Origin of the sequence: Chryseobacterium culicis, assembly GCF_900108365.1 — a bacterium.
Lineage (GTDB): Bacteria > Bacteroidota > Bacteroidia > Flavobacteriales > Weeksellaceae > Chryseobacterium > Chryseobacterium culicis.
Genome location: NZ_FNWQ01000006.1, coordinates 57,672 through 173,014 on the forward strand (window position 1 = coordinate 57,672; position 115,343 = coordinate 173,014).

Sequence of the window (115,343 nt, forward strand, 5' to 3'; positions counted from 1 at the left end):
ACGATGAAATTACTGAAATTGGAATTAAAAATGAATTTTAAAATTAAAAATATCAGTCTGAAGCAGTCATTACTAACAGTGATGCTTGTTGCGCTGCTGGGCGTATTAAAATCATGTTACAGCTTTACGGGATCATCTCTTACGGATGAAAAGACAGTTCAGATCAATGAATTTCCGAATAATGCCCCTCTTGTAAACCCTGCATTATCACAGCAGTTTTCTACAGCAATACAAAACAGATTCCTTCAGAGAACTACCTTAAAGGGAACCAAAGAGAACCCTGATATCCTGATAGAAGGAGAAATTACGGACTATTCCATTACTCCTACCACCATCAGTTCCAACACACAGTCTACACCTTCTGGAGGTGTGATTCAGCAGGGACAGAATAAACTTACGATTACAGTGAAGGTACATTATGAAAATAAAATTCATCCGGATGCAAGTTTCGACAGAACATACACTGATGAAGCAGCTTTCAACAGTGATGTATCTCTAAGCCAGATCGAAGACCAGCAGGTAAAGCTGGTGACAGACAGAATTATTAACAAGATATTTAACGATATTGTAGCGAATTGGTAAGATGAATCCCAGAGTTTTAGAATTAATAAAAAATCCGAAGAAGATTCAGCTGGAAGACCTTGGTCTTTTAAAAGAAGAGATTCACACATTTCCTTATATTCAGAATATCAGGGCACTGCATCTTTATGGAGTACACCTGTATGAAAAAGAAAATTATCAGAAAGAACTTTCTGTAACAGCCGCATATACTACGGATAAGAAAATTTTATATCAGCTGATCAACGGAAAGATCCTGCAGGAAATTAAGTCTGAAATTGGAGAAGAAAAGAAACCTTCACAAACCGTTGCCAAGCCTGCCCCATATGTTCCCAAAAGTAAATCTTTTCCTATTAAGAGAGAAGAAGAAGCTTCTGTGGATAAACAAAAGGAAGAGCAGGAAAACGCGTATCTGTTACCAGTTTCTCATGAAGTAAAACAGATTTATGTAAATGGTGAACGCAACAGAATTCTATTCGAAGGAGAAGAAAACTTCCTGGATGAGCAAAACTCTGAAACAATAGATCTCGAATCTACCCTGGAATCTGGTACTTTGGTTATCCAAAAGGCTGAGTCTCCGGAAGAACAGCCTCTTCCTGATTCTCAGGAGATCCATACTGAAATAGAGGAAAAAGCAGGAGAAAACTTTACGCCTGAAACCATCATCAATGAAGATCAAATTGCAGCCGAAGAAAAAAAGATTGATGAAGAAGACCATACCAGCTTCCACGAAGTCGCTCCCATAGCAGTGGAAGAGAATTTGGAAGCCGTTGCAGAAGAGCCTGTAAAGACAGAGTCAGCAGCTCATGATACCGAAAATGTTTCGGAAGAGTCTGCTCACCAAGAAGAGTTTAAAGCCGCTGCAGAGGAGAATGCTGGAGAAAACTTCACGCCGGAAACCATCGTCAGCGAAGATCAGCCTGCAGAAGCAGCTGATGCCGAAGTAAGCTTTCATGGTACAGAATCATTCATGCCGGACGTTAAAATCCAGTCCAATAGCGAAGAAATTTCCGAAACGGCTGAAGTATCTCAATCCAATGTTAATAAGCATGAGGAGGAGATGAGAAGGCTGATTGAAGAAGTTGAGAAAAAGATGAGGGAGACCAAACCTTTATTTCAAGAAGAAAAATCGGAGCCTGAAATTACTGAAGATCATGAAATTAGCTTTGCTGAAACCCAGAATTTTCACTTCTGGTCAACCAGTGAAGATAAACCTAAGGAAATTAAACAAGAACCTGTAGAGGAAAAAGTCGCTGAGGAAGAGCTGCCGGTGAAAGAGAAGGCTGAAGTTGAAATTGCTGAGGAAAAAGATGAGGAGCACGAGAAAATTTCTGAAATACAGTCTGCATGGAAGCCTATGAATGTGGAATCCAATGTACCAGATTCATTACTTAACAAATCAGTTCCAACTCCGGAAATAAAGGTTCCTGCGGCTGAAATCACCCCTGAAAAAAAGGCGGAAACAATAGCAGAAGAACCCCAGCCAGAGAACACGGTTGAAACCGTTACGGAAGCTGTTGATAAAGAATCGGAACATATTGAATCATCTGAAGAAAAAACTACAGCAGAAGCAGCCAAAGAAGATGCTCCCGTAATGAATGTATCTTTCTTCGGAACCGATATTTCTACCCTTAAGGTTGAAGAAAAACAGCAGGAAAGCAAAGAGAAGCCTGTAGAAAATATACAGGAAGTTACTATGAAAAATACGTCTCAGGCAGTTGCAGACAGTAATGTTCCGGGTTTTATCAATACCTGGCAGAGCTGGCTTAAGATCGACAGAAAGGAAGATGTTATAAAGGAAAAAACAGAAATCAAAGAAAAGGCCATTGAAACCTTTATTGAAAATAATCCTAGAATCAGCCAGTTAAAAGAAGAAAGTACCTATGTTGTAAAAGAAAAGAACGACGATATCTCGCATCTGATGACAGAGACATTGGCTAATCTTTATTTTGAACAGAAACTCTATACAAAGGCAATAAAAGCGTTTGAAATATTAATTAAAAAGAGTCCTGAGAAAAAAGAATATTTTGAATCTAAAATTCAGGATATTAAGGACTTCAGAAGTAAAAATTAAAAAAGAAAAAAGGTACTGTAAGCGCAGTACCTTTTTATTTATACATCCCGTGGATCTTTTTTAGTCCCTCTTAGTTTTTTCCATGCCTTCCGTCCATAGACAATAACAAGAATTAATGTGATGATTGCAAAGATTGCCGCAATCACGGGAGCGGCCATCGCAAGAACAGACATAAGGCCGGCTCCCGCCGTTTCTGTTGTTCCTACCACGGAATTGCCTAATCCCCCTGTTGTAGCTGTAGATGCAGCTCGTATTCCTGCAAATCCCGAGCTTATTGTCGCAGCCGTACCACCACCCGCAATTAATGCGAGTGCCCATTGCGGAAAAGTTCCCAATTCGGTAAACTGACTGGCAAATAAAATAGATCCTGCCACCGTTGCCATTGGAATAGCAGCCGTATCCAGCAAATGATCAATAAAGGGGATGTAATAGGCAAGAATTTCAGCCATCGTGGCAATTCCTGTCGTAATAAGTGTGGGAAGCCCAGCAAGCCACTCAAAATGCTCGTTCATGGGAATCCAGTTGAAATACGAGGACAGGCTCACCACAAACATAGGAAGAAATACCCGGAATCCGGTAGCCGCCGCCAATCCAATGCCGATAAATGCACTGATGACATAAGAAAAGTAGGGAATATTGTCTAACATATTAATTTTCAGATTTAATGTTTTCCCTAAATTACAAAAACTATATGAGATTTGGAGTTGTATTGCTTCTGATTACAGGAGACGTGATACGGAATGCGGGTGGTGATCTTCGCTAGTCGTGATTTATTCCAGAATAACAATGAACTGTTTATGCAGCCATCGTCTAAATCTTTATGATTTGTGATAAATAAAAAATCTGTCAGTTAAAATACCTCACAGATTTCTTATTTTGATAGAAAATTATTTTTTCTGAGCTTCGCAAAGCTTTATAAACTGAGCTTCCACCTCATGAAATTTTGAAGGCAGTTCAGGGGAAACCCAAAACAGCATCGCCATGGTTTTCTCTCCAAAGGCTTGCTTATATAAGTCCTTATTCAGACGGTAAGATTCCCTTAATAACCTTTTGATACGATTTCGGTGTACAGCTCTTTTAAAATATCTTTTAGAAACAGAAACCCCAAACCTTCCTGATTCTACAGGCAGCGTAGATTTGTCTTTCAGAATAATGATTCTCAGATTTCCACTGGTTCTCCATTTGCCCTTCTCAAAAAGCAAACTGATTTCCGTATTTTTTTTGAGCTTTTCCGCTCTGGGATATTGGGAATTCTGCATTAATTTTTTTTCACTAGGTAATTAATCACTTCAGCAGCGGCATATAATCCAAAGATAGCAGGAATAAAACTGATGGTGCCGTAAAATGATTTTTTAAAGTTACTGCCATCAGTCATTTTAAGGCTTTCCTCTTTCTGAATTTCGTTGGAAAAAACACATCTGATGCCCTTATTGATTTTTTCTTTCTTCAGTCTTTTTCTCACCTGTTTCGCAAGAAAACAGTTGTGGGTTTTGCTGATATCCCTCACCATAACCATGCTTGGGTCAATTTTACCGCCGGCACCCATGGAGCTTACAATTTTAATTTTTCTTCTTCTGGCCGCTTTTATCAGGCAGATTTTAGGCGTTACACTATCAATGCAGTCCAGTACGTAATCAAATTTTTCGGAATCAAGTACTTCATCCATTCTTTCCGGATTTAAGAACTCATTGATCCTGATTAAATTCAGCTGTGGATTAATATCAAGAAGTCTTTCTGCAACAACTTCTACCTTATGTTTTCCTACAGTAGAGTGCAGAGCTGGAAGCTGCCTGTTGATGTTGGTAATATCCACCGTATCACCATCCACAATCGTCATCTTTCCTACTCCGGCTCTCGCAAGAAATTCAGCGGCAAAAGAACCTACTCCGCCCAGGCCTACAACAAGCACATTCGCTTTTATCAGCTTTTCTAATCCATCTTCCTTTATCAGAAGTTCAGTTCTTTCCAGCCAGTATTTATCCATTTCTTATAGAATATAAATTGTGTAAAATTTGTTCGTTCAGATCCTCCGGGGAAATTCCTCTTATTTCCGAAACTTTAAAATAGAGCTCTTCAATGTTAAAGTCTTCGTTATCAGTCTCCAAAAAGAATTTGTCCGGGGGGATGTTTTTTAAAATTTCCTGCAAAGATAAATTATACAAAACAGCTTTTCCAAAACTCAGATAAAAATTATGAGCCAGAAGATCTTCAGCAATTTGCTTTTTTTTATTGAAACCATGAATGATCATAGGTTGTTCAGCCTTCTTCCGGAAAGAAATAACTTCGTAAAATTTTCTTACACAATGAATAATAATAGGCTTTTTTACCTCATTGGCAATCATAATCTGCTGTAAGAACGCTTCATTCTGAAGGTTCTCATCCGCAGAAACTAAAGAGTCCAGTCCGCATTCACCAATTGCAAAACAGTTTTGAGAGATCATGCTTCTCATCCACGAAAGCTGCTCTTTCAGGTTGTTAACGTCAATATCGTTAGGATGAATTCCTACAGAATACGGGAAATCAGGCGGAATTTCTTTCGCAAGATTATAAATTCCGTTTCTGATGTATTTTTTATGATGGTGAAAATCAAAAAATTCCATGTTCAAAAATAGTATTTTTCAGATTTAATTTAAAATTATTAAACGATCGTTTATAAATGTGTTAAAAATTTCTTAACTTTACTCAAAGTGCACTTCATGAAAAAAAAATTTACAGAAAAACAGATTCATATATTGGATATTGCGGAAGAGCTCATTGCCAAAAAAGGTTATGAGGGAACTTCAGTACGAGATATTTGTTCCAAAGCTAATATCAATGTCGCTATGATCTCTTATTACTTCGGTTCTAAAGAGAAAATGATGTCTTATCTCTATCAGTACAGGGTACTGAAAACCCGGGAAAATTTCTCAGAATTTGCTGATACTATTAAAGAAGGAAAACCGGAAATGCAGATGCGCGAGATGATTAAATACATCGTTTCACAGCTGTTCAAATACAATTATTTCCATGGTTTTGTCACTCAGGAACTCAGACATACAGAAAATCTTAAAGATGAGCTGCTGGATTTCTATCAGTTATTTGTAAAAAAGCTGGATGAAGTTATCAAAAAAGGGGTCGCTTCCGGAGTATTTACCTTTACTCCTAAGCCTGAAGACATTCTTACCATGATTATAGGGTCTACCTTATTTGTCATCCGAAATAAAAACTTCTACGAGCTCTATGTTCCGAGCAAAAATGAAGAAACCTACGCAAAAGAAGCGGAGAAAAAGGTGAGAATGAATCTTTTATTGAGTGTTTTTGCTATTTTGGGATACGCTGCAGACTAAAATTACGTTAAATATTCATAAAAAAAAATCTATTGACAAAAAAGTTATATTTTTGCAAATTAGTAAATCGGCTGTATAATCCGAAAACTGTTGAATTTTTTATATGAAAAAATATATTTTAGGTCTTTTTGCTGTAGCGGTAATTTCATCTTGTGTAAGCCAACAGGAAAGAGCGATGAGGAGTGCTGATAAAGAGTTTATCTTAAAGGCAGCTAATGAAAACTTCGCTAAGAAAAAGTGGAAAAATGCATTGGCTCTTTATGACAGACTTGCAAATCTTGTGGCAGGAACCGATGATTTTCCAAATGTAGGTTTCAATACTGCTTACGCTAACTATTATGACAAGAGTTATAAGCTGGCAGGTCACCAGTTTAAAAACTTTGCCGTTAGTTTTCCAAAAGATCCGAGAGCTGAAGAAGCAGCATATATGTCTGCACTGTGCTATTATGAAGGATCTATGGATTATAACCTGGACCAGTCCAGTACAGAACTGGCTATTAATGAGCTTCAGGAGTTCCTGAACAATTATCCCAACTCTGAAAGGTCTAAAAATATCAGCCAACTAATTGATGAGCTGTCTTATAAGCTGGAATTTAAAGCTTACGAAAACGGAAAGCAATATTACAAAATGGGTGAGTATAAAGCTGCTACCGTAGCTTTGGAAAACGTTTTGGAAGATTTCCCAAGTACAAAACTTCGTTCTAAGATTTATGATTATATCATGAAGTCGCGTTATGAACTGGCGATGAAATCTGTATACAATCTTAAAGACGAACGTATTGAAAGCGCATTAACTTATACAAAGCTGGTAGAGAAAGAACTTCCTAACACAGAATACGCTAAAACAGCAGCAGATCTGAGAGCTAAGCTGGAAAAGGAAAAAGAAAACTTTGCTGTAGTTAAAAAACAAACAGAAGCAAGAATGGCTGTCTTAACCGCAAGACAGAAAAAAGAAGCTGATAAACTTGCCGCTAAGGATAAAACTGAGCAGCAGATCAAAGATCAGATCAGCAATGAAAAGAAAGCAATGCAGTTACAGAGGGACAGTGCAGCACTTAAGACCCCTCCTCCGGCAGCGACTTTCAAAATTCAAAGATAATTCGTAAATTTGCCATCTTAAAATAAAAATAATTTTCTCAAAATGAGTGTAAAAGATACAAAAGCAGAAGTAAATACGATTACTTACGATAAAGATAAGATTGAAGATAAAGTAGGTTCAATCTATGAAGCTATTGTTATCATGGGAAAGAGAGCAGAGCAGATCAATGCGGAGATCCGTACGGAGCTTCACAACAAATTGGATGAATTTGCCGTTCACAATTCTACATTAGAAGAGGTTTTCGAAAACAGAGAACAAATTGAGATCTCTAAACATTACGAAAAGCTTCCAAAGCCAACTTCAATAGCTATTGAAGAGTGGTTAAACGGAGATGTTTATTTCAGAAAAACAGAAGAGAGAAAATAAATCTTCTGTGTTTTATAGATGAAGGTCATAAAGGAAATCTTTTCTTTTATGACCTTTGTTGTTTTAAAGCCTGATGGTGTGGGAAAAAATAAGTATTTTAGTATTTCAAAAATTAGAACTAAATGAGTGTTTCCGGAAAAAAGATTCTTATTGCGGTCTCTGGAGGAATTGCAGCCTACAAAATTCACTTTCTGATAAGAGATTTTGTGAAAAACGGTGCTGAAGTACAGGTTATTATGACGCCTGATGCAGAACAATTTGTGACAAAACTAAGCCTGGCTACATTATCTAAAAAACCAGTATATTCAGAATTTTACAGCGATAACGGAACATGGAACAGTCATGTAGAAATGGCACTTTGGGCAGATGTTATGATTGTAGCACCATGCACAGCCAATACCCTGTCTAAAATGGTTCATGGGATGTGTGATAATCTGGTAATAGCAACTTACATGTCTGCTAAATGCCCCGTATTGATTGCTCCGGCGATGGATCTTGATATGTATGCACACCCTTCCACCAAAAAGAATCTGGAACTTGCTGAAAGCTTCGGCCATATCATTATTCCAGCTGAAAACGGAGAGCTTGCAAGCGGGCTGATCGGGCAGGGAAGAATGGCAGAGCCGGCAACTATTTTTAGTACCGCTGAACATCATTTTGCCAACGGCTTATCAAAAAGTCTTCAGGGAAAAACAGTTCTGATCACTGCAGGACCAACGTATGAAGCACTGGATCCTGTGAGGTTCATTGGAAATCATTCTTCCGGAAAAATGGGATTTTCTCTGGCAGAAGAAGCTTCCAGAAGAGGTGCTAAAGTGATTCTTATTTCCGGGCCAAGCGTTCAAACCATTCATGATCCGAATGTAGAACTTCATAAAGTGACTTCAGCTAAGGAAATGCTGGCAAAAGTATTTGAGTTCTATGATAAAATAGACATTGGTATTGCCAGTGCTGCAGTGGCTGATTATGCTCCGAAGGAAGTCGCAAAGGAAAAAATCAAAAAGAATGATGAAAACCTGACCATAGAGCTGGTAAAGAACCCGGACATCCTGAAAACCATGGGTGAAAAGAAAACCCACCAGTTTTTGGTAGGATTTGCCCTGGAAACCCAGAATGAAGAGGAAAATGCAAAAGGAAAACTTGAAAAGAAAAATCTGGACATGATTGTTTTAAACTCTCTGCGCGATGAAGGAGCAGGGTTTAAAAATGATACCAATAAAATAAAAATATTTACCAGGACGGAGAAAAAAGAATTCGACCTTAAATCTAAAGACGAGGTAGCGAAGGATATTCTCAATTTTGTTGAATCTCAGATAAGCCAGCCGTTATAAATTGAGATCAGTGATTATTGCGTAAAATAAAATCAGGGCGGTTTAACAAAGTTAAACCGCCCTGATTTTATAACTCACAGTAAATTATTTCTTTATTAATTTACTGGTATGTTTTCGTAGATTGGTTATTATATCCAAAATATAAATGCCTGAAGGAATGTTCTGAACATTGATAAGGGATGTATTGTGAGTAGAAACCTGTCTGCCATTTATGTCGTAAATCACCACTTTTACGATCCTTTCCTGATTGCTTAATTTAATATGTATCTCAGTGCTGGCCGGATTTGGATATATTACTATTTTGTCATTACCTGTACTACCTTCCTTGCGGGTACTTAAAGTATTTATCTGGTCTGTGATAAAAAGTTCCTCTCCGTGAGTATTATACAGATCAGCGCTAAAATACATTTTTGAATTATGAGTAAACAAGCTTCTGATCCAAAGATAATTGGGCTGCTGCAAAACCTGATTATTAGCTGCAAAGCTCAGCTCCTGATAATTACCGGGGTTTCCGTTGGTTTTGAAGACCTTTTGTAAAGAAGATATACCATACAATTCATTATTGATGCAATTGAAGTTTGAATATCCCTGAGTTCCTGTGGCAGCAAGAATAGAGCCGGCTGCTGTCCCATCCGTTCTGAATAATTTTTGTCTTTGATAATCAACAAAATAATCAAAGTTTCCGCATTTTTTTATGATATAGGCTCCGTCAGAATTAATCTGTGTAACCATCTGAGTGTTTTGTGGTGTACCGTCTGTAACATTTAATGCTGTAATAAATCCGTTATTCGTGGCGGAAAAGAAATATAATTTATTGTTTTTTACAAATGATTTTCCATTTATATAAGAATAAGAATCTTTCACAAGATTTACCTGATTGGTCATATCGTCGATATAATACAGTTTCGTATTGTTACCGAAATTTGGGCTGTCAGAAAAGAATACTTTATCATTAACCGGGCTCAAAAAGCTGTTAAGAGCATATATATTATATAAATCTGTAATTTTTAAGGTACCGGCTGCTGTTCCATCTGATTTCCAGATTTCTGTTGTGGAATTATTGAGCATTTTAAAATAGATACCGGAATCGGTTTTCGCAAAATCAATATCAACATTGTTTATAGAGGAAGGGAAATTGCTTACAGTTTTTTCTACTAATAAAGTAAAGTTAGCCGTATTGTTATCCAGGCTCCACATTCTCATATAATTATCCGATAAATTAAACGTTTTGACAAGAATTTTATCATTGTTTAAAGAATAAGTGCCGTAGATTTTTTCATTTAAAGGAGGTGATATTTGTTGTACAGTATTTGTGGTAGTATTAGTTTGTACTAATTTATTACTGTGAAAATAAATATAATTTCCGGAGACAGCTACAGGATTGTAGTCTGCAAAGTTATCAGGAAAAGGCTCACGTAAATCACTACTCAGCTTGGTCATATTACTATTGGAATCTACTTTATAAACCTGATAATAATACCCATCGCGAGCCAGAAAATAAACTTCTCCGTTTAATTCCGTATAAAAGCGGGGAGCACCATGGCCGGAATAGATTAAATCCTTTTCAACTTTCGAAATGGTACTGGCAGGATCGTACGAAAACAATTCAGTATTTTTATAGGTAGTATAATAATCTACATAAGAATCCATATATCCTGAAAACACTAATTTATTCTGATACTCAATAAATTTATTGTCACCGTTAAATTTAATATTGGATTGCGATAGGCTGTTTCCATCAAAGAAATATACGTTTGAAGCATCATTGTTATACTCTTTTAGTGCCAGATAATTTCCATTATTACTGGGGGAAATCGTTTGAAGAATGGACCCGGAAGGATTGCCTAAGGTGTTGACCTGATCAATCTGGTCAACAAAAAAGATGCCTGTATCGGTATCAATGTAGGTATTGTTTTTAAAATAAGTAAGTTTATGAATGTTAGGTATGTTGTTGTATATTACTGTGGTTCCCGGGGCTGTTCCATCCGTTTTCCATAAGTCCCCATTTACTTTGAAAAGAAGATGGTCATAATTGGTGAAATCAAAATCATAAAGCGTAGCATTGGGGCTCAAAGGAGAAAAATTTTCAGTATTGATATCAGTACCATCCGTACTCCATAATCCTACATTAAAATTACTGTCTCTGGCGGCAAATACAATTCTGTTATTAAAACTATACAGCTTCTCGCTAAACGTAATGGAGGAATAAGGACCGGGAATAATATCTTTTACAAGAGTTGTTCCGGCTAAGGTTCCATCCGTTTTCCATAATTCTCGCCCATATATACTGTTGGTTCCAAAGAAGAATACATATCCGTTACTTTCCTGTAAAGAATTTCCTATATTATAGATATTGCTGACCTGAAAAGTTCCGGCTGAAGTTCCATCACTGATGTAAAGATTTTGCTGGAAGGTAAAATACAGCTTACCATTTAAAACTTTAGCAACAATATTGTTGGAAGATGGATAATAGGTATTGAAATCTTTAACTTTTGATGTCGAATTTGTAGTCAGATCCGTAGACCAAAGTTGAAGATTAGAATTATCAGAAGCAAAATAGCAAACCTTATTACCGATCTGGTAGAATTCACTTTTGAGCATACTGTCTGTAAAGCTTCCATTGATATTCTGAACTATTTCGGCAGTTTGTGTTTGTAAATTATACTTATGTGGTTCAATTCCGGAACCGGTATTGGCTGCAAATATCAGATTGTTGCCTACCTGCAGTAACCCTTTGGGTTCAGATCCCGGGAAAAAGTTGGTTTCTTTTAAGGAAGCATTTATAGGCGTTTGAGCCCTTATTGCCAATATACCAATTAAAAAAAATGATAAAGCGGGTATTAGTTTTTTCATGCAGCGAAACTGAGAAAAAAATATGAAATTCAGAAATATATTGGTTAAAATTTCGAAAAATTAATATTCATTGTAAGGTTTGTATTGGGCCATTAATCATACACTTTATTCTGTCTGTATCCCAAACAATTACTATTTTTATATCCGGTATGTTTTTAATTGATGCGTATTTATTTGTGTTTATACTAATTCCTGTTATTTGTAGCGGATACTAAGAATAATTTTAATAAATTTCCGTTCTCAATTTTTAGTAGACAATGAAAAGAATTATAAGTTTATTTTTTCTGTTTTTTATCTATACCCAAAGTTTTTCTCAGGAATTGCTGGCGACTGTTCAGGTAAATGCCCAGCAGCTGGGAGGAAGTAACCAGCAGGCCTATAAGGCACTGGAAAAGAGCCTCAGGGACTTTATAAACAATACCAGCTGGACAGGGAAAAAGCTCCAGAACTTTGAAAAAATAAAATGTGGCTTTTCCATTGTCATTGGAGAAAGAGACGGTAATAAGTTCAAAGGATCTATTGTAGTTCAGGCCATGCGTCCCGTTTATAATACAACCTATGAATCTCCTTTGCTGAATCTTCAAGATCAAAGATTTGCTTTTGAATATGTTGAAAATGAAAGTCTTATATTCAATGAGCGACAGTTTTCAGGGAAAAACTTAACGGATGTAGTCAGCTTTTATATTTATGTTATTTTAGGATTAGACGGAGACAGCTTTCAGTCTATGGGAGGTTCCCAATGGTTTGCAAAAGCACAGCAGATTGCACAAAATTCCCAAAACAGAAACTATGAAGGCTGGAACACCATCAATGAGCCAAGAAGCCGTTCTATTCTGATTAACGAAATTATGAACCCCAACTGGAATCAATTGCGTTCCACTATTTATACCTACCACAGAGCCGGCCTGGATAATCTTTTCAACCAGGATCAGACTGCCGGGAAAAAAGTGATTTTTGACGCCCTGATGCAATTGAAAATGTACGAGAACAGTTTTCAGCAGGCATTTTTCTTTAACCTGTTTATGGATACCAAAAGCGATGAAATTTTCAATATTTTCAATTCCGGAAATAATGGAGGGTTGATTCTTAATGATCTTAAACAGACAATGATCATTCTTTCGCCGAAAAACATTGATAATAAGTGGAATAAATGGAAAGTCTAAGAATTTGTAAATAAGGAGGCGAACAGTCAGATTATGATGAGAAGCAAATCAAAAACATTTTCTTACTTCAATAAAAAAAAACTTATTTTTACAGTTCAAATTCAAATTGGATCATAACCCGGATTATCAATGCTTTCGAGAATTTACATTAAAAACTTTGCCCTGATTGATACCCTAGAAGTATCATTGAAAAATGGTTTGCAGGTGATTACCGGTGAAACAGGGGCGGGAAAATCTATTATTTTAGGAGCTCTCCGTCTTATTTTAGGAGAAAGAGCTGATGTAAAGTCCATTGCCAAAACAGAAGAGAAAAGCGTAGTGGAAACCGAGTTTTCTCTCAATAACCAGTTTAAAAAATTCTTTATCGAAAATGATCTTGATTATGAACATCAGACCATTATCAGAAGAGAAATACTTCCATCAGGAAAATCCCGTGCGTTCATTAATGACGTGCCGGTAACACTGGATATTCTCAGAGAACTTTCATCGCAGCTGATTGATATTCATTCCCAATTTGAAACCTCCAATCTTTTTACCTCAGAATATCAGTTTAAAATAATAGACGGCCTCTCTGAAAATAAAAGGATCATCGAAGAATATCAACAGGAATTTTCGGATTATCAGAGTCTTAAGTTATTGTTGAAAAAACTGAAAACTCAACTCTCAGAATCCAATAAAGAAAGTGATTACAAAGAATTTCTGCTTAATGAACTGGAAGAACTTAAGCTGGACGATGTAGATTATGAAGATGTACAGAATCAGCTTTCCATTCAGGAAAATGCAGGCATGATTTCTGAAAATGTAGGCCAGATCTTATCCAGATTTCATCAGGAAGAAATAGGAATTTTATCTTTCTTCAATGAAGCTACCAGCAAGCTTTCAAAAATTTCTGAGATCTCTACCAGTTTTGCTGAGCTTGATGAAAGGCTTGAAACCTCTTTTGTGGAGCTTAAAGACATTATTTCTGAACTGGAACATGAAGCAGAGAGAGTGGAAATCAACCCGGAAAATCTGGTTTATCTTACCGATCTTAATAATAAAATCAACGCCTTATTTCTTAAGCATAACGTTTCGGATCTTAATGAACTGATAGAGATCAGGAATCAGCTGGCCGGTGATCAGAAAGGTGCTTCAGACCTGGAGGCACAGATTGAAGAAACAGAAGAAAATATCTCTCAAAAGGAAAAAACACTTCAGAGCCTTGCCGGAAAGCTTTCTAAAAACAGGCATAAAAATGTTTCTGTTTTCATCAGAAAAGCAGAAGGACTTTTGAAGAAACTCGGGCTGGAAAAAGCAAAAGTTGATATCGAATTACAGGATGCTGAAGAGTTCAATCCGTTTGGAAAAGAAACCATTCAGCTGTTGTTTCAGGCGAATTCCGGTTTTCCTCTGAAGCCAATTCAGACGGCCATTTCCGGAGGAGAAAGATCAAGAGTCATGCTTGCTGTAAAGAAAATTATTGCGGAAAGTGATGAGCTCCCAACTCTTATTCTGGATGAAATTGATACCGGAGTATCAGGAAAAGTAGCCGAAGAGATCGGAAACCTGATGAGAGAAATGTCTGAAGACATGCAGCTGATCGTTATTTCCCATCTCGCACAGGTGGCCGCAAAAGGAAATGATAATTATAAAGTGGTAAAGCAGGATATTTCCGGAAGAACACAATCCACCATTATTCCTTTAAGCAGCGAAGAAAAGCTGAACGAGATTGCCCAGCTGCTTTCCGGAAGCAAAATTACCGAAGCTGCCTTAGCACAGGCAAAAGAACTTATAGGATAACAGGAGAATTATATTTTTCCTTAAAAAATTGTAACATATTTTCCATTTTATTTACTAATGTATAAAAACTAAAATATGTTTCTAAAGTTCCTTAGGCTTGAAATCAAAAGCTTTTTTCGTGGTACATCTTTAGGGATTAATCTGACCATGAAAATACTCAGGTTTATCGGGATTCTTTATTTCATCGGATGCCTTGTAGGCGGAGCTTTTATTGCTTTTTTCTACATACAGGAAGAAATCCATCAGAATCCTCTAAAGGTAGTTTCAAAATTCATGATTGTGGGCTGGATTATAGATCTGGTAATTAAATATCTCTGGCAGGAAGTTCCTACCCAGAATATTAAACCCTTTCTTACCATGAATATCAGGAAGAATACATTGGTTAATTATATGCTGGCCAAAACCTTTCTTTCTGCATTCAGCTGGCTGACCTCCTTATTTTTTATTACATTTTCACTGATAGCTCTGTTCAATGGATACAGCATTTTGGGAATACTGGTATGGCTTATTGGAGTGATTGCTTTACTGTATCTGAATAATTTTATCAATATTTTTTTCAACGGCAAAGAGACTTTAGCCATTGCTATAGGAATCTGTTTCGTGATCATCGGCAGTTTGGCCTATTATAAAATCATTCCTGTTTTATCTTATTCAGAATCAGTTTTCTACGGATTTTATGAAAAACCTTATTATGCGTTGATTCCTGTTGCCCTGTTTGTGGGATTATGGTGGATCTGCTTCCGTTATCTGCGCAACGAATTTTATCTGGATCAGGGACTGGAAGCTAAGAAAGAAGTTGGGAAAACAGAAAATATTGCCTTCCTGAACAAATACGGCGTCATTGGAACATTCATCAATAACGATGTGAAAATGCTAAGGCGTAATAAAGTGACTAAAGGTATTTTGCTTGGCAGTTTTATGTTTCTTTTCTATGGATTGCTGATGTTCACTTCTTCAATTTATAAAACTCCGGCAATGATGATGTTTATGGGATTATTTGTAACAGGGGGTTTTCAGTTTCTTTTTGGACAAAGGGTTCCTGCTTTTGACAGTTCGTACTATCCTTTGATGATGACCCTGAACGTTCCCTACAAAGAATACTTAAAAGCAAAATGGTGGCTGATGAATATTGTAACCGGTGTTTCCATCATTGCGGCGCTTTGCTATGTATATTTTGGCTGGGAAGTGTATATTACATTTTTTGCAGCTGGATTGTATAATATTGGGGTGAACTCTCAATTTACCTTGTGGTCGGGAGCCTTCAACAAAACTCAGATTGATCTGAATTCAAAAGAGAAAAGACTGGGGCAGAAAGGAAGCTTTAATATGATTGCCATGCTCTTGCTGATCCCTAAAATGCTTCTTCCCATGGGAGTATTTGCTTTGGCAAAATATTTCACAGGAATTACAGGCGGAGTCATCAGCATTGCTATTATCGGGATCATCGGATTCTTTATGAGAGAAAAGATTTTCGATATCATTGTAAAACATTATAAGAAAGAAAAATACAGCACCCTTGAAGCTTTTAAAAATAAAGATTAAGCCATGATCAACATACAAAATTTATCCAAAACATACGGAACAGCAACTGTTCTAAACATTGAACATCTGGAAATTCCAAACGGTGAAACATTCGGTCTTGTAGGGAATAACGGAGCAGGAAAAACCACTCTTTTCAGCCTGATGCTGGATCTGATTCAGGCTACCACAGGATCAGTGAGTATTGATGGAATTAAAGTCAATGAATCAGAAGCCTGGAAAAATAAGGTGTCAGCTTTTGTAGATGATTCTTTTCTCATTGGTTATCTTACTCCCGAAGAATATTTTTACTTTATCGGAGAGCTGAGAGGCCAGAATAAAGCGTCTGTAGATGAGTTTTTGAAGCCTTTTCATGATCTTTTCAACGGGGAAATCCTGAAATCCGGAAAATATATCCGCGACCTTTCGAAAGGGAATCAGAAAAAAGTAGGAATTGTGGGAGCCATCATCGGAAATCCTGAAATTATTATTCTTGACGAGCCTTTTGCCAATCTGGATCCTTCCACGCAGATCAAACTTAAAAACCTCATCAAAGAACTTTCCAAACAGGACGGAGTTACCTTTCTGATATCCAGCCATGACCTCTCGCATACCACAGAAGTCTGCAACAGAATTGTGGTGGTAAACAAGGGCCTTCTGGTAAAAGATATCCAGACCAACCCTGAAACGCTCAAAGAATTGGAGCAATATTTTGCAGATCAGGTTTCAATTTCAGATATTTAATACGTTAAAATAAGACGTAGATGAATACGATAGAATCCCAGAATGTAACAGACTATCCGAACAGCAATACCATTTTTATGGTTTGGAAACTCCATGACAGCCCGCAGCTGAAAGAGGTTTTTCAAAGGCTGTGTGCCCTGGTGCTTAATCTTAATAATTCCGTTTTCAACCGCTTTCCGGACAGCCGGGCGAGCTGTGTAATGGGAATTGGTGCTGAAGGGTGGAAAAAGCTGGATCTTCCGAATCCCCCACCCAGAGAATTGGTCAGTTTTGAAGAAATAAAAGGTATAAAACATACCGCTGTATCCACTCCGGGTGACCTTCATTTCCATTTAAGAGCAGACAATAAAAGTTTGATTTTTGATATGGGAATTGAAATATCCAATCTTTTAAGCTCCGTGGCAGAAAGCATTCTGGAGATTCATGGATTTAAGTATTGGGATGCGCGCTCTATTCTTGGCTTTGTAGACGGAACAGAAAATCCCCATGGTGATGACCGTGATTATTTTGCCAAAATAGGAGATGAAGATCTTCAGTATAAAGGTGGAAGCTACCTTTTTGTTCAGAAATATCTTCACAATATGGCCGCCTGGAAGAGTCTTTCCACAGAAGATCAGGAAAAAGTTATCGGAAGATCCAAAGAAAATGATATAGAAATGTCTGATGATGTAAAACCTTCCAACTCGCATATTGCTTTAGCCAACATCGAAGGTGAAGATGGAGCAGAATTGAAGATTGTAAGAGATAATATGCCATTTGGAAGTCCTTCCTCTAATGAATTTGGAACTTATTTTATTGCCTATGCAAGCACATTTTCTACCACCAGAAAAATGCTCACAAATATGTTTATCGGTAATCCTCCGGGCAATTACGACAGGATTTTAGACTTTAGTACGGCAGTTACAGGAACACTCTTCTTTGTTCCTACCAGGAATATGCTTGATGAATTCTCAGGATAAAATACAAGGCTGTCTCATTCTAAGGCAGCCTTATTATTTATAAAAAAAATAACTTTTTTAAAAATGTTGTAACCTTTTTGGTTTTTGATTGTCTTTAGTATAGAAACGTATAAGCATGAAACTTTTGTTCGGAAATAAAAAAAATGATTTGTTGAGCCTCCTGAAAAAACAGGATCCGGCTGCACAGAAGATTTTCTATGAACAGAATGTCAAAAGATACCTGAGTGTAAGTAAAAGTTATATCAGTGATTTGTATCAGGCAGAAGACTGTCTCATTAAGGCATTCTGTAAAATTTTTAAGCATATTGAAAGCTTCAGAGGAGAATCAAACCTGGACAGCTGGGCAAGAAGAATCGTTGTAAATGAATGCCTGAATTTTATCAAAAGCCACAAAACAGTTTTCTATCTGGACGATATTAATCAATCCTTTTATGAAGATATCCATGAGCCGGAAATTGATTGTGATTTTAATGCTCAGGAGCTATTGGATCAGCTTCCCGATGCCTACAGGATGGTTTTTAATCTGTATGTATTGGAAGGATATTCTCATCAGGAAATTGCTGATGCTTTGCAGATTTCAGTGACTGTCAGCAAAACACAGCTTTTCAGAGCCAAAGAAAAATTAAGAAAGATCTACTTTCAACAACAAAAAAAAGTGAAAAATGAAAACGTTTACAGATAAGATGGAATGCCAGATCAAAAAACAGATTGAGGAAAGAGAGATTGCTCCATCCCGCAATCTGTGGTCTGAAATTGAACTTCATACCGACCGAAATACCCGTTCCCAACCAAAAATGAACTGGTTGTTGGCAGCAGCCTGTTTAATGTTAGCATTCAGCTTGGGAGGTATTCTGCTTTATCTTAACCAGCCTTCGGAAGCTCAACCCAAAATGGTAAAGCATACCGAAAAAAAAGCTGCGGAAGGAGAAATTGTAAAAGATCCGGTAAAGAATACAGCTCCGCTAGCCGTTGATAATAATGATAAAAAGGAAGTGAAAAAAACACTTTTCAAGAATAAAGAAGAAGTTATTTCTCCAATGGCTGTAAATCAGAATAAACTGATTCCTAAAGAAACTCTTCCTCTGAAGAAGCTGGAGATTCCTCAGCTTTCAAATCCTAAACTGATGGCAAAAGCCGACTCTTTAAAAGTTCCGGTTAAAAAGAAAAAATATGTGGATCCTTCCACGCTTCTTTTCTCAGTAGAACATAAAGATGTCATCGAAAAAACAAAGGATGGAAGCAATGTAGCGACCACTATTGATCTGAATGCCAGATAATTTATCCGTAAAAATTTAAAAATTAATAATATGATCAAGAAATTAATCGTAATGGGATTGCTATGCAGTATTTCAGCATCATTCCATGCGCAGAAGAAAGGGCTGAATATTAACCTGTCTTCTAAAAAAGACACCGAGGTCAGCCCGATCGTAAAGGAGAAAGTAGAGGAATATGCCGCAAAAATCAATACCATCATTCAGGAAGAAAAAAAGCTGATGGAAGAAGAACTGGTGGTTTTGCAGGCCAGAAACCTTGATAAAGCAGATTTCGACAGAGAAAAAGCCCAGATTGCAGACCGATATTCTGAGAAAATGGATAAAAGAATCGAGGAGCTTGGGTTTGATCTGGACGATGTCATCCAAAAGCAGGTAAGATATTCTCTTTTGAACACCGATGTTACCTCCAAAGAAGAGCTTAAAGAAAAGCTGTTGAAAAAATTCCGCCCCAGCAGAAGCTTTACAGGATATTTCTCTTACGGCATTATGACTTTAACAAACAGTGCCGCGGACAATGAACTTGATAAAAACATAGGATATGCCAATAATCTGGAATTTGGTCTTAAGCTGAACTATCAGCTCAGCAGAACAAGTCCCTGGGCAATAACTTCCGGAGTGGGATTTTCATGGAGGACCGTAAGAGCAGATAACAATATGATGTTTGTAAGGAACGCAAGCCAGGGAGTAGCGCTGGCTCAATACAGTGAAAATCTTGAGAAAAGTAAGTTAAGAACAGGATATATTATGATCCCTCTTGGTGTACAGTATAATTTTTCCAAACTTAAAAACGCAGGAATGGATATCCAGTACAGAAGTTATTACACAGGATTTAAAATTGGAGCCAATGTATATGGAGGCGTGAAAATGTCTACCAACAATATTGTAAAAGGAATTGATGGAGAAACAAGAGACCGTGGAAACTATCAGGTGAATCCTTTTGTGTATGGGGCACAGCTTACGTTTTCATACAACAGTTTCAGTGTCTTTGTGAAAAAAGATTTCAGTAATTTCTTTAAAGACAGTTATTTCAAAAATGATAAAGCACTGATATTCGGCTTAGCCATCGGATTAGATTAAATTAAATATATTTTGATTGCAAAACGAAAAACTCCGGAAAAATTGCCCGGAGTTTTTACATTGTATCAGTTATAGAATCATTATTTTAAGCTTCCAACCATATCTTCTGGTTTCACCCACTCGTCAAACTGTTCAGCAGTTAACAGACCAAGATTGATGGCTTCTTCTTTCAACGTTGTTCCGTTTTTATGGGCTGTCTTCGCAATCTTAGCAGCATTTTCATATCCTATATGAGTATTTAAAGCCGTTACAAGCATTAAAGATTTGTCCACCAGTTCTTTAATTCTCTCATGATTCGGCTCAATACCTACTGCACAATGATCATTGAAGGAAATGCATGCATCAGCAATCAGCTGCGCAGACTGTAAAAAGTTATAAGCCATTACCGGTTTGAAAACGTTCAGTTCATAATTTCCCTGAGTTCCTGCAAAGGAAATGGTAGTATCGTTTCCTAAAACCTGTGCGCAAACCATGGTCATTGCTTCATTTTGCGTTGGGTTTACTTTCCCCGGCATAATAGAAGAACCCGGTTCATTCTCTGGAATATGAATTTCCCCAATTCCCGAACGCGGCCCGGAAGCCAGTAATCTGATATCCTGAGCAATTTTATATAAAGAAACCGCCAGCTGCTTTAAAGCTCCGTGAGATTCTACAATCGCATCGTGGGCTGCAAGAGCTTCGAATTTATTTTCTGCGGTAATGAAAGGATGATTTGTAAATCGGGCAATGTATTCCGCTACTTTTACATCGTATCCGTTGGGCGTATTTAATCCTGTACCTACAGCGGTTCCTCCCAAAGCCAGTTCTGAAAGGTGAGGCAGTGTGTTTTTTAAAGCTCTCAACCCGAATTCCAATTGAGCCACATATCCGGAAAATTCCTGCCCTAGAGTAAGTGGAGTGGCATCCATCAGGTGGGTTCTGCCAATCTTTACTACATCTTTGAAAGCTTTCGATTTCTCAGCCAACGTATTTTTTAGTTTTTCTACAGCCGGAATGGTTACTTCCACCACTTTTGTATAAGCAGCTATGTGCATGGCGGTTGGGTAAGTATCATTGGAAGACTGGGATTTATTCACGTCATCATTCGGGTGAATTTCAGATTTTTCGCCTAAAGTTCCTCCGTTATTCACATGAGCTCTGTTGGAAACTACTTCATTCACATTCATGTTAGACTGCGTGCCGGAACCCGTCTGCCAGATTACCAATGGAAACTGGTCATTCAGTTTTCCTTCAAGAATTTCATCACATACTTTCGCAATCATATCTCTTTTTTCAGCAGGAAGTACTCCCAGATCCGTATTGGCATAAGCAGCGGCCTTCTTGAGATGAGCAAAAGCTTCAATGATTTCATGCGGCATTGAACCTTCAGGCCCTATTTTGAAATTGTTTCTTGAACGTTCCGTCTGTGCACCCCAAAGTTTATCTGCAGGTACCTGCACTTCTCCCATGGTGTCTTTTTCTATTCTGTAATTCATATTATTTATTTGATTTTTCTTTTGTTAAAATGAGATCCTTTATATCGGGCATATTCCTCCCCACATCATAGCTTATAAAACATATTGGGCCAACTGATTTTAAATTTAATTTCATGCTGTTCTGCAAGACATTAGATAGAGTTAAAGTTCCTGTGGAAAATATGCAATCTTCATAACGTTGTGAAGAAAATTTAGCCTCTTTAATAGAAATAATAAACTCATTTTTTTCATTAGCTGTTACATCAGATTTTAGAATGGTAAACCTTTCATTTTGAAAATTGATAAACGAAAAAGTAATAGAATTGGGGGCATTTTCCAAAATCTCAAACTTAATGGGATGGCCCTCAACTTTTCCGGTCCAAGTTCCCGAAAGTTGTATTGTATTTTCCCACTGGCCGAAGCTGTTACTGTACATTACGAGACAGAAAAAAATAACTAATATATTTTTCATTCAATTGAGTTATGTAATTTTTAAATCTTTTACTATTACAATAACTGTCTATAAAGGTACTTATAAACTCAGAAACCGCCAATTTATAATCATTATAAATATCAATTTAAGTGACTGATTTTACTCATATTTTTTTAAGGAGGCGTATTTTTGCACAAACAAAAATTGAATGGATTTTAGATATCAGGATCCGTATCCTATTCAGAAAGACGATACGGTGTACAAAAAGCTTACATCAGACTATGTAAAGGTGGAAAAACTGGGTGAAAGAGAAATTTTAACAATAGATCCCAAAGGATTGGAGCTGTTAGCTGAAGAAGCGATGGCAGATGTTTCTTTCATGCTTCGTTCTTCACACCTGGAAAGCCTTAGAAGAATTATTGACGATCCTGAAGCTACAGATAACGACAGATTCGTAGCGTATAACCTTCTGCAAAATGCTGCCGTAGCGGTTGAAGGAGCTCTTCCTTCCTGTCAGGATACCGGTACAGCCATTGTAATGGGGAAAAAAGGAGAAAATGTATATACGGGAGTAGATGATGGTGAATATTTAAGCAAAGGAATCTTCAATACCTATCAGAAAAGAAACTTAAGATATTCTCAGGTTGTGCCTTTAACGATGTTTGATGAGAAGAATTCCGGATCTAACCTTCCTGCACAGATTGATATCTATGCTAAAAAAGGAGATTACTACGAATTTTTATTCCTAACAAAAGGGGGAGGTTCTGCCAACAAAACATTTTTATATCAGAAAACAAAATCTTTGTTGAATGAAAAATCTCTTGAAGAATTCATCAAAGAAAAGATTTCAGACCTGGGTACCGCAGCATGCCCGCCATATCATTTAGCATTGGTCATTGGAGGAACTTCAGCAGAAGCGAACCTTGCAGCAGTTAAAAAAGCATCCGCAAAATATTACGATCATCTACCGACTGAAGGAAATGAGGCCGGACAGGCTTTCAGAGACCTTGAATGGGAAGCTAAAGTGCAGAAAATCTGCCAGGAAAGTGCCATCGGAGCTCAGTTTGGAGGAAAATACCTTACACACGATGTAAGAGTAATCAGACTTCCGAGACACGCTGCGTCTTGCCCTGTAGGAATGGGGGTTTCCTGTTCTGCAGACAGAAATATCAAAGGAAAAATTACCAAAGAAGGAATCTTCCTGGAACAGTTGGAACAGGATCCGAAAAGATTTTTACCAGATACCCCTCCACACTTGGAAGAAGCCGTTGAGGTTAACCTGAATAAACCAATGCCGGAAATTCTTGCCGAGCTATCAAAATATCCAATCAAAACCAGATTGAAACTGAACGGTACCCTGATCGTTGCAAGAGATATTGCTCACGCAAAAATCAAAGAAATTATCGACAGCGGAAAACCAATGCCTGAATATTTCAAAAACCACCCGATCTATTATGCAGGACCTGCAAAAACTCCGGAAGGAATGGCTTCAGGAAGTTTCGGGCCTACTACTGCCGGAAGAATGGACGTGTATGTAGATGAGTTCCAGAGCCATGGCGGAAGCATGATCATGCTGGCAAAAGGAAACAGAAGTAAAGATGTTACCAATGCCTGTCATAAATACGGAGGTTTCTATCTTGGATCTATCGGAGGACCTGCTGCTATTCTTGCCAAAGACAATATTGTGTCTGTAGATGTAGTAGACTTCCCGGAATTAGGAATGGAAGCAGTAAGAAAAATTGAAGTAAAAGACTTCCCTGCATTCATTATTTCCGACGATAAAGGAAACGATTTCTTCGCAAATCTTGCCCACTAATTAGTTTAAAATTAAAATAAATAACAAAATAGAGCACTGATCTTTTGTGTAAAAAAGAAAAAAGTTCTATTTTTGCCTAAAATCTTTAAGAGAATGATAACGATATTATCAGCATTTTGGCCATTTTACCAGTTCCTTTGGACTATATTCTTCATTACGATGTTTTTAGTAGGTTTCTGGTGTATTTTTATGTTCTTCGGATTAGTAATCCCAATGTGGCTAACTGAAGGTTTGAAGGAGTATTTCGGAAAAGTAAAGCCTTTCGACCCTGAAGATATCAGAAGAAAGCTTATTACGGAGCAGGAAGGTGTAGAAGTTATCTATAACGAGCCTAAAGGAAACGGACCTTTCCTTCACGATCACGGACATCATCATTAATTGATTGTCATTGCTTTTTCACCTGAATTCTGAAAAAGTAATATCAAAGCAAAACAACATATACAAAACCGCTTAATTAAATTTGGGCGGTTTTTCTATTTATTATTTCTCAGACTTTCAGGAGAAACTCCGAATTTCTTTTTGAAAGCCCTTGTAAAGTTCTGCAGGTATTCATATCCGCACTCAATGGCAATTTCTTTGATCATCATCTCTTTATGGATGATCAGCTTTTTTGCTTTCAGCATTCTGAGCTCCGAAATATAATGAGCAATTGTCGTATGATACTGAGCTTTGAATTCCTTTCTGATGATATTTTGATTCATTCCCATATACTTTGCAATTTCTTCTGCCTTTATATTTCTGTGGTAATTTTCATCAATGAACTTTCTGATGATTTCCGGTGTTTTTGGAAAGGACTTCAATGTGTTTTTCTCATTGAACTGTTCAAAAATCAGAATCAGCAGTTTTATGATCTCTGCTTCTATAAATAACTTCTGCATAATGCCTTTCTTGGTATAGCCCAGCATCTCCTTTACAATCATATGCATTTCGACCGTCATGTCCGGTGGTGTTTCTTTATGAAGGAAGATAAAATGATTATGGATCATATTTTCCAGAATTTCGGCATTCTCACGATTATGTTCTGGATTGATGAGGTTAAAAATATACTGATAATTAATCTGAATCTGAAGATATCTCAGGGTTTCCTCGCTTTCTGTCCATAATTCCGCAACACTTTCCTCAGGTGAATAATGCAGGATGTATTGATTTTTCTTGAATAAAAACTGGGTGCCGCAATCGTGAGCTTTCAGGTGTATACCATCACTCAGCAGGAAAATAAGATTAAAACTGAACTTCCCTTCCTGTATATAAGATCTGAAGAATTGTTCATGACACAGTTCTTCCTGCATGATGATTTTGATGTCTTCGGATCTGAATAAAATCCCACTTCCTGATGATTTCCTCATACAACACATTTTACAGCCATGGTACAATTTCTTTAGGGAAAGCCCTTCGCAGGATAACCAAAAGTTCATAAATGATAACCCGGGATTAATAATGTAAGGTACTTTTGCGCAAAATTAAATTAAATTTAGAATAATTAAAAATAATATTTATATGTTTAAAGATTTACATTTTGTAATACAGAAAATAAGAACAGGAATAGCATTGCTAACTGTTGCCGGAAGCTGTATATATGCACAGCAATGGGAAAATGTAGGAGGCATTCAGGATGTATCTGCGGGAGGAAGCAGTTTTAATAATCTTGTTATTGATAACTCAGGAAATTACTATCTGTCCTATTATGATGTTTCAGTAGCCAAAGGTTCTGTTCAGAAATTTAACGGAAACTCATGGTCTTACTTAGGCGGAACACCAGGAGTTACTACAGGAACAGCCACTTACAACTCATTATCGGTAAGCCCGAACGGAAACAGTATTTATTATACCAATCAGCTTGGTTATCCGGGCTCCGGAATGGAAGTACGATTGTTTACAGGATCATTATGGTCTCAGCTCCCAAATGCTACGGAAAATCCTGTTAATTACCAGGCGTCTGCAGTTTCTTCAGATAATATCATATTTACTTACGGATCTTATGGCTCGGGAACTGTAAAAAGATATTTTGGGGGAGCATGGGCGCAGATCGGAAATGCAGGCTTCTCCGGAGGTGCTGATTTTGCTGAAATGGTTATCGGAACCAATAATACGATCTACACATGCAATGTTTCAGGAGGCGTAAAAGTGTATCAAAATAGTACCAGTGCAGACTCAACGCATAACTGGACTTTGGTAGGCGGAGCAGCCGCAGCCGCCGCTTCATCAGGCGAGCAATACAATGCTGATATTGCTTTAGATGGAGCCAATACAATTTTTATAGCCTATGTTTCTGATGCAGCAGGAGGTAGAAAACTGAATGTAAAAAAATTTGACGGAAACTCTTGGGTGCAGGTAGGAAATGCCAATTTCTCAGAAGGAAGCGTACAGCATATTGCCCTGGCAGTAACAGGCTCCGGAACCCCTTACGTCGTGGCCAGCCGTTTTGAAAATGATAATTTCCTCAGAAATACCGTTTATAAATTAGACGATTCACAAAACTGGGTTCCTTTTGGAGGTGATTTTGTTTCGGATGGTGAGGCAAAATATAATGATCTTGCAATAGATAAAGCACAGAATTATCTTGTTTTGGCTTATTCTGACAATACAACAAAAGTTAAAAGAATCTCTCTGAACCTGAACCCGCTGACATGCAGCAATACAGATCCTGGAGCCAATGCAGGTGATGTTGGCTGTGTAACTTTTATGTACCGAGGCCAGCAGGTTGCTTATACTACGGTAAGAGGATCAGACGGAAAAATATGGCTCCAGCAGAATTTGGGAAGTGCACAGGTAGCTTCATCAGTATCTGATGCCAATTCGTATGGAGATCTTTTTCAGTGGGGAAGATGGGATGACGGGCATCAGCTCAGAAATTCTCAGGTAGTACAGGCACCATCACCTAACACACCGGAAGGAACAGGCACAACAGCAGGAGGTTATATTGCAGGATCTCCGGCATGGTGGGCAGGCTTTTCTGGTGGAGATACATGGAACGGAGCCTCCATTGCAGATGTGAATGCTTCTGTAGGAGTAGATCCTTGTAAAGCCATTGGGCCAGACTGGAAAATGCCTTCTCAGACAGATTGGGCTACTTTAGTAAGCTCTGAAGGAATTGCTAACCCTGCAACAGCCTATAACAGCCATCTTAAATTACCGGCAGGAGGATTCAGAAGCTCAAGTGATGGAAACTTTACGTATGTAGGACAAAGAGGATATTTCTGGAGTTCTGATACCTCAAGCTCAGGAGGAAAATATCTGTATATCGGGACTACTATTGCCAATCCATCAGCTGGTGCTATGAGAGGGCAGGGAGCATCCGTAAGATGCATTAAGCCCACATCTTCTTTAAGCACATCTGATATTACGTTAAATAAAGCTGTCGTAGGAGTGTATCCTAACCCTACAAAAGAAATTCTGATGGTAAAATCTGACGCAGCGATTGAAAAAGTAAACGTTACCAATGCAGTAGGTCAAAGAATGAATGTACAATTCTCGGATAACCAGATCAACATGACCGAACTTCCTTCTGGATTATACATCGTAGAATTAAAATTAAAGAACGGACAGATTGTTTCTAAAAAAATTATAAAAGATTAATTTGTTTCAAAAGATATTCGTCATATAAAAAATAGTTCATTACCATTACTTTTATGGGAGGCTCATGAAATTTTCATGAGCTTTTTTATTTGTTTTTCTCCCCAAAATGAAATATCGTATCAAAATAGTAAGGATGAAAGAAAAATAATATTATATTCGAAAAAAAATAAGACATGAAAAAATTTTATTCCGTTGTTTTTCTGCTGATTACAATCGTTGTTTTTGGGCAGATCAATTACACCATTACCCCCAATCCATTCAATGAAACAGATGCTATTACGCTTACTGTTCCGGGTGATCAGATTGACGAATCTGCATGGGGTGTATCCAATAATGCTATTTATATCTGGAGCTGGTCTTTTGATACCAATTATCAGAACAGCCAGGATTGTCCTACGAATGGAAGCTGGAACAATTCCAATGACTTGAATAAGCTGAATTACAATGCTGCAACAGACAGCTATTCACTGACTTTTACCCCCACTGCTTTCTTCGGAAGAACAGGCATCGGAAGATTTGGATTTTTATTAAAAGATAAAACAGGGGCACACCAGACTTCACCTGATATTTTTGTCAACGTGGGTACTTTAAGTCTAAACCTTACCAATCCACTGGCCAATAGCCTTACCACAGTTCCTGTTGGAAATTCAGTCAGTGTTACGGCATCAACTAACGTTAATGCAACATTTCAGTTAAAAGCTAACGGAATTGTTGTAAACTCTACAACAACTCCTTCGCAATCTTATTCTTACAGTTACACTGTCACTCAGGATGCCAGTATGGAGCTTGTAGCAACACAGGGAACCAGTTCTAAAACGGCAGCATTCATTGTACAGGTTCCGAGAAATGTAGTCTCTGAAGCAATACCCAACTGGATCAGACAGGGAATTAACTATCATCCGACAGATCAGACCAAAGTTGGGCTTGCCTTATATGCACCAGGTAAAAGTTTTGTTCATGTTATCGGAAGTTTCAATAACTGGACAGTGAATGATTCTTATCTAATGAAAAAAGATACCACAAATCCTGATCTGTACTGGATTGAGCTCAACGGAATCACTCCCCAGCAGCTCTATACTTTCCAATACAGAACCAATGATTTGAGAAAAGTGGCTGATCCTTACTCACCACAAATCTTATCTTCTTATGATGACCAGTGGATTTCGGCTTCTACGTATCCCAATTTACCTGCATTTCCTGCAGGACAGGGTTTTGAAGTTTCAACATTTAAAACAGGTCAGACTGCTTATAATTGGCAGGTTACCAATTTTCAGAGACCTGCGAAGGAAGATCTGCTGGTTTATGAATTACTGTTGAGAGACTTTACGCAGGAAAAAAACTGGCAGTCACTGATTGATAAAATTACTTATTTAAAGAATTTAAAAATCAATGCCATAGAATTAATGCCGATCATGGAGTTTGAAGGAAACCTTTCCTGGGGATATAATACTTCCTTCCATTATGCCTTAGACAAAGCCTATGGAACTCCGGAAAAATTCAAAGAATTTGTAGATCTGTGCCACCAAAACGGGATTGCTGTGATTCTGGATGTGGCGTTTAACCATGCTACAGGACGTTCTCCTTTGGTAAGACTTTGGAATGTAGATCCGGATGGAGACGGCTATGGCGATGTGGCGGCAAACAATCCTTACTTTAATCAGGTTCCGAAACATTCATACAATGTTTTCAATGATTTTAACCATACAAGTCCTTCAACGCAATATTACGTTGAAAGATGTCTTCAGCAGTGGCTGACAGAATATCACATAGACGGATTCCGTTGGGATTTAACAAAAGGATTTACGCAAAGCTGTTCTGAAAACGATGAAGCCTGTACCAACGCTTATCAGCAGGACAGAGTGGATATCATGAAGCACTACGCAGACAGGCAATGGGCCCTGGATCCAAATTCTTACATGATCTTCGAACATCTTGGAACAGACGCAGAAGAACAGCAATGGGCCAACTACAGAATAGCAGAAGGAAAAGGCGTTATGCTTTGGAATAAGCAGACAGATCCATACAACCAGAATACGATGGGATATCAGGAAAACAGCAATTATGACCGTATGAACCACAGTCTTCACGGCTTTACCAATATGAGTGCTGTAGGCTATGGAGAAAGCCATGATGAAGAAAGACTGATGTTTAAAAACCTTGCCTACGGTGCAGTCAACGGAAGTTACAATGTGAAAGACCTGAATACTGCTCTTGAAAGAATGAAAACTTTCGGTGCAACCTTCTTTACCATTCCCGGCCCGAAGATGATCTGGCAGTTCGGAGAATTAGGATATGAATTCAGCATCAACAGATGTGCGAACGGTTCCATAGACAATGGCTGCAGAACCGATGAGAAACCCGTTGCATTTACCTTAGGATATGATACCAATGCAAACAGAAAAGCAGTGTATGATACCTGGGCTAAAATCATTACGATCAGAAATAGCCATCCGGTTTTTAAATCCAAGACTTACAGCATAGAATCCAATAACCTTACAAATGATCCTAATGGTCTGATCACAAGAATCTATGTATATGATACAACGATTACAACAGGTACCAAAAACGTTGTCGTATTGGCCAATTATACTACTTCTGCGCAGAATGTGGTGCCTTACTTCCCTTACACAGGTCAATGGCAGAACCTGATGGACGACAGTATTTCGAATGTAACCTCCACAACGGCTCCGATTACTTTGCAGCCGGGAGAATTCAGGATCTTTGGAAATTATGCAGGTGCTTTGTCAACCGTAGATACCAATGCTGCCTATAAATTATCCCTTCAGATTGCAGATAACCCGGTAAAAAATGGAGCCCCTAAGTTCGTTTTCAGCAAAGCGAAAAACGGAGAAATTTCAATCTTTGATATGACGGGTAAAAAGCTTGATTCATTCAAACTGGATAAAGAAAACGGTTCATATGAAGCAAAATTCAGTTATCCTGCAGGAACTTACCTGGTACAGCTGAAATCAGACACAGGAATAGCCATACAAAAGATGATCATTAAATAAAAGTGTAAACAAGTTCCATAAAAAATAAAAGGCAAATTTGCAGTGTAGCAGATTTGCCTTTTTTTGTACATTTAAAAAAATAGTCTACTTTTGCAGTAGATTTATCAAGAAAGGTGGAGGGATTTGGCCCCGTGAAACCTTAGCAACCTGCACGGTTTCAGAAGTGTAAAGGTGCTAATTCCAACCCTTGGGGAAGATAAGTGAAGTTTGTACTCTATATGAATTCCATTTCTTGAAATCTTGTGTATCTGCGGAAAGATCCGTCGGATCCGTATTATTAACTGGCAAGAACAAAATGAAAAAATTAAGCACAGCTGTATTACTGCTTGGCGCAGTTCTGGCAGCTGCCCAGGAGAGTGAAGAAAAAGGAAATCAGATCGAAGATATCATCATCGTCGGAAACCGTAATGTGAAAAGGACAAAGCTGGAGACACCGGTTCCTGTAGATGTCATCAATATTGATAAAATCCAGAGAAGTTCTCCGCAAATGACGGCTCAGGATCTTCTGAACTATGTCATCCCGTCATTTAATGCAGTGAGGCAGTCTGCGTCTGATGGAACAGAACATATAGATCCAGTATCGCTAAGGGGGATGGGGCCGGATCAGGTTTTAGTATTACTTAACGGAAAAAGGAGACATTCCACCTCGTTGGTAAACTATCAGAATACAGTGGGAAATGGCTCTGTTGGAACAGACCTGAGTGCCATTCCGGTAATTGCTATTGACAGAATAGAAGTGCTTAGAGACGGAGCAGCCGCACAATACGGTTCCGATGCCATTGCGGGAGTGATCAATATTATTCTTAAAAAAAATGAAGGAGCATCAGCAAGTCTTACTTACGGAGTAAGCGGACGGAATGACGGGGATACTTACCAGGCAGGAGCCAACTACGGAACTTCATTAGGAAAGAAAGACAGTTATATTAATCTTTCACTGCAGCTAAGTCATAGAGGAAAAACCACAAGAACTCAAAATCATGATCTCGATATTTTCGGGAATAATTTTGCCTATGCATTTGCCGATGATCCCGCCGCAGCAAGAGCGGCAGATGATGAAAAGATTAAAGAAAGAGGATTAACCCGTGACGATTTTAATTTTCAGATCGGAGATGCCCAGATCAGACAGGGACAGCTGTTTTTCAATGCAGAATATCCTTTTAATGATAACTTTAAAATGTATTCTTTCGGAGGTTTCAGCATCAAAGAAGGAAAGGGTTTTGGCTTCAGAAGACTTCCAAGCGAAACATCGAATGTGGTTTCATCCATTTATCCGAATGGCTTTCAGGCTAATCTTGCCTCTCAGGTTTATGATGTTTCCTATGCTGTAGGAGCAAAATATAATGCGAACGATTGGTTTTTTGACCTTAGCAATACCTTTGGAAGCAATACTTTCAATTATAACGTAAACAACACCAATAATGCTTCACTCGGGGCAAAATCACCTACAAATTTTTATGCCGGAGCACACAGCTTCCTTCAGAATACCATTAATCTTGACGTTTCCAAAAATATAAACCGTTTTAACGTCGCATTCGGAGGAGAATTCAGATTTGAACAATACCAGATCAAAGCAGGAGATGAGGCCTCTTATACTCAGTATGACATCAATGGAAATGTTGCCACTGAAGGATCTACAGTACTTGGTGCGGGCGGGTCTCAATCCTTTATCGGGTTTTCTCCCGGCAATGCATTGAAGAAAGACAGGCATTCCACCGCAGTGTATGCTGATATTTCGTATGATTTGGATAAAAAATTAAATATTGATGCCGCTGCCAGATTCGAAAATTATTCAGATTTCGGAAATACGCTGAATGGAAAGCTTGCGGTAAGGTATGAATTTATAAAAAACTATGCAGTACGGGCAGCGGTTGGAACAGGATTTAGAGCGCCTTCGCTTCAACAGCAGTATTTTAATAACTCTTATGCCGATATTTCTACTTCCGGTTCCGGAATTGTCACCAAAGGAATTTTCAGGAATGATAGTGATGCCGCGAAAATTCTGGGATTTGACAAACTCAAACAGGAAACCTCCGTCAATGCAAGTGCAGGATTTACCCTGAGACCATTAAATAAGCTTTCCATCTCCGTTGATGGATATTGGATAAAAGTAAAGGACAGGATTGTAATTACCAGCAATATCACTGATCCAAGATTAGAGCAGTTTAACGTAGAAAGCGGAAGATTCTTTGCCAATGCCGTTGATACCGAAACAAAAGGAGTAGATGTAGTAATATCTTACGACTGGATTCTAGGAAACGGGAATTTAAATATCAATCTTGCCGGAAATTATACCGAAACAAAAATCACAGATTTCCATTTTCCGGAAAATTTAGGAACACCGCAAAATGAATTCTTTGGCCCGGATCAGATCAACATCATTGAAACATTGTCTCCCAAAACAAAAGCTTCATTAGGATTAAATTATGGAATCGGCAAGTTCAATTTTCTCGTAAGAAATACCTATTTTGGTAAAGTAATAAGAGACGGCTATCCTTTTGGAGGTGTGCAGGAGTTCTCCCCGAAAGTTGTAACCGACATCAGTGTTGGGTATGATATTACAAAAAGTATCAACTTTACAGTAGGAGCTAACAATGTATTTGATGTCTTCCCGGATCGTCAGATTTACGAAAATTCATATTATGGAGTCTTTAAGTATGCACCGGTGCAGATGGGAACACTGGGAAATTATTTCTTTGGAAGGCTTAATTTTAACTTCTAACCGTTAAATGAGTACTACCTCACATCAGATTGGCTGGAAAACAGCCGCAGCCATTGTCGTTTCCAATATGATCGGAACGGGAATTTTTACAACACTGGGATTTCAGTTATCCGATATTACCAATACCTACAGTATTTTTCTGCTATGGAGTATAGGAGGGGTCCTCGCGCTGTTCGGAGCTTTTTGCTATGCTGAACTGGGCTCACACTTTAAAGGCAACGGAGGTGATTTTATCTATCTTAAAGAAACCTATCATCCGATTTTTGGATATCTGATCAGCTGGGTTTCCCTGATTATTGGATTTTCTTCTCCCGTTGCACTGGCGGCCTTAGCCATGTCAAAGTACCTTTCCGTATTTGATTATTCCTTTGGAAACGGTTTTGCCATTGCTGCCATTTTCCTCGTTGCCATTGCTTTGTCATTTAGCTTAAAAACATCCAGCAGGTTTCATAACTTTTTTACATTCATTAAGATCGCTTTTATTATTGTGCTGATTATTTTGGGCGTAGGACTTTCGGATTCACCACACATTGGAAATAGTCTGAACTTCAGTGACAGCTGGAAGAATGAGATTATGCTTCCGGCTTTCGCCACTTCGCTGGTATTTGTCACCTATTCCTACACAGGCTGGAATTCGGCGTCCTACATCGCAGGAGAAATAAAAGATGTTCAGAAGAACCTACCGAAATCACTGATTATAGGAACTGTTTTCGTGACGGTAAGCTATATTCTGGTGAATTATATTATGCTGAAGCACGCTCCTATAGAACAATTGGCAGGAAAGGAAGACGTGATGGGCGAAGCAGCGGTTAATATGCTGGGACCAGCATTTGGAAAGTTCGTCAATATTTTTATCGCCCTGCAGCTCGTTGCAACAATTAGCGGCTACCTGTGGGTAGGATCAAGATTAACCCAGGCTTTTGCTAAACATACCTATATTTGGAAACCATTGTCAGCAGGTAATGAAAAAGGAATTCCGGTAAAAGCAATTTTTGCCCATGCAGTAATTGCTGCCATTATTATTCTGACAGGAAGTTTCAAAGAAATCTTTGTCTATACAGCTTTTATTTTACAGCTTTTTGCAAGCCTCGCTATCTCTACCGTATTCTTCCTGAAGAAAAAGGACAGAAAAATCTTTAAATCGAATGCGTTCTACATTTTTCCGGCAGTTTTTTTATTGTTCAGTCTTTACATTCTCTATTTTACATTTATTCATAACCCTAAAGAAAGCGTTATAGGTCTGGGAATTATTGCAGTGGGAATTATTTTATATCTGACAGACAGAAGACTCTCCAAAAGAGCTTAAAGCCGGTTTTACATTACCTAAAGCCAGATAAACAATTTATAATCGGCAGTTTTTGTCATTTCGTATCCTTTATCCCTAGTGCTCAAAAATTTATGATGATCCGGAATTTTAATTTTGAATTAATAATCCTTATCTTTGCACCCACAAAATTTCTACAATGTCTAAATCATTAATTCCAAAATTAGAAGCTATAAAACAAAGATATAATGAGGTTGCCGACCTTATTATACAGCCTGATGTCATTTCAGACCAAAAAAGATATTCTTCTTTGAACAAAGAATATAGTGATTTGGGAAAAATTGTAAGAGTTTACGATCAGTACAAAGGCGCACTGGACAGTATTGCAGAATCTGAAGAGATCATTGCAGACGGTTCAGACAGAGATCTGGTAGATCTTGCTAAAGAAGAAAAACTGGAAGCTCAGGCTAAACTTCCTGCACTGGAAGAAGAACTGAAAGTATTACTGATCCCTAAAGATCCGGCTGATGACAAAAACGTTATCGTGGAATTACGTGCCGGAACAGGAGGAGATGAAGCAGCAATTTTCGTTGAAGATATCTACAGAATGTATACCATGTATTTTAAAACAAAAGGATGGAGACATGAAGTAACAGATTCTAATGAAGCGGCTAAAGGGTACAAAGAACTCATCATGAAAGTGGAAGGAGAAGGAGTATACGGAATCATGAAATTCGAGTCCGGAGTTCACCGTGTACAGCGTGTACCTGAAACAGAATCTCAGGGAAGAGTGCACACTTCTGCCATCACCGTTGCTGTTCTTCCGGAAGCTGAAGAGGTGGATTTTGAACTGAATCCTGCTGATATTGAAATGCAGACATCACGTTCAGGAGGTGCCGGAGGTCAGAACGTAAACAAGGTTGAAACGAAAGTTCAGCTTACCCACAAGCCTTCAGGACTTGTTGTAGTATGTCAGCAGGCTCGTTCCCAGCTGGCGAACCGAGAGTTGGCAATGGAAATGCTAAGAACAAAACTATACGATATCGAATTGCAGAAAGTACAGGGAGACATAGCAGCACAGCGTAAATCTATGGTTTCTACCGGAGACCGTTCTGCTAAAATTAAAACCTACAATTACCCGCAAGGTAGAGTTACAGACCACAGAATCAACAAGTCTATGTACAACCTTGATGCTTATATGAACGGAGATATTTCTGAAATGATTGATGCCGTAATCATGGCGGAGAACGCAGAGAAAATGAAGGGGGAAGAAGAAAATTACTAAAATTAAAAACAATAAGAAATAAAGCCTCTGACTTTTCAGGGGCTTTGTTTTTCCCAATAACAAAACAAAATATAAACTATGAAAACCTACAAAATTATTCTGCTGCTGATGCTTATCATGATGGGGCAGCAGCTTAGGGCTCAAACCGAGGTAAAGAAACCTAGAGAAGCCTTTGAACTGTTTTTTGGTACTTTTGTGAACAATGATGAAGCTGCATTAACGAAGCTTAATGACTATTTAAAGCCTACAGTAGACGGGCAGGTAGCGTACCAGGTGAATTTTAAAGAAACTTCTCAGGAAATGATCAACGCCAGTGTAGAGAGCTTTCTTTCAGCCTTTCCTAAAGCTACGGCTGCAGCCAATAAAAAAGAAGCTGAAGACTATTTCAAAGGAATGTTTGATAATTTTAAAAAAGGAAAACTCACCGTTAAAGAGGTAAAAGTGGTTCCAAATGAATATGTTGAAGGACAAAAAATAGCAGAAGTAAGCTACTCTGTCAACTTCCTGGTTCCGTCAAAACTGACTTCCGGACCCAAAGGCGACCTGAATAAAGTAAAAGCAGAAGACCTTAGAAAATACCTCGTTCAGGCAGCACAGGAATTTAAGAATGCTGATAAAACGGTAACAACTGATCAGAACTTTACTTTATACGAATTAAAAGAAGGCGATAAAATATACTATTGGAATGGCAGTCCGGATGAGATTGTTTCCAACCTTACCGATTTTTATTTTGAAAGCTTCGGCGCTAATGAATAGCTGAAAAACATATCACAACTAAAAGTCCCAATGTAAAGGGGCTTTTTTTATTTCGCTTACTTTGCGTATTTTTGAGAAAAACCGATCAGTATGAATTTTAAACCTATATTGTTAACGGCTGGAGTCCTATTTTCAGCATCTTTTTATTCTCAGAAAATGAATTATCCTAAGGCATTAAAAGGAAGCCAGACAGATACCTATTTCGGTACTGCCGTTTCTGATCCTTTCAGAGATCTGGAAAATGATTCTGAACCTACAAAAAAATGGGTAGATGAAGAAGTAGCATACAGCCAGAATTATCTTTCTAAAATTCCGTTCAGGGATAAAATCAAAAACCAGCTGAAAGATATCTGGAACTATGAGAAAATTTCAGCCCCTTTCAAAGAAGGAGATTATACCTATTATTATAAAAATGATGGTTTACAGGCTCAGTCTGTTCTCTACAGAACAAACAATAAGACCAACGCTACAGAAGTATTTTTAGATCCGAATAAATTTTCCGAAAAAGGAACTACCTCACTTTCTAATCTTTCATTCAATAAAAAAGGAAACCTTGCCGCGTATTCTATTTCTGAAGGAGGAAGTGACTGGAATAAGATAATTATCATCGACGCAGTAACCAAAAAACAGATTGATGAAACATTACTGGATGTAAAATTCAGCGGAATTTCATGGCAGGGAGACGAAGGATTCTACTATTCAAGCTATGACAAACCAAAAGAAGGAACCGTACTCTCCGGAATGACGGATAAGCATAAGGTATATTTCCATAAATTAGGAACAAAGCAGTCTCAGGATAAATTGATTTTCGGCGGCGATAAAACACCTAGAAGATATCTTAGTGCAGGGGTTTCCGAAGATCAGAGATACCTGATTATTTCGGCTGCCAATGCTACCAACGGGAATGAACTGTACATTAAAGACCTTAAAAAAGGCGGCGATTTTGTACAAATTATGAGCGGATTTGACATCAATGCCAGCATCGTGGATACACAAGGGGATGATCTTTTCATCTTTACAGATAAAGATGCCCCGAATATGCGTCTTGTAAAAACTACCATTGCGAATCCCGCTCCTTCAACGTGGAAAGATGTAATTCCGCAGACAGAAAATGTTTTAGGAATTTCTTCAGGTGGAGGATATTTCTTTGCAACCTATATGATTGATGCTATAGATCAGGTAAAGCAGTTCGATAAAACAGGAAAATTGATTAGAGAAATTACCCTTCCCGGAAAAGGAAATATCTCAGGATTCGGAGGAAAGGAAAAAGAGAAAGAGGTTTATTTTTCTTTCAGCAATTATATCACGCCGGGTACAACGTATAAATTCAACGTAGACTCAGGAAAATCTGAAGTCTATCAAAAACCTAAAGTGAAGTTTAATCCGGATGATTATGTTTCTGAACAGGTCTTCTATACTTCCAAAGATGGGACAAAAGTTCCTATGATGATCAATTATAAAAAAGGAACCAAGCTTGACGGTAAAAATCCTACTATTCTATACTCTTATGGAGGTTTCAACATAAGTCTGCAGCCTTCATTCTCCGTAGTAAACGCGATCTGGATGGAAAATGGCGGTATCTATGCGGTTCCAAACATCCGTGGTGGAGGTGAATATGGTAAAAAATGGCATGATGCGGGAACAAAACAACAGAAGAAAAATGTTTTTGAAGACTTTATAGCTGCCGGAGAATATCTTCAAAACAAAGGTTATACTTCCAAAGAATATATGGCACTGTCAGGAAGATCAAATGGCGGATTACTAGTAGGAGCTACCATGACTATGAGGCCGGATCTGGCAAGAGTTGCCTTTCCTGGAGTAGGAGTTTTGGATATGTTGCGATATAACAAATTTACAGCTGGAGCAGGATGGTCTTACGATTACGGAACTGCAGAAGACAGCAAAGAAATGTTTGAATATCTGAAATCCTATTCTCCGGTGCACAACGTAAAAGCAGGAACTTGCTATCCATCTACAATGATCATCACCAGTGATCATGATGACAGAGTAGTTCCGGCACACTCATTCAAATTCGGAGCAGAGCTTCAGGAGAAACAGGCATGCAAAAATCCTATTCTTTTGAGAATTGAAAAAAATGCAGGACACGGCGCCGGAAGATCTACAGATCAGGTGATCAGTGAAAATGCAGATCTTATTTCATTTGCTTTATTTGAGATGGGAATAAAGAAATAAGTAGATAAAAATATAATATTTATGAAACCGACTATTTTGTTTAAAATTTGTCGGTTTTTTTATGGAGTTATTGTTTGTAATTCTTATTTTTATGCCGGATATTAAAAGTTTATTAATTCTAAATTAATTAAGTAATTATGAAAAAAAGAATTTTACTAGTTTGTGCTTTGGCAGCTGGGCTTTCCAGCGTTAATGCACAGAGGTGGGAGCCTGCCTCGCAAAAGACATCACAGATCAGAAAGGAAGTAGAAGTTCAGTATTCTTACCGGGTTGATTTACAGTCTCTGAGAAATATTTTGAAAGATGCTGTAGAAACAGGAAAAGGGGCTCAGGCTGTTATTGTTTCTCTTCCTACGGCAGAAGGGAAAATTGAAAAATTTGCTGTTTACAGTGATCCGGTGATGGAAAAATCTATGGCAGACAGATATCAGCTGGGATCTTACGTAGGAGTAGGAGTAGATGACCCAGGTAAATATGTGAGATTCAGTACTGCACCTACCGAAATGCAGTCTATGATCATCAAAGACGGGAAATTCCAGTTTATCGAGCCTATTACTACAGATAAGCAGGTTTATGGGGTTTTCTATAAGACGAAGAGAACAGAAAGCGAACACGGATTTGAGTGTTCTACAAACGAAAAGAACTCTAAAGACATAAAAGCATTAGAAGCTAATGGTAAAAAGACCCTTTCTAATGTAGGAATAACCAATAGACCATCAAGTACAAAATTCAGAACGTACAGATTGGCAGTTTCTGTTACCGGAGAGTATACCCAATACTTTATGAACTTGGCAGGTGTGCCAGCTACAGCTACAGATGATCAAAAGCGAGCTCCGGCGCTGGTTGCCATTAACAACACGATGAGCCGTGTGAACGGGGTATTTGAAAAAGATTTCGGAATAAAATTATTGGTTCAGAACTTCCCGAATATTATTTACACAGATCCAAATGCAGATCCTTATTCAATTGCTGATGATGGGGTAAATGGAGCGTGGAATCTGGAACTTCAGAACACAATGACATCTCAGGTAACCAATGCAAACTACGATATCGGACACTTATTTGGTGCTTCAGGAGGAGGTGGAAATGCAGGATGTATAGGTTGTATATGCGTTGACCCTACCACCAGCGTACCTGCAGGTAAAGGATCAGGATTTACTTCTCCATCTAATAATGTTCCAAGCGGAGATTCTTTTGATATTGATTATGTCGCGCATGAGATGGGACATCAGTTAGGAGGGAATCATACATTTTCAAATAAATCGGAAGGAAGCAATGTTAATGTAGAGCCGGGAGGAGGAACTACTATTATGGGATATGCGGGGATCACAAGTGATAATGTTCAAATGTCTTCGGATGCTTATTTCCACTATAAATCAGTAGATCAGGTTTTAACGAATTTAGAAGGTAAGCCTGCAACATGTGGTACATCAGAAAATATTACTAATAATACCCCACCTGTAATTGCAGCCCTTACATCATATACAGTTCCTAAAGGAACCGCCTATTATCTTGATGCATCAGCAACAGATGCAGAAGGAGATGCTATTAATTATACTTGGGAACAGACAAATAGTGTTACCGGCTTAGCTTCAATTTCAGGAGACACAGGATGGGGATACAATACACAAGGAGCTTTAACAAGATCCCGTTTTGGAACGAGCAGTGGAAGAAGATATTTCCCAAGCCTTCCTCTGGTGATGAATGGAATTCTTACCAATAAAACTGATGCCGCAAATAATCCTAACCCGAATTGGGAAACTGTTTCTTATGTTCCTAGAACCGTAAGCTATGCTGTAACTGTTAGAGATCAAAACGCACAAAGACCAATGCTTTCTTCTTCAGAAGTTAATACAGTGATTGGAAATGACGGACCTTTTAAGTTTAACGGACTTACTACATCATCAGTATTATATAAAAATGCTAATAACGTTATTCAGTGGGAAGTAGCCAATACCAATACAGCTCCTTATAACTCACCAAACGTTAAGATTGATTATACTTCGGATAATGGAGCAACCTGGACAGACTTAGTAGCTTCTACCCCAAATACAGGTAGCTTCACAGTACAGATGCCTAATACAATCACGACACCAATTAAGTTGAGAATATCAGCAATTGGTAACGTTTTCTACGCCGTTTCTCCTCAAGTTACAGTGGCGGATGCTCCTACTTCTACAACTGCTGCCCCAACAGGGCTTACAACAATAAGTACAGAGGTATTTAAGACAACAGCCAGAGTATCCTGGAATAGCGTACCTGGAGCAACTTATTCTGTTAATTATAGAAAGCAGGGCGTTTCAACTTGGTCAAATACAACCAGTACGACGAATTCAGTGGTGCTAACAGGCCTTGAAGATGAAACAAATTATGAAGTACAGGTAGCAGCCGTTGTAAACAGCGTTCCTGGTGCATTTTCTAATAACTATGTATTTAAAACAAACGGCTTAAAGACTGGTATTGATTATTGTATAATGAACTCAGGAACTTCTTATGTCGGAGCAATCAGAAAAGTAACAGTAGCAAATCTTGTTTATGACGATCCTTCATTAAGATCTTATAAAGATTTATCTGAGGATCCTAGTAAGATTATCAATTTGGTTCAAGGAACTGCATATGCTATTACACCTGTAGTAAGACAGGCATTTAGCAATTCAAATGTTCCTTTAAATCTTTCTGTTTGGATTGATTATAACAGAAATGGAGTATTTGAAATATCTGAAAGAGTAATTACTGTTTCTGGAGGTGTTCCGGCAGGAAGCGTTAGCTTTGGTGCTCAAAACTTTACAGTGCCTTCAACAACGTATGCAGGAGATAAACTTTTAAGAATGAGAATTGTTACCAAGTATAACACTGGTGCCTTAGCGAGTGCATGTGGAGACATTACAACAGGAGGAGGTTCAGTAATGGATCTGCCGGTAAAAATTACAACTACCCTTGCCGTAAACGAAACAAAAGATGTAAAATCATCAGAAATTTCAATTTACCCGAACCCTGCAGATACTTTCGTAGAAGTGAAAAATCTGAAAGGAAAAGCAGATTATAAAATCTATACTGCAGACGGAAGATTAGCTCAGGAAGGACAGATTGACGGACAGAGAATCAACGTTGCTTCATTAATCAAAGGGATGTATGTAATCACGATAAAAGATGACAAAAATACCTACAATACGAAGCTTATCAAAAAATAAGCAGACGATACACCAATAAGAAAGGCCGGGCATTCGCCCGGTCTTTTTCTTTCGCTAAAATAGAGAAAAACAGAATGTTAACAGAAGTTTCATGTTTCGCGCAAAAAAATTAACTTTACGGGGACAAAAATAATTGGAATGCGAAAGACAATTTCTGTGAAAAAGCCGGATTTTAGTGTATCACCTCAGGAAAAAGAGATTTACAATTTTGAGAAAGACGGGCTTGAGCTTAAATCATCCTATGACAAGAAAGATGTAAAAGATGAATCATTAACGCAGACCTCTCCGGGAATTGCTCCTTATCTCAGAGGACCATATTCCACCATGTATGTTCAAAAGCCATGGACCATCCGTCAGTATGCAGGATTTTCCACTGCCGAAGAATCCAATGCCTTTTACAGAAGAAACCTTGCTGCGGGGCAGAAGGGGCTTTCAGTAGCATTTGACCTCGCAACACACAGAGGATATGATTCTGACCACACAAGAGTGGTAGGTGACGTAGGAAAAGCAGGGGTTGCCATCGACTCTGTGGAGGATATGAAAATCCTTTTTAACGAAATTCCATTAGATGAGATTTCGGTATCCATGACCATGAATGGAGCGGTACTTCCTATTTTGTCTTTCTATATCGTAGCAGCGGAAGAACAGGGGGTAAGACAGGACCAGCTTTCAGGAACCATTCAGAATGATATTTTGAAAGAATTCATGGTAAGAAATACCTACATTTATCCACCGGCACCTTCCATGAAGATTATCGCAGATATTTTTGAATACACTTCGCAAAACATTCCAAAATTCAACTCTATTTCCATTTCCGGATACCATATGCAGGAAGCCGGAGCCACGCCGGTACTTGAAATGGCCTATACGCTGGCAGATGGTCTTGAATATGTAAGAACAGGAATCAAAGCAGGAATGAATGTAGATGATTTCGCCCCAAGACTGTCTTTCTTCTGGGCAATTGGGATGAATCATTTCATGGAGATTGCCAAAATGCGTGCCGCAAGATATATCTGGGCAACGCTTTTAAAACAGTTTAATCCTCAGAATCCAAAATCTCTGGCCCTAAGAACTCACTCCCAGACTTCCGGATGGTCTTTAACAGAGCAGGAACCTTTCAATAATATCACAAGAACAGCCATTGAAGCTTTATCTTCCGCGTTAGGAGGCACGCAGTCTCTGCATACCAATGCCCTGGATGAAGCCATTGCCCTTCCAACAGACTATTCAGCAAAGATCGCCAGAAATACACAGATTATCCTTCAGCAGGAAAGCGGAATATGTGATGTGGTAGATCCGATGGGAGGAAGTAATCTGGTAGAAAGCCTCACCCAGCAGATGATTGAAGAAGCGATGAGATACATTGATGAGGTAGAGCAGGAGGGAGGAATGACCAAGGCCATAGAAGCCGGAATTCCAAAAATGAGAATTGAAGAAGCTGCAGCTAAAAAACAGGCTAAAATTGACAGTGGTGAAGAATTCATTATAGGCGTTAACTCATTCAAATCCTCACTGAAGCAGGATGCGATAGAAATTCTGGACATCGACAATACAGAGGTTCGGAGAAAGCAGATTGAAAGACTGAAAACAATCAAAGAAGAAAGAAATACAGAAGCTGTAGAGCAAATTTTGAACGAAATCCGCGAAAGCGCCCAGACAGGTAAAGGAAATCTTCTGGCCTTATGTATCGAAGCCGCCAGAAGAAGAGTTACCCTTGGCGAAATGAGTGATGCTATGGAAGAAACTTTTGGAAGATATAAAGCCAATATTAAAACAATTTCTGGTGTATATGCAATGAATGCCGGTAAAAACGAATACTTTGAAAAAGCCCTTACTCTTACTCAGAAATTTGAAGAGGAAGAAGGACGTCGCCCAAGACTAATGGTTGCAAAAATGGGACAGGATGGGCACGACAGAGGCGCAAAAGTTGTAGCCACAGCATTTGCAGATATGGGATTTGATGTGGATGTTGCTCCGCTGTTCCAGACACCGGAAGAAGTCGCTAAACAAGCTGTAGAAAATGATATTCACATTTTAGGAGTATCATCCCTGGCCGCCGGGCACAAAACACTCGTTCCGCAGGTAGTGGAAGAATTGTCCAAACTGGGAGCAGATGATATTACCATTGTTGTAGGAGGCGTAATTCCACAGCAGGATTATGAATTCCTTTATGCTAACGGGGCCGACTTTATTTTCGGGCCCGGAACCAATCTCCCGAAATGCGCCGTAGAAATTCTGGAAAGATTTCTAAATTAATTCTTCACAAAAGAATAACTTGCATGGCTTTTGTATAGTTTAATGAAAAAATTTCATTATGGCTTATACAGTAGTTTCAGTATTTCCGGTGACTGTAGATACAGAGGAAATTAAAAAAGGATTAAAAGAAAAAGGCTTTTCCGAAGCGAACATCATTGTCTCAAAGTCTAAGGTAGAAAGCGGTATGTCCGCTGACCAGTATCAGGAAGATAAGCAGACACAGAGTTTTTTTGACTATGTTTTTGCCCACGATGCAGAAATGCTGGACGCTTACCGCAAACACAGCATAGGAAGAAGCAATGTTATTGTTTACACCGATGATCTCGAAGAGGCAAAAGCCGCCAAAGAAGTATTAAATGAATATGGAGCGCTGGAAGTCTATCGCAGACCTTCAGAGAAAAGAGATACCATTCCGGATGGCATGACTGAGCATGAATATAACGGTATTATTGCTAAAGCAAGGCATAATATTTACTTTCTAGGTTCAGAAAGAGTCTACCATTCCAATCAGGTGAAAGGAATGGATGATGAAATGGACAGTTTAGGCTCAAAAGACTAATTTCAAAATAAAAAGACTGCTTAAAAACAGTCTTTTTTTTATTAAAATATTTTGATTTTCAGAAAAATGTATATATTTGCATCTGAAAATCAAGTTTAACCCATTAAAAACAACGAAGCAATGTTCAAAACAAAACAGAATTCTACAGTTGGATTGCCACTTATGGTGGTAAGGCTTCGCGGTTTGGTACATTCTTAGAATAACAGTACAATGAAATATCAAAACCCGAAGTCGTAGAGATTTCGGGTTTTTTATTGCGCAATATTTCAAACTTCAGTTTCCCGAAATCTTTTTTAGTGTCATTAAAGGCAAAATAGGATGAGGTTCATTCCTCAGAACTGTTAGAGCCTATTATTAATCCATTAACTAATGTTTTAGTTGATTAAAAGGTTGTGTGAGATAACGCCGATAATTTTCCAAGATCTCACATCAGACTTCTTGTAACAATGGAAAATGATAACCTTCTGTATTCCCGCCTGAGAAGCTTGAGAAGCAGAAAAAGAGCAATTAGAAAAGATGTAGAAAAGCAGATAAGAACAAAATATAAACGTAGTGAAGAGCTTTGGGATATCAGACGAAATATTCCATGGATTCCTTTGGATAAACCGTATCAGAGAGGATTTGTAAGATTCTTTGTGATAAGGGAAGATGTAATGAGATCTAAAGACGGAGATTTCTTTGAAGGAATTCTGAAGAAGATCAATACGTACATGTATTCGGAAAGCCGCCGGTTTTTGAAAAAGAAAAGAAAATTCGGACGAAGAATATATGTAGCGAGAGAACAGAAACTTAAGCAGATCTCTACGTATTCATGGAATGATCCAAAATTGGGACTTACACCAAGGGAAAGACAGTATTTTTTGAAACAGGAAGAATATTGTCCTGCCAGAAAGATGTATGTGCCTTACTACGAATTCACGGAATCCTGGAGATTTACCCTGCGTACAAGACCCAATATGATCACTCATTATAAACCTGTAGATTTTGAATTGGAAAAAGAATATGCAGAACTGGGAGATTATTTAGGGCAGTATAAAATTGTTGGAATTATTCACAAAACAATTTATGGAAAATCATATCCGTGGAAAAGGAAAAGAGAAGATATTTCACTTATCAGAAGCAGGAAATATGTTACCTGCACAATTTCTGCAACAGAGATTGCAGAAAGCTTACAGGACTTATGAGTCCAACTGTTATTTAAAACAAAATCAATGGGAAATTTAAAACTAAAAGGAAAAGATATATTAAAACTGGGCTATCCAAATAACCAAAGCGTAAACGTAGCATTGGAAGTCATGAAAAGAAATTTTGCAACGAAGAATATTCATCACGTAAAAGCTCTTTTAAAGGAAATCCTGCTGAATCCGGAAGAATTTGAAAAAGATCTCACTTTCGGGCAAATTGCAGAAACCCTGCTTTCATCCAAAAAAACAGAAAAAAGAATGCTGAATTCACAGCGTGCTTCCTTTCAGATTTTTGGAGACAATATTTCAGAAGAGGCAAAAAATCAGCTGTATACTGCTTTGAAACTGCCTGTTTCTACTCAGGGTGCTTTAATGCCGGATGCCCACAGCGGATACGGACTTCCAATAGGAGGGGTTCTGGCGGTGGAAAATGCAGTCATCCCTTACGGAGTAGGAATGGATATTGGCTGCAGAATGAGCCTTAGTATTCTGGACACCCCTGTTTCATATCTTGAAGGAGCAAGAGATAAATACGAAAAAGCACTTGCCGAACATACCAAATTCGGGATGTATGAAACGCATAAATCTCATATTGATCATGAAATTTTCGATAGAGATACATTTGATATGATCCCGATCTTAAGAAGATTAAAGGGAAAAGCCATCAAACAGATGGGATCCTCAGGCGGAGGCAATCACTTTGTGGAATTCGGGGAAGTGGAAATCACCGAAGAAGACAAAGAAATTGGTCTCCCCAAAGGAAAATATCTGGGAATACTTTCTCACAGCGGTTCGAGAGGGCTTGGAGCAGAGATCGCACAGTATTATTCAAGAATGGCTGCAGAACAGTGTCCATTGCCAAAAGAAGCCCAAAACTTCGCCTGGCTGGATTTGAGTACCCATCTTGGATTGGAATACTGGACGGCAATGAATCTTGCCGGAGATTATGCTTCAGCCTGTCATGACGATATTCACAGAAGACTGGTAAAAGCAGTCGGTGGAAGAGTAAAAGCCAGAATAGAAAACCATCACAACTTTGCATGGAAAGAAATTCATAACGGTAAAGAAGTGATTGTTCACAGAAAAGGAGCTACCCCTGCCAATGAAAATGAATTGGGAATGATCCCCGGATCTATGACGGCAAAAGGATTCATCGTTCGCGGAAAAGGAAACCCGGAATCTTTGAATTCAGCTTCCCATGGCGCAGGAAGAGCCCATTCAAGAGGAGAGTGCAGAAGCCTTTTCACTCAGCATGATATCAAAAAAGAACTTAAGCTGAAAAATGTCACATTGATGGGCGGAAATGCAGAAGAAGCACCTATGGCCTACAAAGATATTAATGAAGTGATGAATGCACAGAGCGAACTGGTAGATATCCTGGGAACATTCCAGCCGAGAATTGTGAGAATGGACAAATAATTAATCTTATACTTTACAGCCTTATAGGTTTCAAAAACCTATAAGGTTTAATAAAGAAATATTTTAAAATTAAAAAAATGGGAGCACCACATAACATAAAAAGATACGGTGAAGTCTGGCCGGAGTTCAGAATTCAGTCAGGGCTGGAAATTTTAGAGCAATTAAAAGATAAAGTCATTATATCAGGAGGCTGGGCATGGCATTTTATGTCAGAAAAAGGGCATACAGAATACAAACATGCTCATGACCACAAGGATATTGATGTTTTTGTGAAAAAAGAAAATGTCGCAGAAGTTGTGATCATTCTTCTGAAGGAGGGATTCCAAAAAGTATGGACCCGATATGACCACTTGCCAAGTGAAGAAAACTTCCGCAGGTATGAGAAAACAGTAGAGCTGGAAAACGATAAATTTCACAGAATTACCATAGACTTTTTTGAAAAAGATGATCTTGAGACTGTCGAAGCTAATGGCTTTACCGTTGTGAAACCCGATATTTTACTTTCTTTTTACAGAAATATTCATTCAAGTGACAAATGCTGGGCAGTAATGGCTGCAAAAGATTTATTACAAAAAGGGATAAATCCGGTTGGAAGCCCTTTATTAAGCAAAATGCCAACATAAAAAATGGAAAAATTAATACAGATCACTTCAGGAAGAGGACCTTTAGAATGCCAGTGGGTAGTAGCCAAGGTCCTGAAGACCTTTCTTGAAGAGGCAAAACAAAATACAATTGAATGCGAAATCATTCACCGTGAAAGCGGCGATGAAAACCTGACATTGAAATCCGTAACACTCCTTTTGAAAGGAAAATGCCTGGACCCGTTTTTAAAAAGCTGGCTGGGAAGTGTTTGCTGGACAGGGAAAAGTACATTCAGGAAACTGCATAAAAGAAGCAACTGGTTTATCGGAATTTTTGAACTGGAGCATGTGAAAATGATTGATTTCAATGAAAAAGATATCCGGTTTCAAACCGCAAGAAGCCAGGGAAGCGGAGGACAAAACGTAAACAAGGTGAATACCGCTGTACGTGCCACTTATATTCCTACCCATGAAACGGTGTTTGTACAGGACTCCCGTTCACAGCTGGAGAATAAAAAACTATCCGTTATCAGACTTAAAGAAAAGGTAATGGCTGTTTATATTCAACAGCTGGAAAGAAAGCTTAAAGATACCTGGTCTCTGCAGATGCAGGTAGAACGTGGAAATCCGGTTCGTACATTTTCAGGAACAGATTTTAAAAAGAATTACGAAGACAAGACATTTAAAAAACAAAGAAATGCCTTGAAAAATGAACTCAAAAACTACAGAAATGACCTTAACTAAAAGTAAATATTATTTTGAAGCACTGGATTACTTTCCATTTAATCTCTCTGAATGTCTGGATGCGCTGAACTATGCTTTGTCCTATGAGCCGGAAGATGCAGACAGCCTCTGCCTGATGGGAAGAGTGTATTCGGAAGAATTAAAAGATTATGAAACTGCAAAGAAATACTTTGATGAAGCCATGCAGAGTAATATTGGAAATGTCAATACCCCTAAATATTATATTGAATGTCTTCTGAACAATGAAGATTACCAAGAAGCAGAAAAATTAATTGAATTTGCAATAAAGCTAAAAGGTATCGATAAATCGGAAATTATGAACTGCATGTCTCTTCTTCAGGAAAGAAATTTTGAGTACAAAAAGGCTTTGGCAACGCTTAAAGAAGCTAAAAAATTTGCTTACAGCCGCGCAGCACTTGAAGCCCTCGAAGAAAGAGAAAAGCTGGTGAAGGGAAAAGTAACCAGAACAAGAACCGTAAAAAAAGCAGAATAATCTGTTTGAATGTAATACAGTTAAAAGAGATAAGCTTTCGTTAGAAAGCTTATTTTTTATTCACAGAGATCAGATAATCATATACCATTTGATGTTGGTCATCGCTTAGTTTAGCCTTTGGAGCCATTCTGCTTAAAGTATTGATCCATCCTTTATCATCATGCTTGGCAGGTTCAGGAAGCTTATGGCATTTCGCACAGGAGTTTTCGAAAATAGTTTTTCCTTGCGCCAGCTGTTCAGATGAGGTATACTTTGGGCCTGTTACAGCTACGCTTTTAGGTCCGCATGACACCAGGAATACTGATGCTGCAATACCGCTTAAGACAAGTTTTTTCATACCATATTTTGTTTGAGGATTATTTTTTCACAGAGACAATATAATCATAAACCCATTGGTGCTGCTCATCCGTAAGTTTTGCTTTGGGTGCCATAGAATTCATAATTCCCACCCATTGTACAGGATTATGTGACGCAGGATCAGGCAGTTTATGACATCTTCCGCAAGAGTTTTCAAAAATAGTTTTCCCCTGGGCAATCTGCTCTGCAGTAGATGAAGATGTTCCCGGAGTAGCAGAGGATGTAGAAGCTTTCGGCGTACAGGAAACCAGCAAAATAGCAGTAAAGGACGCCGCAGCGATGAGTTTTTTCATGTTTCTTCTTTTGATATATAACAAATGTAATAAATTCCTCCACCTATTTATACAGAGGGTTCTAGTTTTAATTTAGAAGAAATAAAAATTGAAATCATAAAAAAATCATAATCCTGAATAAAAATAATTTAAGCCTTTTATTCTATCATTATGAACAGGCTATTGACCATTCGCATTTTAATTATTAATTTTGAATCAATGAAATTTTCCACAGAAGAGCTGATAGACGGAATACAATCAGGAAATAAGCGCCTGATTGCAAAAGCTATTACATTGGTTGAAAGTAAAAAGGCAGAGCACAGGGTACAGGCCGAAGAACTTCTGAAGCAGATTATGCCGCTTACAGGAAATTCTGTGAGGATTGGAATAACAGGAGTGCCGGGAGCCGGAAAATCTACTTTTATAGAAAATTTCGGGCGGCTTGTTATTGCTCAGGGCAAAAAAGTAGCCGTACTGGCGATAGATCCGAGCTCAGCCATCAATAAGGGAAGTATTTTGGGGGATAAAACTAGAATGGAAGAATTGGCCAAAGAAGAAAATGCATTCATACGCCCTTCGCCAAGCTCCGGATTTCTGGGCGGAGTAGCCAATACTACCTTTGAGACCATGATGATCTGCGAAGCTGCAGGATATGATTATATATTAATAGAAACAGTAGGAGTTGGGCAGTCAGAAGTTCTGGTAGCAGATATAACCGACGTTTTCTTATTCCTTAAAATCATTGGGGGAGGAGATGAGCTTCAGGGAATTAAACGGGGAATCATGGAAATGGTAGACCTTATTTTCATCAATAAAGTAGATCAGGACAACCTTCAGAAAGCAAAAAATACAAGACTGGAGCTAAAAAGAGCATTAGATTTTATCCCGCCTAAAGAAAAAGGGTGGAAGATCCCTGTTCTGTTGGGTTCTGCATTGTTTAATGAAGGACTGATGGAAGTTTATGATACGATCTCCGAATTTATTGATCTCAAAAAGAAATCAGGACGTTTTGAGGAAGTACGTATTCAGCAGGCAGAGAAACGCTTTGAATATTGGGTCCAGGAATATATACTGTCTCTCATGAAAAAGAGCAGTGCCGTGGAAGAAGCGTATCATATGCATAAAAAAAATGCTTCAGCCATGGTTTCGAACCCAAGTACTGAAGCAAAATTGTTTGTTGAAAAATTCTTATCCAGTGAAAACAGGGATTAAGGCTTTTCGTTCTCGTTTTCCTTTTTCACTTCTGTTTTTGAGATATATCCGTCATAAATGATCGGCTGTCTGTCGTTACTTCTTACAGAAACAGAGGCTTTTCCGTTTTTAAAAATTTCGATATTCATTTCGTCTACCGTTCTTACATCTTTCGGTTTGAACTTTAAAGTCCATTTTCCATTTTTATTCTGGGTTTTACTTACGGTAAAATCTTTAGAAGTAAATCTATAGCCGTTGTCATTTGTATTTCCATACGTTGGATTGAATAATCTTCCGAAGTAAGGAAGCACTACTTCCAGTGTATTTTTACTTACGTCAACTGTATAATCGCCACTCAGGTTTAATACTCGGGTAGCAGTAGCATTCGGCATTGAATTCAGAACATTAATAACGTCATAATTCGTGGGATTGGCTCTTTCTGCATGGAAGGTAAACTCCTGGGCGTTCACCAGCGTTTCCACCGTTTTAGGATCTGAAGAACCCTGTGAAGCACAGCTTTGAAAAAAGAGCAGGAATCCAAAAATCATCAGTAAAGAAATATACTTTTTCATAATGATATAATTATTAAATTTAAACAGCAAAATGTATGCAAATATATTCTTTCTGAAATATTTTGGAATAAAAATTGTTAAGGTTGAATTATTAACACTCAAACTATGAAAGTTACACATCTATTTGGAATGGGAGCAATTGCTCTTTCGGCTGTTGCCTGTACTACAAACCCCATTACTGGGAGGTCTTCTTTACAGCTGGCCAATAATTCGGAAATTTTAACAATGTCTTCACAGGAATACAAGACGACATTGTCTAAAGGTAAAGTGATTACCGGTACGGCAGATGCAAAGAGAGTGGTAAATGTAGGGAACAGAATTAAAAGCGCAGCGGAAAGATATTATCAGAGTATTGGAAGATCAGCAGATCTTGCTAATTACAGCTGGGAATTTAACCTTCTGCAAAGTACTGAACTCAATGCATGGTGTATGCCTGGAGGTAAAGTAGCGGTTTATACAGGTATATTACCGGTAACAAAAGATGATAACGGACTTGCTGTAGTATTGGGACATGAAGTTTCCCACGCATTGGCAGGCCACGGAAATGAAAGAATTTCTCAGGCTATGGTAGCTCAGTATGGAGGTGCCATTCTTGGAGGAACAATTTCAAATTCGCAATGGGCAAGTGTTTTCCAGAAGGTATATCCTATCGGTTCACAGGTTGCTCTATTGAAATATGGAAGAGGCCAGGAATCTGAAGCTGATGAAATGGGGCTTTACCTGATGTCTATGGCAGGATATGATCCCAGAGCTGCAATTCCTTTCTGGAACAGAATGGAAGCTGCTTCTTCAGGAGCAAGACAGCCCGAATTCTTGTCTACCCACCCGAACCCGGAAACAAGAATCTCAGATATCAACAAAGATTTACCGAAAGCTTTAGAATATTATAAGGCTGCGGGAGGAAAAATATAATCAGAATTTTAATCTTGAAAAAGCCTTATTAAATTTTTAGTAAATTTGATAAGGCTTTTTTATTTAACCACCTAAACACAATTTTATGAAGAGTTTATCAATCACCGGACTTATACTGTTAGCTGTTTCTGCATTACTTTTCTATCTGACAACTGATTTTACTGTCGAAAAAATTACAATGTCTCATATTATGGGGATGATGGCAGGAGTTGGGATAGGACTTATCATTGGAGGAATGGTAGGATATGTAAGCAAGGGAAGTGCTATAAGGGCAGACCAGAAGAAAAAAGAATTCAAACAGCTGCAGAAAGACAAAGAAGAGCTTGAGAAACAGGCTGCGGAAATTGCAAAACGCCAGGCTGAACTTGAAGAACAAAATAAAAACCCTCAAATTTAAATTTGAGGGTTTCCCGTTGTTATTTTCAATAATTCCTTAGAATTTATATCCTAAACCTACCATAAAAAGATTAGGTCTGTTATCATATCTGATTTCCGAACCGGAAACTTTATTGATGAAATTTCTTTCATCTTTACTGAAAGCGCCTTCATATCTTGCATTGACAAGAAACTTTTTGATTTCCAACTGAGCACCAAACTGGTATCCTACGGTAAAATCATTTTTAGCATTTTCCTTAAAATCGTTGTAAGTATTGTCTTTGTTTAAGTTAAAACTTCCTACAGGTCCCACAAAAACTCCCAGCATATTTCCTAAAAGATTGTATCCTAACAGAACAGGAACATCTATACGGTTGCTTTTAACGTCAAAAGTTGTATTCTCTGTAGTAAATTCGTTTTTGAAGTGAGTATAGTAAATCTCCGGCATTACAAACAATGAAGTAGGAAGACCCACTTTTAATGAAAGTCCCACATTGAAACCTACATTGTTTTTACCTTTCCCATCAATGGCATCGTTCACTGTTCCTTTAATATTGGACCATGAAGGAGAGCCTGTAGGGAATATTAAGTTAGCTTTACCTGCCAGTGAAATCTGTGCGGAAGCCCACATTGAAAATCCTAATAACGCTATACTAAGTGCCTTTTTCATTATCGTCTATTTTTGTATTTGTAGTTTCAATCGTTTTATTATTCTCAAGTAAATAGTCTCTCAGTTCTTTAAACAGTTCTGAAGAATAAACGAAATCAATCAGATTTTTATTGCCTGCAGTAATCAGGATGTCTTTGTTACCCTCCCATTCTTTGATTCCCAGTCGTAGGTATACAATTTTCTCACCAATTGTCATTACAGAGTTCATATCGTGGGTATTGATGATGGTTGTGGTATTATACTCTTTCGTGATTTCATAAAGAAGATCATCAATGATCTTGGAAGTATAAGGATCCAGCCCGGAATTGGGCTCATCACAGAACAGATATTTGGGATTGTTAACAATAGCTCTCGCAATAGCCACCCTTTTCTGCATACCTCCTGAAATCTCCGAAGGATATTTTTTTTCTGCCTTATCAAGATGTACTCGTCCTATTACTTCAAAAACCCTTTTCTTTTTTTCTCTATAGGTAAGATTGGTAAACATGTCAAGAGGAAACATGATATTTTCTTCCACCGTTAAGGAATCAAATAATGCACTTCCCTGAAATACAGTCCCGATTTCTGAGCGAAGATGCTGTTTTTCTTCTCTGTTCATGGTGTTTACGTCTCTGCCGTCAAATAAGATTTCTCCGGAAGAGGGCATGTAAACATTCAATAAACTTTTAAGAAAAACGGTTTTCCCGGAACCACTCTGTCCAATGATTAAGTTTACCTTTCCCTTATCAAATGAGGTTGAAATTCCTTTAAGCACTTCAACATCTCCAAAACTTTTCTTAAGATCCTTTACCTCAATCATCAGCTTAATATTAATTGGGTTAAAATTAATTCGGAAATGATAATGAACACCATTGTCCATACTACAGCCTGCGTACTGGCTCTACCTACCTCCAGCGATCCTCCTTTCACATAATAGCCGAAATAGGAAGGTACGGTGGCAATGATAAAAGCGAAAACAATGGTCTTGGTAAATGCATAGTAAATAAATAAATTCGGCATATACATTTGAATACCCACAATATAATCGTTTTCTGTCCAGTTTCCTGTTAAAATCCCGGCAATATAACCTCCTCCGATACCAAATACGATACTGATGGCAATAAGAAGGGGATTAAAAAGCATACAGGCGATGATTTTAGGAAATATCAGGAAATTGGGAGAATTTACCCCCATGATATCCAGCGCGTCAATCTGTTCGGAAACTCTCATTGTTCCAATACTGGAAGCAATATAGGAGCCTACTTTACCGGCCAGAATCAAGCTGATAATTGTAGGTGCAAATTCAAGAACAAGAACCGCCTTTGTAGCATATCCTACAAATGAAGTGGGGATAGGAAAGGAAGATGCATCAAAGTTATTGAACATCTGGATGGCCACTACAGCCCCCACAAAGATGGATGTGAAGACAACAAGCCCGAAAGAATTGACTCCCAAATCATTAATTTCTCTCATAAACAGCTTCCAGAACACCCTCATTTTCTGAGGCTTCTGCAGGGATTTCCCTAAGAGGATCATATATTCCCCTATGGCTGTGAAAAACTTTTTTAACATACTGCTAAATTAGACTTTTTTATTGAATTAGGCCAGAGTCCGGTATAAGACTAAAGCCTCGTTTTGTGTTAAAATTATTTGGCATTTTTGTCTCCGCTGATAACGAGTAAAACCGTTTTTAAAATAATAACCAGATCAAGTACAAAGCTCCAGTTTCTTACGTAAAAAGCATCAGCCAGAACTCTTTTTTTCATTTCCACTTCCACATCTCCGAAGTCACCCCGTAATCCGTTTACCTGTGCCAAGCCTGTAATACCAGGGCTTACCATACTTCTTAAGCTGTATCTTCCGATTTTTGGCTTATAATAATTATCTACAGAAAGCATATGGGGACGCGGGCCTACTACAGACATCTCTCCTTTCAGCACATTAATGAATTGCGGAAGCTCATCCAGACTGGTTTTTCTTAAAAATTTACCCACTCTGGTAATTCTGGAATCATTTACAGACGTAGTTTTGGTGGTAGACTCGTCATTCACAACCATTGTCCTGAACTTAATACAATTAAATACTTCTTCATGGAATCCATATCTTTTCTGAAGAAAAAATACAGGTCCTTTGGATGTTGTTTTGATTAAAATGGCAATAATCGGGAAGACCCATGAGCAGATAAAGATCAGTATGATGATGGAAAAGAAAATATCAAAAGTTCTTTTCATGAGAAAATTGGAATAATAATCCAACGAATATCTTGCCTGGTTAAGGACCGGCTGGGTTTGTATATAACCTAGATCATACAGGAAAAAATCGCTCTGCGTAATACTGGGAATTAGTGAGATGTGAATTTTATTATCTTCTGCCAACTTAAAAATTTCATTTTCGAGACGTTCGCCATAAGAGTTTTCCATGGAAAGGAATAAGGTATGAATTCCGTTTTTCTTCCAGAACGCAACGAGCTCATCAATATTAATGACAGAGCTTTCGTATTCAAATATTCTGTATCCGTAATCTTTACGGTCTATGAAAATATTTTTAAGAATTTCTGTAGACTGCCGATCTCCCAAGAACATGACATTCCTGTAATTGGCTCCCAGTGATCGTAAATATTTGATTGCGAAATAAATAAACGATTTCTCCAGAAATATAAAAATAAAAAGATAGAGAGAAAGCCAATAGATATCCGAATTGAAAAAAACATTATTACTTACCTTTCCTATAAGCAGCACGCCAAGTATAAAAAACAGGAAATGGATTAAAAGGCGCTCAAGAAACAGGGTATAAGTCAGGTTTCTCGGAATATTGTAGATTTTTGTTCTACCGCTCAGCAGCACCCAGAACAAAAACAACAGAATCAGAGAAAAAGTATTCTGATACCAGGTTTCTTTGTTGTATTTTAAACTTTCGTTTCTGCTTATAAAAAAGAATATAAAGATAGATGCAATAACCATGAGGTCAAGCAACATAATGATCGATTTCAGGTATCTGGAGTATCGAATTCTCTGCATCTATCGGTTTTATAACGGTAAGACCAGCTAATTTAAGTTTTTTTACGGGATATTCAGATATTTGTGCGTCTGAACTGATGCCTGCCATTCCGGATGCTCCAGAATAAAATCTGTAATCTTAGGATACATATCATCTCTCTTGCTCCATTCGCTCTGAAGATACAGCCTGCAGTTTTCAGAAACTTTGGCTGCCTGCTCCTGTGCAAACGTAAAGTCATGCTGATTAAAGATTATTACTTTAAGCTCATGGGCTTTTTGATAAATCTCTTCTTTCGGCAGTCCGGTTTTCTTTGGCGAAAGCGTAATCCAGTCCAGCTGTCCGCTCATAGGATAAGCTCCTGAAGTTTCGATATGGACGGTACATCCAAGCTCTTTAAGTCTGGATGTCAGGAGATCTAAGTTCCACATTAAAGGTTCTCCACCTGTCAGAACAATTGTTTTGGAATGTTTGGCAGCCATTTCTGCAATTTCTACTGCATTCATCAGCGGATGAAGTTCCGGATTCCAGCTTTCTTTTACGTCACACCAGTGGCATCCCACGTCGCAGCCACCAAGCCTGATGAAATAAGCGGCTTTCCCGGTGTGCGCACCTTCTCCCTGTAAAGTGTAAAAATGCTCCATTACAGGGAGCATTTTACCTTCTTTTAATAAAATATCTTCTTCTTTATTCATTGTAAAATTAGTCGTTATAGACCGAAGTTTTGTAAGCAATGATGGTGTTTTTCATCAGCATCGCTCTTGTCATTGGGCCTACTCCTCCAGGTACCGGAGTGATCCAGCTTGCTTTTTCTGCGCAGCTGTCAAAATCTACATCACCTGCAAGGTAATATCCTTTCGGAGAGTCATTATCTACTCTTGTAATACCTACATCTACAATTACGGCTCCTTCTTTGATCATATCTCCTTTTAAGAAATGCGGATCTCCCAAAGCGGTAATTACGATGTCTGCTTTTCTTGTATATTCTTCAATGTCTTTTGTATATGAGTGTGTAAGGGTAACAGTAGAGTTTCCCGGGAAATCTTTTCTTCCCATCAGGATGCTCATCGGTCTTCCTACAATTTTACTTCTTCCGATAATTACACAGTCTTTTCCTTTAGTTTCAATATTATATCTTTCCAACAGTGTTAAGATACCGAAAGGAGTTGCCGGTAAGAAAGTATCCATTTCAAGAGCCATTTTTCCGAAGTTTTCAGGGTGGAAACCGTCCACGTCTTTTCTTGGGTCGATAGCATTGATGATTTTTTCCTGATCAATCTGGTCTGGTAAAGGCAGCTGAACGATAAATCCGTCTACTGCTTTAGACTTATTAAGCTCATCAATTTTTTCCAATAATTCAGATTCCGAAACTGTACTTGGAAATTTAACTAAGCTTGATTGAAATCCTACTTCCTCACAGTCTTTCACCTTCGCATTTACATAGGCTTTGCTAGCTCCGTTATTTCCTACAAGAATTGCTACCAGATGGGGAGCTCTTCTTTTGCTTGCGAGAATCTTTTCTACTTCAGCCTTGATCTCTGCTTTAATTTCCTTGGATACTTTAAGTCCGTCAAGAATTTCTGCCATTTTTACTTTTTTGCTTTTATTTAGATTTTATTGAATACAACGATATCCTGGAATTCATCAGCACCTTCTTTCTCTACATTATTTCTCCAGAAACCTTCTTTTACGGTGGTTACTTTCAGCCCGGCATCCAGTGCCATCTGATTGAGCAATGGAATGCTTACTGCAATATTTGCCGCAGTTACCTGATCATCCATTAATTTGTAGCCTTCATATTGATGAGGAAAATGCATACTGCCTGCTTCAGTTTTAGTATCATCATAAAGAAAAAATGTGGCTAAGCATTGTCCGTCAGTTTTTAAGACTCTGCTTATTTCTTTCAAATACTGTCTGATTTCGGGAATTTGCATATGCGTAAAAACCGAAAACAGGAAAGCTTTATCAAACAGTGCATTTTCATAAGGAAATGTAAAGTTCTCAGCCTTTTGACTGAAGGTATTATACAAATCATTATAGATGGGCGTGAATTTAAAATTGAAATTAGGATACTTGCTGTGAATGTGCTTGTTACACCAGTTAATTCCTTTTTCAACAGCATCAAAGCCATCATAAGTTCCTTTATCAATAAATCCGGTTAAAGCAACTGCTGTTCTTCCGATTCCGCATCCGATATCCAGCACATGATCTGTACTGCTTAGCGAGATGTATTTTTTCAATGCATTCATCTGCCGGATTCCATGGGGAATAAAATCACTGCCTCCCACATATATATCTCCCTTTTTGGGCTCGTTTTTAGCTCTTTTTCCAATGATACCTTCATAAAGATCAATAGGAAAATAAAAAATTTTTCTTCCTAAAAGTCTAAAACCGGGAGGTAGTTTATAATAATATGATCTTAACGCAGACATCTGCTATTTGTTTTCTTTATAATAATTAATCAATCCGTTGGTTGAACTGTCATGAGAGCTTACTGCTTCCTTGTTCTCAAGCTCAGGAAGGATTTTATTGGCCAGTACTTTTCCTAATTCCACTCCAAACTGATCAAAGCTGAAAATATTCCAGATTACACCCTGCACGAAAATTTTGTGTTCATACAGAGCGATCAGCTGACCTAATGAAAAAGGAGTTAATTCCTTGAATAATATTGAGTTAGTAGGAGTGTTTCCGTGGAAGACCTTGAAGTTGATCAATCGGTCTATTTCTTCATCAGATTTTCCGGAATTTCTAAGCTCTACTTCTACTTCTTCTTCCAGTTTTCCGAAGGCAAGTGCTTCCGTCTGAGCGAAAAAGTTCGCTAATAATTTATCCTGATGATCTGAGACTTTATTTGGGCTCTTTGTGTAAGCTATAAAGTCTGCCGGAATCAATTCTGTTCCCTGATGGATCAACTGATAGAATGCGTGCTGGCCGTTTGTACCAGGTTCTCCCCAGATGATGGGTCCCGTTTCGTATTCTACAAATTCTCCGTTTCTGTCTACACATTTTCCGTTACTTTCCATATCGCCCTGCTGAAGATAAGCTGCAAATCTGTCAAGATATTGGGAATAAGGTAAAATGGCATAAGTAGTTGCTGCATAGAAATTACGATACCAGATTCCCAGAAGCCCCATTAGTACAGGAACATTCTCCGAGAAATCTGCAGTCTGGAAGTGCTGATCTGTATCAAATGCACCTCTTAGAAGCTGCTCGAAGTTTTCATATCCTACAGAAAGAACGATACTTAGCCCGATCGCACTCCAAAGGGAATATCTTCCGCCTACCCAATCCCAGAACTCAAAAATATTTTCTTCTGCAATTCCGAACTTCTTAACTTCTTCAATATTAGTAGATAAAGCTACAAAATGTTTGGCAACATCTTCCTGTTTCCCTGCCTTCAGGAACCAGTCTTTAGCAGAGTTGGCATTCGTCATTGTTTCCTGGGTGGTAAATGTTTTGGAAGCAATGATGAATAAAGTGGTTTCAGGGTTTAAATTCTTCACCACTTCTGCAATGTGATTGCCGTCCACATTGGAAACAAAGTGAGCGTTTAACCTTGTTTTAAAATGCTTTAAAGCAGAACAAACCATTACAGGACCTAAATCTGATCCTCCGATTCCGATGTTCACAACATCCGTAATTTCTTTCCCGCTGAAACCTTTATGTTCTCCTGAAATCACTTTTTCAGAAAAAGATTTCATATGCTCAAGAACTCTTCTGATTTGGGGCTTGATGTTTTCGCCGTCCACAAGAATTTCACGGTCAGAGAAATCCCTTAATGCTGTGTGCAGTACGGCTCTTCCTTCCGTTTCATTGATTTTATCTCCTGAGAACATTTTAGCAATAGCATCTTTTAGCTGACTCTCTTCAGCCAGTTGCAGTAAAAGATCCTTTGTTCTCGAGTCAATTAAGTTTTTAGAATAGTCAAAAAGATAGTTGTCCCTTTGTAGAGAAAACTCGTTAAAACGGTTCGGGTTATATTGAAAAAGGGTTCTAAGATCAAAATCATTTCCCCCGAAGTGTTCGTCAAGCGCTTTCCAGCTGTTAGTTTGTGTTGGATTTATTTTTGATAGCATATTGCAGAATTTTTATCTTTCAGAAAATGATGTTTTGGATTATAAATAATTGACAATCCATAATCATTTATTTCTGATTTGCAAATTTACGTAAAAATAAAACCTCAGATAAATTTGAAGACGATAAATAACATTTTTTTAAAAGACACACCCTCAGAATGTATATGAGGGTGCATAAAAATTGTTTTCGAAGATCGTGTAACACCTTATTCGTCCATTTCATTCAGAATGTTTTTCAATTGTCTGGCACTTCTTCCATAGCTGTATTTGGTCCACAGCACGATACTGGTTATAACGGTTAAAATTCCTATCAATACTGCTGTAATTAATCCCAGTTGTTGGGGAGAAGTCAGTTCTGTCAATGATCTTCCCTGTTTTTCCATCATATTATAAATCTGCAGTCCGATTGTTACCAGAAAATGGGGAAGCAGTAAAAACCCAAAAGACTGATAGCGCTCCATATTCAGGCGAAGTTCATGGTATATTTTCCAAAGGCTGTTTTTGGTATTTCCTGTGTAAAGTTCCGCCTGCCTGTAAAATTGATAAAATCCGAACAGGTAGTAAGATGATATGACGACCATCATGGTATAGGATACATAATAAATAATATACTGTGAAGCAGGAAAGTGGAACTGAAGGGGAAAAAGTGCCATCAGAATAATAGCTCCAATCTGCATCGGAAATTCTTTTTTCATATTTTTCCGGATCTTTTCTATGGGGTGCCTGCTTTCTTTGAGCTGCTGTATAGTGTCGGGAATGTTGACATCGCTGCCTTCTTTATTCCACTGTTCTTTTAGTTGATCAAAATTCATAACCTGATTTTTTTATGATTTGCTGTATTTTTTCTTTTGTTCTGTTGAGTTTTACACGGGCATTGCCTTCGCTCAGACCGAGATTGTTTCCGATTTCCTTGTGAGACATTCCTTCCATGAAATAAAATATAACAGCTTTTTCCACAGCATTCAATTTCTGAACCGCAGTATAGAATGCTTCTAATTGTTTGTCTTTTGAAGGATTGTAATCTTCCTGCTGTACTTCAAAATGAACAGGAGTTTCTGTATGATTCTCGGATCTTTGCTTTTCTTTCTTTAAATATGTAATTGCAGTGTTGATGGCAACACGGTACATCCACGTAGAAAATTCACTGTTACCTTTGAAATTTTGATAGGATTTCCAAAGCTGGATGAGAATTTCCTGCTGCAGGTCCTCGCGGTCCTCTACAGAATCTGCATAGATCCGTGAGGCTTTGTATAAAATGCCTTTGTGCTGGTTGACAAGCTTTAAAAAAGCAGTTTCAGTTAAGTTACTCACAGTTGTTTCATGGTTGGTTTACAATTATAAACTGGATACAGGTTTTACGGTATAACCTTTAGCGATAAGAAGCGGGATAATTCCGTTGTCACCCATAAGATGAGAGCCTCCGACGGCAAAGAAAGAACTTTCTTTTTCCATGAGTTCCGGCATTATTTTTACCCAGTTGTGATTTCTGTCGGTCAGCATAGCTTTTTCCTGCTGTACATTCATAAATCTTTCATCTTTAAAAAGACTGTAAAGTAACTGTACATTTTCATTTTTAAAAGCCTCGATCATTTGTCTGAATACGATTTCATATTCCTTGTCCATTTTCAGCTGGGCGATTGTGCTTTTCAGATCATAAGCTTTGTTGATGGCTTTCATCTGATCCTCTACCTTTTCCAGTCCTTTGATGCTCTTCCTTTCTTTTATGGCTTTCTGCAGGAGTTCCATTTCATAAAGCTTTATTTCTGTTTTTGGACAGGGAATTGCTTTGGTGGAGAGCAAGGCATAAAGTGCTTGCGGGCTTGAAGTGTCAACACTTTTCAGATCCGTTCCGTAATTTGCGAGAACTGTATTCAGCTCTTGGGCTTCTCCGGGAGAAAGCTGATCAGAAATTTTTTTATCATTCTTAAACATTTTTTGTAATGAGATCATTTCAGCAGGATCCGTATAATTGATTTCCATAACAAAGCTTTCAGATTTTTCAAGAGCTTTCAATACCTTCGATTTAATCTCAAAATCTTTACTGCATAAGATATGAAAAGTTCCGGTAATGTAAGAGGGCTTAGTAAGACCGTTTCCGGAGATTTCCCAAAGCAGGCTGTTGTTTTTCCCATAGTCTGTACTCTGAGCTTTTGCATTCAGGATATTCATTGATAATATTGCGGCGAACCCAAGTTTTATTACATTTTTCATAGTCGTTTTTTTTTGATTTTCTGTTCTTTAATCAGTAGGTAAAACAAGAGCTGCAATCGTTACATTTTTTTTCAAAAAAAATAAAAACCTCCCGAAAACAGGAGGCTGTAAAATCTAAAATTATGATGATAACCAATGGTTAGGATAGCTGTTTATTCCCGGATTTTTCACTGTTCAGGTTTAAGAGTTTTTCTTTTTCTTAAAAAATAGATGATGGCCGCAGCAACTAATAGGAGAGGCCATACGTTGATAAGAGCCACTATAATTCTCTGAATCAGATAGAAGCCGTACACAAATCCATCTTTAGCATCATGAATGAAATTGTATTTATATTTATTGTCAATGCTTGTCGTGTTGGTAACGGCAATTTCTGCAATACGCAATTGAGGTTCTTTAATATAGATGTCTATTGTGCTGTATTTCAAATCATCTGTCATATTCATGCTTTGCAGCTTTTGAAGATTTCCTTCGGACATATTTTCGTCGTCCAGCGTTACTTTATCTTTATTTGTTTTTAGCTTACTGATATTTTCAGAAGTTTTCTGATTTCTTTTTCCTTCCAGCTCAGCATATTTAATGCTGGCAGTTACATCTTCCGCATTGATGGATCTTGAGTTAAGAAACAATTTGTTTGTATTAATGGCTGTCAGTAATTCACCAAGCTTTTCTGTAGGAATACGCACCTGCATTCTGTTCTCTGTCTGATATTTTTTCACCAGCATGGCTTCCTCATCGGATGTATTGTAAGTGTTTTCAGAAACTACATTACTCTGAAGGTTGCTATTGGTTACAAATCCTCCGAGCTCCTGAACAGATTTTTCAATAGCAACGGTTGCGTTGTACACATCCTTTACTTCCATGTTAACATCTGCAGTCTTGATGAATTGTTTGTCTTTTACTTTCATATCTGCTACAGATGAAATACTGTCCGATACAGTAACTGCAGAAGAATCTGCTGTCGCATAAGCATTAAGATCTGTCTCTGCAACCTCTCCCTTCTTACAGGAATAGATGCCTAATAAAAGAACTGCAGATAATGATAATTGAAGATAAGTGGTTTTCATAGCGTTGATTTTTGTTGTTTTCCTGAAGTCAAAGTTCAGTCAGGATCTTTTGTAACGCTTGAAAATCAAAAGTAAAAAGCTTGTAAATAAAATACGATATTTTAATTCGTTGAAAGTAAGTGTTTTGTAAAACAATGTACACTTCAGGCCTTTGCTTTCGGAGCAGTTTTTGCTTATCTTTTACAAACCAAAACTACAATCTATCACTATGTCAAATACTTTTTCTAAAATCAGAAATGCAATAGGATTATTCACATCCATAGATTTTGATCAGCTGAGTGCTATTTCTCAAAAAGTAGATCTTCCCAAACTGATGCATAATTTTTCTAAACTGGATGATAAACAGCTCTCAGGGCTCATGAAAATGCTGGATCCCGAAAAGAAAAAGAAAGAACTTCCACCCATTGACGGAGATTTTTACGATATTTACCATACGCTTACTCCCGAACAGCGTGAAATTCAGCTCAAAGTAAGAGCATTCATGGAAAAAGAAGTAAAGCCTATTGTGAATCACTACTGGCTCAGAGATGAATTTCCATTTGAGCTGATCCCGAAATTCCAGAAGCTGGATATCTGTGGCGTTACTTATGAAGGATATGGATGTCCGGGAATGCCTTTTCTTATGGAGGGAGTCATTGCCATGGAAATGGCAAGAGTAGATGCCTCAATAGCAACATTTTTCGGGGTGCAATCCGGGCTGGCCATGGGTTCTATTTATATCTGCGGATCTGAAGAGCAGAAGCAGAAATGGCTCCCGCAAATGCAGAAGTTTGAAAAAATTGGAGCTTTCGGTCTTACAGAGCCGGAAGTAGGTTCCGGAGCAGCGGGCGGACTTACTGTAACCTGTAAAAAAACGCCGGAAGGATGGGTTCTGAATGGACAGAAAAAATGGATCGGGAATGCTACTTTCGCGGACCTGATTATTATCTGGGCAAGAGATCTGGATACCGGAGAGGTAAAAGGATTTATTGTAGAAAAAGATAACCCTGGATATTCTGTTGAAAAAATTAAAGGAAAAATGGCTTTAAGGATTGTTCAGAACGGATTGATCACCTTGAAAGACTGTCTTGTAACCGAAGAAAACCGTTTGCAGAATGCCAATTCATTCAAAGATACCGGAAAAGTATTGAGAATGACCAGAGCGGGAGTCGCATGGATGGCCACAGGATGTGCACGCGGGGCTTACGAAAGTGCATTAGATTATACCCGAAAAAGAGAACAGTTTGGGAGACCTATTGCTTCATTCCAAATGATTCAGGGGCATCTGGTAGAGATGCTGTCTAATCTTACCGCCATGCAGACTATGGTTTTCAGATTGTCTGAAATGCAGGATGAAGGCATTTTAAAAGATGAGCATGCTTCCCTAGCCAAAGTTTTCTGTACCCTGAGAACAAGGGATATTGTTTCCAGGGCAAGAGAGGTGATGGGAGGCAACGGAATTCTGCTGGAGTACGATGTGGCCAGATTTGTTGCCGATGCAGAAGCAATCTATTCCTATGAAGGAACAAAAGAAATTAACTCGCTCATCGTAGGACGATCGATCACGGGTTTCAGTGCTTTTGTATAGGCAGCAGGTAGCAGGTAATAGGTTATGGGTATTGTAACCTGTTACTGCTCATCCGTCATTTATGAAACAAGGTGTTTATACTTGTCTTTGTTATCAATAATCATCCAGAGATTGATCAGGAACATTACTCCGGCAATTCCCATTCCCATGGGAGACTTATCCATAGTGAATACATGAATCACTATTCCTACCATTACAGGTAAGATAACGATGGCTCCCAGCGCTCTTGTTTTGGGAAAGATGAATAATAATCCGCCAATGACTTCTACGGTCCCCACTAATGGCATCAGCCAGCTGATTTCTCCAAAAGCCGCGAAAAGTTTCATCTGCTCAGGAGTCGGTTTTTCCATGGGCATATAATTAAAGAACTTGTTTAATCCGGCATTAATAAACATAAGCCCGAAAAGTAAACATACTATGAACTTTATTGCTTTCATGATTGATGATTTTATATCAAATGTAAAATAAAAATACGATTTATGTGCGAGGTTTTTGTAAAAAACGAATAATTACTGTTAATGATCGGTTAATGTTGGATTTTGGATAATCTTATTCGTTATATTTGATGTACAAATTAAAATCATAATATTATGTTGAAAAATCTGAAAAAATTAAACCGTACGGATTTAAGAGAAATTCAAGGCGGGGGAGGTGCTGGAAAATGTGATATCGGACCCATTGGCTGTCCATGTAAAATTCCGCCAGGAGATCCTTGCTTGGGAGGCGGCGGTGGAGGAACTCCGCCACCACCGGATTACGGATACTGCCCCGATAGCCAGACTTACATTCTGTGCACAGAAACCTGCCCGAACGGAATGAGCCCATTGTGTGCTCTGTCATAACAATAAAAAGACTGTCTTGATAAGGCAGTCTTCTTTATTTAAAGGGTTAGATTGCAGCATTCGAAATTAGAGCGATATCCAATTATTCTCCATTTTTTATTACTGCTTATTGCTCATTACTCATACTCTAGTCCATTTCCTTAAGCGTTATATTCTTAGAAATTTTGTAGCTTTTTTTCTTTTTATTAGGCTTCTGTTCTTCCCCCAGCAATCTACCCCAGGGCTTGAGGTCATCCACTCTCTCACAGATAATTTTTATAATCGCAATGGCCGGAATACACAGGAACATTCCTGCTATTCCCCAGAGATGTTCTCCTAAAAGAATACCGATAAAAGAAAACAAAGCATTGATCTTTACTTTTGAGCCTACAACAAAAGGCAGAACAATATTTCCGTCTATTGCATGGATCCCTATATATCCCAAAGCCACATAGATACATGTTGAAGGAGTGGAAGTGGCAAATGCTATAAAGCAGGAGATTAAAAGGGAAATAAAAATTCCGAGATATGGAATAACGTTTAGCAATCCCGTCAAAACTCCTAAAAGGATAGCATATTTTACGCCCAAAATGGTAAGCAGGACAGAAGTAAGGATAGAAACAATAATCACCTGAAGAAAAAGCCCGAAGATATATTTCTTCGTCATGACGCGGATTTCACTTACCGCTTCCTGTACACTGGCTTTATGTCTTTCGTTGAAAACAGTAACAATAAAATTATTTAAAAGTCTTCTGTAATTTAAAATAAAGATAAAAAACAGGGTGAAAAATATAATGAATCCAAATCCCGTTGAAAAAATTCCGAATGTAAAACCCAGAATGACTCCTGAAGAAGATAAAAGTTTATTCAATCCCTGATTGATATAATCTACCTGTTCATCTACCTTTACATTGAATGTTTTGGAAACCCAATGCTGAAGGCCATTAAAAACAGTAGTGAACTGTTCTTTGAGATGAGGAAGGTCCTTGCTGAAATCCGAAAGCTGATTGGTGAAGAAATAAATGATCCCGCCTAAAATAACCAGCATGATAAACACTGAAGTCATTGTTGACATAGACCTCGGAAACCTCAATTTTCTTTCCATAAAAGTGGCAGCCGGCAAAAACAGCATTGCCATCAGGAAAGCAAGGAAAAAGGGAGCTAAAATACTCTGCCCCAATGCTAAAAGATAACCAAGGCCAATGATGGAGATCACCACAAGCGTAAGCTTGACAAGGAAAGGAAGTCTAAGAAAATTCATAATCTATAAATATGCGGTGTGGAATAAAAATAAGAAAACCCCTCAGAATTAAAAAGATTTTTATGCAATTCTTCAGAATTATCTTGTGTTCTGCAAATTTTATTCCACGTCCTGAGAAAAACTGTGCTTTTTGTATAAAAAACGGAAACACGCCCTGAATATCAGAACGTGTTTCTTTATTGAGAAGTTAATATGTTATCAATTGTTTATTCTTCGATGGCGATGTCAATCACTTCTTCCATTCTGTTCACATAGTGTACTTTAAGATCTTTTAAATAATCTTTTTTAATCTCTTCCACGTCTTTTCTGTTGGCTTCACAAAGGATAACATCTTTAATTCCAGCTCTTGTTGCTGCCAGAAGCTTTTCTTTGATTCCTCCTACAGGAAGCACTTTTCCTCTTAGTGTAATTTCTCCCGTCATCGCAAGGTGAGGTTTTATCTTCTTGTTTTTGAAAGAAGACACCATGGATGTGAGCATGGCGATCCCTGCAGAAGGCCCGTCTTTAGGTGTGGCTCCCTCAGGAACGTGAACGTGAATGTTTTTCTTATCGAGATCTTCCTGAGGAATTCCCAGTTCATCATGCTTCGCTTTAATATACTCAAGAGCAATGGTGGCAGATTCCTTCATCACCGTTCCAAGGTTTCCAGTCATGGTCAGAGCACCTTTTCCGTTGCTTAATATGCTTTCAATATAAAGAATATCACCCCCTACACTGGTCCATGCAAGACCCGTTACTACGCCAGGAACTCCGGTAATTTCAGATAAGCTTTTCGGTCTTGGAACCCCCAAAATTTCATCCACTTTTTCCAAAGAGATTTTGGGATCGTATTCTTTTACCAGGGCTGTCTGTAATGCGACCCATCTTGCAATGGCGGCAATTCTTTTTTCGAGCGATCTTACACCGCTTTCTGAGGTATGAGCCTCTACAATGTGCTTAAGTTCCGTATTTCCCAGTTTGAATGACTTGGCATCCAGACCATTTTCTTCCTGTTGCTTTTTGATTAAATGTCTTTTGGCAATTTCAATTTTTTCCTCCAGCGTATAACCGGCAATCTGAATGATCTCCGTTCTGTCCAAAAGCGGGGTCTGTATTGTTGAAAGCGAGTTTGCAGTAGCAATAAACATTACTTTTGAAAGGTCATAACCCATCTCCAGGAAATTGTCATAGAAAGACTTGTTTTGCTCCGGATCAAGAACTTCCAGAAGTGCTGAGCTTGGATCTCCATGCTGGCCCTGTCCTATTTTATCAATCTCATCAAGTACAATTACCGGGTTTGAAGTACCGGATTTTTTGATGGACTGTAAAATTCTTCCCGCCATGGCGCCAATGTACGTCTTTCTGTGTCCGCGGATTTCACTTTCATCATGCAAACCACCTAGAGATAATCTTACATATTTTCTTCCTAAAGCATCAGCAATAGATTTTCCCAAAGAAGTCTTACCCACTCCCGGAGGCCCTACCAATAAAAGAATAGGAGATTTCATGTTGTTTTTCAGTTTTAAAACAGCCATATGCTCCAGGATTCTTTTTTTGATGTCTTCCAATCCGAAGTGAGCTTTGTCAAGCACTTTCTCAGCTTTAGCAATATCAAAAATATCTTTTGTATAAGTTTCCCATGGAAGATCAGTGAAGAAATCAAGATAATTTCTCTGCACATTATAATCCGGAGAATTAGGATTCTGACGTTGAAGTCTGCTGATTTCTTTCTGAAAATGATCCTCTACCTCCTTGCTCCATTTTTTATTTTTAGCCTTGGCAATAAGATCTTCAACATCACTTTCAGGTCCGCCGCCAAGCTCCTCCTGAATCGTTCTGATCTGCTGATTCAGGAAATATTCTCTCTGCTGTTTATCCAGATCCTTTGAGGTTTTCTGATGAATCTGGCTTCTGAGCTCCAGCTTTCTGAAATCTTCATGCATCATCTCATAGCACTGATTGGCTCTGATCATCAGGCTTTTCTCTTCGAGAAGCTTTTGCTTTGCAACGGAAGAGAAATTAGCATTTGTACAGATGAAATTCAGAAGATCATCGTTATTGTTTATATTTTTGATGGCGAAGTTGGCCGCATTGGGAATATTGGGATCCAGTTCTATAATCTTTAAAGCAAGATCTTTGATGTTCTCCAGCAGTGCCTCATATTCATCCTGATTTTTAGGACGCGTATCTTTTAATTTTGATATTTCTGCTTTGAAGTAAGGTTGTTTATCAACAATTTTTTTAATCTTAAATCGGTGAAACCCCTTGGTTATTGCTGTAATATTACCTTCCGGAAGCTTAATAATCTTAATGATCTTAGCCAATGTACCGGTAGTGTAAATATCTTTTTCCGAAGGCTGCTCCAGATCCGAATTTTTCTGGCTTACAATTCCAATGAAATCACCATTTTTCTGGGCTTCCTCAAGAAGCTGTATCGAGGTTTTTCTTCCTGCAGTGATAGGAATTACCACATTCGGGAACATCACCATATTTCTTACGGGAAGTATCGGGAATATTTTCTGTTCGGAATTTTTATCGGTCTCAGCGAAGTCGGAAAGATTGATTTCTTCAGTTACGATATCAAATCCGTCACTGATCATTTCTTCTAAACTTATATCTTCAAATTCTGTCATAGTCAATCGAATGACAAATTGTCATTTTCGTTTTTTATCGTTAAAAGGATTTTTTATAATACGCACTGAAAACGTGTGGCATATTATAATATTCTTAAGATGCACAATACTTATGCCATTTGTTTTTTACTTAAAAATACGGTCAAAATTTCCTTTTTTAGATAATCTTTGCATTAAAAATCAAAATAAAGCAGTTCTGTTTCTGTAATTTCTTAAAAATGTGTATTTTCGCAAACTGATAAAAAACTATAATTTATAAAATGGCAATTTTAGGACAGATTAGGAGTAAGCCTTGGCTTTTAATGGGAGTAATAGCCTTAGCGCTTTTGGCGTTCTTGGTGAACCCCGATAGTATTGACAAGGTTTTTGGAAAGAATCCTGATGTTTTAGGAAAAGTAAATGGTGAGAAAATCACCCGCGAAGAGTTCAATGACCAGCTTTTCGTGTTGCAGCAACAGGCTGATCAGCAAGGACGTCCGAAAAACGGTCTTGAAGAGCAGGCTTGGCAGTTACTTGTACAATCCAAACTTATCAAACAGCAGTTTGAGAAGCTGGGCTTTGAAATGACTGATGATTATTTCTGGAATCAGATCCAGTATGATCAGATGTTTGCTCAGAATCAGCAGTTCTTTGATGAGAAAGGTAATTTTAAAACTCAAGAGCTTAAAAAAGAAATTGAAACATTAAAAAACACCAATCCTGAAGGGTATAACCAATGGTTGAAAACTAAAAAGACTATTGAGTACAGACTTATGGCAAGACAGGTGTTTACCAATATTTCAGCAGGTATCACTACCGGTAAGAAAGAAGCCGAAGAATTGATGAAGCAGAGAGATCAGCTTGCAGATATCGACTTTGTAAAAGTGGACTATGCAGCGTATCTTCAGAAAACAAAGATCAATGTTACTACACAGGATCTTGCTGACTACATCAAGCAGCACCCTGTCATGTTCAAAGCTGAGCCAAGCAGAAATATCGGTATCGTATTTTTCCCATCTAAACCTAGTGCTGCAGATGACGCAGCCGCTCTGAAAGAAATCACAAAATTATATTCAGGAGGTACAGATGCGAGCGGAGGTACAGAAAACTTCCAGAATACGAAAAACGATTCTATGTTTGTTACAGCAAACTCTGATGCGCCATTCAACCCACAATATGTAAACCCTGCACAATTGCCTCCAACAATCAAAGATCAGATTGCTTCTGCAGCAATCGGTCAGACTTTTGGCCCTTACAAAGAGCAGGATGTTTATGTAGTATCTAAATTGGTAGGAAAAAGAGCTTCAGACTCTACTTTATCAAGACATATTCTTATTGCATTCAAAGGAAGCCCTGCCGGGGAAGGAGTAACAAGAACAAAAGAGCAGGCTAAAAAACTGGCTGACTCTATCGGAGCTATTGTAAAAGCAACACCAGCCAGATTTACAGAATTCTTAAAGCTTTCCAGCGATCCGAATTCTGCAGCACAGGGAGGGAGCTTAGGATGGACAACTCCGGAAACTCCTTTCGTTCCTGAATTCCTTACTTACCTGGCCAACAATCCTAAAGGAGCTACAGGGGTAGTAGAAACGCAGTTCGGTTATCATATCATCAATATTGAAGATAAAAAATCAGGATCTATGGGGTATAAAGTTGCTAACCTTGTAAAAGCAATCAAACCTTCAGATGCTACTGAGGCAGAAACAGATAAAAAATCAAGAAAATTCATTCAGCAGGTTCAGGGGAAATCTTTCAACGATTTCGTGAACATTGCTAAGAAAGGTAATTACCAGTTCTCCAATCCAAAGGCAGCGAAAAGATTTGAAGGCCAGCTTCAGGGCTTAGGCACTGATAAAGATCCGGAGATCCTTACTTGGGCTTTTGATAAGAAAAGAACTAAAGGAGATACTGAATTATTTACTGTAGAAGGAACAGGAGATAAGATTGTAGTGTATCTGAACGGAAAACAGGAAGCAGGTCTTGCTGATCCGGAATCTGTAAGAGACCAAATTGAAGTTGTCGTTAAAAATAAATTGGCTGCAAAACAAATTTCGGATAAAATTACAGCGGCTAAAGCTTCAAGCTTAGATCAGATCGCTAAATTATTTGCAGCTCCGAAACAGTCTGCTCAGGTGAACTTACTTAACCCTTCAGTAGCGGGTGCTATGGAACCTAAAGTTGCCGGTGCTGCATTTGGTGTGGCAAAAGGTAAACTTTCCAACCCTGTTGAAGGAGGAACAGGTGTTTATGTTCTGATCAAAAAATCTGAAACAGTAAACAAACAGCCTGGAGACCTTAAACAGTTTACAGAATCTCTTACTCAGAGAAGTGCGGGAATGTTCGGGCAGGCTTGGATGAAGAGCCTTCAGGACAACGCAGATATCGAAGATTACAGAATCGAGATCTGGAATAAACTGGGACATCAGCAACAATAAAGAATTCATTTCATATGATATAAAAAGCGGCAAATTTTTTTGTCGCTTTTTTTTGTATTTATCGCAGAACAATAAAGGAAAAGATTTATTTAAAATGTACTATATTTGCTTATTAGAAAAAAATTAGCAAGTGAAGTTCAGTAAAGAATTAAAAGCTGGTGTGATCACACTTCTGGCCATTGTAGGTTTTGTGGTGTTGTTTCAGTTTATGAAAGGGAAAAGCCTTTTTACTACCGATAATATATTTTACGCAAAGTATGACAACGTAGAGGGGTTGGCACAGTCTTCGGCTGTTTCTATTAACGGTTTGAAAGTAGGGCAGGTGGATAAAATTACTCCTCTGACTACAAAAGACGGTAAAATTAATTTTGTTGTAAAAATTACGGTAGATAACAAATTCGAATTCTCAAAAAACTCATCATTAGAGATTTTTGAGCCAGGATTAATGTCTGGTAAAGAAATGAGAGTTAATCTGGCATATGGAGGGCCAACGGCCAAAGATGGAGATACCCTGAAAGGTGCTTTCAAACTGGGAACATTAGGAAGCCTTTCTTCTCAGGTGGGCCCGGTAAAAGATCAGCTGCAGGTGGTTTTACATAGGGTAGACTCCCTGATGGCGAATGCCAACCTGCTGGTGGATGCTCAAAACAGAGCTGAAATTAAAGCCTTATTATCCAATCTTAATAAAACAGTAGGCGCATTACAGGCTACAGCAGGAAGTGTAAACAATCTTGTGGGCCACAATGATCCTAAATTGCAGAAAGTATTGGATGATGCAAGCCTTACCATGCAAAGTGGAAAGGTAACCCTGGATAAGTATGGAAATCTGGCTCAGAGCATTGATACAAAGCAGTTGAATTCTACAATTGCAAATTTAGATGCTACTGTAGGCAAGTTAAATCAGGTAATTGGCGGTATCGATAGAGGAGAAGGTAGCTTAGGTAAGATTATGAAAGACGATCAGCTTTATAACAACCTGAATTCAGCTTCTACCAACTTAAATTCATTAATCGAAGATATGAAAGCGAACCCGAAGAGATATATCAACTTCTCGGTTTTCGGTAAAAATAACAAAGACTAATACGCCACCTTATGCAGTACATTGGTAATATTATTTTCCTGATTTTATTAGTGGCAGGGTTCGGGCTCTTTGCTAAAAGCCTGCTCAAGATCTATAGGAATATCAGGTTAGGTCATGAAATTAATAGAAACGACAGAAAAGGAGAACGCTGGAGCACTATGGCACGGGTTGCTATGGGGCAGAGTAAAATGACGGCACGTCCTGTTGCCGGAGTTCTGCACCTTTTCGTATATGTAGGTTTTGTGATTATCAATATAGAACTTATTGAAATCATTGTAGATGGACTGTTTGGAACGCACCGTTTCCTGGCTTCTGTTTTCGGACACGGATTCTACAGCTTCTTTACTGCAACATTAGAAATTTTAGCACTTCTTGTGGTAATCGGCGTAGTTATATTCTTTATCAGAAGAAACTTTTATGGTGTTAAAAGATTAACAATGAAAGAACTTTTTGGCTGGCCAAAACAGGATGCCAACTGGATTCTTATCATAGAGTTTGCACTGATGGCGGCTTTCTTCACAATGAATGCGTCAGATTTTATTTTACAGTCGAGAGGAGTTTTGCCAGAGCATGGAAGCTTCCCGATCAGTGAAATGACATTGGTTCCTTTTTTCGAAATCTTTAGTTTTGACAGCGGATTTTTGATGTTCACAGAGAAAGCAGCATGGTGGTTCCACTTTGTGGGGATTCTTTTCTTTATGAATTATCTATATTATTCTAAGCACCTGCATATCATCCTGGCCTTTCCAAGTACATGGTACGCTAATCTTGAAAAGAAAGGAAAATTCAACAATCTTGAATCTGTCACTAAAGAGATTAAATTAATGATGGATCCTAATGCAGATCCATATGCTGCTCCGGCAGAAGGAGCGGAAGCGGATGTACCTTCTAAATTTGGTGCAGAAGATATTTTTGATCTTAATCAGGTACAATTGCTTAATGCTTATTCCTGTACAGAGTGCGGACGTTGTACCTCCGTTTGCCCCGCTAATATTACCGGTAAAAAACTTTCTCCAAGACTGATTCTGATGAAAACCAGAGACCGGTTGGAAGAAGTGGGCAGAAATATTGACCAAAACGGAAAATTTGTTGATGACGGTAAAAAGCTGTTGAACGACTATATTACCAAAGAAGAACTTTGGGCCTGTACCACATGTAATGCATGTACGGAAGCCTGTCCGGTATTGCTAGATCCGCTTTCCATTATTTTTGAAATGAGAAGATTCCTGGTAATGGAACAGTCTGCTGCCCCTCAGGAACTGAATCTGATGATGACCAATGTGGAAAACAATGCAGCGCCGTGGCAGTATAATCAGGCCGACCGTCTGAACTGGGCAAATGAAAATTAGATAATTAATCAATTTGTAAGTTTGAAATTGATTAAAGTCTGCATCATTTTCAAATTTCCAAATTCTCACATTTTCAAATTGAAAAAGAAATGGATTTCAATATAAAAACAATGGCAGAATATGCTGCCGAAGGAAAAGCCCCTGAAGTTTTATTTTGGGTTGGATGTGCGGGAAGTTTTGATGACCGTGCTAAGAAAATTACAAAAGCATTTTGCAAGATATTAAATAAGATAGGTGTTGAATTTGCCGTTTTAGGACAGGAAGAAAGCTGTACCGGTGATCCTGCAAAAAGAGCCGGAAATGAATTTGTATTCCAGATGATGGCTCTTACCAACATTGAAGTGCTGAATGCTTACGAAGTAAAGAAAATCGTAACGGCCTGTCCACACTGTTTCAATACCCTGAAAAATGAATATCCAAGCTTAGGCGGGCATTTCGAAGTGGTACACCACACGCAGTTCCTTAAAACCTTAATGGAAGAAGGAAGACTGAAAATAGAAGGCGGAGCATTCAAAGGAAAGAAAATTACTTTCCATGATCCCTGCTACTTGGGACGTGCCAATGATGAATATGAAGCTCCAAGAATGCTATTGGAAAAGCTGGATGCAGAGCTGGTAGAAATGAAGCGATGCAAAACCAATGGTCTCTGTTGTGGAGCCGGTGGTGCACAGATGTTTAAAGAACCTGAAAAAGGAAAAAAAGACATCAATATTGAAAGAACGGAAGAAGCTTTATCCTTTGAACCTAAGGTAATTGCTACAGGATGCCCTTTCTGTAATACCATGATGACGGATGGTGTAAAGCACTTTAACAAAAATACTGAAGTAGCCGTAAAAGATATCGTTGAACTTCTTGCTGAAGCAGAAGATTTATAATTGAAATCTTTTATTGGTTTATGAAGCTGAAATGGAGACTCTCCTTTTTATTGATCATTTCGATACTTGCATTTCTTACATTCTGGAATTATCAAAACAGGGTATATGATTGGGACATGCCGGGCTACATGGGAAGCATGTATACTTCCGAGTTTCCGGACTCTCCGGATAAAGTTCGGATCCTGACCTATGAGGAAATCAAGAAAGAGGCTCCGGCAGCACATTATACAGATATCATCGGAATCAACCAGTGGGATATCCCCAGGCAGTATTTCGTAAAAAATACACAGTCTTTTACAGAACAGTTACCCTATTTTCAGATTAAAGTAGGGTATATTCTTGTCATAACACTTTTTTACAAACTTGGGTTCACCGCACCCATGGCAGTTTTGTTTACCAGTCTTATTTCTTACTTTGTTTCAGGATTACTGTTCTTTTATATTCTACACCTCCTGTTCCCGAAGAAGTACTGGCTTGCTGTAGCAGTGACGGTTGCAGCAATGCTTCTGCCTCCAATGACCTACATGTCCAGGGTTTCTACGCCGGATATGTTTATATTTCAGTTTATGCTGATCTTTATCATCGGTTTACTCAAAAAGTGGGAAAAATGGGCAATGTTTGTGCTTCTGTTCGCTATTACTTTTATAAGACCCGATTATATTACATTTACACTTACCTATCTTACTGCTGTTTTCTTATTCCGTTATTTTCAGGAAAAGAAAATTGATGTCTCCTTTATCATACAGGGGACGGTACTTTTGGTGATGTATCTGGTCATTGTTAAATTTTACCATTATCCAGGCTGGAAAGATGTTTTTTACGATACTTTTATTGACAGGCGGCCATTTATTTCTACACATCCTATTGAGGTCAGTCTGCAACAATATCTGAGTATTATTTACATCAAAATTATTTACTTTAAAAAGGTAACATTATCTTTAGCCATCATGATAGGTGTCATCTTCTGGCGATCGAAAGATGCATGGGTGAGAATGATTTCGGTTCTTTTTCTGATAAATGTTTATATCAAATTCTTCTTCTTTCCGCAGTCGGCCGCATTACGGTTTTTCTTTCCGTTTATCTTTCCGGTGTTTGTGATGATGCTCTACGTATTGAGTCAAAAATACAATGATCTCAAACTCGGGAAAATTGCGTAATTTTGTATTGAAGATGATCAGGATTTAAAATCATTATTCAACTCACCTCTTTTTTATGAACGAGGTTTTGATATATGATTAAATTCTTGAAAAATAAATACTTACATTATGAAAATCGAAGAATCTAATATTGTAGAAACCAACGACTACAGAGTCATTATATATCCGGCATCAAGACCTTTTGAAACAAAAGAAGCAAAAGCCATTACAGAAAAACTTTTTGATTTCCTTGCTACATGGGCTGCCCATGGCAAACCGCTTTCTTCTTCATTTAAAATTGAAAAGAATCAGTTTATCATAGTATGTGTAGACGAAGAAAAGGAAATGGCTTCAGGATGCAGTATTGATGCTTTAGGAAAGGTAATGCGAGAAATTGATGAAGAATACCAGTTGGGGCTTTTTGACAGAATGAAAGCAAGCTTTGTGGAAAACGGTGAAGTAAAGACTCTAAAGCTGATTGACTTTAAAACGAAATTAAGGAACGGAGAACTTTCAAACGATATCCAGGTTTTTGACTTCTCAAAAAACACGTATCTGGACTTTTTGAGCCACTTTCTGCTTCCTTTGGAAAAGAGTTGGGCAGCTTCTGTAAAATAATCGCTGTGAAGCTTATACAGCCGAATAATCATAAAGTGGGAATCTGTTTCTCACTTTTTTGTTTTAATGTATCTTTGTACAGATTCGAGTAAAAATCAATGGCTAAAGTACTTTTTTTAACCACCTCCCACAGCTATAATGATGACAGGATTTTTTATCATCAGGCAAAAGCTCTTAGAGATAATGGCTACGAAGTGAAAATATGCAGTTTATATGCTGATTATATTGGTGCTGTTGATGGAATTGAAATAGAATCGTATGCCATTCTGGAAGAAAGCATCGAAAAGAAAATGAAGGCTTTCCGAGAAGTCTGCGACAACTTTAACCCTCTGGTTATCATATGCTCGGAACCGCTGGCCGTGGTAGCTGTGAAGGAATTCGTAAAGAAAAATAAAATAAGCTGTATCTATGATGTTACTGAATGGTATCCTTCCATGTCGATGCTTCAGCATTATAGTTTTCCTACTAAAATTTTTCAGGCAGTAAAATTCTCTTTAATTCAGTTGTATGCCGGTTTTCTGAGTACTCATTTTATTTTTGGAGAAACTACCAAAAAATTTCCGTTAGCCTATTTTTTCGGATTAAAAAAACAGATGATTCTTCCTTATTATCCTGATCCTGCTTATATCAAGGAAAGCATTAAGGAACTCGATCCCAATACAATAATACTGTGCTACACGGGACAGATTTCTAAGGATAAAGGAATTGGAAATTTCTTCAATGCAGTAGATAAGGTTCGTCAGAAACTTCCTGAATTACATATTAAAATCCTCATTATTGGCTCCACTGTTGACGAAAGTGACGAACTCTATTTTTCATCGTTATTGAAAGAATATTCTTTTGATGATATTGAGATCAGGAAATCAACTACTTTTGAGAGATTTACAGAAGCATTTGCAGAGGCCGATCTATGTTTCGACCTTCGGGAAATTAATTTTGAAAACAATCATTCTCTGCCGATAAAGCTTTTTTATTTTATGGGAGCAGGAAAACCTGTGATGTATTCGAATTTGAAAGGTATACGGAAGCATATGGGAAAACTCTCGTTTGGAAATCTTGTAGATCCCCGTAATGCTGAAGATATTTCAGAATTGATTGTTAATTATATCAGGAATCCGGATCTATACCACTCTCATGCTCTTAATGCCCGAAAAGATTTTAAAGAAAAATATAATTGGAATGTCATAAAAAACTCCTTTGTTGATTTTGTAAAAAAGTCTATAGATTAATAATCACCATGCAGCTTACTATCATCAAAACATTTGTTTCACGTTTCCTTATTCTGATCCTGAGTTTCGGATTGGTGATCTTTTCTACAAATATGTGGGGAAGTGAAGGAAAGGGAACTATTTCTATTGTGGTAGCTAATGCAGCGGCTGTAAGCTTTTTCAGCAGTATTTTTTCCGGAAGCAGTGCTTCTTATTTCGCTTCAAGATTTAAAATAGAAAAGGTGTTGCTGTATGCCTATCTGTGGTCTATATTAACAGGGCTTTTGATTCCGTTTTTATTTGGTCTTGCCTCTATTCAGGGGAAATATCTTTTTTATCTTATAGGAATATCTGTGTTTTCTTCACTTCTGTCTACTAATATCAGCCTGTTTATTGGAACACAGAATATCAGAAGGTTTAATCTCTATACTGTATTACAGCAGCTGGTGCATATTATTTTTATTGGAATATTAGTATATGTCTTGGGTAAGAAAGATGTTTCAGTATACTTTCTCGCACAGATTGGGTGCTTGGCACTGCTGTTTATTACCAGTTTTTTTCAGATCATCAAAAAATGTAGAATTTCTGAGATATCCTTCTGTAAGGATGTGGCCAGAAATATGTTTGAATATGGCTGGAAAACGCAGTTAAGTGCGTTTGTTCAATTCCTCAATTACAGGCTTTCATTTTATTTCCTGGAGTATTTTGAAGGCATTGCCAGCGTAGGAATATTTTCCATCGGCGTTACCTTTTCGGAGGCCATATGGACCATTACGCGCAGTATCGCTGTTATTTTATACTCAGATGTGGTCAACAGCAAAAGCACAGAAGAATCTATAGAAAAAACTAAAGAATCTCTAAAACTGACTTTTATACTGATGATCGGTTTTGTGTTGGGAATCCTGATCATTCCGTCTCAGGTGTATGAGATGATCTTTGGAAAAGAGTTCAGAGATACCAAAGAAATCATGCTCATCTTATCACCGGGAATTTTTGCCATTGCGGTAAGTGATATGGTAGGGCATTACTTTTCAGGGATGAGAGAGCTCAAAATTCTCAATGTAAAATCAATAACAGGATTAATAGTTACAGTGGTATTCTCTTTCATTGCAATACCGAGATGGGGAATTTGGGGTGCATGTATTGCTACTACATCATCGTATTTTGTTTCAGCGTTCCTCTTGTTCAGAAAGTTTTACAAGTCCACTTCCTTTAGTTGGAAAGACTACATACCTTCAAGAGAGGAAATACAGCTTTTAACAGAAAAATTTTTGAAGAAATAATTCTTTTGCTCACACGCAAAACAAAGGCATTTCCTTATTTTTACAAATCTATTATCTTTATATTATGTGCGGAATCACCGGTTATTATTCATTTCATCACAGTATTTCCTCTACAAATATTCTGGAAATGAATCAGGCGATTAAACATCGCGGACCCGATGATGAAGGGTTCTGGATCTATAATAATGATCAGGCAGTTTCTTTTTCTGGCATTGATTCTACTCAAAAGATCAAAGAACAGTTTCCGGTTTTAGAGGAAGGGATAGATTGTGATATTGCTTTAGGTTTTCGTAGATTGTCTATTATTGATCTATCTGAAAAGGGCCACCAGCCTATGCTTTCGGAGAATGAGCAAATTATGATCACATTTAATGGTGAGATTTATAACTTTAAAAAATTAAGGAATGAGCTTGAAAGTGCAGGACATTATTTCCGCAGTACCTCTGATACTGAAGTGATTCTTAAAGCTTATCAGGAATGGGGAAATTCTGCCTTTTCAAAGCTGGATGGGATGTTTGCAATCTGTATTGTAGATCTTATCACTCAGAAACTGGTATTGGCAAGAGACAGAGTGGGAATGAAACCTCTGTTCTACCATCAAAGCCCGGAGGGTTTAGTCTGGGCCTCAGAAATAAAAGCATTGCTGAAGCATGAATTTGTAAAGTCGCAAATCAACTGGAATGGGGTATATACTAATTTTCTTTTCCAGACAACATTGGCACCGCAAACCTGTTTCCAGCATATCTTTTCACTGGAACCTGCATCTTTTATAACAGTTGATTTAAAAGATCAGAAAGTCATTAAAGAAATATTCTGGAAGATGCCTTCTCCATCCCAGGATGCTGTTTCTGAACCGGAAGCGGTAAAAAAAATAGACGAGCTAATTTGTAAAAGTATTTCAGAGCAGTTATATGCCGATGTTCCTGTAGCAGTGATGATGAGCGGAGGGATAGATTCTACCTTAATTGCTTCGAAATCAAAATCTTCCAATACAGATATTAATACATACACCGTATCTTACCCGTTTTCTGAAGAGGAAGTAAAAAACGCAGCTCTCGCAGCCCGGCATTTTGGAGTTCCGCATGAAATAAAGGAAATAAGTGAAGAAGAAGCTCTGGAGCAGCTTAAAGAAAATATTCAGCATTTTGAAGAGCCTTACAGCAGCTTTGAAGTATTAATTAATGCTGCAAAATATGCCCATGACAGAGGTTTTAAAGTAGTTCTAAGCGGAAACGGGGCAGATGAGCTTTTTGCAGGATATGCTCACACGCTAAAGCTAAGCAGATGGCTTGTTATGAGGAATTTTAATTTTATAAGCCCTTTCATCTTTATGAAGGATAAATTTTCGAGAAGGGTGAAAAATTATTTCTCACAGAATGCTCTATTCGATTTTTTCAGGCAAAGCCAGGTCAATATGATGCCTTGGGAAGCTAAAGCCCTCATAAAGCCTGATATTTTCCATAAAGTTGATACAAACCTGTCAAAATACCATCTTTCAGAAACTAAAAATTATTCCGGATATTTTGAATACGATATGAAATATTCATTATCGTCCCACCACGTTTTCCGGGACGATCTGAGCGCCATGAAGTACAGCGTGGAATTTCGTTATCCCTATCTCAGTAACAGCCTGATAGATTACGTATCTTCGCTTCCGGAAAATATCAGGTTTAACGGAATTCAGAACAAGCCTTTATTGCGGAAAACAGCTGAAAAGTATCTTCCAAAGGAGGTTTTAAATATGCCTAAAAAAGGATTTTCATTTCCGGTTAATTATTTCATTAAAAACGATAATACAATAAGAGATTTTATATTTGAAACCCTCGAAAGCCTGAAAAAAAGAAATTTCTTTAATGCTTCTGTCATGGATGATTGGTGGAATAATCAGCATCATGAATATGACTGGGTGAAAATATGGCAGCTGGTTACCTTTGAACTCTGGTACCAGAAATATTTTGAAAAATAAAGAAGCAGCCTAAAGATTAATATTTTACCTTTGTATCTATGATGAAATATTTTTGGGGCATATGGATTGCAGTCTTTGCAATGATCAGCTGTAAAAGTGATGACGATTCTTTGCAGAGAATAGATCAGTTAATGAATATTTACGTAAAAAACAGTGCTGGTCAGGATCTTCTGAACAGTAAGAAGACCGGGTCTTTTACAGGTTTTTCTGTGAACGATATTTTTGGAACTAAAGATATAGCTCCGGTAAGTTTTTCTTTGAAGATGACAGCCGATTCACTGTTTTATATGGAATATCTCGCGGGAGCCAAAAGAAGAAGGCTGGATTCTATAAGCCCGGATAATCCCGGAACAGGAACTTCCTATTATTCCAGAATGCAGATTACGTATACAAAAAGTACCAATGTCAATGATAATGTGGTTGATACTCTGGAAATTCAATACCGTAATACACCGACAGTTTTCCAGGTTTCAAAAGTTTTATATAACAAAGTTCCGGTGTTTTCTAAGGATGAAAATGCTCCCACTTCGACAAATACTGTTACGATCACGAAATAATTTTTAAATTTGTACAATGGTTAGCTTATTATAGGCTAAACATCTAATATTTAACATCTAAATAAAATGTTACAGGTCAATTTTTTGCGCGACGAAAAAGAACGCGTTTTAGAAGGTCTTAAGAAAAGACAATTCAAAAATCTTGAGTTGGTAGACGAGGCTATCGCTGCCGACGACGAAAGAAAAAGAATCCAGTTTGAACTAGATTCCCAGCTTTCCGAAATCAACAAAATTTCGAAAGAAATCGGTCTTTTAATGAAAGAAGGAAAAAAAGAAGAAGCGGAGTCTGCAAAATCTAAAACAGCACAATACAAAGAGTCGAGCTCAGAATTGAAATCACAGTTAGAAGGTAAAGAAAACGACTTACTGAATATTCTTTACCAGCTTCCGAACATTCCAAACGAATTGGTAAAAAACGGAGCTTCTGCTGAAGATAATGAAATTATTTTCCAGTCTCACACAGTGGAAGGTCTTGGTGAAGGAGCTATTCCTCACTGGGAACTGGCAAAAAAATACAATCTAATAGATTTTGAACTTGGAGTAAAAATTGCCGGAGCCGGTTTCCCTGTTTATTTAGGGAAAGGCGCAAGACTGCAGAGAGCTTTGGTTCAGTATTTTCTGGATAAAAACGTAGAAAAAGGATATACAGAAGTCAATCCTCCTCACGTTGTGAATGAGGCCTCTGGTTTTGGAACCGGACAGCTGCCGGATAAAGAAGGACAGATGTATTACATCAATGAAGATAAATTATATCTTATTCCTACGGCAGAAGTTCCTGTAACGAATCTTTACCGTGATGTACTGTTTGACGAAAAGGATCTTCCTGTCAAAAATACCGCATTCTCGCAGTGCTACAGAAGAGAAGCGGGTAGCTACGGAGCCCACGTAAGAGGGTTGAACCGTCTTCACCAGTTTGAAAAGGTGGAAATTGTAAGAATTGAAAAGCCGGAAAATTCTTATGCTGTTTTGGAAGAAATGGTAGAGCACATCAAGGAAATCCTTACAGATCTTGAACTTCCGTTCAGAGTATTGAGACTTTGTGGTGGTGATACTGGTTTTGCATCTGCAATGACATATGACTTCGAAGTGTGGAGTGCTGCTCAGGAAATGTGGTTGGAAGTAAGCTCTGTCTCTAACTTTGAAACATTCCAGGCTAACAGATTGAAGTGCCGTTACAAGGGAGATGGTAAATCTCAATTGGTTCATACCTTAAACGGATCTGCTATGGCGCTGCCAAGAATTATGGCAGCATTACTGGAAAACAACCAGACAGCAGATGGAATCAGACTTCCTAAGAAAATTGCAGAATATGCAAGATTTGATGTAATCAACTAAACAATAAGAAGTTTAGCATACAATAAAAACCCACTGAAATTTTCAGTGGGTTTTGCTTTATTCTGTAATGATGATAATCTTTTTATCTGCGTTCTTCAGTGGAGTGTCCTGATCGTACAGGGCTTTGAGATCATATTCTATTCTGATAGAATGGTTATCAATCTGCTTCACCCAGTCATGTTTCCCTTTAATTGATTGTATAGGCCTCTCAAATTTTAAAGTAGTCCCGATTTTTTTGAAAAACATCGCCATCATTCCGGCTATTTTTTCGGCTTCTTCCTTTGATGTTTTAGATTGGATTGACTCTTCAATGCTTTTAAGATTAAAATTCTCTGTATCAATTACCAGGGTTTTTCCATCCCAATTGTTGTAAACATTCTGATCCAGCGGTATTTTTTCTCTTTTTGTGAAACTTTTGAGGACCAGATAATCTTCCGGAAGAAAATGTTCCGTTTTAAAAGAAAATCCCGCGAGCTTGTTGTTTTCTTTTGCAGACTTCATGAAAATCTTTTTCATGATTCGGATGGTGTCCGGATTTTCCGTTTTTAATTTTCCTTCCTTTTTGGCAAGATCATACATACTTGTCCATGTGGTGGGAAGTCTGTCCATTTCCCCGAATTCCTTTTGCTTTAGAGAATCAGGTGTCATCGCCATCATTTCAGACATAAACTCTCTGCTGTCAATATCAGTAAGAAAAGTTGAGGCAGCATCTTGGTGATAGACAATTTCAGAATTTACACTGCAGGAATGCAGCAAAAAAAGGCTCATCAGAAATAAGACAATGGTTTTGTTCATTATATATTTAAATACAAATTAATGGCAGTTAACAGCCCCGTTTGGATCTTTACTAATCGTCATAGCTTCTGCTTTAGGAGAAACATAAGGGATTCCGAGTTCAAGACCTCTCAGAATAAACAATCCCCCCAAAATAATCATAATGACCGGTACAGCTTTCAAAATTTTTACCCTGAAAGTCTGGCTCATAAGATTTCCGGCTAAAACAATAGCAAACATGAATGGAAGGGTTCCGAGGCCAAATAAAGCCATATATAATGCTCCCTGCCATATCCCGCCTCCTGCAAGACTTGCGGTAAGTGCCATGTAAACCATTCCACAAGGTAAAAAACCATTAAGAACCCCGGTGGAGAATCTTGAACGGTAATCTGCCTTCTGAAGAAGCTTTCCTAAGTTTAATTTGACAGAATATAAAAATTTGGACAGGAAAGGAATTTTTGAAGCGAAATCTTTTCCGCCAAAGGAAAATACAGCCATAATGATCAGAAGAACCCCAGCTGTAATAGTCAGGTATTTCTGAAATCCTGCCATTTCAAACCCCTGCCCGATAATTCCGAGAAGTGCACCCAGTAATGAATACGTGAAGATCCTCCCAAATTGATAGGTAAGGTTTTGAAGGTAGAAATTGGCAGCCTGTTTTCTGGTTAATCCCATCGACAGGGCAATAGGTCCGCACATTCCGATACAGTGGAAACCGGAAGCAAAGCCTAAAGCAATAGCCGATACAATAAGTCCTATTTCCATATCACATCATAATCCATTCGGTAGTCTGTTTTGTCTTTTGTCCAACTTAGTCTTAATGTATAATTACCCATTTTCAGTACCTGTGCAGGTATTATGAAAGACTGGCTGGCATCAAGCTGTACAGATTTTTTTATGTCTAAATTCTGGTCGTCGGTTCTGTTTAAAACAAATTTTACCGTAGTATTGGAGTTGTTATATTCTTTTGGAAAAGTAATTTTAATTCCTTTGGTATCCTGGCTGTATACAGGTTTTTCCTGTAAGTCATCTGCTTTTTTCTTCGCATCAATTACATCCTGATACTTCAACTCCTCTTCGTAATAATTATCGGTTACCATTTCAGAGTTCTTCTGTCCGTTCGGAAAAAGAAACATCATGGATAATATAAAAATTATGAATGCAAGCAATGCAATTACAACACCGTGTCCCCAACTAAAGTTCTTCATTTTTTTCTAATTAAAATTGCAGTTTAAATGGTCCCTCAAAATAAGTCTGATAGGAATCTATCAGTTTACCCTTCATATCATAAACCCCTATCGTGATATTCTGTTTAGACAGCTTCATCTCATTTTCCGGGAAGCTGATATTGATGGTTCCTTTGGAAATTTTATCTCTGTCTACCTGAATTTTACTTGATGCACTGTACGTAATTTCACCATGTGCCGGATCTATTACTTTAATGGTAACGATTTTTTTGTCGTTCGTTTTATTAAGGAAAGTATAATTATAGGTATTGGTAATTTTACCGTCTCTTACGAAGAATGTACTGCCTGCCGGCTTAATGAATTTGGCCTCCATCTCACCACGGCTGTACAGAAGATATCCCAGGAATCCTACAAGAAGCAACAGAAATATGGAGAAACCTTTCATTCTTCCTGTAAACTTAAACTGGGTTTGTTTTTCAATTTCGTTTTCAGAGGCATATCTTATCAGTCCTTTTGGAAGACCAACTTTCTCCATTACTTCATCACAGGCATCAATACATGCCGTACAGTTGATACATTCCAACTGCTGTCCGTCTCTGATGTCAATTCCGGTAGGGCATACCACCACACACTGGTGACAGTCGATGCAATCTCCTTTCCCAGCAGCTTTTCTATCTTCTCCTTTTCTCCATTTTGCTCTGTTTTCTCCTCTTTTAAAATCGTAGAAAACGTTGATTGTATCTTTGTCAATCAAAACACCCTGCAATCTTCCATATGGACAAACCAGTGTACAAACCTGCTCTCTGAACCATGCAAATACAAAATAAAATGCTGCGGTAAGAAGAATCATTACAATAAAATTGGTAGGATGTGCAAACGGTCCTTCACCAACAATTTTAAATACTTCCTCATATCCTACGATATACATGAACATGAAGTGGGTAATTATTAATGAAATGATGATGTAAATAGTCCACTTCAAGCTTCTCTTCCAGATCTTCTCACTGTTCCACTCCTGTCTGTCCAGCTTCATCTGCTTATTTCGGTCTCCTTCAATCAGATATTCGATTTTACGGAAGATGGATTCCATAAAAATTGTCTGAGGGCAAATCCACCCGCAGAAAATTCTTCCGAACGCAATCGTAAAAACAATTATAAAGATTAATGAGGCAATAGCACCTAAAGTAAGGATAAAAAAGTCTTGTGGATAGAAGGGCTGTCCAAAAATGAAAAACTCCCTGTCTATAACGTTGAACAATAATAAAGGGTTACCATTGATTTTGATGAATGGCAACGTAAAATAAATAATTAATAGTAAATAACTTACAATATTTCTATAGTTGGTATACTTCCCTTTAGGTTTTCTGGGAAATACCCATTTTCTTTTTCCGGATTGCTCCATTGTCCCTATAGAATCTCTGTAAGTCTCAGGGTCCAGAACCTGTCCCTGTCCGCCGCGTACTTCTATTTCTTCTATGTCTGACATATGTATAGGTTTTAAAAAAGAAAAAACATAATTCGTTACTATTTTAATCTAATAACAAATTATGTTTTTTTCATATGTTTTCTAATTGTTTAAATTATTCTTTTTCCCAATGCGCTTCCGTTCCCTGAGGAGCAGCTCCTCCCTGAGCCGGAGTCACTGGTGGTTGCTCCTGGTTGATGTGATATACATACGCTGCAATCTTTTCAATCTCTGCACCAGAAACTTCTCCGTTTTTACCGAATGCTCTCATCGCAGGGTTAGTAGGAGAACCATTCCAGTCCATATGGAATACGTTTTTGAATAACGTTTTCTCAGGCTGGTTGATCCAGTAGTTATCAGTAAGGTTGGGTCCGATACCTCCACTACCGTCTTCCTTGTGACAAGATGCACAGTTTGTTTTGAATAATTCTTTACCTTCTGCAATGTTATCAGCTGAATATTTAGCTGTTTCAATGGTTACAGGAGGCTGAGATTTCTGATATTCTTCAATACTGGCTAATTGCTCTTTATATTCTTTTTCGTACTCGCTTAACGGGTGAGCAAAGTCTGTGAAAGAGAATGCTGCAATATATACAATACAAAAAGCGGTCCCAAAATAGAATAAACCTACCCACCATTTTGGTAACTGGTTATCCAGCTCCATGATCCCGTCGAAACCGTGGTCGATAAGGATATCTTTTTCTTCAGTTTCAGATTGCTTTTTGAAGGCTGCATCATACATTCTTTTCAAGAAAGGAACTTTCTTTTCAGCCAGATAAGCTGCTTTCTCTTCCGGAGATAATTTTTTGAATTTGTTATTCTCAATAAGGTCTCCGATAGCACTATGGATATAGGCAAGGATTCCAGCGATAACAACAGTTCCCCAGAAGTAAGGCGAAGCTAGGAACGCGTAGCTTTGTACAAACAAATAATAAAAAACTATTAAAAGCCCAATTATTATTAAGATGTTTACGACAACAGGTGTTCTTTGTTTCATAAAAAATAGTTTAATTTTTTAAATTAAAATCGTCATCCTCATCATCCCCAAGTGGTGCCTCTTCTTCTTCTTTGTAGTATTTTTTAGGTCTGCTAAAAACATAGATTACCAAAGCGATGAAGAACAGCATAAAGAAAATCAGAGCCAGCGTCTGGTAGAAACCAGCGTTTTCTGTATTGGATAATATATCTTTAAAGTTCTGAGGAATCATATGAACCTTTTAATGTTTAGTTATTACTTGCTGTTTTGATTTCAGTTGTTTTGATATCTGTACCTAATCTCTGAAGATAAGAAATAAGAGCTACAATTTCTTTTTTCTCAAGTTCTCCCTGAGGTCTCTTAGCATACGCCTGCTTAAGGTCATTTGCTTCAGAGAAGATATCTTTTACAATTTTTGCCGATTGGTTGTTAGCCCATTTGTCTGCAGAGTCGATTTGAGCCTTAGTATAAGGTACATCGAATACATTCTTCATCAGCTTCATTTTATCTACCATCTTAGTTCTGTCTAAGTCAGTAGCAATTAACCAAGGGTAACGAGGCATGATAGAACCTGCAGAAGTAGATCTTGGGTTATACATGTGCTTGTAGTGCCAAGAACTTGGGTTTTTACCACCTTCTCTATGTAAATCCGGTCCAGTTCTCTTAGAACCCCATAGGAATGGTCTGTCGTATACGAATTCTCCAGCTTTGGAGTATTGTCCGTTTTTACCGTTGAATCTTGTAATCTCATCTCTGAACGGTCTGATCATCTGTGAGTGACAAGCGTTACATCCTTCACGGATATAAATATCTCTACCCTCAAGCTCAAGTGGTGAATAAGGCTTCACCGCAGAAATGGTAGGTACACTTTTCTTAAGAGATAGTGTAGGGATAATTTCAATTGAACTACCGATCGATATGGTGATAAAAGATAAAATACCTAGTAATACCGGAGTTCTTTCCAGCCAAAGGTGAGTACCTTCTCCTTCTTTTCTGTTTTTACTGATGTTGGCCAACGCAGGCGCTTCAGCAGGAACTTCTTTCTGGAATGATCCTTTTCTTACAGTAGCAATTACGTTGATAATCATTAGGATAGATCCGGAGATATAGAATAAACCTCCTACGAATCTCATTTTGAAGTAAGGAATAATAGCCGTTACCGTATCGAGCCAGTTTTTCCATAAAAGAGTTCCGTCCGGGTTGAATTGCTTCCACATTAATCCTTGTGTGAATCCTGAAATATACATTGGAACTGCATAGAAAATAATTCCTAAGGTACCTAACCAGAAATGCCAGTTAGCTAATTTTACAGACCAAAGTTTTGTTCTCCACATAATTGGTACCAGATAATAGATTACCCCGAATGCCATGAAACCATTCCATCCAAGAGCTCCTAAGTGTACGTGACCGATAACCCAGTCTGTAAAGTGACCAATTTTGTTGATGTTTTTAGTTGCCAAAAGCGGACCTTCGAACGTTGCCATACCATAACATGTAACAGCTACCACAAAGAACTTAAGGATAGGATTTTCCCTTACTTTATCCCAAGCTCCTCTCAGGGTAAGAAGACCATTTAACATACCTCCCCAAGATGGTGCAATAAGCATGATAGAGAACCCTGTTCCTACCGCCTGAGCCCAAGCCGGAAGAGCTGTATACTGAAGGTGGTGAGGACCAGCCCAGATATATACGAAAATTAATGACCAGAAGTGAATAATGGATAATTTATAAGAGAATACCGGTCTGTCTGCAGCCTTCGGAAGGAAGTAATACATTAAACCTAGAACCGGAGTCGTCAATACGAATGCAACCGCATTGTGTCCATACCACCACTGTACAATAGCATCTTTTACCCCTGCATATGCTGAATAAGATTTCCAGCCTGTGAAAGATAAAGGTACTTCAAGGTTGTTGAAGATGTGAAGCATTGCTACTGCAATCCAGGTACCGATATAGAACCAGATGGCTACATACAGGTGTCTCACTCTTCTCTTAGAAATAGTCAGGAACATATTGATACCAAAAATGATCCATGAGAATGCGATCAATATGTCGATCGGCCACTCGTGTTCAGCATATTCCTTAGAGGTATTGATCCCCATAAAGAACGTAACGAACGTAGCAACGATCATAAACTGCCAAGTCCAGAAATGTAACCAAGACAATGTGTCACTGTACATTCTTGTTTTTAATAATCTCTGTAAAGAGTAATAAATACCCGTGTAAACAATGTTACAAACGAATGCAAAGATTACGGTATTGGTGTGCAGCATTCTGATTCTACCAAAACCAAATGCACCATGAGTGTTTATTAAACCTTGAATATTACCAGATGCCAAACTTTTAATGGTTGTGTCATCTGTCCCGAAAAAGAATTCCGGTAATTCAGGGTAGAAAAGCATTAATGCCGCCGTAAGCCCGAACGTAAATCCAATGAGACCGAAAACTAAGGTCGCATAAAGGAACGCACGGACAATACTATTGTCATAACTAAACTTCTGTGTTTCCATATCAACTATTCACTATTTTTCTCAATTTTTATTATTTTCTCCTATTTCTTTCTCGTCTTTATCTTTGTTGCCGGTGTCATCATTTTCTTTGATTTTTTCATCATCAAAAAGGATTCTGACAGCAGGAGATTCATCATCTTCAAACTGTCCTTTTCGGGCATACACTATAAATACGACCAAGAAAATCGCAGCTAAAGAAACACTGCAGAGGATCATTAAATATAGAATATCCATTGGACAACAAAATTAACCTATTTTCGGGGTTCAAATTTAGTGAAAAATAATGACATTCATCACGAAATGCCGATTTCAGCTAATTTAAAATCAGTCTAAATAAGGGCTTTTACGCCTGTTTTTTGAAATATTTGCGGCCCAGTATCCACGTTGAAAGTGTAGTAAAGGTAACCACCGTGATAGAGCTGATTGGCATAATGATTGCAGCAAAAAGCGGATGCATTTGTCCTGTAACAGCGTAACTTAAACCAACGATATTGTAGAGAAAACTGATTATAAATGTCATTTTCACAATGGTGATGGAGCCCTTACAAACGTTCAGGTAATTGTCTAAAGTGACCACTTTATCACCGTTCATAATAACATCAGAAGAAGGGGTAAAACTGTTCGTGTCATCAGCTATGGCGATTCCTACGTTACTTTGTTTTAAAGCTCCCGCATCATTAAGGCCATCTCCAAGCATTGCCACTTTCATGTGCTGATCCTGAAGGGTTTTAATGTAATTCAGCTTATCTTCCGGGCTTTGGTTAAAAGCCATGCCTTTGTAATTCGGAATAAGCTCTTTTAGCTGGTTTTCTTCTGAAGAATTATCCCCGCTCAGGATAAATATTTTGTAGTTGGTGAGTTTTGTAAAAAGCTCTCTCAGCTTCGGACGGTATTCATTTTTAAAAATAAATTTACCTAAGTATTCATCATTTTTGCTGATATAAACTGCTGTTTCGAGATTCTTAGGCTCCTGGTTGTTATACCGGGCAGATCCTATTTTATAAAGATTTCCTCTTACACTCGCCTCATATCCTTTTCCTGAAATTTCAACAAATTTCTCAACCGGGAAATACTCATCATTTACTTCAATGAATTCATAGAGTGATTTTGAAAGCGGGTGATTGGAGTTCTTTAATAAAGTCTTAATGTTCTGATAATCAAATTCATTGATGTCAGATCCCTCGTATTTAATGTTGGATTTTTTTCTGTGCGTGATTGTTCCTGTCTTATCAAATACAATCGTATCAAGCTTTGCAATTTTCTCAATCGTTAAAGTATCTTTTACATAGAACTTATTTCGGCCTAAAATCCTCATAATGTGTCCGAAAGTGAACGGTGCAGACAACGCAAGCGCACAAGGACAGGCAATAATCAGAATAGCAGAAATAACCTGGAACATAATTTTTAAATCAATGAAATACCAATATGTTCCTGCGACTAAAGCGATACCTAAAATAATGAATGTGAAATATTTACTGACGTTATTGGTAAGAGTGTCCAGACCCGTTTCGTGCTTTTTAAATGCTTCTTTATTCCAAAGCTGGGTTAGATAACTCTGATCTACATTTTTAATTACTTCAAGCTCTAATGAAGATCCGATCTGCTTTCCTCCGGCAAAAATTTTATCACCGGGCTGTTTGCTGATGCTTTCGCTCTCACCGGTAATAAAGCTGTTATCAATGTTTCCTTCTCCGTTGATCAGAATAGCATCTACCGGGATGATCTCCTGGTTTCTGACCAGAATGCGGTCTCCTACTTTTACCTCGGAAAGAAGAATATTATCCTGTTTTCCTTCGAAATCCACTTTTGTTACGGCAATCGGATAAAAAGACTTATAATCTCTGTCATAGGAAAGCGCACTGTATGTCCTTTTCTGGAAGATTTTCCCTAAAAGCATAAAGAATAAAAGCCCGCAAAGGGTATCGAAATATCCTGGGCCGTAATCTGTTACCACTTCGTAGATACTTCTTCCGTATAGCACGAAAATTCCCAAGACAATAGGAACATCAATATTGACGATTTTATTTTTTAAACCATACCATGCAGATTTATAATAATCTGAAGCTGAGTAAAATACAACAGGTGTTGCCAAAAGGAATATCAGGGTTCTGAATAGTCCTCTGTAATGTTCCATCCAGTAATCTTCACCTCCAATATATTCTGGAAAGGCAAGGAACATTCCGTTACCAAAAGCAAAGGCAGCAATGGCAAATTTTACCAGTAAAGATTTGTCCAGATGATCTTCGTTTTTATCAGCAGTTTCAAGGCTGATCACCGGTTTATACCCCAGATTCGTTAAAAATTTAGCGAGTTCGCTCAATTTCATGTCGTTATGACTGAATGAAATCTGTAAGGTCTTTCTGGTGAAATTCACCTGCGAATATTTAATATGCTTGTTTAAGGTGTGAAGGCTTTCCAGCAGCCAGATACAGGAAGAACAATGTATAACCGGGATTTTGAATGTAACGAGACTGGTATTTCCTTCTGAAAAATCAGTAATTTTTTCAAAAATTTCCGGTGTGTCCAGGTAATCAAATTGAGAAGAATTTTCGTCATTCGGGCGAATTCCTGCTCCTTTATTAAGCTCATAGAAGTTGCCTAAATGATTTAAATTTAGAATCTCGTAAACAGACTTACATCCGTTACAGCAGAAAGTCTTTTCGTCAAATAAAATTCTTTCTTTTTCTATCCCTTGACCACAATGAAAACAGTTCTCGCTCACCCCATAAAATATTGAACTACAAAATTATAACAAATTTTTTTGTTTATCGCGTTAAAAAGTTCTATTTTTGTGATAAATATCATATAAAATGCCGCAGGAACAACAGATAGCAATTGAAGAGAGGTTCGCCAGAGTTTTTAATGATAAATCATTTAAAGAAAGACTTTCTAGCGCAGATTTTGAAAAATACATTAATGGCAAAAAGAAACTGAGTTTTCAGAAACATGATACCATTTTCGAAGATGGCGAAACTCCAAAAGGAGTATTTGTTATTGAAAAAGGTGCGGCCAAACTTTCGAAATCAGGAGCATTCGGGAAAGATCAGATTTTACGATTTATCAAAGAAGGGGATATCATCGGCTATCGTTCTTTGCTTTGCGGGGAAAACTTCCAGGCCAAAGCAGAAGCCATGACAGATATTGAATGTGTTTTCTTACCCGCAGATATCTTTATGTATCTGTTGGAGGTAGATCCACAGCTGTCTTTCGTAATGCTTCAGAAAATTTCATACGAATTAGGAGAATCTTCCAATACCATCACTTTCCTTGCTCAGAAGACAGTAAGAGAAAGACTGGCAGAAATTCTGCTGCTTCTGGAACAGAAACTGGGCGTGGATCCTGAAGGCTTTATCAAAATTTCGTTAACGAGAGAAGAAATTGCCAATATTATCGGTACCGCTACGGAGAGTGCCATCCGTCTCATTTCGGAATTCAAGCAGGACAGCCTGATTGAGGTAGACGGAAGAAATATCAAGATCCTAAATCACGACAAACTCATGAAACTCGGTCACGTAGTTTTATAAAATCATACAAAAACTTAAGTCGGCTCAAGGCCGACTTTTTAACTTTTAAAAATAGATAAATTATGTCTGTTCACTCTGAAATTAAAAAAGTTACGACTGAAACCTTGCGCAAAATGAAATTCGACAAGGAAAAAATAACAATGCTGACGGCCTATGATTTTACCACAGCCAAGATGGTAGATGCAGGGGGAGTAGATGCTATTTTGATTGGAGACTCTGCAGCGAATGTAATGGCGGGTTTTGAAACTACATTGCCTATTACGCTGGATCAAATGATCTATCATGCCCAAAGTGTGGTAAGAGGAACCGACAGAGCCTTGGTGGTAGCAGATTTACCTTTCGGAACTTATCAGAGTAATCCTGAAAAAGCACTGGAGTCTGCAGTAAGAATGATGAAGGAAGGCGGCGCACACGCTGTAAAAATTGAAGGGGGAAAAGAAATTTCCAAATCTATCAAAAAGATTATCAATGCGGGAATTCCGGTAATGGGACACTTGGGCTTGACACCGCAGTCTATCTATAAATTCGGAACCTATAAAGTGAGAGCGAAGGAAGAAGCAGAAGCCGAAAAACTGATCGCTGATGCACAGCTTTTAGAAGAATTAGGATGTTTTTCAATCGTTTTGGAAAAAATTCCGGCAGAATTAGCTAAAAAAGTAACAGAAAGCATTTCTATTCCTACCATCGGAATCGGTGCAGGAGCAGATTGTGACGGACAGGTTTTGGTGTATCATGATATGGTGGGTATGAACAAAGGCTTCAGCCCGAAATTCTTAAGAAGATATCTTGATCTTTACACTGAGATCACAGGAGCCGTTGCTCAATATGTAAAAGATGTGAAGAGCGTAGAGTTTCCCAATGAAAATGAAAGCTATTAATCTATGCAGAATCAACAATCTATCCAGGGAATATTATCTATCGCAGCGTTGATCTGTCTTGCTGTAGGATGGTTTAATTTATTCTCTCCGGAAATCAATCATTTACTTTCAAGAAAAGTTTTTTATATCCTGATAGGAGTGAGTTTCTTTATTCAGGCTCCTTTACTTACCAATAAGAACTTTGTGTATGCTATGTATGCTGCGGCAGCTGTCTGCGTAATTGGAGCATTCATTCCGGAAGGCTGGAAACTATCTGGGATTAAAACAGCAGGTCTTTTGGCGGGAATTATCCTGTCATTATCCAATAGAAGAAGATAGGCAGGCAAGATATGAAGGAGCAGATTATATATGAAGACAACCATCTTCTGGTGATCAATAAAAAGGTGGGTCAGCTGGTACAGGGTGACAAAACCGGAGATGAATCACTATTAGAATCCATCAAGAATTTTATAAAAATAAGAGACGCTAAGCCGGGAAATGTTTTTCTCGGCCTGGTTCATCGTATAGACCGTCCTACGTCTGGTCTTGTAATCTATGCTAAGACTTCCAAAGCGCTTTCCCGTCTTACACAGATGGTGAAAAACCGTGAAGTGAAGAAAACCTATTGGGCAGTTGTCGGCAAAGAAATGATTCCACAAAGCCAAAGACTGGTGCATTACCTGAAGAAAAACGAAAAGAACAATAAAGCCATTGTCTTTCCAAAAGCTACAGAAGGCGCAAAAGAGGCCATACTTACCTATCACGTAATCAAGACGCTGGATAATTATCTCCTTCTTGAAATTGACCTTGAAACCGGAAGACATCATCAGATCAGAGCACAATTATCAAAAACAGGAGTTCCGATTAAAGGAGACTTAAAATATGGAGCGCCACGCTCCAATCCTGACGGAGGAATTAATCTTCATGCAAGAAAACTGGAGTTTATCCATCCCGTTACCAAAGAAAAAATTGAAATTATTGCTCCGGTTCCACAGAATGACGCAATCTGGAGAGCTTGCGAAGAATAGATAATAAAAATGTAAAACAATCAATATAAAGTCCGTCTCAATTGGAGGCGGACTTTTTATGTTACAAGATTTCGAAGGTAGTTTCAAAAAATTTTGCCCATTCTAAAAAAATGTCTAACTTCGTCCGGACTTTAGGGGTGTCTGTTACCAACAGACTGAGACTTTACCCTTTGAACCTGATCTGGATCATACCAGCGTAGGGAAAAGTAGATGACTTTTGCTGTACATTCTATTGTACAATAATGGCCATTCCTAAAGTGTATGTAAAATATTAGGAATGGAACTTATTATCAACCACACCCGAAAAACATTTGATATACTTCCCGAAAATCTGGAAGCATTACTGGCTATTGAGTTACCCGGAAAAAAGAAAGGTATCGCTGTAGCCCTTAACAATCGCATTATTCCCCTTGCAGTCTGGGCGGAAACCATCCTCAATAACAACGATTCTATTTTAATCATCACTGCCACTCAGGGCGGTTAACCTTCATATTTTAATACCAATACTTATGGCTCACTCCATTACATGTTCGCCATTTCCGAACTCAAAGAAAATCTATGTTGAAGGAACATTACATCCTATCAATGTAGCAATGCGTGAAATACAGCTTAGCCCGACCAAACTTAGCAATGGCGGCTTTGAAGATAATGCTCCGGTAACCATTTATGATACTTCAGGCCCTTATACCGATGAAAATGCAGTCATTGATATTCAGAAAGGACTTCCAAGAATCAGAGAACAGTGGATTCTGGACAGAAATGATGTGAATATCCTGGACGGAATTACTTCCGAATACGGAAAAGCCCGTTTAGCAGATCCGCGTCTTGACGAATTAAGATTTTCCTATGATCATAAACCTAAAGTGGCACAGGAAGGAAAAGAGCTTACGCAGCTTTATTATGCCAAACAGGGAATCATTACTCCGGAAATGGAATATGTGGCGATCAGGGAAAACCAAAGAATAGAACAGCTTGATTCGGTATCCAAAGAAATGGCTTTTCAGCATCCGGGACACAGTTTTGGAGCCAATACTCCGAAAAGTAAGATCACACCGGAGTTTGTACGGGACGAAATTGCTGCCGGAAGAGCGATCATTCCCAATAATATCAATCATCCTGAAAGTGAACCAATGATCATCGGAAGAAATTTCCTTGTGAAAATCAATGCCAATATTGGAAACAGTGCCGTTTCATCAAGCATTGAAGAAGAGGTGGAAAAAGCGGTGTGGGCATGCCGGTGGGGAGCTGATACCATTATGGATCTTTCCACCGGTAAAAATATTCATGAAACAAGAGAATGGATCATCAGAAACAGTCCCGTACCTATCGGAACCGTTCCCATCTATCAGGCATTGGAGAAAGTAAAAGGTGTTCCGGAAGACCTGACATGGGAAATCTTCAGAGATACCCTTATTGAACAGGCAGAGCAGGGCGTTTCTTATTTCACGATTCATGCAGGTGTTTTATTACGATATATTCATCTGACAGCTAACAGGGTAACAGGAATTGTGTCGAGAGGCGGATCAATTATGGCAAAATGGTGTCTCTTCCATCACAAAGAAAGCTTTCTGTATACTCATTTTGAAGAGATCTGTGAGATCATGAAGAAATACGACGTAGCCTTTTCTCTGGGAGACGGTCTTCGTCCGGGGTCTATTGCAGACGCCAATGATGCCGCGCAGTTTGCAGAACTGGAAACTTTAGGTGAACTGACCAAAATTGCATGGAAGCACAATGTGCAGGTAATGATTGAAGGCCCCGGCCACGTACCGATGCATATGATTAAAGAAAATATGGAAAAGCAATTGGAAGAATGCCATGAAGCTCCGTTCTACACCTTAGGCCCGTTAACCACGGATATCGCACCGGGTTATGATCACATCACTTCCGGAATCGGGGCTGCGATGATCGGATGGTTTGGATGTGCCATGTTGTGTTACGTTACACCCAAGGAACATTTAGGTCTTCCGAATAAAGAAGATGTAAAAGTTGGGGTAATTACTTATAAACTGGCAGCTCATGCGGCAGATTTAGCAAAAGGCCATCCGGGTGCACAGTACAGAGACAATGCATTAAGTAAAGCAAGGTTTGAATTCAGATGGGAAGATCAGTTCAACCTTTCATTAGATCCGGAAACTGCAAGAGCTTATCACGATGAGACACTTCCGGCAGAAGGTGCAAAAATTGCCCATTTCTGTTCCATGTGCGGACCAAAATTCTGTTCTATGAAAATTACACAGGAAATTCGTGAGTCTGCAGAAAAAGGAATGCTGGATAAGTCGCAGGAGTTTATTGAAAAAGGGAAAGAAATTTATATATGATCCTCGTCATCACTCCTGAATTGATTGTTCCGAATGAAACAAATCTTATTAATCAAATGTTTCAGGAAGGACTTGATTTGCTTCACATCCGAAAACCATGGCTCAGCCGGAATGAAATGATTGAATTTGTCACTCAGATTGATGAATCTTTCTATTCACAGCTCGTATTACATACGCATTACGATCTTGGGAAGGAATTTACTATTTCAAGACTTCATTTCAGGGAGATTGATAGAAAGGAAAGAGTGTATAAATCTTTTATGAAAGAAAATACAATTTCAACTTCAGTACATAATATCGGAACCTACAATACTTTGGAAAAAGAATGGGAATATAGTTTCATAAGCCCGTTCTTTCCGAGTATTTCTAAAAAAGGATATGGATTGGATTCCACCGTTAAGCAAGAAATACAACATCGGAATAATCCCAATGTAAAACTGATTGCCCTCGGAGGAATTGATCAGGATAATATTCATGAAGTTTTCAAATCAGAAGCAGATGGAGCAGCACTATTGGGTGCTATCTGGGAAAGTGAAGAACCCTTAAAAGTATTCAAAAAATGCAGGAACGTCCTTATGTCATAAGTATTGCAGGCTTTGATCCCAGTGCCGGAGCAGGCTTATTATCAGACAGTAAAACCTTCGAACAGTCAAAGGTCATGGGATTGGGTGTGTGTACAGCATTAACATTGCAAACAGCTTCCAAATGTCTGAGTTTACAATGGCGTCCTATAGATGAAGTAACCGAAGCCATTCAGGTTTTGATGGGAAATTATCCCGTTTCGGCAGTGAAAATAGGAATTGTAAAGGATGCCAATTTTCTGGATAAAATTGTAGAAACCGTTCAGAAAGGAAACCCAGAAACGAAAATCGTCTGGGATCCCGTCCTGAAAAGCACTTCTGAATTCACATTTTTTGATCCTGAAACACTTCCTCAATTAAAAAAGGTTGTTGGTAAACTCAGTTTGATAACACCTAATTGTAATGAATACAGTGTTTTAAAGAAAAATAGTCTTCTTCCGGATACTCACGAATGTTCATTACTGATCAAAGGAGGACATCGGGAAGATCATTTGGGAACAGATATTTTAGTTGAAAACGGAAAAGAAACTCTTTTAGTTCCAACCGAAAGTAGTGCTGCCTATTTTCCTAAACATGGTTCCGGCTGTGTTTTATCATCAGCCATTACAGCAGAACTGTCGAAAGGTGAAAACATGGGAACAGCATGTAAAAATGGAAAACGATACATCGAAAAATTTTTAAAAAGCAATCCCTCTTTGCTGGGAACGCATTCATAAAAAACATGGAAAAATTACAATACATATCACAAGGCAACACTTTGCAGGAACAGGAACTTTGTATCCGAAAAGCCTTAGACAATGGGATCGAATGGGTACAGGTCCGATGGAAAAATGCTCCTGAAAATGAATTATCCAGGCTTTGTGAAGTTTCAAAACAACTTTGTTCAGAATATCAGGCGGTTTGTATCATCAATGACCATGTGCAAATAGCGAAAAAAATAGATGCTGACGGAGTGCATTTAGGATTGAACGACAGTGCCATTGAAGAAGCAAGACTGATCTTAGGTGAAAATAAGATTATTGGCGGAACGGCTAATACCCTTGCCGATGTCATCCGGAGAATCAAAGAATCTTGTGATTATATCGGTTTAGGACCGCTGAGATTTACCACAACCAAAGAAAAATTGAGTCCTGTTCTTGGATTTGAAGGCTATCAGGCGATCATTGATGGATTAAGAGAAAAATCAATAGATATCCCTAAAATATTTGCCATTGGAAGCGTTACCCTTGAAGATATTTTGCCGTTACAGGAAATCGGGATTTATGGTGTTGCCGTATCCGGGCTCATTACCAGACAGCCTACCCTCATTAATGAACTAAAAAAAGTAATGATATGAACAATCAGAAATTAGAAATAGCAGGAAGAACTTTTGAATCCAGACTGTTTTTAGGAACAGGAAAGTTCGGAAGCATGAGAGATATGGTACAGTCTGTCATCACATCTGGGACCAATATGGTAACCATGGCGCTCAAAAGAATTGACGCCCAATCCAGCGAAGATGATCTGCTTGATTCATTAAAAGCAACCCACGTTCATCTTCTTCCCAACACTTCCGGAGCAAGAACAGCTAAAGAAGCTGTATTGGCAGCACAATTAGCCAGAGAAGCGCTGGAAACCAACTGGGTAAAACTGGAAATTCATCCGGACCCCAAATATTTACTGCCGGATCCCATCGAAACCTTATATGCTACTGAAGAATTGGCCAAACTTGGATTTGTTGTGATGCCGTACATTCATGCAGATCCTGTACTGTGCAAGCGTCTTGAAGATGCCGGTACTGCTGTGGTTATGCCTTTGGGAGCACCAATTGGAACCAATAAAGGATTGAGAACGCAGGATTTTCTGGAAATAATCATCAGCCAGAGCAATGTTCCTGTAGTGGTAGATGCGGGAATCGGGGCGCCATCAGATGCGGCAAAAGCAATGGAAATGGGAGCAGATGCCGTTTTGGTGAATACTGCGATTGCCGTTGCCGGAAATCCACTGAATATGGCTTTAGCTTTTAAAGAAGGTGTGATTGCAGGAAGAAGAGCCTTTGAATCCGGGTTGGGAGCTATTGCGAATCATGCTGAAGCTTCAAGTCCGCTTACTTCGTTTTTATTTGAATAAATCATACTTATGAAAAGCTTTAAAGAGGTTTTTGAAAACTACCAGTGGGAGGAGATAAAGAATAAGTTTGAAAAAGTAAAACCGGAAGAGGTAAGATACAGCCTTCATAAAAAGAATAAAACCCTTGATGATTTCCTGAATCTTCTATCACCGGCAGCATCTGAAGAACTGGAACAGATGGCTGTAATGACAAGGATGCTTACCCAGAAAAGATTTGGAAAAACCATTCAGCTATACGCACCGCTGTATCTCAGTAATGAATGTCAGAATATCTGTACCTATTGCGGGTTTAGTCTTGATAATAGTCTGAAAAGAAAAACCCTCTCCGATACGGAACTTATGATTGAAGCATCCGTTCTGAAATCAATGGGAGTAAATCATGTTTTGCTGGTAAGCGGGGAAGCCAATAAAATAGTAGGCGTTCCTTATTTTCAGAATGCGGTGCGTAAGCTAAAACCTCACTTTTCCAATATTTCCATTGAAGTTCAGCCATTATTGGAAGAAGAATACAAACTGCTTCATGAAGAAGGAGTACATTCCGTTTTGGTATATCAGGAAACCTATCATCAGGATGTTTACAGGGAATATCACCCGAAAGGTAAAAAATCAAACTTCCATTTCCGTCTGGAAACTCCGGATAGAATAGGAAGAGCGGGGATTCATAAAATTGGACTGGGCGTTCTTCTGGGGCTTGAAGACTGGAGAGTGGATAGCTTTTTTAATGCCTTACATATTGATTACCTTCAGAAACAGTACTGGAAAAGCAAATTCTCTGTTTCCTTTCCAAGGTTAAGACCTGCTGAAGGAATCATTGAACCTAATTTTATTATGGAAGATAAAGACCTTCTTCAACTGATCTGTGCCTACAGAATCTGGAATGAAGACCTTGAAATCTCCATTTCTACCAGAGAAAATGAGGTGTTTCGAAATAATATTGTCTCTTTGGGAGCAACGGCTATGAGTGCAGGATCAAAAACCAACCCCGGAGGTTACGCGGTAGATAAAGAATCTCTGGAACAGTTCGAAACCAGTGACGAGCGAAGTATGGATGAAATTAGGCGCATGATTCAAAAAGCAGGGTATGATCCTGTAATGAAAGACTGGGATTCTGTTTACAGTGGGTTTTAAATTTTAAATAAGTAAGAATTCTTAAAAGCTAAGAGAATCTTAATGGCTCAATTATTTATGAAACAAGATCATTTTTCACGGTACAGCCGGCAGATATTTATTGAAGAAATAGGATTGGAAGGACAAAAGAAAATAAGGGCTTCCAAAGTTCTTGTCGTTGGAGCGGGAGGTTTGGGAAGCCCCGTTATACAATATCTGGCCGCCGCGGGAATAGGAACGCTGGGTGTTGCCGATTTTGATGAGGTGGAACTCCATAATCTGAACAGACAGATCATTCATACTGAAAATAGAGTAGGGTTTTCCAAAGTAAAAAGCGCTGAAGCATTTGTAAAAGAACTTAATCATCAGGTTAAACTGATAGGAATTGCGGAGAAAATCAATGAAAATAATGCTGAAGAAATCATTTCTCAATATGATGTTATTGTTGATGGTTCAGACAATTTTTCCACAAGATATCTGGTGAATGATACCTGCGTACAACTGGAAAAAACTTTGGTTTATGGAAGTATTTTAGGATTTTCGGGACAGGTTGCTGTGTTTAATCACAACGGAAGTAAAGATCTGAGAGCTATTTTCCCGGAACCTCCTTTTGATGAGGATATGCCGGATTGTGACAGCCTCGGCGTATTGGGAGCTCTTCCCGGAATCATAGGCAGTATGATGGCTCTTCAGGCTTTAAAAATTATTACTGCTCTTCCAGTGACTGTTAATCAGCTGACATTGGTGGATACGATGAGTTGGAGGTTTCAGACGATAGATTTCTAATGTTAATATAAACACTAATATCACAAATATTTTCACAAATAACACCATTTTTAATATCAATAGGAACGGGCTTTAGCCCGTTTTACTTTTATAAAACCATCCTTCGGCTTTAGCCAAAACTTATCTAAATAAAAATAGGCGCAAATCATTTTACGCCTATTTTTATTTTATTACAAAGAAGAATTATTGTGCCTGCTGCATTACACCGCCATTATCCTCCTTCTTAGTCTGGTTCAGGATATTCGGATCCTCTTTAGCCAGCTTATTTCTTGTCGGAATTTTGTAGTTGATGGAAAATCCGAAGTTTCTTGTATCATACTTGCTGCTGATCATTACAGGACTTCCTGAAGGAGGGTTGGAACGAACCTGCATCATCTGTCCGTTGAAAATATCATTTGCAAAAACAGAAAGTGTAAGACGGTTGTTCATAAATTTCTTTGTCAACGTAATATCCAGAGAATTATTAAATGGTTTCTCTGCTGTGAAGTAGAAGTAGCCTGCCTTTGGAGTCAGATAGCTGTAATTGGCTGTCATCTTAATATCTTTAGGCAGCAGAATCTGAGTCATAATATTAAAAATCCAGAACCCTTTGTTATTCAGATTATCAATATCATGTTTTTGATATCCCGCATACAGATACATGAAGTTAATTTTATCAGGATTGAAATCAAACTTCATAATTTTGCTTAAAGGTTTGCTGAAAATCATAAAAGGAACAGGTAAGCCCACATTGAAGTTATGAATTTTCATGTTCGAAATATTCACCTGCTCGTTATATAGCTTTCTTCCGTCTTTTCGGATAATCTGTGCCACCTGATTGCTTGCCGAACTTACACTGTATCCGATAAATGCATAATCAAAAGCTGAAATTTTCAGTTCATAATTATCGAAAATGGTTGGCTGCAGGTTCGGGTTACCATTCACTTCTGTACTTGGTCCGGAGAAGGTTACGTTATTTGGGTTCAGAGCAGAAATGCTTGGTAAGCTGATTTTTCTGTTGTAATTCGCAGCAATATAAACCTGGTTCATCATATTATACTGTACACTCGCATTCGGGAAAAGTTTAAACTTATTGAATGGAATCAGATCAGCCTGCACCAGCTTTGCATCCTTATCGAAATACCTTGTTACCCCCGAAATATCATAGTTTTCAGCACGGGAACCAAGTGTAAAATCGAATTTTTTCAGTTTAGCCTGGAATTCAAGATAGGTAGAAGCGGTCTGTCTCTGATATTCCAGGTTCGTCAGTCCAAAACTTTCCGTATCATAATCCTGCTTTTCATATAATCCGCCAAAGCTTACTTTTCCGCCATCAAGAAGTTTGATAGGCTGAGAATAATCTACTTTGAAGTTAGCAATATTCATCACAGATTTATTGTTCAGAATATCTTTTAAACCATTGGTAGGGCTGTTGATAGGCAGATTGGGAGCTGCTGCAAAAGTACCGTCCTGAAAGAAGTTGTCCTGGGAAAATTTACTGTCTGATCTTGTATAACCCAACTGGAAATCCAGTTTTTGAGATTTGTCCGCAAAACGTTTCTGATAGGTTACCACAGCTTCCTGTCTTAAACTGTTGGTGTGGGCAACATCGGAAGATGTATAAAAAGCCTCTCTAAGGTCCTTTGGATCATTCTGGAAAGGCAAATCTCCATGACCGTTACTTAAAGTGTAATTGTCATTATTATTGTGATAAATATCGTAGTTTAACAATAATCTGTCCTGCCCTAAATCAAAAGTTAACCCGGATTTTGCAAAATATCCCCGTCCGTATCTGTCCGTGTGGCTCGTTAGAAGCTCATCCTGCTGTCCGTTCAGCATACTTTCACGGTAATTTTGCCCTACATTCAGCTGCCATCCGAAATATTTATTTCTGGCATTTAAATTAACAGAATTGGTCGTTCTGTTTCTGTATTTATCATAGTTTGTGAAAGAATAATTTCCGGAATAAGTAGCGGTGAGGTATTTATTGGCGTTTTTGTTGGTGATAATATTCATGATCGCTCCTCCTGAAGTAGCCGGAAATTCGGCACCAGGCTGCGTGATCACTTCAATTCTTTCTACAGAATTGGCAGGCATTCCTTCAAGGAAAGAGTTCAATTCATTAGATGTAATGTTCAGAGGTCTTCCGTTAAGATATACTTCCAGCATTTTTCCCTGATACATCATTCCTGCAATATCCGTAGAAACAAGCCCGGGAAGTTTTTTTATTCCTTCCAGAACGTTTCCGTTATTCAGCTGAGGCTGCTCAGAAAAATCAAAAATGGTGCGGTCTGCTTTTTGTTCAACGGCTTTTTTAGTTTTGGTAATGACTACTCCTTCAATTTGTTTTTCCTGAGGTTTATTATTTTTTTCCTGCGAGAAAACAAATACAGAGCTTAATAAGGATAACGTGAAAATCGTTTTTTTCATAATGTTTTTTACTGATATCCGGTTAGACGCTGAAAAAGAGAAATTGTTACGCTAGAATGTTGAAAATTGAAAAATTAAGCTAAATATTTTTTTATTTCCGAAATAATTATATCTTTGCCAGGTAATTATCAAGAATCTCTAGATGGGATAGCAACCTGCAAAAACAAGCAAGGTGCTGCAATCGATAAGCCGGATCTTCCGGAAAAAATGTTTATCATTCTATCATTACCCATCTTGAATTTTTGTTTTAAAGTTAAAATCAAATGTTTAAAGACAAGGGAAATCACCTTACATCCATTATTTTTTATGCCTCGGATCATGAAGCGGGTCTTCATTATTCTGATATGTTCTCATGCCATTTCTACATGCGCATGTGTTGTTGTTTCTAGTCTTTTCTATTCTAAATAATACAAACATTTCGATATTGATGGTAACCTTATTTACAAGGTTACAGGATCTGTATTGCTGAAAAACAATTTTTTAACAACAAAAGTAATCCACAAACAAAATGCATAATTTCAAAAAAAGAATCTTTGTTCCCTCTATCGCGCTTATTTCTACATTTTATTACGCCCAGACGGACACTTTACAATCTAAAAAAATAGAAGATGTGGTTATTCTGGGATCAAGAGGTTCCGGAAGATCACTTACAGATACGCCTGTTCCGGTAGATATCATTAACATATCAAAAATCTTAAAACAGAGCCCGACTAATAATATCGGTCAGGCCTTAAATTATATTGTGCCTTCATTTTCATCCACTTCACACACGGTGAATGATGGAACTGATTTTGTAGACCCTGCTCTTCTGAGAGGTTTGGGACCGGATCAGGTTCTGGTTTTGCTCAATGGGAAAAGAAGATACCAATCCTCGCTTATTAATGTTACCCTTACACCCGGAAGGGGCTCTGTGGGAACCGATCTTAATGCTATTCCGGCCTTTGCTTTGGATAAAATAGAGGTTTTAAGAGACGGAGCTTCCGCCCAATATGGCTCTGATGCTATCGCAGGAGTCGTTAACCTGGGATTGAAAAAAAGATTAGGACTCTCAGGTCAGGTATTTCTGGGCGGATATGCGTCGCCTGTTGCCAATAATTTCTCCGGAGGAGTAGACGGACAGACTATTTCCGTAGACCTTAATTATGGAGCAAAAATCGGAAAAGCAGGATTTATTAACATTACAGGTTCTGCGCAATACCGTGATCCGTATTCCAGAGCGGGAGTAAGGGAAGGAGACATTTTCAATGCTTATAATGCCATTAACTACAGAGCATTGCAGGATGGAGTTAATATTGATGGTTTGTATAAAAATATTACCAACACTTCCAATACCCAGCAGATCATCAACACGGTTAAGCAGTATGCGGCCAAAGTTGGTTATTTCGGAACTGATTTTCAATCTCAGATTTCAGGCGCCAACAGCATTTCCGACCTTCAAAAAATATTAGGTAAGGACTTTACAGCACAAGAGCTTAATTACAGGGGATTGGAAAGAAAAGACTTCAGTCTGAGAGCAGGGCAGTCTAAGTTACAGTCAGGACAGCTTTTTTTCAACTCTGAGATTCCTGTAAATGATGATTGGAAGGTTTATTCATTTGGTGGTTATAGCTACCGTCTTGGAAACGCCGGAGGTTTCTACAGGCTCCCGAATACAGAAAGAAACATCAATGCAGTTACTCCTAACGGGTATCTTCCTCAGATTGAAGCCACAGTAAATGATTATTCTCTTGCAGCAGGAATCAAAGGAAAATGGAATGGCTGGAATGTAGACTTCAGTAATACATTTGGAAAAAATACCTTCGGTTTTGGGGTTGTAAATACCTTTAATGCTTCGCTTACCGACAGTTCTCCAAGAACTTTTGATGCCGGTGGATCTGAGTTTTCACAAAATACGGTGAACCTGGATTTCTCCAAAAAATATGACGTTCTGAAAGGATTGAATATTGCATTCGGAGGTGAATATCGACACGAAAATTATAAAGTGAATGCCGGGAAAGAAAATTCTTATGCTTCTTACGATATTTACGGACGTGTGGTAACGGCTAAAACCCCTGAAAATGAAAAAGTAACCGATTTCTTTGGAAATGTAAGGCCAGCAGGAGCACAGGTTTTTCCAGGCTTTAGTCCGGAAAATGCTGTTTCAGGAAACAGAAACAGTATTGCGGCGTATGCCGATGCAGAGCTGGAAGTTACTGACGGATGGCTGCTGGAAGGAGCATTGCGGTATGAGAATTACTCAGACTTCGGATCTACATTCAATTATAAAGTGGCAACCAATGTAAAGCTGGCTCCCAATTTAAACTGGAGAGGAGCCGTTTCTACCGGATTCAGAGCGCCTTCTTTAGCCCAAATCTATTATAGTTCTACCTCTACCCTGATTCAGCAGGGAAAAACAACACAGGTGGGGACTTTCAGAAACAATTCTGAAGCAGCGCAGGCATTGGGTATTCCAAAACTAAAGCAGGAAACTTCACAGTCCTACAGCACAGGAATTACATGGAAAATTCCTTCACTAAGCCTGACTTTCACCGCAGATGCTTATTTAATAAAGATTAAGGATAGAGTAGTGCTTACGGATCTGTTTTTCCGTCCAGATAAAATAAACAATGCTGATGATCAGGTATTACAAAGTGCCTTTGACCTGGCGAGGGCAAGTGCTGCCAATTTCTTTGCCAATGCGGTGGATTCTCAGACAAAAGGTCTGGATATAACAGTCTCTCAGAATTCCAATATTTCGTCAGGAGTTTCTTTGGAAAATAATTTGGGAATTAACTTTAATCAGACGAAAAGAATCGGAGATATCCATGCATCCCCTAAACTGGTAAGCCAGATTGATAATTATTTCTCAGAGCCGAACAGAGTGTATTTTGAAGAAGCTGTACCCCGCATAAAAGCCACTTTGGCAAATACTTTAAGAGTTTCCGGATTTACTTTCCTGCTGCGTAATTCTTTCTTTGGAAAAGTAACAGATGCAGATGTTTTAGATGCTAATTTTGATGGTGTGACAGGAAGTACAGAGCATTTTATTCTTAATAATCGTCTGATAACAGATGTATCCGTAGGTTATGATTTTAATAAAAATATTTCCGCAACTGTCGGAAGCAATAATATCCTGAATATTCTGCCTTCTAAAAGTCCGAATATAAGCTCATTAACGGCAGATAATCAGTTTGTATATTCAAGACAGGTTTCTCAATACGGTATTGGTGGAAGGTTTTTGTTTGCAAGAATTGAATTCAGGTTCTGATAAATAAATCTTAGATCACTTAATACAAAAACAGAGCGTTTGGCTCTGTTTTTTTATATCCTAATAAAGAATGAATTGATTATACTGATTGTATTTATTTCAGTGAAGAAAATTCAATAAAATCATATTCTGCCGAACAGGTAAAAAGCTGTCTTAGTACTGCTGCGTGACCATTTCCCGCAATCACGAGAATTCTGTCTTCGCTGTTGTGAGGAATCTTTTGAATATTGCGGAACATCCTAAGATTTCTGCTGTACCAGTACAGGGCAAGCATATCAGCTCCGTCATGTTCTCTTAATGTGAAATCTCCGCTCAGGTAAGCTCCGTATCCATATTGATGGCTTTCTTTGGAATTCATATAGATAAATGTGTCCAGAAGAGACTTGAAATTTTTGGGTTCAGAACTCCTGAAAAAATTGGTAAACTCCTGAGATATAGGATCGTCACTTCTAAAATCATAATCCCTACTGAGGTTTTTAAAAAATGTAGAATCTGTTTTTCCAAACTGTTTCTCAAGATCATCCAGAACAGACTCTGCATCTATACTAAACAATTCACTGATTGTAAGATCATGGGCAATCCGCATCGCAAGCTGATACCGTTCATCTCTTTTATCACGGTGTTTACCTTCGCTATATTCCTTCAGCTTCTGATTGGCGTTCCAGCTGGGCCAGGCTTCAATAGCAATCTTGGTGGGCTTAAATTTTTTGATATATTCTACAAGCTCAGTAACCTCCTTTGCGGTTTTGGGTGAAAGAACGTCTATCTGATCGTCCTTATTGGTTTTATGGGCATCAAGATTAGGATAATCAAAGTGGAAAGACCCTACAACAAGAACTTTGGTTTTGGGGTTTTTAAAATAGTCTGAAGCTTTTTTTTGAGCAAAAAATGAGGTGGAAACACACAATAAAAGAATATAAATAAAGGTTTTCATAGGTTTATTTTTTTGTTATTAAACTATTGAGCACGGTTTTTCTCTTCAAATTCCACTGCTCTTTTATTAGATTTTACTTTCTGATTTCCCAAATTGTAGGTGATGCTGAACGTGAACCTTCTGGCATCCCAGTAATTGTCAAATGACTGTCTATTATCTGTAAAATACATATCCGCATTATATCCGGACTGTCTGAAAATATCATTTACAGAAAGATTGATCTGAAAAGCTGTTTTCATAATATAAATAACAGGTTAAATGACATTAATATGAATTTCTTTCTGTCAAAAGTAGAAGAAGATGCGCTGAAAGGAAATAGTGTTTAGATGAAGTGGATGATTTGATGCGTCAAAATATTTTCATCGGGAAAAAACAGGTTTTCATCGAAAAATATTGATGAATTGTGTGCATAGATTTATATTTGAATATGAATAAAAAGCAAATTGTCTGGCTTCAGATTTTTTATTGGAGTTTCAATTTTATAGGAAACAACATTACGCCTTATTTCTTTTTTCCTGAGCAAAGAGGATTGGTAACCTATGTGCTGAACTTCACTTACTTTATTACGGAAATCTCTACTTTTTATCTTTTATATCTGGTTATTATTCCGAAAGTATTAAATCTGCAGAAATTGTATTCTGCCGTTTTGGTTTTTTTGATCGCTATTTTAAGCTTCGGTGTCATCCGATATGGAATAGAAGAGGTAATGCTCCCTCTCACTCTCGGTTTCAGGAATTATAATAAAGACACCGGACTTCTGTATTATCTGACAGACAATATTTACAATGCTTCACTGACGGTTTTCATCGCTGGCATCCTTTGGGTTCTCGAGAAATATGGTGTTGCTGAACATGATAAAAAACAACTGTTAATTGAAAAGAAACAGGCCGAACTTCAGGCATTAAAAACTCAGATCAATCCTCATTTTATTTTTAATTCCCTGAATAATATTTATTCCCTTGTTTATCAAAAGTCAGATAAAGCACTTCCTGCCATTGAAGAATTGGGTCAATTATTGAGATACAGCACAAAAGATCTTGAAAAAGATACCATCTCTCTGGATAAGGAAATTGGATATATTGACAGTTTAATTGCATTGGAAAAGCTTAGAATCCGAAATCCTGAACTGTTCAGTATCGAAAAAGATATTCAGCATCCGCAGCTTAAAATTTCACCGATGCTGTTAGTCCCTTTCGTTGAAAATGCTTTCAAACACGGCGATTTTCGTGATAAAGGTTTTGACATGAAAATCTCGGATCATGGTAAGATGCTGCATTTTTATCTTTTAAATTATAAAGCACATAAAATGAAAGATACCGTATCAGGAATAGGAATTCAGAATGTGAAGAAAAGATTGGAAATTCTGTATCCTAAACATCAGCTGGAAATCAAAGATTCAGAAACAGAATTTAGGGTAAATTTAAAGATAGATTTAAGAGATGAATAAGATAAAATGTATCATCGTTGATGATGAGCCGCTTGCCATATCTCTCCTTGAACATTATGTTGAGAGAATTCCTTTTCTCGAACTGGTTTTTTCTACAGAAAATCCCATCCTTGCTTTAGAGTATCTTCAGAAAAATGACTCAGACCTCATCTTTCTGGATATTCAGATGCCGGAGCTTACGGGAATTAATTTTATGAAGATTGTAGGTGCCAATCAGAAATATATTTTAACAACTGCTTATTCCGAATATGCATTAGAAGGTTATGAACACAATATTGTTGATTATCTTCTAAAACCTATTTCATTTGACAGATTTCAAAAGAGTGTAGTAAAGGTTCAGGAGCGGTTTTCTTTCCTACGGGAGGAAGATACTCACTTCTTTGTAAAGTCTTCGGGTCAAAGATACCGTATAAGCTTTGATGACATTCTTTATATTGAAAGTATCAAAGACTATGTTAATATCCGGACGGAAAATGATGAGTTTATCGTTCTGGATACTCTTAAATCAATGGAAAACCAACTTCCTGAAAGATTTGTACGGATTCATAAATCTTTCATTGTCAATCTGGATAAAGTGAAAAGTATCGGAGTTAAAAAAGTTATTCTTCCTGAATATGAAATTCCTATCGGGGAAAGTTACAGGGCTGGGCTTCTGGATAGATTAAAGTAAGATGGTAAGTTCGGGCCGATGCCACATGCATTTTATATTTTAAAAGCGGACTAAAGACCGTTCCTATTGAATTGAGTATTTAAGCATGGCATAAAAAAAGACGGCTTCAGGTGAAGCCGCCTTTATATTAATTAATCTAACAATTAATCTTATTTTTCCTGTTGTTTGATCAGATTCAATGCAGATCCAGCCTTAAACCAGTCAATTTGCTGTTCGTTGTAAGTATGGTTGGCCATGATGATGTCTTTAGTTCCATCAGTATGAATGAACTCTAAAGTCAGCTGTTTTCCTGGCGCAAACTGGTCAAGGTCTAAGAAATTAACAACATCGTCCTCGAGGATCTTGTCGTAATCTGCCTCATTGGCAAAAGTGATTCCAAGCATCCCCTGTTTTTTAAGGTTAGTTTCATGGATTCTTGCGAATGATTTTACCAGTACAGCTTTTACGCCAAGGTGTCTTGGCTCCATGGCAGCATGCTCTCTTGATGAACCTTCACCATAGTTCTGGTCTCCTACCACAATAGTAGGAATACCTGCTGCTTTGTACGCTCTTTGTACAGCCGGAACTTCCCCGTATTCACCGGTTAATTCGTTTTTAACTTTATTGGTTTCCATGTTGTAGGCATTCACAGCTCCAATCAACATGTTGTTTGAAATATTATCTAGGTGGCCTCTGTATTTCAACCATGGTCCTGCCATAGAAATGTGGTCAGTTGTACACTTTCCGAAAGCTTTAATCAATACTCTTGCTCCGGTAATATTTTTACCGTCCCAAGCCGGGAATTCTTCCAGTAACTGAAGTCTGTCTGAAGTAGGACTTACGTTAACAACAACGCCTGAACCGTCTTCAGATGGAGCCTGATATCCATTATCATCTACTGCAAATCCTTTCGAAGGAAGTTCATAACCTTTAGGCTCATCAAGTTTTACCTGTTCACCTGCTTCGTTGGTTAAAGTATCTGTAATCGGGTTAAAATCAAGTCTGCCTGAGATTGCTACAGCAGCTACCATTTCAGGAGAAGCTACAAATGCGTGGGTATTTGGGTTACCGTCAGCTCTTTTTGCAAAGTTTCTGTTGAATGAGTGAATAATAGAGTTTTTCTCTCCTTTTTCAGCACCTTCTCTATCCCATTGTCCGATACACGGCCCACAAGCATTCGTGAAGATTCTTGCATTTTCAAATTTTCTGAAAGAATTCAAGAAACCATCTCTTTCTGCTGTGAATTTTACCTGCTCAGAACCAGGGTTAATTCCTAAGATAGCCTTAGGTTTTACTCCTTTTGATACAGCATCCTCAACAATAGATGCAGCTCTTGATAAATCTTCATAAGATGAGTTGGTACAGGAACCGATAAGAGCCCATTCCACTTCCAGCGGCCACCCGTTAGCTTCAGCTTTAGCTCTGAATTCTGAAACAGGAGTCGCCAGGTCCGGAGTAAAAGGTCCGTTTAAGTGCGGTGCCAGCTCAGAAAGGTTAATTTCTATCAATTGGTCAAAATATTGTTCAGGGTTAGCATATACTTCAGCATCACCTGTTAAATGTTCAGCAATTTGATCAGCAGCATCTACAACATCCTGTCTTCCCGTAGCGGAAAGATATCTTCTCATTGAATCATCATATCCGAAAGTAGAAGTGGTAGCACCAATTTCAGCACCCATGTTACAGATGGTACCCTTACCCGTTGCAGATAGAGATTCAGCACCTTCACCGAAATATTCTACGATACATCCTGTACCGCCTTTTACGGTAAGAATTCCTGCTACCTTTAAGATAACATCTTTTGCAGAGGTCCATCCGCTCATTTTACCGGTTAATTTAACCCCGATAAGTTTAGGCATTTTAAGCTCCCATGCCATTCCTGCCATTACATCTACTGCATCTGCTCCACCTACACCAATCGCTACCATCCCTAAGCCTCCTGCATTTACCGTGTGAGAGTCGGTACCGATCATCATTCCTCCAGGGAAAGCATAATTTTCCAGTACAACCTGGTGGATGATACCTGCTCCCGGTTTCCAGAATCCAATTCCGTATTTATCACATACCGAACTAAGGAAATTGAATACTTCAGAGTTTTTGTTGATCCCTTCCTGTAAGTCTTTGTCAGCACCTACTTTCGCCTGGATCAGGTGATCCGCGTGAGCGGTTGATGGAACAGCTACTTTAGCTTTTCCTGCCTGCATAAACTGTAAAAGGGCCATTTGTGCAGTGGCATCCTGCATCGCTACTCTGTCCGGTGCGAAATCTACATAAGAGTTTCCTCTCTCATAAGCTTGTGTAGCGTTTCCTTCCCAAAGGTGGGTGTAAAGAATTTTTTCTGAAAGGGTAAGAGGTTTTCCCACGATTTGTCTTGCCGCAGCAATTCTTTCAGGGTAACGCTCGTACACTTTTTTGATCATATCAATATCAAAAGTCATATCGTATTTTAATTTTGTTCTTTTTCCTATAATGCTTCCTTTCCCGATACCGGCAAAGAAAAATCACACTTGTCTATATCAAAAAACGTTCCTATCATCTATAAAAAGGCATATTTTTGATTTCAAAATCAATTGATTTTATAACTTTCAATTTAAGAAAAATTAGAATTTATTTTCCGGATTTTATCGAAAAAAAAACGTAACTATCTTAAAATAGAAACGTTCTAAACAAAAAATTGGAAGATTTTAAATCGGTAAGGATCAAAATCTTCCAATGATATAGTATTTAATAGTCTTACGACGTATTTATCAATCTCTTAGTGAGCGCTTGTACTTGTTAATTCTTTAATAGAAGGAACAAAAGTGGTAAGATCAATACCTTCAACAGCTGCTTTGTACTCATCAATGCTAGGAATTCTTCCGATAATTGCAGAAAGAACAACAACCGGAGTAGAAGCAAGAAGAGATTCTCCTTTCTTACGCTCAGAATCTTCAACGACTCTTCCCTGGAAAAGACGGGTAGAAGTGGCTAAAACAGTATCTCCTTTAGCTGCTTTTTCTTGGTTACCCATACAAAGGTTACATCCTGGACGCTCAAGGTACATTACGTTTTTGTATTCAACACGTGCTTCTCCTTTTGGAGCATTGTCATCAAATTCAAAAGCTGAATATTTTTCCAGCAATTCCCAGTCACCCTCAGCCTTTAGCTCATCAATAATGTTATAAGTAGGAGCTGCTACCACAAGCGGAGCACTAAATTCCACTTTACCTTGCTGCTTTTCAATATTTCTAAGCATTTGAGATACAATCTTAAGGTCTCCTTTGTGTACCATACAAGATCCTACAAACCCAAGGTCTACTTTTTTCTCACCTCCATAATAAGAAAGATCTCTGATGGTATCGTGGGTATATCTCTTAGAGACATCGTCATTGTTTACATCCGGGTCAGCAATCATAGGTTCTACAATCACATCAAGATCTACAACTACTTCAGCATAATATTTAGCATTGGCATCCGGAGTCAGTGCAGGTTTTTCTCCCGATCTTATTTCTTCAATTCTCTTGTTTGCCTTGTCAATCAATCCCTGAAGAACTTTATTGTGATTATCCATACCTTTATCGATCATGATCTGGATTCTGCCTTTTGCAATTTCCAGTGATTCGATCAAAGTATTATCTTCAG

Annotated in this window: 103 protein-coding genes and 3 riboswitches (2 of these 106 cut by a window edge); of the genes, 63 read left to right on the forward strand and 40 right to left on the reverse strand. The window is 38.2% G+C overall.

Annotated features, from left to right (window positions below; genetic code table 11):
• The 3 genes in view from BLW74_RS18465 to BLW74_RS18475 are tightly spaced (at most 1 nt apart) and all read left to right on the forward strand, a layout consistent with a single transcriptional unit that may run on beyond the window.
• Positions 1-41, forward strand: partial view of a hypothetical protein gene (locus tag BLW74_RS18465; protein WP_089694842.1) — the final stretch only. It extends 664 nt beyond the left edge of the window; 41 of the gene's 705 nt are visible here — the last part of the coding sequence; the start codon falls outside the window, past its left edge; the stop codon is at positions 39-41.
• A complete protein-coding gene (locus BLW74_RS18470) occupies positions 31-582 on the forward strand; it encodes an LptE family protein (protein ID WP_089695250.1) in 552 nt (183 codons plus the stop codon). The genes BLW74_RS18465 and BLW74_RS18470 overlap by 11 nt, the downstream gene beginning before the upstream one ends.
• 1 nt (position 583) lies before the next feature.
• On the forward strand, positions 584-2,632 hold the full coding sequence (locus BLW74_RS18475) for a hypothetical protein (protein ID WP_089694844.1): 2,049 nt from the start codon (positions 584-586) through the stop codon (positions 2,630-2,632).
• A gap of 38 nt (positions 2,633-2,670) precedes the next feature.
• On the opposite strand, the gene BLW74_RS18480 is transcribed toward BLW74_RS18475, so the two are convergent.
• The 4 genes from BLW74_RS18480 to BLW74_RS18495 all read right to left on the reverse strand — a co-directional run bounded on the left by BLW74_RS18480 (position 2,671) and on the right by BLW74_RS18495 (position 5,232).
• Positions 2,671-3,186 (reverse strand): DUF4126 domain-containing protein, encoded by a 516-nt coding sequence (locus BLW74_RS18480; RefSeq protein WP_228424975.1) that lies wholly within the window; start codon positions 3,184-3,186, stop codon positions 2,671-2,673.
• 333 nt (positions 3,187-3,519) lie between these two features.
• Complete coding sequence (gene rnpA, locus BLW74_RS18485) at positions 3,520-3,891, reverse strand: ribonuclease P protein component (protein WP_089694848.1); 372 nt, start codon at positions 3,889-3,891, stop codon at positions 3,520-3,522.
• Positions 3,891-4,616, reverse strand: coding sequence for a tRNA threonylcarbamoyladenosine dehydratase (locus BLW74_RS18490; RefSeq protein WP_089694850.1), 726 nt, complete (start codon positions 4,614-4,616; stop codon positions 3,891-3,893). Before BLW74_RS18490 ends, rnpA begins: the two co-directional genes overlap by 1 nt.
• Complete coding sequence (locus BLW74_RS18495; protein ID WP_089694852.1) at positions 4,609-5,232, reverse strand: TatD family hydrolase; 624 nt, start codon at positions 5,230-5,232, stop codon at positions 4,609-4,611. Before BLW74_RS18495 ends, BLW74_RS18490 begins: the two co-directional genes overlap by 8 nt.
• A gap of 96 nt (positions 5,233-5,328) precedes the next feature.
• Between BLW74_RS18495 and BLW74_RS18500 the strand changes: the two genes are divergently transcribed.
• The 4 genes from BLW74_RS18500 (at position 5,329) to coaBC (ending at position 8,754) form a co-directional block, all read left to right on the forward strand.
• The gene (locus tag BLW74_RS18500; protein WP_053327537.1) at positions 5,329-5,958 is read left to right on the forward strand and encodes a TetR/AcrR family transcriptional regulator; all 630 of its coding nucleotides are present in this window, start codon (positions 5,329-5,331) and stop codon (positions 5,956-5,958) included.
• A gap of 103 nt (positions 5,959-6,061) precedes the next feature.
• Entirely contained in the window at positions 6,062-7,057 is a 996-nt protein-coding gene (locus BLW74_RS18505; RefSeq protein ID WP_089694853.1) for an outer membrane protein assembly factor BamD, read from the forward strand.
• A gap of 42 nt (positions 7,058-7,099) precedes the next feature.
• On the forward strand, positions 7,100-7,423 hold the full coding sequence (locus BLW74_RS18510; protein ID WP_029298198.1) for a DNA-directed RNA polymerase subunit omega: 324 nt from the start codon (positions 7,100-7,102) through the stop codon (positions 7,421-7,423).
• A gap of 122 nt (positions 7,424-7,545) precedes the next feature.
• Positions 7,546-8,754: a bifunctional phosphopantothenoylcysteine decarboxylase/phosphopantothenate--cysteine ligase CoaBC gene (coaBC, locus tag BLW74_RS18515; protein ID WP_089694855.1), complete on the forward strand. Its 1,209-nt coding sequence runs from the start codon at positions 7,546-7,548 to the stop codon at positions 8,752-8,754.
• 84 nt (positions 8,755-8,838) lie between these two features.
• Here coaBC and BLW74_RS18520 read toward each other — a convergent pair whose 3' ends face one another.
• Positions 8,839-11,607 (reverse strand): T9SS type A sorting domain-containing protein, encoded by a 2,769-nt coding sequence (locus BLW74_RS18520; protein WP_089694858.1) that lies wholly within the window; start codon positions 11,605-11,607, stop codon positions 8,839-8,841.
• A gap of 257 nt (positions 11,608-11,864) precedes the next feature.
• Between BLW74_RS18520 and porD the strand changes: the two genes are divergently transcribed.
• The 8 genes from porD (at position 11,865) to BLW74_RS18560 (ending at position 20,121) form a co-directional block, all read left to right on the forward strand.
• Positions 11,865-12,770, forward strand: coding sequence for a type IX secretion system protein PorD (gene porD, locus BLW74_RS18525; RefSeq protein WP_089694860.1), 906 nt, complete (start codon positions 11,865-11,867; stop codon positions 12,768-12,770).
• Between the two features lie 129 nt (positions 12,771-12,899).
• Complete coding sequence (locus tag BLW74_RS18530) at positions 12,900-14,549, forward strand: DNA repair protein RecN (protein ID WP_089694862.1); 1,650 nt, start codon at positions 12,900-12,902, stop codon at positions 14,547-14,549.
• Positions 14,550-14,624: 75 nt separating this feature from the next.
• Positions 14,625-16,091: a DUF5687 family protein gene (locus tag BLW74_RS18535; RefSeq protein WP_089694865.1), complete on the forward strand. Its 1,467-nt coding sequence runs from the start codon at positions 14,625-14,627 to the stop codon at positions 16,089-16,091.
• 3 nt (positions 16,092-16,094) lie between these two features.
• Positions 16,095-16,811 (forward strand): ABC transporter ATP-binding protein, encoded by a 717-nt coding sequence (locus tag BLW74_RS18540; protein ID WP_089694867.1) that lies wholly within the window; start codon positions 16,095-16,097, stop codon positions 16,809-16,811.
• 20 nt (positions 16,812-16,831) lie between these two features.
• The gene (locus BLW74_RS18545) at positions 16,832-17,770 is read left to right on the forward strand and encodes a Dyp-type peroxidase (protein WP_089694870.1); all 939 of its coding nucleotides are present in this window, start codon (positions 16,832-16,834) and stop codon (positions 17,768-17,770) included.
• Positions 17,771-17,885: 115 nt separating this feature from the next.
• The gene (locus BLW74_RS18550; RefSeq protein ID WP_089694872.1) at positions 17,886-18,452 is read left to right on the forward strand and encodes an RNA polymerase sigma factor; all 567 of its coding nucleotides are present in this window, start codon (positions 17,886-17,888) and stop codon (positions 18,450-18,452) included.
• Positions 18,433-19,047 (forward strand): hypothetical protein, encoded by a 615-nt coding sequence (locus tag BLW74_RS18555; protein ID WP_089694874.1) that lies wholly within the window; start codon positions 18,433-18,435, stop codon positions 19,045-19,047. The genes BLW74_RS18550 and BLW74_RS18555 overlap by 20 nt, the downstream gene beginning before the upstream one ends.
• 30 nt (positions 19,048-19,077) lie before the next feature.
• Complete coding sequence (locus BLW74_RS18560; protein ID WP_089694876.1) at positions 19,078-20,121, forward strand: outer membrane beta-barrel protein; 1,044 nt, start codon at positions 19,078-19,080, stop codon at positions 20,119-20,121.
• Positions 20,122-20,201: 80 nt separating this feature from the next.
• Here BLW74_RS18560 and fumC read toward each other — a convergent pair whose 3' ends face one another.
• On the reverse strand, positions 20,202-21,596 hold the full coding sequence (gene fumC / locus BLW74_RS18565) for a class II fumarate hydratase (RefSeq protein ID WP_089694878.1): 1,395 nt from the start codon (positions 21,594-21,596) through the stop codon (positions 20,202-20,204).
• Position 21,597: 1 nt separating this feature from the next.
• Positions 21,598-22,047, reverse strand: coding sequence for a hypothetical protein (locus tag BLW74_RS18570; protein ID WP_089694880.1), 450 nt, complete (start codon positions 22,045-22,047; stop codon positions 21,598-21,600).
• 169 nt (positions 22,048-22,216) lie between these two features.
• Here BLW74_RS18570 and BLW74_RS18575 point away from each other — a divergent pair, with 169 nt between their 5' ends.
• Together BLW74_RS18575 and BLW74_RS18580 are read left to right on the forward strand one after the other, a co-directional pair.
• Positions 22,217-23,824 carry a fumarate hydratase gene (locus BLW74_RS18575; protein ID WP_089694882.1) on the forward strand — a complete coding sequence of 536 codons (1,608 nt, stop codon included), beginning with the start codon at positions 22,217-22,219 and terminating at the stop codon, positions 23,822-23,824.
• A gap of 93 nt (positions 23,825-23,917) precedes the next feature.
• Complete coding sequence (locus BLW74_RS18580; protein ID WP_171006268.1) at positions 23,918-24,202, forward strand: hypothetical protein; 285 nt, start codon at positions 23,918-23,920, stop codon at positions 24,200-24,202.
• Between the two features lie 95 nt (positions 24,203-24,297).
• Here the strand turns inward: BLW74_RS18580 and BLW74_RS18585 are convergent, their stop codons facing one another.
• A complete protein-coding gene (locus BLW74_RS18585) occupies positions 24,298-25,170 on the reverse strand; it encodes a helix-turn-helix transcriptional regulator (RefSeq protein ID WP_167358473.1) in 873 nt (290 codons plus the stop codon).
• A gap of 151 nt (positions 25,171-25,321) precedes the next feature.
• On the opposite strand from BLW74_RS18585, the gene BLW74_RS18590 reads away from it, so the two are divergent.
• From BLW74_RS18590 to BLW74_RS18660, 15 genes are all read left to right on the forward strand, one after another.
• The gene (locus BLW74_RS18590; RefSeq protein WP_089694886.1) at positions 25,322-27,400 is read left to right on the forward strand and encodes a T9SS type A sorting domain-containing protein; all 2,079 of its coding nucleotides are present in this window, start codon (positions 25,322-25,324) and stop codon (positions 27,398-27,400) included.
• Positions 27,401-27,573: 173 nt separating this feature from the next.
• Positions 27,574-30,411: an alpha-amylase family glycosyl hydrolase gene (locus tag BLW74_RS18595; RefSeq protein ID WP_089694888.1), complete on the forward strand. Its 2,838-nt coding sequence runs from the start codon at positions 27,574-27,576 to the stop codon at positions 30,409-30,411.
• Between the two features lie 98 nt (positions 30,412-30,509).
• Positions 30,510-30,614, forward strand: a riboswitch (SAM riboswitch).
• Between the two features lie 92 nt (positions 30,615-30,706).
• Entirely contained in the window at positions 30,707-33,130 is a 2,424-nt protein-coding gene (locus tag BLW74_RS18600) for a TonB-dependent receptor plug domain-containing protein (RefSeq protein ID WP_089695256.1), read from the forward strand.
• A 7-nt stretch (positions 33,131-33,137) separates the two neighbouring features.
• The gene (locus tag BLW74_RS18605; protein ID WP_089694890.1) at positions 33,138-34,436 is read left to right on the forward strand and encodes an APC family permease; all 1,299 of its coding nucleotides are present in this window, start codon (positions 33,138-33,140) and stop codon (positions 34,434-34,436) included.
• Between the two features lie 157 nt (positions 34,437-34,593).
• Complete coding sequence (gene prfA, locus BLW74_RS18610; protein ID WP_089694892.1) at positions 34,594-35,679, forward strand: peptide chain release factor 1; 1,086 nt, start codon at positions 34,594-34,596, stop codon at positions 35,677-35,679.
• Between the two features lie 78 nt (positions 35,680-35,757).
• Positions 35,758-36,435: a hypothetical protein gene (locus BLW74_RS18615; RefSeq protein WP_089694900.1), complete on the forward strand. Its 678-nt coding sequence runs from the start codon at positions 35,758-35,760 to the stop codon at positions 36,433-36,435.
• 90 nt (positions 36,436-36,525) lie between these two features.
• Positions 36,526-38,628 carry a prolyl oligopeptidase family serine peptidase gene (locus BLW74_RS18620; RefSeq protein WP_089694902.1) on the forward strand — a complete coding sequence of 701 codons (2,103 nt, stop codon included), beginning with the start codon at positions 36,526-36,528 and terminating at the stop codon, positions 38,626-38,628.
• Between the two features lie 137 nt (positions 38,629-38,765).
• The gene (locus BLW74_RS18625) at positions 38,766-41,819 is read left to right on the forward strand and encodes a reprolysin-like metallopeptidase (RefSeq protein WP_089694904.1); all 3,054 of its coding nucleotides are present in this window, start codon (positions 38,766-38,768) and stop codon (positions 41,817-41,819) included.
• 138 nt (positions 41,820-41,957) lie between these two features.
• Complete coding sequence (gene scpA / locus BLW74_RS18630; RefSeq protein WP_089694906.1) at positions 41,958-44,075, forward strand: methylmalonyl-CoA mutase; 2,118 nt, start codon at positions 41,958-41,960, stop codon at positions 44,073-44,075.
• Positions 44,076-44,133: 58 nt separating this feature from the next.
• Entirely contained in the window at positions 44,134-44,634 is a 501-nt protein-coding gene (locus tag BLW74_RS18635; RefSeq protein ID WP_089694908.1) for a hypothetical protein, read from the forward strand.
• Between the two features lie 446 nt (positions 44,635-45,080).
• The gene (locus BLW74_RS18640) at positions 45,081-45,818 is read left to right on the forward strand and encodes a hypothetical protein (RefSeq protein ID WP_089694909.1); all 738 of its coding nucleotides are present in this window, start codon (positions 45,081-45,083) and stop codon (positions 45,816-45,818) included.
• A 27-nt stretch (positions 45,819-45,845) separates the two neighbouring features.
• A complete protein-coding gene (locus BLW74_RS18645; protein ID WP_089694911.1) occupies positions 45,846-47,237 on the forward strand; it encodes an RtcB family protein in 1,392 nt (463 codons plus the stop codon).
• A gap of 77 nt (positions 47,238-47,314) precedes the next feature.
• Positions 47,315-47,860 (forward strand): nucleotidyltransferase family protein, encoded by a 546-nt coding sequence (locus tag BLW74_RS18650; RefSeq protein WP_089694913.1) that lies wholly within the window; start codon positions 47,315-47,317, stop codon positions 47,858-47,860.
• 3 nt (positions 47,861-47,863) lie between these two features.
• Positions 47,864-48,562: a peptide chain release factor H gene (gene prfH / locus BLW74_RS18655; protein WP_089694916.1), complete on the forward strand. Its 699-nt coding sequence runs from the start codon at positions 47,864-47,866 to the stop codon at positions 48,560-48,562.
• Complete coding sequence (locus tag BLW74_RS18660) at positions 48,549-49,055, forward strand: tetratricopeptide repeat protein (RefSeq protein ID WP_089695261.1); 507 nt, start codon at positions 48,549-48,551, stop codon at positions 49,053-49,055. The genes prfH and BLW74_RS18660 overlap by 14 nt, the downstream gene beginning before the upstream one ends.
• Before the next feature lie 49 nt (positions 49,056-49,104).
• Here the strand turns inward: BLW74_RS18660 and BLW74_RS18665 are convergent, their stop codons facing one another.
• Positions 49,105-49,392, reverse strand: coding sequence for a c-type cytochrome (locus BLW74_RS18665; RefSeq protein ID WP_089694918.1), 288 nt, complete (start codon positions 49,390-49,392; stop codon positions 49,105-49,107).
• A 19-nt stretch (positions 49,393-49,411) separates the two neighbouring features.
• Positions 49,412-49,705 carry a c-type cytochrome gene (locus BLW74_RS18670; protein WP_089694920.1) on the reverse strand — a complete coding sequence of 98 codons (294 nt, stop codon included), beginning with the start codon at positions 49,703-49,705 and terminating at the stop codon, positions 49,412-49,414.
• A 198-nt stretch (positions 49,706-49,903) separates the two neighbouring features.
• Here BLW74_RS18670 and meaB point away from each other — a divergent pair, with 198 nt between their 5' ends.
• Complete coding sequence (gene meaB / locus BLW74_RS18675; protein ID WP_089694922.1) at positions 49,904-50,896, forward strand: methylmalonyl Co-A mutase-associated GTPase MeaB; 993 nt, start codon at positions 49,904-49,906, stop codon at positions 50,894-50,896.
• On the opposite strand, the gene BLW74_RS18680 is transcribed toward meaB, so the two are convergent.
• On the reverse strand, positions 50,893-51,447 hold the full coding sequence (locus BLW74_RS18680) for a DUF4251 domain-containing protein (protein ID WP_089694924.1): 555 nt from the start codon (positions 51,445-51,447) through the stop codon (positions 50,893-50,895). The two genes, meaB and BLW74_RS18680, sit on opposite strands and share 4 nt — an antisense overlap.
• Before the next feature lie 105 nt (positions 51,448-51,552).
• On the opposite strand from BLW74_RS18680, the gene BLW74_RS18685 reads away from it, so the two are divergent.
• Together BLW74_RS18685 and BLW74_RS18690 are read left to right on the forward strand one after the other, a co-directional pair.
• Positions 51,553-52,359, forward strand: coding sequence for a M48 family metallopeptidase (locus BLW74_RS18685; protein ID WP_089694926.1), 807 nt, complete (start codon positions 51,553-51,555; stop codon positions 52,357-52,359).
• A gap of 85 nt (positions 52,360-52,444) precedes the next feature.
• Positions 52,445-52,756, forward strand: coding sequence for a hypothetical protein (locus tag BLW74_RS18690; RefSeq protein ID WP_089694928.1), 312 nt, complete (start codon positions 52,445-52,447; stop codon positions 52,754-52,756).
• 36 nt (positions 52,757-52,792) lie between these two features.
• On the opposite strand, the gene BLW74_RS18695 is transcribed toward BLW74_RS18690, so the two are convergent.
• The 12 genes from BLW74_RS18695 to BLW74_RS18750 form a co-directional block, all read right to left on the reverse strand.
• A complete protein-coding gene (locus BLW74_RS18695; protein WP_089694930.1) occupies positions 52,793-53,404 on the reverse strand; it encodes an outer membrane beta-barrel protein in 612 nt (203 codons plus the stop codon).
• Positions 53,388-54,203, reverse strand: a complete 816-nt coding sequence (locus tag BLW74_RS18700) for an ABC transporter ATP-binding protein (protein WP_089694932.1) — start codon at positions 54,201-54,203, stop codon at positions 53,388-53,390. The genes BLW74_RS18695 and BLW74_RS18700 overlap by 17 nt, the downstream gene beginning before the upstream one ends.
• On the reverse strand, positions 54,203-54,955 hold the full coding sequence (locus tag BLW74_RS18705; protein ID WP_089694934.1) for an MlaE family ABC transporter permease: 753 nt from the start codon (positions 54,953-54,955) through the stop codon (positions 54,203-54,205). The genes BLW74_RS18700 and BLW74_RS18705 overlap by 1 nt, the downstream gene beginning before the upstream one ends.
• 74 nt (positions 54,956-55,029) lie before the next feature.
• Positions 55,030-56,400: an exopolysaccharide biosynthesis polyprenyl glycosylphosphotransferase gene (locus BLW74_RS18710; RefSeq protein WP_089694936.1), complete on the reverse strand. Its 1,371-nt coding sequence runs from the start codon at positions 56,398-56,400 to the stop codon at positions 55,030-55,032.
• A 42-nt stretch (positions 56,401-56,442) separates the two neighbouring features.
• Entirely contained in the window at positions 56,443-57,072 is a 630-nt protein-coding gene (locus BLW74_RS18715) for a 7-carboxy-7-deazaguanine synthase QueE (RefSeq protein ID WP_089694938.1), read from the reverse strand.
• A 7-nt stretch (positions 57,073-57,079) separates the two neighbouring features.
• Positions 57,080-57,964, reverse strand: coding sequence for a bifunctional 5,10-methylenetetrahydrofolate dehydrogenase/5,10-methenyltetrahydrofolate cyclohydrolase (locus BLW74_RS18720; protein ID WP_089694940.1), 885 nt, complete (start codon positions 57,962-57,964; stop codon positions 57,080-57,082).
• Between the two features lie 20 nt (positions 57,965-57,984).
• The gene (locus BLW74_RS18725) at positions 57,985-58,809 is read right to left on the reverse strand and encodes a class I SAM-dependent methyltransferase (RefSeq protein ID WP_089694942.1); all 825 of its coding nucleotides are present in this window, start codon (positions 58,807-58,809) and stop codon (positions 57,985-57,987) included.
• 3 nt (positions 58,810-58,812) lie between these two features.
• Entirely contained in the window at positions 58,813-60,453 is a 1,641-nt protein-coding gene (pgi, locus tag BLW74_RS18730) for a glucose-6-phosphate isomerase (RefSeq protein WP_089694944.1), read from the reverse strand.
• 206 nt (positions 60,454-60,659) lie between these two features.
• On the reverse strand, positions 60,660-61,265 hold the full coding sequence (locus tag BLW74_RS18735; protein WP_089694945.1) for a hypothetical protein: 606 nt from the start codon (positions 61,263-61,265) through the stop codon (positions 60,660-60,662).
• Positions 61,255-61,764 (reverse strand): RNA polymerase sigma factor, encoded by a 510-nt coding sequence (locus BLW74_RS18740; RefSeq protein ID WP_089694949.1) that lies wholly within the window; start codon positions 61,762-61,764, stop codon positions 61,255-61,257. The genes BLW74_RS18735 and BLW74_RS18740 overlap by 11 nt, the downstream gene beginning before the upstream one ends.
• A gap of 24 nt (positions 61,765-61,788) precedes the next feature.
• Positions 61,789-62,664 (reverse strand): TraB/GumN family protein, encoded by an 876-nt coding sequence (locus BLW74_RS18745; protein ID WP_089694951.1) that lies wholly within the window; start codon positions 62,662-62,664, stop codon positions 61,789-61,791.
• A gap of 167 nt (positions 62,665-62,831) precedes the next feature.
• Positions 62,832-63,728, reverse strand: coding sequence for a DUF4349 domain-containing protein (locus BLW74_RS18750; RefSeq protein WP_089694952.1), 897 nt, complete (start codon positions 63,726-63,728; stop codon positions 62,832-62,834).
• A 208-nt stretch (positions 63,729-63,936) separates the two neighbouring features.
• Here BLW74_RS18750 and BLW74_RS18755 point away from each other — a divergent pair, with 208 nt between their 5' ends.
• On the forward strand, positions 63,937-65,295 hold the full coding sequence (locus tag BLW74_RS18755) for an acyl-CoA dehydrogenase family protein (RefSeq protein WP_089694954.1): 1,359 nt from the start codon (positions 63,937-63,939) through the stop codon (positions 65,293-65,295).
• A 59-nt stretch (positions 65,296-65,354) separates the two neighbouring features.
• On the opposite strand, the gene BLW74_RS18760 is transcribed toward BLW74_RS18755, so the two are convergent.
• Complete coding sequence (locus BLW74_RS18760; protein ID WP_089694956.1) at positions 65,355-65,732, reverse strand: DoxX family protein; 378 nt, start codon at positions 65,730-65,732, stop codon at positions 65,355-65,357.
• Positions 65,733-65,885: 153 nt separating this feature from the next.
• Here BLW74_RS18760 and BLW74_RS18765 point away from each other — a divergent pair, with 153 nt between their 5' ends.
• Positions 65,886-66,137, forward strand: coding sequence for a bacteriocin-like protein (locus BLW74_RS18765; protein ID WP_089694958.1), 252 nt, complete (start codon positions 65,886-65,888; stop codon positions 66,135-66,137).
• Positions 66,138-66,264: 127 nt separating this feature from the next.
• On the opposite strand, the gene BLW74_RS18770 is transcribed toward BLW74_RS18765, so the two are convergent.
• Positions 66,265-67,377: an AI-2E family transporter gene (locus BLW74_RS18770; RefSeq protein WP_089694961.1), complete on the reverse strand. Its 1,113-nt coding sequence runs from the start codon at positions 67,375-67,377 to the stop codon at positions 66,265-66,267.
• 206 nt (positions 67,378-67,583) lie between these two features.
• Positions 67,584-69,989 carry an endopeptidase La gene (lon, locus tag BLW74_RS18775; protein WP_089694963.1) on the reverse strand — a complete coding sequence of 802 codons (2,406 nt, stop codon included), beginning with the start codon at positions 69,987-69,989 and terminating at the stop codon, positions 67,584-67,586.
• Between the two features lie 260 nt (positions 69,990-70,249).
• Between lon and BLW74_RS18780 the strand changes: the two genes are divergently transcribed.
• The 11 genes from BLW74_RS18780 (at position 70,250) to serS (ending at position 83,811) form a co-directional block, all read left to right on the forward strand.
• Positions 70,250-72,403, forward strand: coding sequence for a SurA N-terminal domain-containing protein (locus BLW74_RS18780; RefSeq protein ID WP_089694964.1), 2,154 nt, complete (start codon positions 70,250-70,252; stop codon positions 72,401-72,403).
• A 130-nt stretch (positions 72,404-72,533) separates the two neighbouring features.
• On the forward strand, positions 72,534-73,484 hold the full coding sequence (locus BLW74_RS18785; RefSeq protein WP_089694966.1) for an MlaD family protein: 951 nt from the start codon (positions 72,534-72,536) through the stop codon (positions 73,482-73,484).
• 11 nt (positions 73,485-73,495) lie between these two features.
• Complete coding sequence (locus BLW74_RS18790; protein WP_089694967.1) at positions 73,496-74,833, forward strand: 4Fe-4S dicluster domain-containing protein; 1,338 nt, start codon at positions 73,496-73,498, stop codon at positions 74,831-74,833.
• Positions 74,834-74,922: 89 nt separating this feature from the next.
• Positions 74,923-75,708, forward strand: a complete 786-nt coding sequence (locus tag BLW74_RS18795; protein WP_077419468.1) for a (Fe-S)-binding protein — start codon at positions 74,923-74,925, stop codon at positions 75,706-75,708.
• 20 nt (positions 75,709-75,728) lie between these two features.
• Positions 75,729-76,865: a hypothetical protein gene (locus BLW74_RS18800; protein ID WP_089694969.1), complete on the forward strand. Its 1,137-nt coding sequence runs from the start codon at positions 75,729-75,731 to the stop codon at positions 76,863-76,865.
• Between the two features lie 108 nt (positions 76,866-76,973).
• The gene (locus BLW74_RS18805; RefSeq protein WP_089694971.1) at positions 76,974-77,462 is read left to right on the forward strand and encodes a hypothetical protein; all 489 of its coding nucleotides are present in this window, start codon (positions 76,974-76,976) and stop codon (positions 77,460-77,462) included.
• 98 nt (positions 77,463-77,560) lie between these two features.
• Positions 77,561-78,691 carry a glycosyltransferase gene (locus BLW74_RS18810; protein ID WP_089694973.1) on the forward strand — a complete coding sequence of 377 codons (1,131 nt, stop codon included), beginning with the start codon at positions 77,561-77,563 and terminating at the stop codon, positions 78,689-78,691.
• Positions 78,692-78,699: 8 nt separating this feature from the next.
• On the forward strand, positions 78,700-79,953 hold the full coding sequence (locus tag BLW74_RS18815) for a lipopolysaccharide biosynthesis protein (RefSeq protein ID WP_089694975.1): 1,254 nt from the start codon (positions 78,700-78,702) through the stop codon (positions 79,951-79,953).
• A gap of 64 nt (positions 79,954-80,017) precedes the next feature.
• On the forward strand, positions 80,018-81,919 hold the full coding sequence (gene asnB / locus BLW74_RS18820; RefSeq protein WP_089694977.1) for an asparagine synthase (glutamine-hydrolyzing): 1,902 nt from the start codon (positions 80,018-80,020) through the stop codon (positions 81,917-81,919).
• A gap of 38 nt (positions 81,920-81,957) precedes the next feature.
• The gene (locus BLW74_RS18825; protein WP_089694979.1) at positions 81,958-82,476 is read left to right on the forward strand and encodes a hypothetical protein; all 519 of its coding nucleotides are present in this window, start codon (positions 81,958-81,960) and stop codon (positions 82,474-82,476) included.
• Positions 82,477-82,542: 66 nt separating this feature from the next.
• The gene (gene serS, locus BLW74_RS18830) at positions 82,543-83,811 is read left to right on the forward strand and encodes a serine--tRNA ligase (protein WP_089694981.1); all 1,269 of its coding nucleotides are present in this window, start codon (positions 82,543-82,545) and stop codon (positions 83,809-83,811) included.
• A 57-nt stretch (positions 83,812-83,868) separates the two neighbouring features.
• Here the strand turns inward: serS and BLW74_RS18835 are convergent, their stop codons facing one another.
• The 9 genes from BLW74_RS18835 to BLW74_RS18875 all read right to left on the reverse strand — a co-directional run bounded on the left by BLW74_RS18835 (position 83,869) and on the right by BLW74_RS18875 (position 93,445).
• The gene (locus BLW74_RS18835; RefSeq protein WP_089694983.1) at positions 83,869-84,606 is read right to left on the reverse strand and encodes a hypothetical protein; all 738 of its coding nucleotides are present in this window, start codon (positions 84,604-84,606) and stop codon (positions 83,869-83,871) included.
• A gap of 18 nt (positions 84,607-84,624) precedes the next feature.
• The gene (locus BLW74_RS18840; RefSeq protein ID WP_089694985.1) at positions 84,625-85,350 is read right to left on the reverse strand and encodes a sulfite exporter TauE/SafE family protein; all 726 of its coding nucleotides are present in this window, start codon (positions 85,348-85,350) and stop codon (positions 84,625-84,627) included.
• Positions 85,341-85,793, reverse strand: coding sequence for a FixH family protein (locus tag BLW74_RS18845; RefSeq protein WP_089694987.1), 453 nt, complete (start codon positions 85,791-85,793; stop codon positions 85,341-85,343). The genes BLW74_RS18840 and BLW74_RS18845 overlap by 10 nt, the downstream gene beginning before the upstream one ends.
• 10 nt (positions 85,794-85,803) lie before the next feature.
• Positions 85,804-87,258 (reverse strand): cytochrome c oxidase accessory protein CcoG, encoded by a 1,455-nt coding sequence (gene ccoG, locus BLW74_RS18850; protein ID WP_089694988.1) that lies wholly within the window; start codon positions 87,256-87,258, stop codon positions 85,804-85,806.
• Between the two features lie 94 nt (positions 87,259-87,352).
• Positions 87,353-88,234: a cbb3-type cytochrome c oxidase N-terminal domain-containing protein gene (locus tag BLW74_RS18855; protein ID WP_089694991.1), complete on the reverse strand. Its 882-nt coding sequence runs from the start codon at positions 88,232-88,234 to the stop codon at positions 87,353-87,355.
• 10 nt (positions 88,235-88,244) lie between these two features.
• Positions 88,245-88,445, reverse strand: a complete 201-nt coding sequence (locus BLW74_RS18860; RefSeq protein WP_002983870.1) for a cbb3-type cytochrome oxidase subunit 3 — start codon at positions 88,443-88,445, stop codon at positions 88,245-88,247.
• 16 nt (positions 88,446-88,461) lie between these two features.
• On the reverse strand, positions 88,462-90,723 hold the full coding sequence (gene ccoN / locus BLW74_RS18865; RefSeq protein ID WP_089694993.1) for a cytochrome-c oxidase, cbb3-type subunit I: 2,262 nt from the start codon (positions 90,721-90,723) through the stop codon (positions 88,462-88,464).
• Between the two features lie 21 nt (positions 90,724-90,744).
• Positions 90,745-90,957, reverse strand: a complete 213-nt coding sequence (gene ccoS / locus BLW74_RS18870) for a cbb3-type cytochrome oxidase assembly protein CcoS (protein WP_089694994.1) — start codon at positions 90,955-90,957, stop codon at positions 90,745-90,747.
• Between the two features lie 109 nt (positions 90,958-91,066).
• Positions 91,067-93,445 carry a heavy metal translocating P-type ATPase gene (locus BLW74_RS18875; RefSeq protein WP_089694996.1) on the reverse strand — a complete coding sequence of 793 codons (2,379 nt, stop codon included), beginning with the start codon at positions 93,443-93,445 and terminating at the stop codon, positions 91,067-91,069.
• Positions 93,446-93,533: 88 nt separating this feature from the next.
• Here BLW74_RS18875 and BLW74_RS18880 point away from each other — a divergent pair, with 88 nt between their 5' ends.
• The 12 genes from BLW74_RS18880 (at position 93,534) to BLW74_RS18935 (ending at position 103,036) form a co-directional block, all read left to right on the forward strand.
• Positions 93,534-94,247: a Crp/Fnr family transcriptional regulator gene (locus BLW74_RS18880; protein ID WP_089694998.1), complete on the forward strand. Its 714-nt coding sequence runs from the start codon at positions 93,534-93,536 to the stop codon at positions 94,245-94,247.
• A 62-nt stretch (positions 94,248-94,309) separates the two neighbouring features.
• A complete protein-coding gene (panB, locus tag BLW74_RS18885) occupies positions 94,310-95,125 on the forward strand; it encodes a 3-methyl-2-oxobutanoate hydroxymethyltransferase (RefSeq protein ID WP_034692593.1) in 816 nt (271 codons plus the stop codon).
• 3 nt (positions 95,126-95,128) lie between these two features.
• A complete protein-coding gene (locus BLW74_RS18890; protein WP_089695000.1) occupies positions 95,129-95,443 on the forward strand; it encodes a hypothetical protein in 315 nt (104 codons plus the stop codon).
• Positions 95,444-95,454: 11 nt separating this feature from the next.
• Positions 95,455-96,132 (forward strand): RluA family pseudouridine synthase, encoded by a 678-nt coding sequence (locus BLW74_RS18895; protein ID WP_034692590.1) that lies wholly within the window; start codon positions 95,455-95,457, stop codon positions 96,130-96,132.
• A 123-nt stretch (positions 96,133-96,255) separates the two neighbouring features.
• A riboswitch (TPP riboswitch) is annotated at positions 96,256-96,352 on the forward strand.
• A 57-nt stretch (positions 96,353-96,409) separates the two neighbouring features.
• Positions 96,410-96,616: a sulfur carrier protein ThiS gene (gene thiS, locus BLW74_RS18900; RefSeq protein ID WP_089695002.1), complete on the forward strand. Its 207-nt coding sequence runs from the start codon at positions 96,410-96,412 to the stop codon at positions 96,614-96,616.
• A gap of 25 nt (positions 96,617-96,641) precedes the next feature.
• Positions 96,642-98,453, forward strand: a complete 1,812-nt coding sequence (gene thiC / locus BLW74_RS18905; protein ID WP_089695006.1) for a phosphomethylpyrimidine synthase ThiC — start codon at positions 96,642-96,644, stop codon at positions 98,451-98,453.
• Positions 98,450-99,037 carry a thiamine phosphate synthase gene (locus tag BLW74_RS18910; protein WP_089695008.1) on the forward strand — a complete coding sequence of 196 codons (588 nt, stop codon included), beginning with the start codon at positions 98,450-98,452 and terminating at the stop codon, positions 99,035-99,037. The genes thiC and BLW74_RS18910 overlap by 4 nt, the downstream gene beginning before the upstream one ends.
• Positions 99,013-99,750, forward strand: a complete 738-nt coding sequence (locus BLW74_RS18915; protein ID WP_089695010.1) for a hydroxymethylpyrimidine/phosphomethylpyrimidine kinase — start codon at positions 99,013-99,015, stop codon at positions 99,748-99,750. Before BLW74_RS18910 ends, BLW74_RS18915 begins: the two co-directional genes overlap by 25 nt.
• A 5-nt stretch (positions 99,751-99,755) precedes the next feature.
• Positions 99,756-100,370, forward strand: a complete 615-nt coding sequence (locus BLW74_RS18920) for a thiamine phosphate synthase (RefSeq protein ID WP_089695012.1) — start codon at positions 99,756-99,758, stop codon at positions 100,368-100,370.
• Positions 100,367-101,143 (forward strand): thiazole synthase, encoded by a 777-nt coding sequence (locus BLW74_RS18925; protein ID WP_089695014.1) that lies wholly within the window; start codon positions 100,367-100,369, stop codon positions 101,141-101,143. The genes BLW74_RS18920 and BLW74_RS18925 overlap by 4 nt, the downstream gene beginning before the upstream one ends.
• Positions 101,144-101,152: 9 nt before the next feature.
• Complete coding sequence (gene thiH / locus BLW74_RS18930; protein WP_089695016.1) at positions 101,153-102,271, forward strand: 2-iminoacetate synthase ThiH; 1,119 nt, start codon at positions 101,153-101,155, stop codon at positions 102,269-102,271.
• Positions 102,272-102,313: 42 nt separating this feature from the next.
• Positions 102,314-103,036 carry a HesA/MoeB/ThiF family protein gene (locus BLW74_RS18935; RefSeq protein WP_167358474.1) on the forward strand — a complete coding sequence of 241 codons (723 nt, stop codon included), beginning with the start codon at positions 102,314-102,316 and terminating at the stop codon, positions 103,034-103,036.
• A 183-nt stretch (positions 103,037-103,219) separates the two neighbouring features.
• Here the strand turns inward: BLW74_RS18935 and BLW74_RS18940 are convergent, their stop codons facing one another.
• Positions 103,220-105,445, reverse strand: a complete 2,226-nt coding sequence (locus BLW74_RS18940; RefSeq protein WP_089695018.1) for an outer membrane beta-barrel protein — start codon at positions 105,443-105,445, stop codon at positions 103,220-103,222.
• A gap of 120 nt (positions 105,446-105,565) precedes the next feature.
• Positions 105,566-105,663, forward strand: a riboswitch (SAM-I-IV-variant riboswitch).
• A gap of 290 nt (positions 105,664-105,953) precedes the next feature.
• Here BLW74_RS18940 and BLW74_RS18945 point away from each other — a divergent pair.
• Positions 105,954-108,692 carry a TonB-dependent receptor plug domain-containing protein gene (locus tag BLW74_RS18945; protein ID WP_089695020.1) on the forward strand — a complete coding sequence of 913 codons (2,739 nt, stop codon included), beginning with the start codon at positions 105,954-105,956 and terminating at the stop codon, positions 108,690-108,692.
• Positions 108,693-108,786: 94 nt separating this feature from the next.
• Here the strand turns inward: BLW74_RS18945 and BLW74_RS18950 are convergent, their stop codons facing one another.
• Together BLW74_RS18950 and BLW74_RS18955 are read right to left on the reverse strand one after the other, a co-directional pair.
• Positions 108,787-109,626, reverse strand: coding sequence for a DUF5694 domain-containing protein (locus BLW74_RS18950; RefSeq protein WP_089695022.1), 840 nt, complete (start codon positions 109,624-109,626; stop codon positions 108,787-108,789).
• A 23-nt stretch (positions 109,627-109,649) separates the two neighbouring features.
• Entirely contained in the window at positions 109,650-109,865 is a 216-nt protein-coding gene (locus BLW74_RS18955) for an outer membrane beta-barrel family protein (RefSeq protein ID WP_227413333.1), read from the reverse strand.
• A 188-nt stretch (positions 109,866-110,053) separates the two neighbouring features.
• On the opposite strand from BLW74_RS18955, the gene BLW74_RS18960 reads away from it, so the two are divergent.
• Positions 110,054-111,073, forward strand: a complete 1,020-nt coding sequence (locus BLW74_RS18960) for a sensor histidine kinase (protein WP_089695024.1) — start codon at positions 110,054-110,056, stop codon at positions 111,071-111,073.
• Positions 111,066-111,743 (forward strand): LytR/AlgR family response regulator transcription factor, encoded by a 678-nt coding sequence (locus BLW74_RS18965; protein WP_089695026.1) that lies wholly within the window; start codon positions 111,066-111,068, stop codon positions 111,741-111,743. The genes BLW74_RS18960 and BLW74_RS18965 overlap by 8 nt, the downstream gene beginning before the upstream one ends.
• A 149-nt stretch (positions 111,744-111,892) precedes the next feature.
• Here the strand turns inward: BLW74_RS18965 and BLW74_RS18970 are convergent, their stop codons facing one another.
• Positions 111,893-114,160, reverse strand: a complete 2,268-nt coding sequence (locus BLW74_RS18970) for an aconitate hydratase (protein ID WP_089695028.1) — start codon at positions 114,158-114,160, stop codon at positions 111,893-111,895.
• 317 nt (positions 114,161-114,477) lie between these two features.
• Positions 114,478-115,343 carry the final stretch of a bifunctional aconitate hydratase 2/2-methylisocitrate dehydratase gene (locus BLW74_RS18975; RefSeq protein WP_089695030.1) on the reverse strand. The gene runs 1,918 nt beyond the window's last position, so 866 of the gene's 2,784 nt are visible here — the last part of the coding sequence; its start codon lies off the right edge, out of view — the gene reads right to left on this strand; its stop codon occupies positions 114,478-114,480.

What these genes read in the sequence shown, in the direction of transcription:
- BLW74_RS18945 (WP_089695020.1), top strand. Translation starts at nt 105,954, where the DNA reads ATGCATAATTTCAAAAAAAGAATCTTTGTTCCCTCTATCGCGCTTATT.
- BLW74_RS18780 (WP_089694964.1), top strand. Translation starts at nt 70,250, where the DNA reads ATGGCAATTTTAGGACAGATTAGGAGTAAGCCTTGGCTTTTAATGGGA.
- BLW74_RS18545 (WP_089694870.1), top strand. Translation starts at nt 16,832, where the DNA reads ATGAATACGATAGAATCCCAGAATGTAACAGACTATCCGAACAGCAAT.
- pgi (WP_089694944.1), bottom strand. Translation starts at nt 60,453, where the DNA reads ATGCTATCAAAAATAAATCCAACACAAACTAACAGCTGGAAAGCGCTT.
- BLW74_RS18765 (WP_089694958.1), top strand. Translation starts at nt 65,886, where the DNA reads ATGTTGAAAAATCTGAAAAAATTAAACCGTACGGATTTAAGAGAAATT.
- rnpA (WP_089694848.1), bottom strand. Translation starts at nt 3,891, where the DNA reads ATGCAGAATTCCCAATATCCCAGAGCGGAAAAGCTCAAAAAAAATACG.
- BLW74_RS18660 (WP_089695261.1), top strand. Translation starts at nt 48,549, where the DNA reads ATGACCTTAACTAAAAGTAAATATTATTTTGAAGCACTGGATTACTTT.
- BLW74_RS18790 (WP_089694967.1), top strand. Translation starts at nt 73,496, where the DNA reads ATGCAGTACATTGGTAATATTATTTTCCTGATTTTATTAGTGGCAGGG.
- BLW74_RS18745 (WP_089694951.1), bottom strand. Translation starts at nt 62,664, where the DNA reads ATGAAAAATGTAATAAAACTTGGGTTCGCCGCAATATTATCAATGAAT.
- BLW74_RS18725 (WP_089694942.1), bottom strand. Translation starts at nt 58,809, where the DNA reads ATGTCTGCGTTAAGATCATATTATTATAAACTACCTCCCGGTTTTAGA.
- BLW74_RS18750 (WP_089694952.1), bottom strand. Translation starts at nt 63,728, where the DNA reads ATGAAAACCACTTATCTTCAATTATCATTATCTGCAGTTCTTTTATTA.
- ccoN (WP_089694993.1), bottom strand. Translation starts at nt 90,723, where the DNA reads ATGGAAACACAGAAGTTTAGTTATGACAATAGTATTGTCCGTGCGTTC.
- BLW74_RS18695 (WP_089694930.1), bottom strand. Translation starts at nt 53,404, where the DNA reads ATGAAAAAGGCACTTAGTATAGCGTTATTAGGATTTTCAATGTGGGCT.
- BLW74_RS18920 (WP_089695012.1), top strand. Translation starts at nt 99,756, where the DNA reads ATGGAAAAATTACAATACATATCACAAGGCAACACTTTGCAGGAACAG.
- BLW74_RS18505 (WP_089694853.1), top strand. Translation starts at nt 6,062, where the DNA reads ATGAAAAAATATATTTTAGGTCTTTTTGCTGTAGCGGTAATTTCATCT.
- BLW74_RS18555 (WP_089694874.1), top strand. Translation starts at nt 18,433, where the DNA reads ATGAAAACGTTTACAGATAAGATGGAATGCCAGATCAAAAAACAGATT.
- BLW74_RS18650 (WP_089694913.1), top strand. Translation starts at nt 47,315, where the DNA reads ATGGGAGCACCACATAACATAAAAAGATACGGTGAAGTCTGGCCGGAG.
- BLW74_RS18910 (WP_089695008.1), top strand. Translation starts at nt 98,450, where the DNA reads ATGATCCTCGTCATCACTCCTGAATTGATTGTTCCGAATGAAACAAAT.
- BLW74_RS18760 (WP_089694956.1), bottom strand. Translation starts at nt 65,732, where the DNA reads ATGAAAGCAATAAAGTTCATAGTATGTTTACTTTTCGGGCTTATGTTT.
- asnB (WP_089694977.1), top strand. Translation starts at nt 80,018, where the DNA reads ATGTGCGGAATCACCGGTTATTATTCATTTCATCACAGTATTTCCTCT.
- BLW74_RS18895 (WP_034692590.1), top strand. Translation starts at nt 95,455, where the DNA reads ATGAAGGAGCAGATTATATATGAAGACAACCATCTTCTGGTGATCAAT.
- scpA (WP_089694906.1), top strand. Translation starts at nt 41,958, where the DNA reads ATGCGAAAGACAATTTCTGTGAAAAAGCCGGATTTTAGTGTATCACCT.
- serS (WP_089694981.1), top strand. Translation starts at nt 82,543, where the DNA reads ATGTTACAGGTCAATTTTTTGCGCGACGAAAAAGAACGCGTTTTAGAA.
- BLW74_RS18585 (WP_167358473.1), bottom strand. Translation starts at nt 25,170, where the DNA reads ATGAGGAAATCATCAGGAAGTGGGATTTTATTCAGATCCGAAGACATC.
- BLW74_RS18580 (WP_171006268.1), top strand. Translation starts at nt 23,918, where the DNA reads ATGATAACGATATTATCAGCATTTTGGCCATTTTACCAGTTCCTTTGG.
- BLW74_RS18690 (WP_089694928.1), top strand. Translation starts at nt 52,445, where the DNA reads ATGAAGAGTTTATCAATCACCGGACTTATACTGTTAGCTGTTTCTGCA.
- fumC (WP_089694878.1), bottom strand. Translation starts at nt 21,596, where the DNA reads ATGAATTACAGAATAGAAAAAGACACCATGGGAGAAGTGCAGGTACCT.
- BLW74_RS18860 (WP_002983870.1), bottom strand. Translation starts at nt 88,445, where the DNA reads ATGATTCCTCAGAACTTTAAAGATATATTATCCAATACAGAAAACGCT.
- BLW74_RS18470 (WP_089695250.1), top strand. Translation starts at nt 31, where the DNA reads ATGAATTTTAAAATTAAAAATATCAGTCTGAAGCAGTCATTACTAACA.
- BLW74_RS18955 (WP_227413333.1), bottom strand. Translation starts at nt 109,865, where the DNA reads ATGAAAACAGCTTTTCAGATCAATCTTTCTGTAAATGATATTTTCAGA.
- BLW74_RS18950 (WP_089695022.1), bottom strand. Translation starts at nt 109,626, where the DNA reads ATGAAAACCTTTATTTATATTCTTTTATTGTGTGTTTCCACCTCATTT.
- BLW74_RS18480 (WP_228424975.1), bottom strand. Translation starts at nt 3,186, where the DNA reads ATGTTTGTGGTGAGCCTGTCCTCGTATTTCAACTGGATTCCCATGAAC.
- BLW74_RS18605 (WP_089694890.1), top strand. Translation starts at nt 33,138, where the DNA reads ATGAGTACTACCTCACATCAGATTGGCTGGAAAACAGCCGCAGCCATT.
- BLW74_RS18815 (WP_089694975.1), top strand. Translation starts at nt 78,700, where the DNA reads ATGCAGCTTACTATCATCAAAACATTTGTTTCACGTTTCCTTATTCTG.
- BLW74_RS18970 (WP_089695028.1), bottom strand. Translation starts at nt 114,160, where the DNA reads ATGACTTTTGATATTGATATGATCAAAAAAGTGTACGAGCGTTACCCT.
- BLW74_RS18825 (WP_089694979.1), top strand. Translation starts at nt 81,958, where the DNA reads ATGATGAAATATTTTTGGGGCATATGGATTGCAGTCTTTGCAATGATC.
- ccoG (WP_089694988.1), bottom strand. Translation starts at nt 87,258, where the DNA reads ATGTCAGACATAGAAGAAATAGAAGTACGCGGCGGACAGGGACAGGTT.
- BLW74_RS18840 (WP_089694985.1), bottom strand. Translation starts at nt 85,350, where the DNA reads ATGGAAATAGGACTTATTGTATCGGCTATTGCTTTAGGCTTTGCTTCC.
- BLW74_RS18620 (WP_089694902.1), top strand. Translation starts at nt 36,526, where the DNA reads ATGAATTTTAAACCTATATTGTTAACGGCTGGAGTCCTATTTTCAGCA.
- BLW74_RS18570 (WP_089694880.1), bottom strand. Translation starts at nt 22,047, where the DNA reads ATGAAAAATATATTAGTTATTTTTTTCTGTCTCGTAATGTACAGTAAC.
- BLW74_RS18800 (WP_089694969.1), top strand. Translation starts at nt 75,729, where the DNA reads ATGAAGCTGAAATGGAGACTCTCCTTTTTATTGATCATTTCGATACTT.
- BLW74_RS18755 (WP_089694954.1), top strand. Translation starts at nt 63,937, where the DNA reads ATGTCAAATACTTTTTCTAAAATCAGAAATGCAATAGGATTATTCACA.
- BLW74_RS18680 (WP_089694924.1), bottom strand. Translation starts at nt 51,447, where the DNA reads ATGAAAAAGTATATTTCTTTACTGATGATTTTTGGATTCCTGCTCTTT.
- BLW74_RS18490 (WP_089694850.1), bottom strand. Translation starts at nt 4,616, where the DNA reads ATGGATAAATACTGGCTGGAAAGAACTGAACTTCTGATAAAGGAAGAT.
- BLW74_RS18640 (WP_089694909.1), top strand. Translation starts at nt 45,081, where the DNA reads ATGGAAAATGATAACCTTCTGTATTCCCGCCTGAGAAGCTTGAGAAGC.
- ccoS (WP_089694994.1), bottom strand. Translation starts at nt 90,957, where the DNA reads ATGGATATTCTATATTTAATGATCCTCTGCAGTGTTTCTTTAGCTGCG.
- BLW74_RS18530 (WP_089694862.1), top strand. Translation starts at nt 12,900, where the DNA reads ATGCTTTCGAGAATTTACATTAAAAACTTTGCCCTGATTGATACCCTA.
- meaB (WP_089694922.1), top strand. Translation starts at nt 49,904, where the DNA reads ATGAAATTTTCCACAGAAGAGCTGATAGACGGAATACAATCAGGAAAT.
- BLW74_RS18535 (WP_089694865.1), top strand. Translation starts at nt 14,625, where the DNA reads ATGTTTCTAAAGTTCCTTAGGCTTGAAATCAAAAGCTTTTTTCGTGGT.
- BLW74_RS18700 (WP_089694932.1), bottom strand. Translation starts at nt 54,203, where the DNA reads ATGATTGAGGTAAAGGATCTTAAGAAAAGTTTTGGAGATGTTGAAGTG.
- BLW74_RS18835 (WP_089694983.1), bottom strand. Translation starts at nt 84,606, where the DNA reads ATGAACAAAACCATTGTCTTATTTCTGATGAGCCTTTTTTTGCTGCAT.
- BLW74_RS18510 (WP_029298198.1), top strand. Translation starts at nt 7,100, where the DNA reads ATGAGTGTAAAAGATACAAAAGCAGAAGTAAATACGATTACTTACGAT.
- BLW74_RS18625 (WP_089694904.1), top strand. Translation starts at nt 38,766, where the DNA reads ATGAAAAAAAGAATTTTACTAGTTTGTGCTTTGGCAGCTGGGCTTTCC.
- prfA (WP_089694892.1), top strand. Translation starts at nt 34,594, where the DNA reads ATGTCTAAATCATTAATTCCAAAATTAGAAGCTATAAAACAAAGATAT.
- BLW74_RS18600 (WP_089695256.1), top strand. Translation starts at nt 30,707, where the DNA reads ATGAAAAAATTAAGCACAGCTGTATTACTGCTTGGCGCAGTTCTGGCA.
- BLW74_RS18595 (WP_089694888.1), top strand. Translation starts at nt 27,574, where the DNA reads ATGAAAAAATTTTATTCCGTTGTTTTTCTGCTGATTACAATCGTTGTT.
- BLW74_RS18855 (WP_089694991.1), bottom strand. Translation starts at nt 88,234, where the DNA reads ATGAAACAAAGAACACCTGTTGTCGTAAACATCTTAATAATAATTGGG.
- BLW74_RS18500 (WP_053327537.1), top strand. Translation starts at nt 5,329, where the DNA reads ATGAAAAAAAAATTTACAGAAAAACAGATTCATATATTGGATATTGCG.
- BLW74_RS18880 (WP_089694998.1), top strand. Translation starts at nt 93,534, where the DNA reads ATGCCGCAGGAACAACAGATAGCAATTGAAGAGAGGTTCGCCAGAGTT.
- BLW74_RS18960 (WP_089695024.1), top strand. Translation starts at nt 110,054, where the DNA reads ATGAATAAAAAGCAAATTGTCTGGCTTCAGATTTTTTATTGGAGTTTC.
- BLW74_RS18890 (WP_089695000.1), top strand. Translation starts at nt 95,129, where the DNA reads ATGCAGAATCAACAATCTATCCAGGGAATATTATCTATCGCAGCGTTG.
- BLW74_RS18735 (WP_089694945.1), bottom strand. Translation starts at nt 61,265, where the DNA reads ATGAATTTTGATCAACTAAAAGAACAGTGGAATAAAGAAGGCAGCGAT.
- BLW74_RS18560 (WP_089694876.1), top strand. Translation starts at nt 19,078, where the DNA reads ATGATCAAGAAATTAATCGTAATGGGATTGCTATGCAGTATTTCAGCA.
- BLW74_RS18670 (WP_089694920.1), bottom strand. Translation starts at nt 49,705, where the DNA reads ATGAAAAAACTCATCGCTGCGGCGTCCTTTACTGCTATTTTGCTGGTT.
- BLW74_RS18965 (WP_089695026.1), top strand. Translation starts at nt 111,066, where the DNA reads ATGAATAAGATAAAATGTATCATCGTTGATGATGAGCCGCTTGCCATA.
- prfH (WP_089694916.1), top strand. Translation starts at nt 47,864, where the DNA reads ATGGAAAAATTAATACAGATCACTTCAGGAAGAGGACCTTTAGAATGC.
- BLW74_RS18715 (WP_089694938.1), bottom strand. Translation starts at nt 57,072, where the DNA reads ATGAATAAAGAAGAAGATATTTTATTAAAAGAAGGTAAAATGCTCCCT.
- BLW74_RS18665 (WP_089694918.1), bottom strand. Translation starts at nt 49,392, where the DNA reads ATGAAAAAACTTGTCTTAAGCGGTATTGCAGCATCAGTATTCCTGGTG.
- BLW74_RS18520 (WP_089694858.1), bottom strand. Translation starts at nt 11,607, where the DNA reads ATGAAAAAACTAATACCCGCTTTATCATTTTTTTTAATTGGTATATTG.
- BLW74_RS18575 (WP_089694882.1), top strand. Translation starts at nt 22,217, where the DNA reads ATGGATTTTAGATATCAGGATCCGTATCCTATTCAGAAAGACGATACG.
- BLW74_RS18925 (WP_089695014.1), top strand. Translation starts at nt 100,367, where the DNA reads ATGAACAATCAGAAATTAGAAATAGCAGGAAGAACTTTTGAATCCAGA.
- thiC (WP_089695006.1), top strand. Translation starts at nt 96,642, where the DNA reads ATGGCTCACTCCATTACATGTTCGCCATTTCCGAACTCAAAGAAAATC.
- lon (WP_089694963.1), bottom strand. Translation starts at nt 69,989, where the DNA reads ATGACAGAATTTGAAGATATAAGTTTAGAAGAAATGATCAGTGACGGA.
- BLW74_RS18720 (WP_089694940.1), bottom strand. Translation starts at nt 57,964, where the DNA reads ATGGCAGAAATTCTTGACGGACTTAAAGTATCCAAGGAAATTAAAGCA.
- thiH (WP_089695016.1), top strand. Translation starts at nt 101,153, where the DNA reads ATGAAAAGCTTTAAAGAGGTTTTTGAAAACTACCAGTGGGAGGAGATA.
- BLW74_RS18935 (WP_167358474.1), top strand. Translation starts at nt 102,314, where the DNA reads ATGGCTCAATTATTTATGAAACAAGATCATTTTTCACGGTACAGCCGG.
- BLW74_RS18710 (WP_089694936.1), bottom strand. Translation starts at nt 56,400, where the DNA reads ATGCAGAGAATTCGATACTCCAGATACCTGAAATCGATCATTATGTTG.
- porD (WP_089694860.1), top strand. Translation starts at nt 11,865, where the DNA reads ATGAAAAGAATTATAAGTTTATTTTTTCTGTTTTTTATCTATACCCAA.
- BLW74_RS18770 (WP_089694961.1), bottom strand. Translation starts at nt 67,377, where the DNA reads ATGAATTTTCTTAGACTTCCTTTCCTTGTCAAGCTTACGCTTGTGGTG.
- BLW74_RS18645 (WP_089694911.1), top strand. Translation starts at nt 45,846, where the DNA reads ATGGGAAATTTAAAACTAAAAGGAAAAGATATATTAAAACTGGGCTAT.
- BLW74_RS18810 (WP_089694973.1), top strand. Translation starts at nt 77,561, where the DNA reads ATGGCTAAAGTACTTTTTTTAACCACCTCCCACAGCTATAATGATGAC.
- BLW74_RS18685 (WP_089694926.1), top strand. Translation starts at nt 51,553, where the DNA reads ATGAAAGTTACACATCTATTTGGAATGGGAGCAATTGCTCTTTCGGCT.
- BLW74_RS18805 (WP_089694971.1), top strand. Translation starts at nt 76,974, where the DNA reads ATGAAAATCGAAGAATCTAATATTGTAGAAACCAACGACTACAGAGTC.
- BLW74_RS18915 (WP_089695010.1), top strand. Translation starts at nt 99,013, where the DNA reads ATGCAGGAACGTCCTTATGTCATAAGTATTGCAGGCTTTGATCCCAGT.
- BLW74_RS18635 (WP_089694908.1), top strand. Translation starts at nt 44,134, where the DNA reads ATGGCTTATACAGTAGTTTCAGTATTTCCGGTGACTGTAGATACAGAG.
- BLW74_RS18845 (WP_089694987.1), bottom strand. Translation starts at nt 85,793, where the DNA reads ATGAAGAACTTTAGTTGGGGACACGGTGTTGTAATTGCATTGCTTGCA.
- BLW74_RS18795 (WP_077419468.1), top strand. Translation starts at nt 74,923, where the DNA reads ATGGATTTCAATATAAAAACAATGGCAGAATATGCTGCCGAAGGAAAA.
- BLW74_RS18475 (WP_089694844.1), top strand. Translation starts at nt 584, where the DNA reads ATGAATCCCAGAGTTTTAGAATTAATAAAAAATCCGAAGAAGATTCAG.
- BLW74_RS18940 (WP_089695018.1), bottom strand. Translation starts at nt 105,445, where the DNA reads ATGAAAAAAACGATTTTCACGTTATCCTTATTAAGCTCTGTATTTGTT.
- panB (WP_034692593.1), top strand. Translation starts at nt 94,310, where the DNA reads ATGTCTGTTCACTCTGAAATTAAAAAAGTTACGACTGAAACCTTGCGC.
- BLW74_RS18590 (WP_089694886.1), top strand. Translation starts at nt 25,322, where the DNA reads ATGTTTAAAGATTTACATTTTGTAATACAGAAAATAAGAACAGGAATA.
- coaBC (WP_089694855.1), top strand. Translation starts at nt 7,546, where the DNA reads ATGAGTGTTTCCGGAAAAAAGATTCTTATTGCGGTCTCTGGAGGAATT.
- thiS (WP_089695002.1), top strand. Translation starts at nt 96,410, where the DNA reads ATGGAACTTATTATCAACCACACCCGAAAAACATTTGATATACTTCCC.
- BLW74_RS18705 (WP_089694934.1), bottom strand. Translation starts at nt 54,955, where the DNA reads ATGTTAAAAAAGTTTTTCACAGCCATAGGGGAATATATGATCCTCTTA.
- BLW74_RS18615 (WP_089694900.1), top strand. Translation starts at nt 35,758, where the DNA reads ATGAAAACCTACAAAATTATTCTGCTGCTGATGCTTATCATGATGGGG.
- BLW74_RS18540 (WP_089694867.1), top strand. Translation starts at nt 16,095, where the DNA reads ATGATCAACATACAAAATTTATCCAAAACATACGGAACAGCAACTGTT.
- BLW74_RS18550 (WP_089694872.1), top strand. Translation starts at nt 17,886, where the DNA reads ATGAAACTTTTGTTCGGAAATAAAAAAAATGATTTGTTGAGCCTCCTG.
- BLW74_RS18495 (WP_089694852.1), bottom strand. Translation starts at nt 5,232, where the DNA reads ATGGAATTTTTTGATTTTCACCATCATAAAAAATACATCAGAAACGGA.